Origin of the sequence: Microvirga tunisiensis, assembly GCF_009296175.1 — a bacterium.
In the GTDB taxonomy this organism is placed as follows: domain Bacteria; phylum Pseudomonadota; class Alphaproteobacteria; order Rhizobiales; family Beijerinckiaceae; genus Microvirga; species Microvirga tunisiensis.
Genome location: NZ_VOSK01000002.1, coordinates 1 through 115,343 on the forward strand (window position 1 = coordinate 1; position 115,343 = coordinate 115,343).

86 protein-coding genes, 1 tRNA gene and 4 pseudogenes (1 of these 91 running past the window's edge) are annotated in these 115,343 nt (G+C 61.1%); 55 read left to right on the plus strand and 36 right to left on the minus strand.

The features are described 5' to 3' along the window. From FS320_RS47530 to FS320_RS01280, 3 genes and pseudogenes are all read left to right on the plus strand, one after another. A pseudogene (locus FS320_RS47530) lies at window positions 1-266 on the plus strand (IS701 family transposase); the annotation flags it as partial. A gap of 217 nt (window positions 267-483) precedes the next feature. Further along, window positions 484-1,470 (plus strand): IS481 family transposase, encoded by a 987-nt coding sequence (locus FS320_RS01275; RefSeq protein WP_152708802.1) that lies wholly within the window; start codon window positions 484-486, stop codon window positions 1,468-1,470. 309 nt (window positions 1,471-1,779) lie between these two features. After that, a complete protein-coding gene (locus tag FS320_RS01280) occupies window positions 1,780-3,342 on the plus strand; it encodes a 2-isopropylmalate synthase (protein WP_152708803.1) in 1,563 nt (520 codons plus the stop codon). Window positions 3,343-3,579: 237 nt separating this feature from the next. Here the strand turns inward: FS320_RS01280 and FS320_RS01285 are convergent. Further along, a tRNA-Lys gene (locus FS320_RS01285) sits at window positions 3,580-3,655 on the minus strand. Between the two features lie 257 nt (window positions 3,656-3,912). Between FS320_RS01285 and FS320_RS01290 the strand changes: the two genes are divergently transcribed. The 4 genes from FS320_RS01290 to FS320_RS01305 all read left to right on the plus strand — a co-directional run bounded on the left by FS320_RS01290 (window position 3,913) and on the right by FS320_RS01305 (window position 8,568). Next, window positions 3,913-6,225, plus strand: coding sequence for an FdhF/YdeP family oxidoreductase (locus FS320_RS01290; protein WP_152708804.1), 2,313 nt, complete (start codon window positions 3,913-3,915; stop codon window positions 6,223-6,225). Then, window positions 6,222-7,037, plus strand: coding sequence for a formate dehydrogenase accessory sulfurtransferase FdhD (gene fdhD, locus FS320_RS01295; protein ID WP_152708805.1), 816 nt, complete (start codon window positions 6,222-6,224; stop codon window positions 7,035-7,037). Before FS320_RS01290 ends, fdhD begins: the two co-directional genes overlap by 4 nt. A 94-nt stretch (window positions 7,038-7,131) precedes the next feature. Continuing rightward, window positions 7,132-7,791, plus strand: a complete 660-nt coding sequence (locus FS320_RS01300) for a hypothetical protein (RefSeq protein WP_192926241.1) — start codon at window positions 7,132-7,134, stop codon at window positions 7,789-7,791. Window positions 7,792-8,040: 249 nt separating this feature from the next. After that, complete coding sequence (locus FS320_RS01305) at window positions 8,041-8,568, plus strand: DUF421 domain-containing protein (RefSeq protein WP_152708806.1); 528 nt, start codon at window positions 8,041-8,043, stop codon at window positions 8,566-8,568. Between the two features lie 4 nt (window positions 8,569-8,572). Here the strand turns inward: FS320_RS01305 and rhaI are convergent, their stop codons facing one another. Next, window positions 8,573-9,868, minus strand: coding sequence for an L-rhamnose catabolism isomerase (rhaI, locus tag FS320_RS01310; RefSeq protein ID WP_152708807.1), 1,296 nt, complete (start codon window positions 9,866-9,868; stop codon window positions 8,573-8,575). Window positions 9,869-10,004: 136 nt separating this feature from the next. Beyond that, entirely contained in the window at window positions 10,005-12,110 is a 2,106-nt protein-coding gene (locus FS320_RS01315; RefSeq protein ID WP_162002744.1) for a bifunctional rhamnulose-1-phosphate aldolase/short-chain dehydrogenase, read from the minus strand. 244 nt (window positions 12,111-12,354) lie between these two features. On the opposite strand from FS320_RS01315, the gene FS320_RS01320 reads away from it, so the two are divergent. The 7 genes from FS320_RS01320 (at window position 12,355) to FS320_RS01350 (ending at window position 19,576) form a co-directional block, all read left to right on the plus strand. Continuing rightward, the gene (locus FS320_RS01320) at window positions 12,355-13,167 is read left to right on the plus strand and encodes a DeoR/GlpR family DNA-binding transcription regulator (protein WP_152708808.1); all 813 of its coding nucleotides are present in this window, start codon (window positions 12,355-12,357) and stop codon (window positions 13,165-13,167) included. 36 nt (window positions 13,168-13,203) lie between these two features. Then, window positions 13,204-14,199 carry a rhamnose ABC transporter substrate-binding protein gene (rhaS, locus tag FS320_RS01325; protein WP_152708809.1) on the plus strand — a complete coding sequence of 332 codons (996 nt, stop codon included), beginning with the start codon at window positions 13,204-13,206 and terminating at the stop codon, window positions 14,197-14,199. A 77-nt stretch (window positions 14,200-14,276) separates the two neighbouring features. Further along, on the plus strand, window positions 14,277-15,794 hold the full coding sequence (locus tag FS320_RS01330; protein ID WP_152708810.1) for a sugar ABC transporter ATP-binding protein: 1,518 nt from the start codon (window positions 14,277-14,279) through the stop codon (window positions 15,792-15,794). Between the two features lie 30 nt (window positions 15,795-15,824). Next, window positions 15,825-16,844 (plus strand): ABC transporter permease, encoded by a 1,020-nt coding sequence (locus FS320_RS01335; RefSeq protein ID WP_152708811.1) that lies wholly within the window; start codon window positions 15,825-15,827, stop codon window positions 16,842-16,844. Continuing rightward, window positions 16,841-17,887 carry an ABC transporter permease gene (locus FS320_RS01340; protein ID WP_152708812.1) on the plus strand — a complete coding sequence of 349 codons (1,047 nt, stop codon included), beginning with the start codon at window positions 16,841-16,843 and terminating at the stop codon, window positions 17,885-17,887. The genes FS320_RS01335 and FS320_RS01340 overlap by 4 nt, the downstream gene beginning before the upstream one ends. Then, the gene (rhaM, locus tag FS320_RS01345) at window positions 17,884-18,207 is read left to right on the plus strand and encodes an L-rhamnose mutarotase (RefSeq protein ID WP_152708813.1); all 324 of its coding nucleotides are present in this window, start codon (window positions 17,884-17,886) and stop codon (window positions 18,205-18,207) included. The genes FS320_RS01340 and rhaM overlap by 4 nt, the downstream gene beginning before the upstream one ends. A gap of 4 nt (window positions 18,208-18,211) precedes the next feature. Further along, the gene (locus FS320_RS01350; RefSeq protein ID WP_152708814.1) at window positions 18,212-19,576 is read left to right on the plus strand and encodes an FGGY-family carbohydrate kinase; all 1,365 of its coding nucleotides are present in this window, start codon (window positions 18,212-18,214) and stop codon (window positions 19,574-19,576) included. A 547-nt stretch (window positions 19,577-20,123) separates the two neighbouring features. Here FS320_RS01350 and FS320_RS01355 read toward each other — a convergent pair. Then, on the minus strand, window positions 20,124-21,224 hold the full coding sequence (locus FS320_RS01355; protein WP_202882819.1) for a GlxA family transcriptional regulator: 1,101 nt from the start codon (window positions 21,222-21,224) through the stop codon (window positions 20,124-20,126). A gap of 227 nt (window positions 21,225-21,451) precedes the next feature. Here FS320_RS01355 and FS320_RS01360 point away from each other — a divergent pair, with 227 nt between their 5' ends. Then, window positions 21,452-23,332, plus strand: coding sequence for a tetratricopeptide repeat protein (locus tag FS320_RS01360; protein WP_152708815.1), 1,881 nt, complete (start codon window positions 21,452-21,454; stop codon window positions 23,330-23,332). On the opposite strand, the gene FS320_RS01365 is transcribed toward FS320_RS01360, so the two are convergent. From FS320_RS01365 to FS320_RS01380, 4 genes are all read right to left on the minus strand, one after another. Then, window positions 23,251-25,356 (minus strand): CHASE2 domain-containing protein, encoded by a 2,106-nt coding sequence (locus FS320_RS01365; RefSeq protein WP_244626913.1) that lies wholly within the window; start codon window positions 25,354-25,356, stop codon window positions 23,251-23,253. The genes FS320_RS01360 and FS320_RS01365 overlap by 82 nt on opposite strands. After that, complete coding sequence (locus tag FS320_RS01370) at window positions 25,271-25,828, minus strand: FecR domain-containing protein (protein WP_152708817.1); 558 nt, start codon at window positions 25,826-25,828, stop codon at window positions 25,271-25,273. The genes FS320_RS01365 and FS320_RS01370 overlap by 86 nt, the downstream gene beginning before the upstream one ends. Before the next feature lie 165 nt (window positions 25,829-25,993). Beyond that, on the minus strand, window positions 25,994-26,767 hold the full coding sequence (gene tam / locus FS320_RS01375; protein WP_152708818.1) for a trans-aconitate 2-methyltransferase: 774 nt from the start codon (window positions 26,765-26,767) through the stop codon (window positions 25,994-25,996). Between the two features lie 63 nt (window positions 26,768-26,830). After that, a complete protein-coding gene (locus FS320_RS01380) occupies window positions 26,831-28,000 on the minus strand; it encodes an adenylate/guanylate cyclase domain-containing protein (RefSeq protein ID WP_162002745.1) in 1,170 nt (389 codons plus the stop codon). A gap of 193 nt (window positions 28,001-28,193) precedes the next feature. On the opposite strand from FS320_RS01380, the gene FS320_RS01385 reads away from it, so the two are divergent. Beyond that, on the plus strand, window positions 28,194-29,582 hold the full coding sequence (locus tag FS320_RS01385; protein WP_162002746.1) for a dipeptidase: 1,389 nt from the start codon (window positions 28,194-28,196) through the stop codon (window positions 29,580-29,582). A gap of 182 nt (window positions 29,583-29,764) precedes the next feature. After that, entirely contained in the window at window positions 29,765-30,589 is an 825-nt protein-coding gene (locus tag FS320_RS01390) for a DUF2189 domain-containing protein (RefSeq protein ID WP_152708821.1), read from the plus strand. 57 nt (window positions 30,590-30,646) lie between these two features. Here the strand turns inward: FS320_RS01390 and FS320_RS01395 are convergent, their stop codons facing one another. From FS320_RS01395 to FS320_RS01415, 5 genes are read right to left on the minus strand one after another with little or no spacing between them, the layout of a single operon-like run. Further along, the gene (locus FS320_RS01395; protein WP_152708822.1) at window positions 30,647-30,982 is read right to left on the minus strand and encodes a cytochrome C oxidase subunit IV family protein; all 336 of its coding nucleotides are present in this window, start codon (window positions 30,980-30,982) and stop codon (window positions 30,647-30,649) included. A 10-nt stretch (window positions 30,983-30,992) separates the two neighbouring features. Then, entirely contained in the window at window positions 30,993-31,715 is a 723-nt protein-coding gene (locus tag FS320_RS01400; protein WP_152708823.1) for a heme-copper oxidase subunit III family protein, read from the minus strand. A gap of 14 nt (window positions 31,716-31,729) precedes the next feature. After that, on the minus strand, window positions 31,730-32,428 hold the full coding sequence (locus tag FS320_RS01405) for a cytochrome c oxidase subunit 3 (RefSeq protein WP_152708824.1): 699 nt from the start codon (window positions 32,426-32,428) through the stop codon (window positions 31,730-31,732). Then, window positions 32,421-34,202: a cytochrome c oxidase subunit I gene (gene ctaD, locus FS320_RS01410; RefSeq protein ID WP_162002747.1), complete on the minus strand. Its 1,782-nt coding sequence runs from the start codon at window positions 34,200-34,202 to the stop codon at window positions 32,421-32,423. Before ctaD ends, FS320_RS01405 begins: the two co-directional genes overlap by 8 nt. Window positions 34,203-34,262: 60 nt before the next feature. Beyond that, a complete protein-coding gene (locus FS320_RS01415) occupies window positions 34,263-35,069 on the minus strand; it encodes a cytochrome c oxidase subunit II (protein ID WP_152708826.1) in 807 nt (268 codons plus the stop codon). A 621-nt stretch (window positions 35,070-35,690) separates the two neighbouring features. On the opposite strand from FS320_RS01415, the gene FS320_RS01420 reads away from it, so the two are divergent. After that, window positions 35,691-37,670 carry a BamA/TamA family outer membrane protein gene (locus FS320_RS01420; protein WP_162002748.1) on the plus strand — a complete coding sequence of 660 codons (1,980 nt, stop codon included), beginning with the start codon at window positions 35,691-35,693 and terminating at the stop codon, window positions 37,668-37,670. Continuing rightward, entirely contained in the window at window positions 37,670-41,971 is a 4,302-nt protein-coding gene (locus tag FS320_RS01425; RefSeq protein WP_152708828.1) for a translocation/assembly module TamB domain-containing protein, read from the plus strand. Before FS320_RS01420 ends, FS320_RS01425 begins: the two co-directional genes overlap by 1 nt. A gap of 44 nt (window positions 41,972-42,015) precedes the next feature. Here FS320_RS01425 and FS320_RS01430 read toward each other — a convergent pair whose 3' ends face one another. The 5 genes and pseudogenes from FS320_RS01430 to FS320_RS01450 all read right to left on the minus strand — a co-directional run bounded on the left by FS320_RS01430 (window position 42,016) and on the right by FS320_RS01450 (window position 47,439). Continuing rightward, window positions 42,016-43,017: a Bug family tripartite tricarboxylate transporter substrate binding protein gene (locus FS320_RS01430; protein ID WP_152708829.1), complete on the minus strand. Its 1,002-nt coding sequence runs from the start codon at window positions 43,015-43,017 to the stop codon at window positions 42,016-42,018. Between the two features lie 99 nt (window positions 43,018-43,116). Continuing rightward, a complete protein-coding gene (locus FS320_RS01435; RefSeq protein WP_152708830.1) occupies window positions 43,117-43,770 on the minus strand; it encodes a methionine ABC transporter permease in 654 nt (217 codons plus the stop codon). 21 nt (window positions 43,771-43,791) lie between these two features. Next, window positions 43,792-45,105, minus strand: a complete 1,314-nt coding sequence (locus FS320_RS01440; RefSeq protein WP_152708831.1) for an acyl-CoA dehydrogenase family protein — start codon at window positions 45,103-45,105, stop codon at window positions 43,792-43,794. Between the two features lie 30 nt (window positions 45,106-45,135). Next, window positions 45,136-46,535 (minus strand): annotated as a pseudogene (locus FS320_RS01445) (LLM class flavin-dependent oxidoreductase). 31 nt (window positions 46,536-46,566) lie between these two features. Next, the gene (locus tag FS320_RS01450) at window positions 46,567-47,439 is read right to left on the minus strand and encodes a MetQ/NlpA family ABC transporter substrate-binding protein (RefSeq protein WP_152708832.1); all 873 of its coding nucleotides are present in this window, start codon (window positions 47,437-47,439) and stop codon (window positions 46,567-46,569) included. A gap of 454 nt (window positions 47,440-47,893) precedes the next feature. On the opposite strand from FS320_RS01450, the gene FS320_RS01455 reads away from it, so the two are divergent. Further along, window positions 47,894-48,349 carry an Lrp/AsnC family transcriptional regulator gene (locus FS320_RS01455; RefSeq protein WP_152708833.1) on the plus strand — a complete coding sequence of 152 codons (456 nt, stop codon included), beginning with the start codon at window positions 47,894-47,896 and terminating at the stop codon, window positions 48,347-48,349. Window positions 48,350-48,548: 199 nt separating this feature from the next. Here FS320_RS01455 and FS320_RS01460 read toward each other — a convergent pair whose 3' ends face one another. Next, window positions 48,549-49,229 carry an FCD domain-containing protein gene (locus FS320_RS01460; RefSeq protein WP_162002749.1) on the minus strand — a complete coding sequence of 227 codons (681 nt, stop codon included), beginning with the start codon at window positions 49,227-49,229 and terminating at the stop codon, window positions 48,549-48,551. Window positions 49,230-49,422: 193 nt separating this feature from the next. Here FS320_RS01460 and FS320_RS01465 point away from each other — a divergent pair, with 193 nt between their 5' ends. The 8 genes from FS320_RS01465 (at window position 49,423) to FS320_RS01500 (ending at window position 62,100) form a co-directional block, all read left to right on the plus strand. Further along, the gene (locus FS320_RS01465; protein WP_152708914.1) at window positions 49,423-50,403 is read left to right on the plus strand and encodes a TRAP transporter substrate-binding protein; all 981 of its coding nucleotides are present in this window, start codon (window positions 49,423-49,425) and stop codon (window positions 50,401-50,403) included. Between the two features lie 73 nt (window positions 50,404-50,476). Continuing rightward, window positions 50,477-51,016, plus strand: a complete 540-nt coding sequence (locus FS320_RS01470) for a TRAP transporter small permease (protein WP_152708834.1) — start codon at window positions 50,477-50,479, stop codon at window positions 51,014-51,016. Window positions 51,017-51,020: 4 nt separating this feature from the next. Beyond that, on the plus strand, window positions 51,021-52,301 hold the full coding sequence (locus FS320_RS01475; protein ID WP_152708835.1) for a TRAP transporter large permease: 1,281 nt from the start codon (window positions 51,021-51,023) through the stop codon (window positions 52,299-52,301). A 24-nt stretch (window positions 52,302-52,325) separates the two neighbouring features. Then, on the plus strand, window positions 52,326-53,162 hold the full coding sequence (gene kduI, locus FS320_RS01480) for a 5-dehydro-4-deoxy-D-glucuronate isomerase (protein WP_152708915.1): 837 nt from the start codon (window positions 52,326-52,328) through the stop codon (window positions 53,160-53,162). Between the two features lie 10 nt (window positions 53,163-53,172). Then, the gene (gene kduD / locus FS320_RS01485) at window positions 53,173-53,931 is read left to right on the plus strand and encodes a 2-dehydro-3-deoxy-D-gluconate 5-dehydrogenase KduD (RefSeq protein WP_152708836.1); all 759 of its coding nucleotides are present in this window, start codon (window positions 53,173-53,175) and stop codon (window positions 53,929-53,931) included. Between the two features lie 18 nt (window positions 53,932-53,949). After that, window positions 53,950-54,288 (plus strand): cupin domain-containing protein, encoded by a 339-nt coding sequence (locus FS320_RS01490; protein WP_152708837.1) that lies wholly within the window; start codon window positions 53,950-53,952, stop codon window positions 54,286-54,288. Between the two features lie 409 nt (window positions 54,289-54,697). Further along, entirely contained in the window at window positions 54,698-59,995 is a 5,298-nt protein-coding gene (locus tag FS320_RS01495; protein ID WP_152708838.1) for a HAMP domain-containing protein, read from the plus strand. Then, window positions 59,992-62,100 carry a response regulator gene (locus FS320_RS01500; protein ID WP_152708839.1) on the plus strand — a complete coding sequence of 703 codons (2,109 nt, stop codon included), beginning with the start codon at window positions 59,992-59,994 and terminating at the stop codon, window positions 62,098-62,100. Before FS320_RS01495 ends, FS320_RS01500 begins: the two co-directional genes overlap by 4 nt. A gap of 131 nt (window positions 62,101-62,231) precedes the next feature. Here FS320_RS01500 and FS320_RS47160 read toward each other — a convergent pair whose 3' ends face one another. From FS320_RS47160 to FS320_RS01515, 4 genes are all read right to left on the minus strand, one after another. Then, a complete protein-coding gene (locus tag FS320_RS47160) occupies window positions 62,232-62,462 on the minus strand; it encodes a hypothetical protein (protein WP_152737856.1) in 231 nt (76 codons plus the stop codon). A gap of 125 nt (window positions 62,463-62,587) precedes the next feature. After that, window positions 62,588-63,364 (minus strand): SDR family oxidoreductase, encoded by a 777-nt coding sequence (locus FS320_RS01505; protein ID WP_152708840.1) that lies wholly within the window; start codon window positions 63,362-63,364, stop codon window positions 62,588-62,590. Window positions 63,365-63,393: 29 nt separating this feature from the next. Then, complete coding sequence (locus tag FS320_RS01510; protein WP_152708841.1) at window positions 63,394-64,770, minus strand: FAD-binding oxidoreductase; 1,377 nt, start codon at window positions 64,768-64,770, stop codon at window positions 63,394-63,396. Between the two features lie 67 nt (window positions 64,771-64,837). After that, window positions 64,838-66,037 (minus strand): mandelate racemase/muconate lactonizing enzyme family protein, encoded by a 1,200-nt coding sequence (locus tag FS320_RS01515; RefSeq protein ID WP_152708842.1) that lies wholly within the window; start codon window positions 66,035-66,037, stop codon window positions 64,838-64,840. A gap of 443 nt (window positions 66,038-66,480) precedes the next feature. Between FS320_RS01515 and FS320_RS01520 the strand changes: the two genes are divergently transcribed. The 4 genes from FS320_RS01520 to denD all read left to right on the plus strand — a co-directional run bounded on the left by FS320_RS01520 (window position 66,481) and on the right by denD (window position 70,456). Next, window positions 66,481-67,023: a TRAP transporter small permease subunit gene (locus FS320_RS01520; RefSeq protein ID WP_162002750.1), complete on the plus strand. Its 543-nt coding sequence runs from the start codon at window positions 66,481-66,483 to the stop codon at window positions 67,021-67,023. Continuing rightward, window positions 67,020-68,303: a TRAP transporter large permease subunit gene (locus tag FS320_RS01525; protein ID WP_162002751.1), complete on the plus strand. Its 1,284-nt coding sequence runs from the start codon at window positions 67,020-67,022 to the stop codon at window positions 68,301-68,303. The genes FS320_RS01520 and FS320_RS01525 overlap by 4 nt, the downstream gene beginning before the upstream one ends. A gap of 35 nt (window positions 68,304-68,338) precedes the next feature. Then, complete coding sequence (locus tag FS320_RS01530; protein ID WP_152708843.1) at window positions 68,339-69,349, plus strand: TRAP transporter substrate-binding protein; 1,011 nt, start codon at window positions 68,339-68,341, stop codon at window positions 69,347-69,349. Between the two features lie 126 nt (window positions 69,350-69,475). Continuing rightward, on the plus strand, window positions 69,476-70,456 hold the full coding sequence (gene denD, locus FS320_RS01535; protein WP_152708844.1) for a D-erythronate dehydrogenase: 981 nt from the start codon (window positions 69,476-69,478) through the stop codon (window positions 70,454-70,456). 548 nt (window positions 70,457-71,004) lie between these two features. On the opposite strand, the gene FS320_RS01545 is transcribed toward denD, so the two are convergent. Next, window positions 71,005-71,190, minus strand: a complete 186-nt coding sequence (locus FS320_RS01545) for a hypothetical protein (RefSeq protein ID WP_244626914.1) — start codon at window positions 71,188-71,190, stop codon at window positions 71,005-71,007. Between the two features lie 329 nt (window positions 71,191-71,519). On the opposite strand from FS320_RS01545, the gene FS320_RS49635 reads away from it, so the two are divergent. The 6 genes and pseudogenes from FS320_RS49635 to FS320_RS01565 all read left to right on the plus strand — a co-directional run bounded on the left by FS320_RS49635 (window position 71,520) and on the right by FS320_RS01565 (window position 76,298). Next, on the plus strand, window positions 71,520-71,765 hold the full coding sequence (locus FS320_RS49635; RefSeq protein WP_274597139.1) for a globin family protein: 246 nt from the start codon (window positions 71,520-71,522) through the stop codon (window positions 71,763-71,765). Further along, window positions 71,683-72,333, plus strand: a pseudogene (locus FS320_RS49640) (protoglobin domain-containing protein); the annotation flags it as partial. The gene FS320_RS49635 and the pseudogene FS320_RS49640, both read left to right, overlap by 83 nt. 64 nt (window positions 72,334-72,397) lie before the next feature. Then, the gene (locus tag FS320_RS49645) at window positions 72,398-72,814 is read left to right on the plus strand and encodes a methyl-accepting chemotaxis protein (RefSeq protein ID WP_274597140.1); all 417 of its coding nucleotides are present in this window, start codon (window positions 72,398-72,400) and stop codon (window positions 72,812-72,814) included. Between the two features lie 694 nt (window positions 72,815-73,508). Beyond that, window positions 73,509-74,489 (plus strand): S1C family serine protease, encoded by a 981-nt coding sequence (locus tag FS320_RS01555; protein WP_152708846.1) that lies wholly within the window; start codon window positions 73,509-73,511, stop codon window positions 74,487-74,489. A gap of 106 nt (window positions 74,490-74,595) precedes the next feature. Continuing rightward, window positions 74,596-75,432 (plus strand): aldo/keto reductase, encoded by an 837-nt coding sequence (locus FS320_RS01560; protein ID WP_152708847.1) that lies wholly within the window; start codon window positions 74,596-74,598, stop codon window positions 75,430-75,432. Between the two features lie 32 nt (window positions 75,433-75,464). Next, a complete protein-coding gene (locus FS320_RS01565) occupies window positions 75,465-76,298 on the plus strand; it encodes an inositol monophosphatase family protein (RefSeq protein WP_152708848.1) in 834 nt (277 codons plus the stop codon). On the opposite strand, the gene FS320_RS01570 is transcribed toward FS320_RS01565, so the two are convergent. Next, a complete protein-coding gene (locus tag FS320_RS01570) occupies window positions 76,289-76,930 on the minus strand; it encodes a helix-turn-helix transcriptional regulator (protein ID WP_152708849.1) in 642 nt (213 codons plus the stop codon). The genes FS320_RS01565 and FS320_RS01570 overlap by 10 nt on opposite strands. After that, window positions 76,927-78,042, minus strand: a complete 1,116-nt coding sequence (locus tag FS320_RS01575) for an aminotransferase class I/II-fold pyridoxal phosphate-dependent enzyme (RefSeq protein ID WP_152708850.1) — start codon at window positions 78,040-78,042, stop codon at window positions 76,927-76,929. Before FS320_RS01575 ends, FS320_RS01570 begins: the two co-directional genes overlap by 4 nt. Window positions 78,043-78,252: 210 nt before the next feature. Between FS320_RS01575 and FS320_RS49650 the strand changes: the two are divergent. The 5 genes and pseudogenes from FS320_RS49650 to FS320_RS01595 all read left to right on the plus strand — a co-directional run. Continuing rightward, window positions 78,253-78,876, plus strand: a pseudogene (locus FS320_RS49650) (pyridoxal phosphate-dependent aminotransferase); the annotation flags it as partial. After that, window positions 78,836-79,345, plus strand: a complete 510-nt coding sequence (locus tag FS320_RS49655) for an aminotransferase class I/II-fold pyridoxal phosphate-dependent enzyme (RefSeq protein ID WP_274597141.1) — start codon at window positions 78,836-78,838, stop codon at window positions 79,343-79,345. The pseudogene FS320_RS49650 and the gene FS320_RS49655, both read left to right, overlap by 41 nt. 12 nt (window positions 79,346-79,357) lie before the next feature. Next, window positions 79,358-80,755 (plus strand): M20/M25/M40 family metallo-hydrolase, encoded by a 1,398-nt coding sequence (locus FS320_RS01585; protein ID WP_152708852.1) that lies wholly within the window; start codon window positions 79,358-79,360, stop codon window positions 80,753-80,755. After that, complete coding sequence (locus tag FS320_RS01590) at window positions 80,752-81,714, plus strand: pyridoxal-phosphate dependent enzyme (protein ID WP_152708853.1); 963 nt, start codon at window positions 80,752-80,754, stop codon at window positions 81,712-81,714. The genes FS320_RS01585 and FS320_RS01590 overlap by 4 nt, the downstream gene beginning before the upstream one ends. A 13-nt stretch (window positions 81,715-81,727) precedes the next feature. Further along, entirely contained in the window at window positions 81,728-82,687 is a 960-nt protein-coding gene (locus FS320_RS01595) for a Rossmann-fold NAD(P)-binding domain-containing protein (RefSeq protein ID WP_152708854.1), read from the plus strand. A 15-nt stretch (window positions 82,688-82,702) separates the two neighbouring features. On the opposite strand, the gene FS320_RS01600 is transcribed toward FS320_RS01595, so the two are convergent. The 5 genes from FS320_RS01600 to FS320_RS01620 form a co-directional block, all read right to left on the minus strand. Then, a complete protein-coding gene (locus FS320_RS01600) occupies window positions 82,703-83,305 on the minus strand; it encodes a hypothetical protein (protein ID WP_152708855.1) in 603 nt (200 codons plus the stop codon). Window positions 83,306-83,510: 205 nt separating this feature from the next. Beyond that, complete coding sequence (locus tag FS320_RS01605; RefSeq protein ID WP_152708856.1) at window positions 83,511-84,071, minus strand: hypothetical protein; 561 nt, start codon at window positions 84,069-84,071, stop codon at window positions 83,511-83,513. 133 nt (window positions 84,072-84,204) lie between these two features. Continuing rightward, window positions 84,205-85,452: a phosphoglycerate dehydrogenase gene (serA, locus tag FS320_RS01610; RefSeq protein ID WP_152708857.1), complete on the minus strand. Its 1,248-nt coding sequence runs from the start codon at window positions 85,450-85,452 to the stop codon at window positions 84,205-84,207. Between the two features lie 244 nt (window positions 85,453-85,696). Beyond that, window positions 85,697-86,716: a glycosyltransferase gene (locus tag FS320_RS01615; protein WP_152708858.1), complete on the minus strand. Its 1,020-nt coding sequence runs from the start codon at window positions 86,714-86,716 to the stop codon at window positions 85,697-85,699. Between the two features lie 28 nt (window positions 86,717-86,744). Beyond that, window positions 86,745-88,022, minus strand: coding sequence for an O-antigen ligase family protein (locus FS320_RS01620; protein WP_152708859.1), 1,278 nt, complete (start codon window positions 88,020-88,022; stop codon window positions 86,745-86,747). A 184-nt stretch (window positions 88,023-88,206) separates the two neighbouring features. Between FS320_RS01620 and FS320_RS01625 the strand changes: the two genes are divergently transcribed. The 3 genes from FS320_RS01625 to FS320_RS01635 all read left to right on the plus strand — a co-directional run bounded on the left by FS320_RS01625 (window position 88,207) and on the right by FS320_RS01635 (window position 91,338). After that, complete coding sequence (locus FS320_RS01625; protein WP_152708860.1) at window positions 88,207-89,394, plus strand: glycosyltransferase family 61 protein; 1,188 nt, start codon at window positions 88,207-88,209, stop codon at window positions 89,392-89,394. Window positions 89,395-89,513: 119 nt separating this feature from the next. Next, window positions 89,514-90,287 carry an endonuclease/exonuclease/phosphatase family protein gene (locus FS320_RS01630; RefSeq protein WP_162002752.1) on the plus strand — a complete coding sequence of 258 codons (774 nt, stop codon included), beginning with the start codon at window positions 89,514-89,516 and terminating at the stop codon, window positions 90,285-90,287. A 106-nt stretch (window positions 90,288-90,393) separates the two neighbouring features. After that, the gene (locus tag FS320_RS01635) at window positions 90,394-91,338 is read left to right on the plus strand and encodes a putative bifunctional lysylphosphatidylglycerol flippase/synthetase (protein ID WP_152708861.1); all 945 of its coding nucleotides are present in this window, start codon (window positions 90,394-90,396) and stop codon (window positions 91,336-91,338) included. A gap of 3 nt (window positions 91,339-91,341) precedes the next feature. Here FS320_RS01635 and FS320_RS01640 read toward each other — a convergent pair whose 3' ends face one another. Next, the gene (locus FS320_RS01640) at window positions 91,342-92,847 is read right to left on the minus strand and encodes a phospholipase D-like domain-containing protein (protein WP_152708862.1); all 1,506 of its coding nucleotides are present in this window, start codon (window positions 92,845-92,847) and stop codon (window positions 91,342-91,344) included. Window positions 92,848-92,999: 152 nt separating this feature from the next. Here FS320_RS01640 and FS320_RS01645 point away from each other — a divergent pair, with 152 nt between their 5' ends. The 4 genes from FS320_RS01645 to glgA (FS320_RS01660) all read left to right on the plus strand — a co-directional run bounded on the left by FS320_RS01645 (window position 93,000) and on the right by glgA (FS320_RS01660) (window position 97,022). Continuing rightward, window positions 93,000-93,605, plus strand: a complete 606-nt coding sequence (locus FS320_RS01645) for a VTT domain-containing protein (RefSeq protein ID WP_162002753.1) — start codon at window positions 93,000-93,002, stop codon at window positions 93,603-93,605. A 211-nt stretch (window positions 93,606-93,816) separates the two neighbouring features. Continuing rightward, window positions 93,817-94,140: a DUF2934 domain-containing protein gene (locus FS320_RS01650; RefSeq protein WP_152708863.1), complete on the plus strand. Its 324-nt coding sequence runs from the start codon at window positions 93,817-93,819 to the stop codon at window positions 94,138-94,140. 153 nt (window positions 94,141-94,293) lie between these two features. Then, a complete protein-coding gene (glgC, locus tag FS320_RS01655) occupies window positions 94,294-95,577 on the plus strand; it encodes a glucose-1-phosphate adenylyltransferase (protein ID WP_152708864.1) in 1,284 nt (427 codons plus the stop codon). Then, window positions 95,574-97,022, plus strand: a complete 1,449-nt coding sequence (gene glgA / locus FS320_RS01660) for a glycogen synthase GlgA (RefSeq protein ID WP_152708865.1) — start codon at window positions 95,574-95,576, stop codon at window positions 97,020-97,022. Before glgC ends, glgA (FS320_RS01660) begins: the two co-directional genes overlap by 4 nt. A gap of 270 nt (window positions 97,023-97,292) precedes the next feature. Here glgA (FS320_RS01660) and glgX read toward each other — a convergent pair whose 3' ends face one another. The 4 genes from glgX to treZ form a co-directional block, all read right to left on the minus strand. Then, window positions 97,293-99,500 (minus strand): glycogen debranching protein GlgX, encoded by a 2,208-nt coding sequence (gene glgX, locus FS320_RS01665; RefSeq protein WP_152708866.1) that lies wholly within the window; start codon window positions 99,498-99,500, stop codon window positions 97,293-97,295. 81 nt (window positions 99,501-99,581) lie between these two features. Beyond that, window positions 99,582-101,846, minus strand: coding sequence for a 1,4-alpha-glucan branching protein GlgB (gene glgB / locus FS320_RS01670; protein WP_420846690.1), 2,265 nt, complete (start codon window positions 101,844-101,846; stop codon window positions 99,582-99,584). A gap of 137 nt (window positions 101,847-101,983) precedes the next feature. Beyond that, window positions 101,984-106,831: a malto-oligosyltrehalose synthase gene (locus FS320_RS01675; protein WP_152708868.1), complete on the minus strand. Its 4,848-nt coding sequence runs from the start codon at window positions 106,829-106,831 to the stop codon at window positions 101,984-101,986. Next, window positions 106,828-108,648 (minus strand): malto-oligosyltrehalose trehalohydrolase, encoded by a 1,821-nt coding sequence (gene treZ, locus FS320_RS01680; RefSeq protein WP_152708869.1) that lies wholly within the window; start codon window positions 108,646-108,648, stop codon window positions 106,828-106,830. Before treZ ends, FS320_RS01675 begins: the two co-directional genes overlap by 4 nt. A 266-nt stretch (window positions 108,649-108,914) precedes the next feature. Here treZ and glgA (FS320_RS01685) point away from each other — a divergent pair, with 266 nt between their 5' ends. The 5 genes from glgA (FS320_RS01685) to urtD all read left to right on the plus strand — a co-directional run. After that, window positions 108,915-110,441, plus strand: a complete 1,527-nt coding sequence (gene glgA, locus FS320_RS01685; RefSeq protein WP_152708870.1) for a glycogen synthase GlgA — start codon at window positions 108,915-108,917, stop codon at window positions 110,439-110,441. A gap of 312 nt (window positions 110,442-110,753) precedes the next feature. Next, a complete protein-coding gene (gene urtA, locus FS320_RS01690; protein ID WP_152708921.1) occupies window positions 110,754-112,010 on the plus strand; it encodes an urea ABC transporter substrate-binding protein in 1,257 nt (418 codons plus the stop codon). A gap of 66 nt (window positions 112,011-112,076) precedes the next feature. Next, window positions 112,077-113,666 (plus strand): urea ABC transporter permease subunit UrtB, encoded by a 1,590-nt coding sequence (urtB, locus tag FS320_RS01695; RefSeq protein ID WP_152708871.1) that lies wholly within the window; start codon window positions 112,077-112,079, stop codon window positions 113,664-113,666. Continuing rightward, the gene (gene urtC / locus FS320_RS01700; RefSeq protein WP_152708872.1) at window positions 113,663-114,799 is read left to right on the plus strand and encodes an urea ABC transporter permease subunit UrtC; all 1,137 of its coding nucleotides are present in this window, start codon (window positions 113,663-113,665) and stop codon (window positions 114,797-114,799) included. Before urtB ends, urtC begins: the two co-directional genes overlap by 4 nt. A 3-nt stretch (window positions 114,800-114,802) precedes the next feature. After that, window positions 114,803-115,343, plus strand: partial view of an urea ABC transporter ATP-binding protein UrtD gene (gene urtD, locus FS320_RS01705; protein WP_152708873.1) — the 5' portion only. 212 nt of this gene lie beyond the right edge of the window; only the first 541 of its 753 coding nucleotides appear in the window; its start codon is at window positions 114,803-114,805; the stop codon falls past the right edge of the window.

Genomic DNA, 115,343 nt, shown 5'->3' on the forward strand with positions numbered 1-115,343 from the left:
CGGGGATGCGCTGGCGGATCGAGAGCTGCTTTGAGGAGGCCAAGGGCGAGACCGGGCTGGACGAGTACGAGGTGCGCTCGTGGACGGGCTGGCACCGGCACATCACCTTATCCATGCTGGCGCATGCGTATCTGACCATCGTGCGCCAGCACGCCATCGGGGGGAGAGACGCCCGTCAGACGCGCCGCGGGGCTGTTGCCGCTCACCGTGCCGGAAGTGCGCCGTCTGCTCTGGCATCTGGTGTGGGAGCGGCCGCCTTCGGTTGAGGCCGTCGAGCACTGGTCGGTGTGGCGCCGGCGCCATCAGCAGCGGGCGCGCGAATGCCACTGGCGCAAACGCACCCGACGCCGACGCAAGGCCCGGCTGTAGTACTAGCTGTTTGGTAGCGGAACGTTGTTGGGATCAGGTGCGTTACGCCATTGAGGAGTATACTTGGCGCTTTGACGGCCTGCGACGCCGAGCTTCTCACCGCAGGAGGACGTGATGCACTCCCTTCATCCGCAAGCCCGCACCACCCCCGCTGTCCGCCAGGAGATCGCCCGCTCGAGAGAGCCCACCGGCGTGCTGGCCCAGCGCTTCAGCGTGAGCACCGAGACCATCCGCAAGTGGCGCAAGCGCGGAGCCCAGGACTGCCAGGACCATTCCAGCCGGCCGCACAAGCTGCCCTGGAAAGCCACGGACGAGGAGCGCGCCATCGTCTGCGTCCTGCGCCAGGCCACCGGCTTTCCGCTCGACGATCTGACCTTCATCGTCAGCCATTTCCTGCCGCATCTCAACCGCGATGCCGTCTACCGCATCCTCAAGGCCGAGGGTCTGGGACGATTGCCCCCGGCGCAGCAGCGCCAGCGCCGGAGCGGCACGTTCAAGGACTATGATCTCGGCTTCGTGCACATCGACATCAAGCACCTGCCCAAGCTGCAGACCGCCGACGGGGAGCGCCGCAAGCGCTATTTGTATGTGGCCATCGACCGCTGCTCGCGCTGGGTGCACCTGGCCGTCAAGGACGATGAGCTGGCCACCAGCGCGGTCGCCTTCCTGAAAGAGGCGGTGCGCGCCTTCCCCTTCAAGGTCACGCACGTCCTGACGGATCGAGGATCCTGCTTCACGGCGGATGCTTTCGAGGACGCCTGCCGCCAGCTGAAGCTGGAGCACCGCAAGACCAAGCCCTACACGCCGCAGACCAATGGTCTCGTGGAGCGCTTCAACGGGCGGGTGCAGCGCGAGGTGCTGGGCATCACCATCTACAGCCATCGGGACCTCGAGACGCTGCTCAAGGGCTTCAATCAGGCCTATAACAGAAGACGTCAACGCGTGCTCAAGGGGCGATCCCCGGATGAGGTTGTGCGAAGCCGCCTGGCTGCCGAGCCGAAGCTCGCCAACCGCCGCTACAAGCCACCCGATGCAGACGCGTTGCCGCCAGCCCTCCAGGTCATCGCTCATGCCAAGGAGGTCTCGCATCCAGACAGATAGTCGAGCTTTGACTTTTCATTTGTTTCAACGGCTTGCTATTGGAACGAAGCCCCGTTACAAACATGCCCGTTGTTCGCGGCTTCAAGCCCGCGGCCGAGGAGGATTTGGGCAGCGATGATCATCGGCTTCCCCAGCGCATGGACGAACGGACCCGCTCCCGCGGCCGATCGCGCGCGTCTTCTTGGCCTCCTTCTCCTTAGCTGCCCCTGAGGGTCGGCTGGGCGTTGCCGCCTGGGCTCTCAGGGGTTCTGGACCAGCAGGAACAACCTTGAGCGCTAAGGCTCGCTCCCTCCGAGAAGGACTAGAATAATGACCGCTTCCGTATCCGGCTCCGCCAAGGACCGCGTTCTAATCTTCGACACGACCCTGCGCGACGGCGAGCAATGCCCCGGCGCCACCATGACCCTGGAGGAGAAGCTCGAGGTTGCGGAACTGCTCGACACCATGGGCGTCGACATCATCGAGGCGGGCTTCCCGATTGCCTCCAACGGCGACTTCGAGGCCGTCTCACTCATCGCCAAGCAGGTGAAGCGGGCCACGGTCGCCGGTCTCGCGCGCGCCATCTCGGCTGATATTGCCCGCGCGGGTGAAGCCGTGCGCCACGCTGTGAGGCCCCGCATCCACACTTTCGTCTCCACGTCGCCGATCCATCTGGCGCACCAGATGCGCAAGTCGGAAGAGGAGGTTCTGGAGATCATCACCACCACGGTGACCCAGGCGCGCAACCTGGTCGAGGACATCGAGTGGTCGGCCATGGACGCCACCCGCACGCCCATCGACTATCTGTGCCGCTGTGTGGAAGCCGCCATCAAGGCTGGGGCCACCACCATCAACCTGCCCGATACGGTAGGCTATGCCACGCCCGATGAGTATCGCGCCATGTTCCGAGCCGTACGGGAGCGCGTGCCGAATGCCGATAAGGCGATCTTCTCGGCCCATTGCCACAACGATCTGGGTCTCGCGGTCGCCAACTCCCTGGCGGCATTGGAGGGCGGCGCCCGGCAGATCGAGTGCACTCTCAACGGCATCGGCGAGCGTGCGGGCAACGCGGCACTCGAAGAGGTCGTCATGGCGATCCGCACCCGTGGCGACGTGCTGCCCTACGAGACAGGGATCGAGGCGACCATGCTGACCCGAGCCTCGAAGCTGGCCTCTGCCGCTACGTCCTTCCCGGTGCAGTACAACAAGGCCATCGTGGGCCGGAACGCCTTCGCCCATGAGAGCGGCATCCATCAGGACGGCATGCTGAAAAACGCCCAGACCTACGAGATCATGACGCCCGAGAGCGTAGGCGTGTCCAAGACGTCCCTGGTCATGGGCAAGCATTCGGGCCGCGCAGCCTTCCGCAACAAGCTGGAGGAGTTGGGCTACAGCCTCTCCGACAACCAGTTCCAGGATGCGTTCGAGCGGTTCAAGGAGCTCGCGGACCGCAAGAAGCATGTCTATGACGAGGACATCGAGGCTCTGGTCGATCAGAACATCGCCATGGCCCACGACCGCATCAAGCTGGTCTCTCTCCATATTGTGGCCGGTACCCGCGGACCCCAGCGCGCCACCATGCGGCTTCAGGTCGACGATAGGGTCGTCATCGAGGAGCAGGAGGGCAACGGTCCGGTGGACGCCACCTTCAACGCCATCAAGGCGCTCGTGCCCCACGAGGCGGTTCTGGAACTATACCAGGTTCACGCGGTGACCGAGGGCACGGACGCTCAGGCCGAGGTCTCGGTCCGTCTCTCCGCCGACAACCGCAGCGTGACCTCCCGCGCGGCCGATCCGGACACCTTGGTTGCCTCCGCTCAGGCTTATCTGGGCGCTCTCAACAAGCTCATGAGCCGCGGCGCACGCCTGCACGCTCAGCACGCGGCGGAGTAACATCCCTACATCCTGGTGCATCCCTGGCTCACTTCAGGGATGCAGCGCTGGTAGCGATTCAGTGATCCTGAATTTCGATGTCAGCGGTGAGAATCAAAGCCAGGAAATGTTGCGAAGTAGCAAGGTCGCGGCTTGCTGACGGCTCAAACCTGTCTGAGAAATTACCGAAAGCAGCCTAGCCGTTTGACATGGCCGATCCGGCTTGGCTCGTTTTAGGATCGATCTTCCTGAAGAGATTGGTGGGTGTGCAAGGATTCGAACCTTGGACCCGCTGATTAAGAGTCAGCTGCTCTACCAACTGAGCTACACACCCGTCGCCGAAGCGAGTTCAGCGGCGCGATGTCCGCTGAAGAGGCCGTGCGTGTAACAAACCGCATGCTCCCTGTCTAGCCTATTTGATGAGGTTTTTCGGCATCAGACTGCAGATTTTGGCGAGGTGCCGTCGCTGATGTCCCACCTGCGGCTTTCACAGCCTCGGTCCGACCCGTCGGAACGGTCAGGCTTTCCGATCATTGACATAGGTTATGTCGACCGCCGCGCGTGAACGGCGGCAAGCGGGAGGCTGGCCCCATGAACGACGAGCCGAAGATCCAACCCTATCCGGGGCCTGCAGGAGGGTGGGGGTCCCTCAAATCCGTCGAGAGCATTCTGACGCGGGAGGGGCGGCTCGTCAGCGGCAACGCGATCCTGCTCAAGCAGAACAAGCCGGACGGCTATGCCTGCGTGAGCTGCGCCTGGGCCAAGCCGGCGGAGCCGCATCCTTTCGAATACTGCGAGAACGGCGCCAAGGCCACGGCATGGGAACTCACCACCAAGCGGGTGACGCCCGAGTTCTTCGCCGAGCATACCCTTTCAGAGCTCAGAACTTGGTCCGATCACGATCTCGAGGAGGCAGGTCGCCTGACGCATCCCATGCGCTGGGACGCGGCGTCTGATACCTACGTGCCCGTCAGCTGGGAGGAGGCGTTCCACGGGATCGGCCAGGAGCTGAAAGGTTTCGATCCACGCCAGGTGGTGCTCTACGCGTCCGGCCGCGCGTCGCTCGAAACGTCCTATATGTGGGCGCTGTTCGCCCGGCTCTACGGCACCAACAACCTTCCCGATTCTTCCAACATGTGCCACGAGAGCACCTCGGTGGCTTTGCCTCAAAGCATCGGCGATTCCGTGGGTACCGTGATCCTCGACGATTTCGAGAAGACCGATTGCATTCTGTTCTTCGGTCAGAATGTCGGCACCAACAGTCCGCGCATGCTCCATCCGCTCCAGGAGGCTTCGAAGCGCGGCGTCCCCATCATCACCTTCAATCCTTTGAAGGAGCGCGGTCTCGAGCGCTTCACCAATCCGCAGGCGCCGACCGAGATGCTGACCGGCTCAGAAACGCGTATCTCGTCGCAATATCATCAGGTAAAGATCGGTGGTGACATCGCGGCGCTTATGGGGCTGGCCAAATCCTTGATCGAAGCCGACGATCGGGCACGGGAGGTCGGCGGAAAGCCGGTTCTCGATCACGCCTTTATCACCGAGCATACTCATGGCTTCGAAGAATTCGCCCGAGCCGCGCGGCAAGCGTCGTGGTCCGAGCTGGAGAGCCGCTCCGGTCTTCCGCAGGCGACACTGGAGGCGGCTGCGACCGTTTATGCTCGGGCGAATGCCGTCATCGGCATCTACGGCATGGGGCTGACCCAGCACAAAGCCGGCGTCGAGAACGTGCAGATGCTCGTCAATCTACTTCTCCTGCGTGGCAACATCGGCAAGCCGGGCGCCGGCATCTGCCCGGTGCGCGGGCATTCCAACGTGCAGGGACAGCGCACCGTCGGCATCACGGAAAAGCCCGAGCTGGTGCCTCTCGACAAGCTCAAGGGGCAATACGGATTCGAGCCGCCGCGCTGGAAGGGCATGACGACGGTCGAAGTCTGCGAAGGCATCATCAAGGGCGAAGTAACGGCTTTCGTTGCGCTCGGTGGAAACTTCGTGCGAGCTGCGCCGGAGACGGCGGCATTGGAGCAGGCCTGGACACGCTTGCGTCTGTCCGTGCAGATCTCGACCAAGCTCAATCGCAACCATCTCATTCCTGGCGAGATTTCCTACATTCTTCCGTGCCTCGGACGCATCGAGATCGACGAGCAGGAAACCGGACCTCAGGCCGTGGCCGTCGAGGATTCCACGGCGTGCATCCACGGCTCCAAGGGCGTGGCGAAGCCCGCAAGTCCCGACCTCCTGTCGGAGCCGCGCATCGTCGCGGAGATCGCGAAGGCGACGCTCCCAGTGAACGACAAGGTTCCCTGGGATGAGTGGGTGGCCGATTATGCTCGCGTCCGCGATGCGATCGAGGAAACCTATCCGGAGGATTTCCGCAGCTTCAATGAGCGCATGTGGCAGCCTGGAGGCTTTCACCGTCCCATCGCGGCACGTGAGCGGCGCTGGAAGACCAAGGCGGGCAAGGCCAACTTCATCGCACCCAAGAGCCTCGAAGCGGACCTTGGGATTGCAGAGCAGGATCCTGATGTCTTCAAGCTCATGACGGTGCGCTCCAACGATCAGTTCAACACGACGGTCTACGGCTATCACGACAGGTTCCGAGGGGTCCGCGGCACCCGCATGGTACTCTTCATGAATTACAATGACATCGCTCGTCTGAAACTGGCGGAAGGGGATCTCGTGACGCTGACGACCGCCGTTGATGATGGCATCCTGCGTCAGGTGAGCGGCTTGCGTGTCACGCCCTATGAGATTCCCGAAGGCTGCTGTGCGGCTTATTATCCGGAGTGCAATCCGCTGATCCCGGTTTGGCATCATGCGGATCAAAGCAAGGTGCCTGCCGCGAAATCCATTCCGATCCGGATTGAGCTTCTGCAGCAACGGCAGCCAGAGGCAGCGGAATGACCTTGCACCTTTCGCCCGTCATCCGCCTGCCGCGCATGAGCGTCGCACAGGACGTCTGTGCCGCCGGCGAACGTGTGGTTCCGGAGGAAACGCCCGTTGCCCTGACCTACAACGGGTCCACGCATGCGGTGATGATGGCGAGCCCATCCGATCTGGAAGATTTCGCCCTCGGCTTCAGCTTGTCCGAGGGGATCGTTTCCGATCCCGCCGATCTCAAGTCGATGGAGATCGCTGAGCACGATCGCGGATGTGAGATCAGGATGTGGCTGTCGGATCGATGTAGTGGCTCCTACCAGACGCGCAGGCGCGCATTGGCAGGCCCTGTCGGTTGCGGATTATGCGGTGTGGAGTCCCTCGCCGAGGCCACGCGCCCGGTCAAACCGGTTACGGGCTCTCTTCGATTGCAGCCCGGTGCCATCAAAGCCGCCATGGCTGACCTCTCAGAGGCCCAACGCCTGAACCGGGAGGCGCGAGCCATCCATGCCGCGGCCTTCTGGCGTCCGAATGAAGGCGTGGTCGCCATTCGGGAGGACGTCGGACGTCACAATGCTCTCGACAAGCTCGCCGGAGCCTTGGCCTCGGCATCAGAGCCATGCTCCGACGGTATCGTGTTGCTGACCAGCCGCGTGTCCGTCGAGATGGTGCAGAAGACAGGGCGTATGGGTGTGTCGATCCTGGTAGCGATTTCCGCGCCAACGGCTCTGGCCGTGCGCGTGGCGGAGAGCTGCGGAATCACATTGGTGGCCATCGCCCGGGGCGATGCCTTCGAGGTGTTCACCCATCCTGACCGCATTGCCCTTCGAACATCCTGAGGGAACGAAGCGGCGCTGAACCGATTGTGTCAAAAGCGAAGCTTCATCTCGGGCACTCATTGTCTGATTCAGCAAAGGGTGCGCGGCACGGGCAATGGCGCAGCCGGCTTTCCGGCGCTGGGTGTTCGGCCTCATGTTCCTCGGAGCCAGCATCACTTTCCTACCGATGCACGTCACCGGCCTCATCGGCATGCCGCGTCGCGTCTACACCTATCCGGTCGGAATGGGATGCTCAATCTCGTCTCTACCATCGGTCACCAGCCGTGAGCCTCTATGGGATCAGCCGAATCTATTGAAGGACGTGGAAGACGGTCGCTACTATCTGCCTGGAACGGCAACGGGAGGACGCGAGGCGCTGGTGACGAGCCCGTTCGACGCGCGGCCGCAATACATCCTTCAGATCCCGGGTCCCGGATGGCAGCCGGTGCTGGCCGCTGTGTTTACGGCCGCCTTCTTCCTGCTCCTGGCGGTGAAATTCGTTTTCACATCGGTGATCTGCGGAGTGCTGGCGATCGGCTGCGTGATCTGGTGGCTCTCGGAGACCGATCCGGGTGCGGTCCGTCCGCCTGCCGACATCGGCGGCGACATCGTGATTCCGGTCTATGTCACCGGATCCATGAACCATTCCTGGTGGGCGATGATCGTTCTCATGGTGGTTTCGGGCGTGGTCTTCACCTGCCTGATCTTCTCGTACCTCTGCCTGTGGCTCGTGAATCCGGGTGCATGGCCGCCTCACGGAACCGAGCTTCTGTAAAGGATCTGGCCCTTCACCGCAGCCGCTCTCTTTATCGTCCGTGCGCTCTCATCATCACCACTTCTGCGTTGGCCTGGTCGCTTCGCGCGTATGGACAGATGCGGGATCACGCCGTCACGACGGATCTGTTCATGAGCCACGCTGGCGCGCTGATCAACGGGTTCTCACTTCTGGTTATCCTTTGGCAGGGGCTTCCTGCCTCCATCCTTCCGGCTTGCGCCTAGCCGCTCGATAATACGAGGTCCGACCATGATTAACTGGCAGGAGATATTCATACCTGTTCATTCGATACCCGAGATCATCGTGCGCGGGACGATGACCTACATCATGCTGTTCGTGATCCTGAGGTTCCTGCTCAAGCGGCAGACCGGCGTGATCGGGGTGGCGGACCTTCTCGTGATCGTCCTCATCGCCGATGCATCGCAGAACGCCATGGCGAATGAATACAAGTCGATCACCGAGGGAGCGATCCTTGTCCTCACCATCGTCTTCTGGAACTACGCCATCGACTGGCTCGGCTTCCACTTTCCGGCGTTTCAGCGCTTCACCCGACCTCCGCCGCTTTTGCTGATCGACAATGGAAAAATGCTGCCCCGGAACATGCGTCGAGAGATGATCACGACAGAGGAACTCAACAGCCAGCTTCGAGAGCAGGGGATCGAGCACTGCTCCGAAGTGAAGAGGGCCTATATCGAGGGCGACGGAACGATCAGCATCATCCGAAAAGACAAAGGAGAGACTGGCGGAAATGCAGAGTCGTTGAAGGAAATAGCTTAGGTCCTCAGACGATACCGCCGCTACCCCCGACGACAGGGGGACGCTCCTTCGAAACAGCCTGGCGATAGCCGCTGGCGCGGTATGCCGCAATCGGATCGATAGCACCGCCGGCCTGCAGGCGCGCTGTCGCCAGGATCGGCTCGACATCGGTTCGGTAGGCGGACTTCAGAGTCTCCGAGGCCATGAGGGCATCATTGTCGTCTTGATAGCCTTCGAGTGCCTTCCGGTTCACGAGAAGCGCCTGGGCATAGGCGCGGCGGATCTCGTTGGCGCTGCGGATCAGGCTCTCGATCGGATCGGTCACGTTGTGCGACTGGTCGATCATATGGGCCGGATGGAAGTTCTCGGCTCGACGGTGCTCGGCATCCACCAGCTCGTTGAAGACGAGGAAGAGGCGATGAGGGTCGATGGCGCCCGTATCGAGATCGTCGTCGCCATATTTCGAATCGTTGAAGTGGAAGCCGCCGAGCTTCTTGAACTGGATCAGGCGGGCGACGATCATCTCGATATTGACGTTCGGTGCATGGTGGCCGAGATCGACAAGGCAATAGGCCTTTTCACCGAGTTCCGTGGCGATCAGGTAGTTGGTACCCCAATCCTGCACGACGGTCGAATAGAAGGCCGGCTCGTACATCTTGTGCTCGGAGAAGATGCGCCAATCCTCCGGCAGCCGCTTGTAGATGGTCTTCATGGAATCGAGATAGCGCTCGAAGCTCCGGGTGAAGTTCGTCTGCCCGGGAAAGTTCGAACCGTCGCCGATCCACACCGTCAACGCCTTGGAACCGATCGCCTCGCCGATCTCGATGCACTCGATATTGTGCTTGATGGCCTGCTCGCGTATCGCAGCATCGGTATGACTCAAGGAGCCGAACTTGTAGCTCTTCTCCTGGCCCGGCGCATCGGAGAAGGTGTTCGAGTTCATGGCATCGAAGCCGAGACCCAGCGCATCGCCATGAGCCTTGAGACGCTTCGGATCGTTGACCTTGTCCCACGGGATATGCAGCGAGACGGTCGGTGTTGCACATGTGAGCTGATGGATCACGGCGCAATCGTCGATCTTGTCGAAGATGTTTCGCGGCTCGCCAATGCCGGGAAAGCGTGCGAACCGGGTGCCGCCCGTGCCGACGCCCCAGGAGGGGACTGCCACGAAGAACTGCGCGACCTTGCCGGTTATCGCATCGATATCGATGCCATCGCGCGCGAGCTTGGCACCCAGAGCATCGTAATCCGCATTCAGAGCGGTCATGCGCTTCTCGTTGTCAGCGGAGACGATCTCTCCCGCAATCCTTTGTTCCGTCATGGCGTCCTCCCTAGAGCATCAGACCCAAAAGTGGATCCCCTTTTAGGACCCAATCTGATGCTCAATTCCTTAAGCAGCGCATCGCCCGGAGCGGAAAGCCGGGGCCACTTTTCCGCACGATGCGCTGGTGCGGATCTTAACGCGTGAATGATGTCGCGTTGCCCGCATCCACATTGATGATGTTGCCGGTCGACTTCGCAGAGAGATCGGATGCGAGGAAGTAGATCGCTTCGGCAATATCTTCCGGGAAGACATTGAGCTTCAACAGCGAGCGCTTGCGGTAATGCTCCTCCAACTCGTCGACGGCGAGCTTCGACGAAGCGGCGCGCTGCTCACGCCATTCCCCGGTCCAGATCTTGGAGCCGCGCAGAACAGCGTCCGGATTGACCGTGTTCACGCGAATGCCCGCGTCGGCGCCCTCCAGCGCCAGGCAGCGGGCGAGATGAATTTCCGCCGCCTTGGCGGTGCAATAGGCCGAAGCATTGGGCGACGAGGCGAGGCCGTTCTTCGATGAGACGAACACGACATTGCCGCCGAGCTTCTGGCGCCGGAACAGGCGGAAGGCCTCCCGCGAGACAAGGAAATAGCCTGTCGCGAGAATGTCGATATTGCGGTTCCACATCGCCAGATCTGTGTCCTCCACGGGAGCCGAAGAGGCGATGCCGGCATTGGACACCAGGATGTCGATGCCGCCGAATTCGACGCTGGCCTCCACAAAGGAGGACAGGACGTCAGGTTCGCTCGTGACGTTGAGCTTCACGCCGCGCACCGCATCCTGTCCGAAGCGCTTGGAGAAATCCTCCACTGTCGTGGTCAGCGATTCCTGATCGATATCCGCGAGCACCACGCAGGCGCCTTCGCCCACCAGCCGTTCGGCGGTGGCGCGACCAATGCCGCCGGCGCCACCGGTAATGAAGGCGACACGACCGGCGAGGCTCTTCGGCTTCGGCATGCGCTGGAGCTTGGCTTCCTCGAGCAGCCAGTATTCGATGTCGAAGGCTTCCTGCTCGGGAAGGCCCTGGTATTCGGACACCGAGGAGGCGCCGCGCATCACGTTGATGGCATTAACGTAGAATTCGCTGGCGATGCGCGCCGTCGCCTTGTCGCGGGCGAAGGACAGCATGCCGACACCGGGGATGAGGAAGATCACCGGATTGGGATCGCGCATCTTCGGGCTGTTCGGATGCTTCGACTGCTCGTAATACCGCGTGTAGTCGGCGCGGTACGCCTCCAGTGCGGCATCGAGACCGGCGAGAACTGCATCGACGTCCGGCGACTTTGGGTCGAAGTCGAGGACGAGCGGACGGATCTTCGTGCGCAGAAAGTGATCGGGGCAGCTGGTGCCGAGCTGAGCGAGGGGGCTCAGGTTGGCCGAATTGACGAATTCAAGCACCGCTTCCTGATCGTCGAAATGACCGAGCTTGCGCTCCGCCTGGCCGATCTTGCCGCGAATCTCCGGCATCAGGCGCGCTGCGATCTTGCGGCGCTCGTCCCGCGAAAGGCTGGACGTCACCGCGCCGCCGAAAGCCGACTTGCCCGCCGTCTTCTCGGCAAACCATGTGATGGCCCGATTGATGATCCGCAGGGTCAGCTGGTAGCATTCCTTGGCATCGTCGGCCCAGGTAAACAGGCCATGGCTTTCGAGCACGACGCCCTTGGCGCTGGGATTGGCCTTGGCGAAAGCTTCGAGATCGAGGCCCAGCTGGAATCCGGGGCGGCGCCAGGGCAGCCATCCGATCTCATCCCCGAAAATCTCCCGAGTCAGTTCACGGGAGTTCCTGGACGCCGCAATCGCGATGATCGCATCGGGATGCATGTGATCGACATGCTTGTAGGGGAGGAAGCCGTGGAGAGGCGTGTCGATCGAGGCTGCCCGGGTGTTGAGGTTGAAGGTGGCATGGGGCAGGAAGCCCACCATGCGGTCTTCGTCCTCGACGCCTTTGTAGATGTTCTTCAGCGACCGCAGCTTGTCCATATAGAGCGTTGCGAAGCCGTCGAGCTTGATCGTGCCAACATCCCCGCCCGAGCCCTTGACCCAGAGCACCTCGACCTTTTCCCCCGTCAGCGGATCGGTCTCGGTCACTTTCGCCGATGTGTTGCCGCCGCCGTAATTGGTGATCCGCTTGTCGGTGCCGAGAAGATTGGAGCGGTAGAGCAGCAGGCCCGGCTCGTCGAGGGTGGCTGCCTTTGCGTCGTCCCAGTGATTTTCGAGGAGTTTGACGGCTTGGGTCGCAGTATCCACAATTTCCTCCTGACGGCTCGTGAGGCCGTGTGATGCCTCAGATTTGAGCGGAAAGGTGGCGGCAGCCTCCCGCATTGTCAACCAGAAACGATCAAGATTGATCAATGATGATCATGATACGAAGGTGGTATGCCGAAATTGATTGACTGTGATTGGTTTGGTGAGCAGTCTAAGCTGGAACTTGCGTGAACCTGAAGGGTACTCGATCTTCCTGATCTTTCTTGAGCCGCCTTGTTGAGGAACCATGCACGAACGTGAAAGGCACCGGATCATCCTGAGCGCCGTCCAGGAGAAGCCGGTCGCGACAGTCCAGGATCTTGTGGAGTTGACCTCCGCCTCGGAGGCCACGATCCGCCGCGACATCGCGGCCCTGCACGTTCAAGGGCGCCTGCGCCGGGTTCGCGGTGGCGCGGAGGCGCTTCATCCGGCTCAGATCGGCAGCCTTGCGGCCAAGCCGTTCCGTGTGTCGGAAGGCGAGAACATTGCCAAGAAACGGGCGATTGCCCGGGAGGCCGTGGCGCTGTGCACGGAGGGGGACGCCATCATCATCAATGGCGGCACCACGACATTTCAGATGGTGCATTATCTGATCGCCCGCCGTTTGCAGGTTTTCACGAATTCGTTCGCCATCGCCGAACATCTCGTCAAGCATTCCAAGAACCAAGTGATGCTGCCGGGCGGATCGATCTATCGCGACCAGAGCATCATCCTCTCGCCGTTCGAGAACGACGTGACGCGCAATTTCTACGCTCGCCGCATGTTCATGGGCGCCCAGGGCATCGGCGCGCTCGGCGTCATGGAACAGGACGCTCTGATCATCCAGGCCGAGCAGAAGCTGATCAATCAGGCTGACGAGCTGGTTCTGATGGTGGATTCCACCAAGTTTCAGCGCCGCTCCAGCCTCATTCTCTGTCCTCTCGACCGTGTCTCGACGCTGATTACCGATGACGCCATCCCGGATTCGGCCAGAACCATGATCGAGAATGCAGGGATCAAACTGATCATCGCCGGAACGACGGCGGCGGATCAGTCCGTGGAATCCTCATCGGCGGCCTGAGAGCCGGCGAGAGGTGTTTGAAAAGGGAGGAAGAACATGAAAACATTTGCAAAGCTCGCCCTCGGCACAGCATTCGGTCTGGCGCTCTTCGCCGGATCCGCAAGCGCGCAGAATGTGAAGATCGGCCTTGTCGCAAAATCTCTCGGCAACGGATTCTTCGAAGCCGCCAACAAAGGCGCGCAAGAGGCGGCGAAGGAGCTGGGCGGCGTCGAGGTGATCTATACCGGACCGACCAGCACGACGGCCGAAGGGCAGATCGAGGTCATCAATGCCCTCATCGCGCAGCGCGTCGATGCGATCGCGATCTCGGCGAATGACCCCGATGCAGTCGTTCCGGCGCTGAAAAGGGCAGCTCAGCGCGGCATCAAGGTCATCTCCTGGGATTCCGCCGTCGGCAAGGACGGGCGGATCGTGCACCTCAATCCGTCGTCGAACGAGTTGATCGGCAACATGTGCCTGAAGCTCGCGGCGTCCCACCTGCCGGACGGCAAAGGCGATTTCGCGATCCTGTCGGCGACTTCCACCTCGACCAACCAGAACACCTGGATCGCCGAGATGAAGAAGCAGCTCCCGAAATACCCCGGACTGAACCTTGTCACGACCGTCTACGGCGACGATCTGGCCGACAAGAGCTATCGCGAAGCGCAGGGCCTCTTGAAGTCTCATCCGAATGTGAAGGTGATCGTTGCTCCGACGACGGTCGGCGTGCTCGCAGCCTCGCAGGTGGTGAAGGATGCCGGCAAGATCGGGCAGGTCTATGTAACAGGCCTCGGGCTTCCCTCCGAGATGGCCGGTGCCGTCCATTCCGGCGCGACGAAGGAATTCGCCATCTGGAATCCGATCGATCTCGGCTATACCGCGACGCAGATCGCCTATCGCCTGGTCAAGAAGGAGACCGAGGGCAAGCCCGGTTCCGAGATCAACGTCGGCCGCATGGGTAAGATCAAGATCGGCGACAACGGCGAAGCCGCCATGGCCGACCCCTTCGTCTATAACAAGAGCAACGTCGACGAGTTCGCCAAGATCTTCTGAGATCGCGAAGCCACTCAGAACGAGGGCGCGGATAGCCGCGCCCTTCTTGCTCTCATCAGCAATTGCCAGGGTTTCCCATGTCCGTGGTTCAAGCGGTTCCCGAGGTCCTGCCTCCGCTTCTGGAGATGCGCGGAATCTCCAAGTCGTTTCCAGGGGTCAAAGCCCTCGATCATGTCGACGTCACGCTCCATCCGGGAACGGTGACGGCGCTGATCGGCGAGAATGGCGCGGGTAAATCGACGCTCGTCAAGATCCTGACCGGGATCTATCAGCCGGATGGCGGTGAGATCGTTGTCGATGGCGTTCCGGTGCATTTCGCGAATGCCGAGGCGGCGATCCGCAGCGGCATTACGGCGATTCATCAGGAGACGGTGCTCTTCGACGAGCTATCGGTCGCCGAGAACATCTTTCTCGGGCATGCGCCACGCAATCGGCTGGGGCTCGTCAATTGGGGCGCGATGAATGCGCGCGCCGCAGCGCTGCTGACCTCCATCGATGCGCCGATCAGTCCTTACACCCGCCTGAAGGACCTCTCCATCGCTCATCGCCATCTTGTCGCCATCGCGCGCGCGCTGTCGGTCGAGGCCCGCGTGGTCATCATGGACGAGCCGACCGCTGCACTGTCCTACAAAGAGGTGGAAGACCTCTTCCAGATCATCGAAAGGCTGAAGCGCCAGGGCAAGGCGATCCTCTTCATCAGCCACAAGTTCGAGGAAGTTTATCAGATCGCCGAAAGGTTCGTGGTGTTCCGCGATGGCCGCTCCATCGGTTCCGGGCTGCTGTCACAGACCGGGCAGGACGAGATCGTGCGCATGATGGTCGGTCGCTCCGTCGAGCATGTTTTTCCGAAAATGGATGTGGCAATCGGAAACACAATTCTAAAGGTCTCGGGATACTCCCATCCGACAGAATTCAACGAAATCTCCTTCGACCTGCGCCGCGGAGAAATCCTGGGTCTCTACGGACTGGTCGGGGCAGGGCGTTCGGAGTTCTGTCAGGCCCTGTTCGGCGTCACCCATCCAAGCGCGGGGGCCCTTGAATTGGAGGGACGCCGGATCGACATCCGCTCTCCGGCGGATGCCATCGCGGCCGGCATCGTCTATGTCCCCGAGGAACGTGGCCGCCACGGTGCCGTTCTGCAGATGCCGATCTTTCAGAACATCTCCATGGCGACGCTCGGCAAGACGACCAGGGCGGGCTTCCTGCGTCAGGCGGAGGAGTTCGCTTTGGCGCGGCGGTATGCCGAGCGGCTGGACCTTCGTGCCGCAGCACTCTCGGTTCCCGTCGGCACCTTGTCCGGTGGCAACCAGCAGAAGGTCGTCATCGGGAAGTGGCTCGCGACCAAGCCGAAGGTCATTATCCTTGATGAGCCGACGAAGGGCATCGACATCGGTTCGAAAGCCGCGGTGCACGCCTTCATGAGCGAGCTCGCGGGTGAGGGATTGAGCGTGATCATGATCTCGTCCGAACTCCCTGAGATCCTCGGTATGTCCGATCGCGTGCTGGTCATGCGCGAGGGCCGGATGGCCGGCCTATGGGAGCGAGACGGTCTCGATGCCGAGATGCTCGTACGGGCAGCGACGGGCAATGTGTGACATGGCAGGACAGGGAACCTGGAAGCTACGATGAGCCTAATCCTGAAGTATCGTGAACTCCTGCTGGTGGCGATCATCGTCGTCTTGATCGCGATCTTTTCCTATCGAGCACCAGGCTTTGCGTCGCCGGAGAGCCTTGCTAACATCTTCAACGATACATCCATCCTGATGATCCTGGCGCTCGGTCAGATGGCGGTGATCCTCACTAAGTCCATCGATCTGTCCGTGGCCGCCAACCTATCGTTCACCGGCATGGCTATCGCCATGACGAACGCGGCCTATCCGCAGATCCCGCTTCCTCTTCTCATCGTGATGGCCATGAGCATCGGAGCGTTCCTGGGCGCGATCAACGGCTTCATGGTCTGGAAAATCGGCATTCCATCCATCGTGGCGACGCTTGGTACCCTGACAATCTATCGTGGCATGGCCTTCGTGGTCTCCGGCGGAGCCTGGGTCAACCAGACACAGATGACACCGGCCTTCCTCAATACACCACGCGTTGCCGTGCTCGGGCTGCCCTTGCTCGGTTGGGCCGCCGTCCTTGTGATCGCGATCATCAGTCTCGTCTTCACGCGCACGGTGTTCGGGCGCGCCCTCTACGCAGCCGGTGGCAATCCGACGGCCGCGCTCTATGCGGGAATCGATGTTGGGCGCACGCGTTTCTTTGCCTTCGTGCTGTCAGGCTCTCTGGCGGGTCTCTGTGGTTATCTCTGGGTGTCTCGCTATGCCGTCGCCTATGTCGATATTGCGGCTGGGTTCGAACTCGATACGGTCGCTGCCTGCGTGATCGGTGGAATTTCGACGCTCGGGGGCATCGGCTCCGTCGGAGGGGCAATTCTCGGTGCTCTGTTCCTCGGTGTGATCAAGAATGCACTGCCTGTGATCAATATCTCGCCATTCTGGCAGATGGCCATTTCCGGCTTCGTGATCATCGTCGCCGTTCTCTTCAATGCGCGGCAAGAGAAGCGGAAAGGTCGCCTCATTCTTCGGGACGCCGAGAAACGCGGACCGAACCTGGCTGAAGCACCGGCCGAAGGAGCAGCCGCATGAGCACGCTCGCTCTCGAGAAACAGCCGACGCGGCATATTCCTGACAAGCTCTCGACACCGGCCGGGCGAATCCTCGGCAGCTGGGAGACCCTGCTTGCCGCAGTCGCCATTGCGATCTTCATCTCCAATTCGCTGGCATCTCCGCACTTCCTTGATCCGTGGAACCTGTCGGACGCTACCTACAACTTCACCGAGAAGGCCATGATCGCCTTCGCAATGACGTTGCTGATCATCTCGGGCGAGATCGATCTGTCGGTAGCTGCCATCATCGCATTGGCTTCGACGGCCATGGGGGCGGCCGCACAGGTCGGCTTTCAGACCCCGGCTCTCGTCGCAATCGGGCTTGCGGTCGGACTGCTCTGCGGAGCCTTCAACGGTTTTCTCGTGGCGCGCGTCGGCCTTCCGTCGATTGTCGTGACCATCGGCACGATGAGCCTGTTTCGAGGCATCGCTCAGATCGTCCTCGGCGATCAGGCCTATGGCGGCTACCCAGCGAGCTTCGCCTGGTTCGGGCAAGGCTACATGTCGGACTTTTCCTGGTGGCCCGCACTCCCCGGTTTCGAAGTCGTCACCTTCGAAATGGTCGCCTTCGTCGTTCTTGCCTTTGCCTTCGGCGTCCTGCTCCACCGGACAGCGTTCGGACGACGGATCTATGCCATCGGCAACAACGCTTTCGCAGCCCAGTTCTCCGGCATCCCGGTTCAGCGCACCAAGTTCCTCCTGTTCCTGATGACCGGCCTCATGAGCGGGTTTGCAGCCGTTTGCCTCACCTCGCGATTGGGCTCGACCCGTCACACCATCGCAGCCGGCTGGGAACTCGAGGTGGTCACCATGGCGGTGCTCGGCGGCGTCAGCATTCTGGGTGGTTCAGGAACCATGCTGGGCGTGGTACTGGCCGCGATCGTGATGGGGCTCGTCACATTCGGGCTTGGACTTCTCAATGTGCCCGGCATCGTCATGTCGATCTTCATCGGCCTGCTGCTGATCCTGGTGATCGCGCTGCCGATTCTCATCCGCCGCATCCGTTCAAAGGCAGCAGCATGAGCGCAAAAGAAAAGTATGCCTTCAAGATGCAGCTCAACCCGGGCATGGAGGATGAGTATCGCCGCCGGCATGATGAGATCTGGCCGAAACTGGTCGAGCTTCTGAAGGAAGCGGGCGTCGAGGATTATTCGATCCATCTCGACCGGGAGACCGGCATTCTCTTCGGCGTTCTGTGGCGGCGGACGGATCATAGCATGGCGGATCTGCCAAGCCATTCGGTCATGAAACGCTGGTGGGCCCATATGGCCGATATCATGGCGACCAATCCCGACCAATCGCCTGTCGACACGCCGCTTGTCACTGTCTTCCATATGGCATGATCCGATGAAAGTCGCAGTACTCGACGTCGGCAAGACCAATGTGAAAGCCGTCATCGTCGATGCCGGGGAGAGGCGTGAGGTCGCGGCCCACACTCGCCCCAACCGGGTCCTGACCGACGGATCCTACCCGCACTTCGACGTGGATGGGATTTTCGCCTTCTTCCTGCAGTCCCTGAAGGAGCTCAATTCGGAATTCGAGTTCGATGCCGTTTCAATTACCGCGCATGGCGCGAGCGGAGCGCTATTGAGCGCCGAAGGCCTGGCGCTGCCGATCCTCGATTACGAGTTCCGTTACCCGGTCGACGTCGAGGCTGCCTATGATGAGATCAGACCGCCCTTTTCGGAGACGTTCTCACCGCGCCTGCCTGGCGGCCTCAATCTCGGAGCTCAGCTTCACTACCAGAAAGCCGTCTTTCCGGAAACATTCGCGAATGCGCAGGCCATCGTCACCTACCCGCAATATTGGGGTTGGAGGCTGACCGGAATTGCGGCCACGGAGGTGACCTCGCTTGGCTGTCATACCGATCTATGGAGACCAAAGCAGGGAGGCTTCTCGTCGCTCGTCGAGACGCTTGGGATTGCCGGGAAGCTGGCCCCCGTCAGGAAACCCTCTGATCGTCTGGGCTATGTGACGGAGGAGATGTCTGCGAAGATCGGGCTTGCTCGGCCCGTACCCCTCTACTGCGGCATTCACGACTCGAACGCTTCGCTTCTGCCGCATCTCGGTCAGCACGAGGCGCCGTTCGCCGTGGTCTCGACGGGCACATGGGTCGTGATCTTCGCAGTCGGTGGGGACCTCGATCATCTCGACTCGAAGCGTGACACTCTCGCCAACGTTGACGCCCTTGGCCGTGCCGTGCCTTCCGCGCGTTTCATGGGGGGACGTGAATTTGAACTGCTGACAAAAGGGCAGGGGACGGCGACGCCGGAGGCCATCCATCGTGTCTTGGAGGAGCGCATTGTCATGACACCAAGTGTCGTGCCGGGATGCGGGCCATTTCCCGATGCCGAACATCGCGTCGTCAATGCCTCAAACGGATTGAATGCGGATGAGACCTATGTCGCGGCCTCGCTCTATGCAGCTCTGATGACGAAGGCTTGTCTCGATCTGACCCGTGCGGCAGGTCCCATCATCGTGGAAGGGCCCTTTGCGCGCAATACCCTCTACGCAGAGGCTCTCTCGAAGGCAATTGGACGCTCAGTCATTGTCGTTTCCAGTTCGACCGGAACGAGCGTTGGTGCGGCTCTCCTCGCGGTTGGATCCTCAGCTCCAAGCTCACTTCAGGAAGGGCGAGAAGCTTCCTCCCATCAGCTTCCGGACAGCTTTCAGCAGTACTGTGCCGAGTGGAATCGGTACGTAGGGCCCTAATCGGATCTGGACGACCGATCCCGTTGTGCGGGAGCGCTTCACCCGCGCACGAGGCCGTGACAAAGTATTCAGCCTCTCGATTAGCATGTCGCCCATATCGACGAAGCGTTGCGCGGAACACAGCCTCCTTTTGATCGTCGCTATGGCCGTAAAGCATCTGCGCTCGTCCGCGCTTGAAAAGATGATCAGCCGTGCTCCGACCATTTGCAGGCGAGCGGACGATGTGGAACGGAAACAGGGAAGTGTCGCCAGACTCTGAGTCCTGACGTCAATTGCATCGTTAGATCGTTCGTCAGACACTAACTCTTTATCGCATCATCACCGCGCAATTCTCATCCTTAGCCTGCCACATTGCAGCCGCACTGCGACGCTTAGCTTGAAGAACAACCCGGTTCTAATATTGGAAAAGCGAAATAGGTTGCTGATGAAAATGGAACGAAAGAACCTAACACTCGCGTTGGACACGGACAGCATTCTGTCAGAACTCGAACGCACGATGGTGGCTTCTATCGCTCTGATGAAGCGTTTGCGGCGCGAGAGAAGGCGTTCAATCCGGATTGAACGCTCGACGGAAGAGCAGAGCGCCTGATCGAGCGATTTCGATCCCGTGGTGAACCCATGGCGCGGCTTGTCGCCTCTCACCAAGAGGTTCTGGCGGGAACCTCAATGCGAGAGTCGCGCCGATCGACAGGATTTGTGATGGGTGGTGTTCCGAAGCGGGTTCGGTACTCCGTGGGACACACCCCCGTATGGCGTTTGAACAAGTCCCGAAAAAAATCACGTCCTCATAGCCGACGGCTTGGCTCACTTCCTGGATGCTCCGCTGTCCGTCCTCCAACAATCTCTTCGCCATGGTCACGCGAATAGTATGGATGTAGCTTAAGGGGGTGTGCCCAGTCGCGTCCTTGAAACGGCGGATAAAGTTGCGAGGGCTCATCCCGACTCTCGCTGCTATGGCTTCCACACCGATGGGTCGTTGAAAATGTTGATGGACCCAGTCCTGAGCGCGCTGGATATTTTCATCGTTATGGTCCTTGCGCAGCATGACATCCGCGAACGCGACCTGCCATGTGCGGGGCATTTCGATCAGCAGGGCCTTAGCGCATTCCAAGGCGACTTCGCGACCTGCAAACCTCTCGACCAGATAAAGGCTCAAATCCGCGGCTGAGTTGATGCCGCCGCTGCAGGCAATGTCTCCGGCATCCGTGATAAGATAATCCGGTTGCCAGTCCACATCGGGAAAGCGCTTGCGATAGATTTCAGCCAATCCCCAATGCGTCGTCGCGCGCTTGCCGTCGAGCAACCCTGCCTCGGCCAGCAGGGCAACACCCGAACAGACGCCTGCGACCTTTGTTCCTGTGCTGGCCCATCTCTGCAGCCATGGGATGATAGCGGCATTATGCTCGATGACGGCATCGATCACATAGCCCGTCTGCATCATTGTATCGAACGGCAATCCGCCTGCGGGGACGAAGACAATATCGGGTTGCTCCACAGCCTCGACGGCGCAGGAAGGGAGGAGCGAGACCAGCTGATCCGTGACGGCAGGGCCGCCTCCGAGCGACGCGGTGGTGACACGAAACCGTGGTTCCGGTGCCTTACCTTTCAGAAGATTCCAAAGGACGCCCGTATTGCGGAAGATCTCCATCGGGAGAAGGGCCGTCGAGGCGCATCCGCCATTCAGGAACAGAACGACCACGTGGAGCATCGGTGCGTCTCCTTGGCAGTTTTGCCTCCTCACGTTGTCATGATCGCCTCTCCTGAGCAAGCAAACTTCCAGGCACAATCAAGGTGAGTCTGCTGCGTCCGTCGTTCGGCATCGGACGGTAGCGCCTGCGGGCGCTCGGTCTTCCGCCAACCTGGGAATCTGTGCTCATGACGACCTTCATCGCTCAGCGCTGCCGTCTCTCGGTAAGATCCGTGCTTCTCTCGGCAACTGCCGTCTTGGCAATTCTTACGGCAAGGTCCGTCGATGCCTGCCCGCTTGGGAGTCATGACAGCCCGCGGGTACGGATGCTGCATGCCCTGCAGAATCCAAGCCAGCACGGCGCAGGGCATCATATGACAGTCACGCAACTCCAATCGCAGCCGCAGGAGGTTCAGCCGAAGCGCACGGAACTCGGCGCCTATAGCCGGGACCTGCCGCGAGGCGCCGCTGCTCCACGCTCGGAGGAAAAGCCGCCCCTTTACGATAATCTCGGTCAACTCTCCTGGGCCGTGACCAAAGATCAGAACGGGCAGGCTCAGGCCTACTTCGATCAGGGTTACCGGCTGGGTTGGGGCTTCAACCACGCGGAGGCGGCGCGTGCATTCCGGGCTGCCCAGGAACTCGATCCGAACTGTGCCATGTGCTTGTGGGGTGAGGCCTGGGTTCTGGGCCCGCATATCAACTACCCGATGGATGCCGACGCGAATGCGCGCGCCCTTGTCGTGCTCGAGAAGGCGCGAGGCCTCGCTGCGGACAGTGGCGACCTGCAGGTCGCGTTGGTGGAAGCCCTCTCGAAGCGGCACTCACCCGATCCCAATGCCGATCGCAAAGCCCTGGATCAGGCTTATGCGGATGCCATGGAGGCTGTGCAGGCCCGCTTCCCGCAGAACTCCCATATTGCGTTGCTTACAGCCGATGCGCTCATGAATCTCACGCCCTGGGATTATTGGGCGGATGGCGGAAAGACACCGAAAGGAAAGGCGGAGAGGATCGTTGCACTGATCGAAGGCGTTCTTGGAACGCGGCAACTCGGGCCTCTGGAGGCGAACCCCAATCATCCGGGCGCCATCCACCTCTACATCCACGTCGTCGAAGCATCCGATCATCCGGAGCGGGCTGCGCCGCATGCCGAGCGACTGGAAAAGCTGATCCCGGGGGCAGGGCATCTGGTGCATATGCCAAGCCATATCTGGTATCGCCTCGGACGCTGGCGCGAGAGCCTTGATGCGAACGTGCGTGCGGCGGCCGCCGATGAGGCATTCCTGAATCGGGGAGGCGCAAGTCTTCTCTATTCGGAAGCTTACTACGCCCACAACATCCATTTCGTCATGGTCTCGGCCTTGACGGGAGGCGATGGGCGCACAGCCGTGGATGCGGCGCAGAAGCTGTCCGGCATCATCTCCGATCGGGCCAAGCGTGAAGTGCCCTGGACGCAGCCCATCGCTGCTGCACCCTACAACGCTCATGCTCTTTTCTCAAAGCCTGAGGAGGTGCTGGCTCTCCCGCAGCCGCAGGGAGATTTCCCCTTTGTCGAAGCCGCCTGGCATTATGCGCGCGGGGTTGCACTGGCCCGTCTCGGGCGCGCAGATGAAGCTCGCGCCGAGGCGACTGCCATTGAGGCCTTGGCGAAGAGGCCGGAGATCACGGCCTTGCCCGATGCAGGTGTGCCCGGACCGGACGTGCTGACCATTGCAGCCCGCGAGATCGAGGCGCGGATCGCACAGGCTGCGGGAGATCAGGCGAAGGCTGCCACGTTGTTCGCAGAGGCCGCCGCCATCCAGGATCGGTTGCCCTATATGGAGCCGCCATACTGGTACTATCCGGTGCATCAGTCACTCGGGGCGGCGCTGATGGCCCAGGGAAAACCCGCAGAGGCCGAGGAAGCGTTTCGTGCTGCGCTCCAGCGCTCTCCGAACAATGGGTGGGCTGCTGCAGGATTGCTTCTCGCTGCAAAGGCGCGTGGCGATCAGAAATCGGTCGAGGAAGCGCAGGCCCTGATGCAGAAGAACTGGTTCGGCACGGGCATGCCTGCACCCGACGAACTCTGAAGCGGCCTGACCGCATTTCGGCATGGGGAAAACCCCTGGTGGAAATCATCAAGGCTTTCCCCTCGGGCTTCTGTGGATCTTCTCCTCCAGAACCAGACTTGCAGCGAACCTGCTCGACCGCGGATCGGAGTGGCAAGTGGGCCGTCCAGAATTCCAGATTCAAGAACCGAGCGTGCCGGTCCCGCCGCATGGTAGAGAGCATCGCTCAAAGCGACGCTGACGTGGTGGGCCGCCGCAACTTCCATCAACCGACTCGCCACGTTGACCGTATCGCCAGTCGCGGTAATGTGCTGGTGGCTGTCGCCTCCGAGCCGCGATGCGATGATCCTTCCGTAATGGGCGCCGATCTTGAAGCCGATACGCGATGCGATCGGCTGCGGCACCGTCGCGAGCCAACTCTCCATGCGCATGGAGAGAGCAACGCAGGCGGCCAAGGCATGACCGGCATCCTGAGGAGAGGGATCTGGAAGCCCGAACAGAATCATCGCGCCATCTCCCATGAAGCTGGCGACAATTCCATGGTTCCGCACGGTTTCCTGATCGACAAGGGTGTGGAAGCTTCGAAGAATCTCGCGGGTGTCATCGAGGGGAAGGACTTCGGTCAGGCCCGTGAACCCCGACAGGTCGATGAAGATCAGCGCGGCCTGCTGGCGTACCGGTTTGATGAGAAAGATCGGATCCTTGGTCAGCCGCTCGGTCAGGCTTGGAGGCTGAAAGCTCTGCAGGGTTCGGCTCTGCGCGCTCAGGCGCTCCGCCCGGCTGCGATCAAGCCAGAGCCTCGCCGCTCCAAAGAGAGCGACGGGTGGCGTTGCCGCCCAAAGCGGCAGAGCCGCGCTGAGCCAGATACCCTGCGTGAATGCCACGACAGTGACGCCGATCCATAGGGTGGTGATGCCGGCAATAAGAGCCAATCCCCAGATGCTGCGATGCCAGGAGAGAAGCAGCACGAAGAGAACCGGCAGAATGACAGCCACGGTTGCGTCGATGAGACGAACATGCCGATCACGCACGAGGCCATCGCCTTCCATCAGATGAGCGATGGCGGTCGCCAAAACCTCGACACCCGGCAGTACAGGATCAAAGGGGCTCGGAAATGTGTCGCCACCGCCCGCCACCGTCGCGCCGACTACGATAACCTTGTCGCGAACCGCATCTTCCTCGACATTGCCGTTCAGGATCTGACCCGCGCTGATCGTGCGAACAGTGCCGCCGGGGCCATAAAAGCGAAGCGTTAGGGCGTATCCTCTCTCGGTGCTCGTCGATATGCCGCCTATATCGATGCCGTCCGAGTGAAGAACAGGGTCGCGGTTCATCGCAATGGAGACGGCCCGCAGCGGAAAAGAGGGTATAATCCGGCCGTCTGACCGCAGCAGAAGAGGAACATGGCGCGGAACGCCCGACGCATCCGTCGCAATGTTGACGACCCCAAGAGTTCCGGCACGAGTCAGTGATTCAAGCGGCAGAAGCAGGCTTTGTGCGACAGGAAGGCCCTCAGAGTTGTCGTCGGTCGGTGCGAGCGCATGTTGCGTCGCGCGTCGGAACAGGCCCGCAGCGGCGAGAACGCTCGGCGCTCCACGAAGGGCTTCAATGAGCGCAAGATCGCCTTCCGCCGGGCCCGGATCGATGAACAGGATATCGAGCGCGATCGCCTTAGGCTTCATGTGTCCGAGTGCCGAAACAAGACGGGCCATCGTTGCCCTGGACAGGGGATAGGATCCTGTTTCGTGAACCGTCTGATCGTCGATGGCGACGATCGTAATCGCATCCGGCGCTGGACGTGGTCCCTGGATCAGAAAACGTAAATCGGCCAGGGGCGCTTCCACGCGGTCGAGGAAGGCTGCGCGGCCTTCCCGATACGACAGCGCAAGTCCAGCGCCCCAGAGACCGGCCAATGCTGCCGCGATCAGAGTGAAGGCGTAGCGCCGATCCATATCGATGTCATCGTCCGAAGCGCGCCAGGAGAGCAGACGCACGAGCGGCGGGCCACCGTCTGACGACCAGAGGCGCCGTCCCCGGTTCCACATCGACACCCTCTCCTGGACCCAGATTAACGCTGGCGGTTCCGCCGCTCACCCGCCTGACCGATGCACGCCCGGTGACCACGAAAACAGCTGTCTTGCCTCCAGCGACATCGACTGCCCATTGCGTGCCGCGCACGGCCGCGATGGCCTGAGGGGTCAGGATCTCGAAGCCTTGCCTGCTGGATCGCGCCGGTGCATCAATGAAAATGGCGCGGTTCCGCAGGCTGACTGCGTCTGGCTGGCTATCCCCATTCCGATCGACGAGATTGTAGTCGGCTCCTGCCTCGGCCTCGATGGTCAGCCCGTCACGACAGCGCAGAACCTGCCTTTGTGGAGCCGGCGCAGCCTGCAGCGCACACCCGACGTTCTGTGCCTCCGCCTCTCCAGGAAAAAGCAAGCAAGCAAGAAGGACAGGCAGAATGTACCCGATGGCCGCAAGGTCGATTGCCGGGCGGTCCGTCCGATCCCATGCCATGATGTAACTCCGCCGCCAAAGGACCGGCCGTTCTGTCGAAGGGCATAAAGATTTTGAAGGGTTATACTATGAAGCCCGTCGAAGTGCTAGAAGAACAGGGGCTGACCTTTCGGCGGACCGGAAATGGAACCACGAGAGACCCCGTGCTTTCCATCGTCCCTCCATCTATTCACGCCGTGCGATGAAGAAGAGGCGTGGAAAGCGCAGTAAAACCTTTCCGTCTTGTTGAACAGGATATGCTTCCGCGATCACGGCTTGGTATCGACGCAGATACTCTGAACGCTCCTCAGTCGAGAGACGATCGAGAAAGGGCTTCAGGCCGGTGCTCTTGAACCACTCGACGATAGCCTCGGCACCATCGAGCGGATGAACATAGATCGTTTGCCAAATATCGACCGAGCATCCGGCCTGTAGCAGCCAGGCATAATAATCCTCAAAGGATCCGATCGTCTCTCTCGCCTTGGCGGCGGAAGACAGCTTTTCCGCCCAGGGTCCCTTTTGTGCAACCTGTCCCATGAGTCGATGGGACGGTTCGTTCAGATTGTTCGGCATCTGAACGGCAAGACATCCTCCGTCATTCAAGAAGGAGACAAGGCGCTTGAGAAGATCGGGATGCCCGGGAAGCCATTGCAGGACGGCATTGGCGAAGATCAGATCGAAACGCTCCTCCGTCTGCCAGCTCGCGATATCAGTCTCACCGAAGTCCAGATCCGGCAAACGTGCTCGTGCCTTGGCAAGCATGTCGAGCGAATTGTCGAGCCCGAGGACCCGGGCTGTCGGATAGCGTTGGGCGACCAGCTCCGTGCTGTTTCCAGGACCGCATCCGATGTCGACGCAGCTCGTTGCTTCTTCCAGAGGCACACGCCTGAGCAGGTCGATGGATGGCCGGGTGCGCTCATCCTCGAACTTCAGGTATTGTCCCGCATCCCAATCCGCCAATAAGCCCTCCCTGTTTGATCCCGCAGTGTTGCAAAGGATGAATGTGACACGTACAGAAAAATCTTACTCGAGCGGTGCGAAAACCTGCTGAGGACGATCGATATCGCGCAAGTGGTGGCGGCCGAGATCGACAAGGGGCTGATCGAGCTTCTGGGCAAAGACCCGCGATACAATCACCTGTCGATCAAGCTGCTTTGCGAGATCCAGGAGCCTGCTTGCACGGTTTACAGCTGGGCCGACGACCGTAAAGTCGAGTCGGTGAGGAGCGCCCACATTGCCATAGGCAACCTCCCCAAAATGCAGGGAGAGGCTGTGCATCAAGGGTGCGCGGCCAAGGGATCCGCGGAGTTCGTTTCCGGCATTCGTTCTCAGACAAAACTCCTGGGCGGCTGCGAGGGCGCTCCGGCATGCAAGCCTGCTGTTCTGCTCAGAAGAAGTTGGAAAGATCGCCAATACGGAGTCGCCGATGAACTTGAGCACCTCGCCGCCATGCGCCTCGACGACCTCCCCGATGATCCCGAACCAGGAATTCAGATCAGCCAGAACGTCGGGGATCGGGGAGTGTTCCGATAATCGGGTAAATCCGCGAAGATCCGTGAACCAGATCGCCGCCTCGATGAGTTCCACCGCACCGCGATCCACACGGCCCTCGATGATTCGCTGACCCGTCCGCGGGCCCACATAGGTGTCGAGCAGATCGATGGCGATCCGTCGCAGGACATGACGCTCCAGATAGGGACTCAGCATCTTCGCGGCGCGTGCGAGGCCGTCGATCGTGGATTCATCGAATCCTTGCGCATCTCTCGTGGCAAAGGAGATGGCTGCTGTGCGGGTCTGATCCAGGAAGGGCAGCGGATATATGACGTAGTCCGTCGCGCCGGATAGTCTCAGTTCCTCGAGTAGCGGCATCTCGGGGCAGGGCACGTCAAGTCTGCGGCGGAACGGCCTGTCCGTTTCATCTACGATGCGGGTCGGGCTGTTGAGATACGATGGCGACGATGCTGCCGTGGCGCGATCGGCTTCCCGCACGGAGAGGCTCTCGTTTATCCAGATGTGCTGCCAGCCACTGACCTCCGGATGCAGCACTTCCAAGCCGAGGGATGCGCGCCAGACGGGCCAGCCCGCCCGGACGGCCTCCCGGCAGAAGCCTGCAAACAGATCCTTCACATTTCCATGCGGCGCTTGATCGATCAGCCAGCGCCCGATCCCGTCAATCCGATCCATAACGCTCATACCTGTCTCGCCCTGATGACCCATCTCACCATCCTGGCGGAATTCTGGCAAACGCTCGAGAGGACGGATGCGCTTTCCTCGGACGTGATGATTCTCCTTTTGCCTGCGCGAGGGAGGCGGTAAAACGGCACGGCCCTGCCTTGAAAATCCGTTCTATCGCCGTTCCTTCGCGGCGAGCAAAGAGGAACTTTCCGTGACAGACCATCTTGCTGCCGTTCTCGACCGTATCGATGCCGATCTGGACAAGAGCCTTGAGCGCCTCTTCGAATTCATCCGCATCCCCAGCATCTCGACAGACCCTGCCTATAAGGAAGTGTGCCGTCGGGCGGCGGAATGGCTCGCGGACGAACTGCGTGAGCTGGGCTTCGACGCTTCAGCTCGCACGACCGAAGGCCATCCCATGGTGGTCGGCCATCAGGTGCAGCCTGCCAAGGGGCCGCATGTGCTGTTCTACGGCCATTACGATGTACAGCCTGTCGATCCCATCGAGTTGTGGAGCACGCCACCGTTCGAGCCGACCCTCGTAGAGGCACCCGACGGCGACACCTGGATCGTCGCGCGGGGCGCGTCGGACGACAAGGGGGCCTTGATGACTTTCATCGAGGCCTGCCGGGCCTGGCGGGCTGTGTCCGGCGAGTTGCCGATCCGCGTTTCGATTCTGCTCGAGGGTGAAGAGGAATCCGGTAGCCCGAGTCTCAAGCCTTTCCTTGAGGCCTTTCGGGATGAACTGGCGGCGGACGTCGCCCTCGTGTGCGATACCGACATGTGGGACAACGACACGCCAGCCGTGACCACCATGCTGCGTGGTCTGGTGGGGGAGGAAGTCGAAATCACCTGCGCGAGCAGGGATCTTCATTCCGGCATGTTCGGTTCCGCCGCACGCAACCCGATCCATGTTCTGACCGAGATCCTCGCGGCGCTGCGCGATGCTGAAGGGCGCATCACCTTGGCGGGTTTCTACGACGGCGTGCAGGAGCTCCCCGCTGCCGTGAAGGAGCAATGGAGCCGTCTGCCGTTCGACGAGGCCGGCTTCCTCGGGCAGGTCGGCCTAAGCATTCCGGCAGGTGAGAAGGGACGCAGTGTGCTAGAGCAGATCTGGGGTCGGCCGACCTGCGAAATCAACGGGATTGTTGGCGGCTATACGGGCGAGGGCTTCAAGACGGTTATCCCGTCGAAGGCTTCCGCCAAGGTATCTTTCCGCCTTGTGACAGGCCAGGATCCAGCCAAGGTTCGAGAAGCCTTCCGGGCCCATGTGCGGGCCGCCATTCCGGCGGATTGCACCGTGACGTTCAAGGAGCACGGTGGCAGCCCAGCGCTCAGCCTGCCGTTGGATGGACCTTGGCTCAAGCCGACTCTCGACGCTCTCACGCAGGAGTGGGGCCGTGAAGCGGCGCTGGCGGGAACGGGTGGCTCCATTCCGATCGTCGGAGATTTCAAACGCCTGCTCAACATGGATGCACTCATGGTGGGCTTCGCGCGCTTCGACAATCGCGTGCATTCGCCCAATGAGAAATACGATCTGTCAAGCTTCCATCACGGTATTCGCTCGTGGGCGCGGATCTTGGCAGCATTTGCACGCTGAACATCTTTCATAGGCATGTTGTCCCCGGATAGTCCCAGGACGAGTCCTGCTCTAATCCGGGGCGACAGCCAGATCGTTCCGGCGTATACTCAAGGCATAGGTTGCGGCTACGCGTGACCCGCTGGATGACGCACGCACCGCCGTGATCTCAACTGCCAAGGTTCAGCCCTGGAGGAGCGATTATGGCCAATTTTCATATTGTTGCCGGCGCAAGCGAGGCTCCGGCACATCCGGTTGTCAGAAAGATCACGCCCGCTGATTTGAAAGAAGCCCTCGCAAAGGGGTTCGATGATTTCTGGGCCATGCCGTCACACCTGGTTTTCCTTGGTCTGATCTATCCTGTCGTCGGCGTTTGCCTTGCCGCGCTCACCTTCAGCAACAACGCACTGCCGCTCCTCTTCCCACTAGCCTCAGGCTTCGCGCTGATCGGTCCGTTCGCAGGCATCGGTCTTTATGAGATCAGTCGCAGGCGGGAACTTGGCTTGTCGACGTCGTGGCAGGATGCATTCAACGTTCTGAAATCTCCCTCGATCCCGTCGATCGTCGCGCTCGGCGTTCTGCTGCTGGCCATCTTTTTGGTCTGGCTGACGACGGCTCGTTTGCTCTACCAATCAATTTTCGGCTATGCGGTGCCCACATCGTATTCGGAACTCATCAATCAGGTCCTCACGACGTCGGAGGGCATGCGATTGATCTTTCTGGGCAACATCCTCGGCTTCATCTTCGCCGTGGCCGTCCTGAGCATCAGCGTGATTTCGTTCCCGCTTCTCCTCGATCGGGACGTCGGCGCGGCCGTTGCCGTTTATACCTCGGTCAAGGCAGTAGCGATGAACCCGCTCACCATGGCGCTCTGGGGCCTCATCGTAGCGGCAGCGCTTCTTGTCGGATCCATTCCGCTCTTCGTCGGGCTTGCCATCGTGATGCCGGTGCTTGGGCACGCAACTTGGCATCTCTATCGCCGGGTCGTAGAGCCTCCGCACCCTGACGAGGCCCATCCTGTGAGATAACCGAAATCCCGGAGAGAATCTGGAGGTGGCCCGTCCATCGGGCCGCCTCCATGCTGTTCAAGAACCGGATCCGAAGAACACCACCCTGGACAGGAGTGTGTAATCCGCTTCGAGCATCATGATCGCCACGAACACCACAACAGCGCTCATCGGCACCAGAATGGCATAGACCAGCGAAAGGCGCTCCCACGCCATATGCATGAAGATGGCGACGATGAGGCCCGCCTTCATCAGCATGAACAGGATGATGAGGGAATATCTGAGAAGACCCTGAACCTGGAAGTAATCGACGAAATACGAGCAAGCGCTCAAGACGAACAGCCAAGCCCAGACGACCAGATAGAGCTTGATCGGGTGCTGCTGTCCCTGCGCATGTGCTGATGCCTGTGCCATGACTGCTCTCTTACCAAAGGTAGAAGAAGGCGAAGATGAAAACCCAGACCAGATCGACGAAGTGCCAGTAGAGACCCATGATCTCGACAGCCTCGTATCGCCCTTTCCGGCTGGTGAAAAAGCCCCGCCTCTCGTGGTCGTAATCGCCTCGCCAAACCTTACGCGCGGTAACGAGAAGGAACAGCACGCCGAAGCTCACATGCGTGCCGTGGAATCCGGTGATCATGAAGAAGGATGAGCCGAACTGAGCCGCGCCCCATGGATTGGCCCAGGGGCGGACGCCTTCGTGGATCAGCTTGGTCCATTCGAAGGCCTGCATGCCGACGAAGGTGGCGCCGAGAAGCGCTGTCAGCAGCATCAGAATGGCCGTTTTCTTGCGATCACGGCGGTAGCCGAAGTTCACGGCCATCGCCATGGTTCCGCTGCTGCTGATCAGGACGAAGGTCATGATCGCGATCAGGATCAGGGGAAGCTTGACACCTCCGATGGTGAGGGCAAAGACCTCGCTCGGATTGGGCCACGGCACGGTCGTCGACATGCGCGCCGTCATGTAGGAGATCAGGAAGCAGCTGAAGACGAAGGTGTCGCTGAGGAGGAAGATCCACATCATGGCCTTGCCCCAGGACACATTCCTGAAGGCCTGCCGATCCGAGGAGAAGTCGGCAGCGACGCTGCGCAGGCCCGAGGCCTCGGTATAGGTCGTTCTTAGATCCGTCAGGGCCTGTTCCGCCATGCGCAGAACTCCTCCTATGTCAGCAGTTGCCGACAGATGTCCACGAATTCACCAGCCCAGCCCGTCAGCACGCTGAGGAAGACAAGCCAGACGAGGAGCAGGAAGTGCCAGTATGTGGCGCAGAGCTCCACGGACAGCCGCAGAGGCTCCGTGGTCGTCTCGCGCCATGCCTTCTCGGTGGTCCTGCCCAGTGCCACCAGCCCGCCGAGGAGGTGAAGACCGTGCACGCCGGTCAGGACATAAAAGAAGGCATTGGCTGGATTGGCGGCCAACAGGTAGCCTTCGCCTGTCAACTGCCTCCAGGCCAGGAGCTGACCAGAGAGAAAGGCCATGGCCGAAATGCCTGCTGCGAGAAGGCCCATTCTCAGTTCAGGCATCTCTCCCCGCCCGATTGCGCTGTTTGCGCCATGCAGAGCAACGCTGCTCAAGACGAGCATCGCGGTGTTGAGCCAGAGGATCGCCGGTATCGGCAATGTGCGCCAGTCGGGCAATTGCATGCGCATCGCGTAGGCGCTGAAGAAAAGCGCAAACAGGGAGCCGACGACGGCAAGAAAGATGCCAAGCCCGATCTTGGATGGAGGGGTGGCATTTGCTTCCGGCAAGATGTCGGCGGTGCCCTGTTCCAGCCACGGCTTGGACGCGAGCCCCTGTCGCGAGAGCCACCAGGCGCCGATGATGGCCAGCACACTCAGGAACAGGAGGATGCTACCCATGGGAGGATCCTGGCACTGTGCGCGTGAATCCGGGCTGGTTCTGCGGCAGGAAATCCTGATCGGCCCCCGGAACGCTGTAATCGTAGGCCCACCGGTAGACGACCGGCAGATCCTTGCCCCAGTTGCCGTGCGGAGGCGGCGTTTCCGGCGTCTGCCACTCCAGGGTTGTCGCCTGCCAGGGATTGCCGCCGGACGGCCGGCCGTGACGCAGGCTCCAGAACAGATTGAAGACGAAGACCAGTTGCGTCGCGCCGACGATCAGGGCCACGATGGTGATGAAGGCGTTAAGCGTATGGGCCGAGGGCGGAACGAAGGACATGTCTGCGATGTCATGATACCGCCGCGGGATGCCCATCAGCCCCAGGTAATGCATGGGAAAGAAGATTGCGTAGGCTCCGAGGAACGTAACCCAGAAATGGAGCTTGCCGAGCGTGTCGTTCAGCATGCGCCCAGTCACCTTCGGATACCAGTGATAGATCGCTCCGAAGATCACGAGGATCGGAGCTACGCCCATGACCATGTGGAAATGGGCGACCACGAACATGGTGTCCGAGAGGGGCACGTCCACCACCACGTTGCCGAGGAACAGGCCCGTGAGTCCCCCGTTCACGAAGGTCACGATGAAGGCGAGGGCGAACAGCATGGGAACGGTAAGGTGGATGTTGCCGCGCCAGAGCGTCAGGATCCAGTTATAGACCTTGATCGCCGTCGGAATGGCGATGATCAGCGTGGTCGTGGCGAAGAAGAACCCGAAATAGGGATTCATGCCGCTCACATACATGTGGTGGGCCCAGACAACGAAACTCAGGGCGCCGATGGCAAGTAGGGCCCAGACCATCATGCGGTAGCCGAAGATATTGCGTCGCGCATGGGTGCTGATCAGGTCCGAGACCATGCCGAAGGCGGGCAGCGCCACGATGTAGACTTCCGGATGTCCGAAAAACCAGAACAGATGCTGGAAGAGGAGGGGAGAACCGCCATCGCGTTCCAGCGGCTGGCCCATCTCGACGATGGCCGGCATGAAGAAGCTGGTTCCGAAAATTCTGTCGAAGAGCATCATGACGGCGCCGACGAAGAGGGCAGGGAAGGCCAGCAAAGCCATGAAGCTCGCCGTGAAGATGCCCCAGACGGTGAGAGGCATACGCATCAGCGTCATGCCGCGCGCGCGCGCCTGCAGCACCGTCACCACGTAGTTCAAGCCGCCCATGGTGAAGCCGATGATGAAGATCATCAGGGAGGCGAGCATCATGATGATGCCCCACTCCTGTCCTCCGGGCGTGCCTGAAAGAATGGCCTGCGGTGGATACAGCGTCCATCCGGCACCCGTGGGCCCTCCCGGTGCGAAAAAGCTCGCTACCAGAACCAGAACGGCGAGAAAATAGATCCAGAAGCTCAGCATGTTGACATAGGGAAACACCATGTCGCGCGCGCCGACCATCAGGGGAATGAGGTAGTTGCCGAAGCCTCCCAGGAACAAGGCGGTGAGCACATAGACTACCATCATCATGCCGTGCATGGTGATGAACTGGTAATAGGCATTGGCATCGATGAAGGCGAAGACGCCCGGAAAGCCGAGCTGCAACCGCATTAGCCAGGACAGCACGAGAGCGACCAGTCCGACCGAGAGAGCCACGAACGAATATTGAATCGCGATGACTTTCGCATCCTGGCTGAAGACGTACTTCGTTACCCAGCTATGAGGATGATAGAGTTCGACATCTTCGACATCGGCCGGTGCAACGGCTCCAGCCGGACCAAGTGGCACATCGACCATCAGGAGGCTCTCCTCGGTAGATTCCGTTTTCTCTCCGTCTAATGAGGCGCGAACGCCTCCTCAGTTGGCGGCAGGCGTGAGACGCGCGAAGCTTCGCGCTGCCTGATCCTGCAGCCATGCCTGATAATCACTTTGTTCCTGAATCACGAGCTTTCCACGCATCTGCGGATGACCGACGCCGCAGAGTTCTGCGCAGAGAACATCGAACGTTCCCGTTCGTGTCGGCGTGAACCAGATGTAGGAAACCTGGCCCGGCACCAGATCCATCTTGGCCCGCAACTCCGGCACATAGAAATTGTGGAGGACGTCGACCGAGCGCAGGAGTGCTTTGACCGGCTTGCCGATCGGCAGGTGCAATTCGCCGCCTTCAATAACGACATCGTCCTGCGATTTCGGATCCTCCCGGTTGATGCCGAGTGGGTTGTCCGGACTGATCAGGTGCGCGTCCGAGGTGGCGAGTTGGCCATCCGCTCCGGGCAAGCGGAAGCTCCATTGCCATTGCTGCCCAAAAATTTCGATGTCGGTCGCATCTTCCGGAACCGTGATGAACTGTCGCCAGACGAACAGTCCGGGCGTCAGCATGGCGGCAACGCCGATGCCTGTGACAACGGTCAGCCACCATTCGAGCCTCTTGTTCTCAGGCTCGTAGTGTGCCTGTCGGCCGGCCTGATGGCGGAACCGATAGACGCAATATGCCATGAAGAGCACGACGGCGACGAAGACCGCGCCGGTGATCCAGAAGGTGATGATGATCGTGTTGTCGATGTAACGCCAGTTTGAAGCGATTGGTGTCCACCACCAAGGACTGACAAGGTGGAACACGACCGAGCCAACGGCCACCAGAACGAGTATGAACGCTACAGCCATTCCTCACCCATCCTTGCCATGAGAGGCCTTGGACATGAAGCAGAAGGCAATAACTCTTGTACGCCATTACATTGTTTTTGGTCGGGAAACTCTACATGAGGATTCAACCAAAACAAGTTTGTAAGCAATATTGGCTTGATATTGGCCGCTCTACATCGAAGCAACTTGGAGTAAGCCAATACCTGGATCGAAAAATTACACCCGGCAGAACGGTTGGTCAATGAGCCTTGGCTATCGGGCACCGGAGAGATATAGATTAACATCGTTCTTTTGGGGGGATGATAAGTTCTCATTTTCGCCACATTTGGCAGATTCGAGCAATTGGCAGTCGACTGGGTTTCGGAGAAAGATAGAATGTTATTGGCTTGCTGACAGTGGTACTTGAGAAGCCCCGGTTATCTTGGATCTTCGATGTCTTCTATTGGAAGTATATTTTCCTCGCTGCCACCTGTGATCTTTCATCAACTATCAACCCAAAAACCAACGGTCAGGGTTTTGCCGTTGGGGAAACTGTGATTAGGTGCCTCTCGATAGACTGAGCTGGTCTGGATCCGGACGCATCGACTGGGCGAGGTTGGCTGTGAGGCCAAGGAATATTGGTCCGTTTTGATCGGGGAGATCGTGCCTCAATTGCGGTGGCTGAGTAACAAACGACGGATCGTATTCCCAGTTCTAGTTGGCGTTCTGTTCAGTGGATTGCCGATCGCGCCTGCCGTCGCTCTCGATCTCTTCGGTTGGCTGCGTGGGGGTGGCGATGCGCCACCGCCTCCAAGCCCGCAGGCCCTGCCTTATTCCCTCGACATCGTGGTGGGCGCGGACAACAGCAACCTGAAGCAAACCCTGAAGGACGCATCGACCCTTCAAAGCCTGCAATCCGATCCGCCTCCCGATGCCGCGGCTCTCATCAGTCGGGCACAGGCCGATCTGCCCCGTTTGATCGATGCGCTCTGGGGTGCCGGGTACTACAATGCTCGCATCACCATCAACGTTGCCGGCGTTCCGATGGTGTTGCAGGCGCCCCGCACGGATGCTGCCACCCGAGCAGCCTCGGGCTATCTCGCACGCGCGCTCGTTCCCATTCAGATCATCGCGGATCCAGGTCCGCAATTTGCGTTGAGGGATGTTGCCGTTCTGGATGCGAGGACGGGACGCCCCTTCCCACCGGGCGAGCTTCCGCCTCGGGTCGTGCAGATCAAGCCCGGGGATCCGGCCCGTTCCGCCGATATCGTCGCCGCCGAAGCCCGGATCGTCGATTATTTCCGGTCCCAATCGCGCCCCTTCGCCAAGATCCGGCGGCAGGACCCTGTGGTGATCCATCCGGCTCAAGTGATGGACGTGAGCCTTGCCGTCGATCCAGGGCCGCGGGCGGGAATCGGAGCCATTTCGATCCAGGGGGCGGAGAATGTCGACCCGGCCGTGGTGCGTTCCTTCATCTACACGGAGCCGGGCGATCCCTATTCGCCAGCGGAACTTGCCTCCATGCGCAAGTCGATCTCCCAGATCGAGGCTTTGTCATCCGTGCGCATCCGCGAAGGTGAGGCCCTGGATGCCTACGGAAACCTGCCTCTTTTCGTGGAGCTGACAGAACGCCCGCAGCGGGTCGTCGGAGCCTCGGTCCAATATTCCACGACTGACGGACCGGCGGTAAGGGCCTACTGGGCGCACCGAAACCTGTTCGGCGGCGCCGAGCGGCTGAGGTTTGAGGGCAGCATCTTCTATCTCACAGAGGATGGCGGTCAGCCCGACCGGAATCAGGATTTCACGTGGGACAACCTCGGAGGTCGGTTCCGCGCGAGCTTCCTCAAGCCTGCTCTCTGGGGGACACGCAACGATTGGCTGATCGACGGCCTCGCCGAACGCGACAGGACGGAAGGCTATACGAGCCGCCTCGTCAACGCGACCACCGGCATCCGCCACCGCTTCAGCGACAAGTTCTCGATTCAGGGCGGCATCGAGTACGAGAAAGGGCAGGCAACGGACGTCCTCGGTCAGATCGACTACACCCTCGTCGGATTGCCGGTTTCTCTCAGCTACGACTCGACCGACAATCTCCTCAATCCTACGCAGGGCATGCGGGTGATCGCCTCCGTGGCCCCTTACCCGGAATTCCTCGGTTCATCCGTGCCGATGACCGTCGCGAGGGGAACGGCCTCTGCGTATTACTCTCTCGACGAGGAGGCCCGCAACATCCTCGCAGGCCGCATCGGCTTGGGGTCGATCGTCGGCGCAGAACTGGATGAAATCCCGGCCAATCGGCGTTTCTACGCCGGCGGCGGCGGTTCGGTGCGCGGCTACCGCTACCGGACGCTTGGTCCGACCTTCCTCGGCGAGCCGATTGGGGGCCGAAGCCTGCTCGAAGCCTCGCTCGAGGCGCGCATCAAGATCACCAATACCATCGGTATCGTGCCCTTCGTCGATGCCGGCACCGCCTTTGAATCGAGCTTCCCGGATTTCGACGAGGACATCCGCGTCGCGGCAGGTCTTGGCCTACGCTATTACACGTCCATCGGCCCCATTCGCTTGGATGTCGCGATCCCGGTCAATCCGGGACCCGGCGATCCGTCCTACGCCATTTATGTCGGAATCGGGCAGGCCTTCTGATGATCAAGCCAATCCGCTCCCTCGCCCTTATCTCGATCATCATCGCCCTGACGGTTGCAGCCTTCTGGCTGGTGGCGGGACGTCCCAGCCAGGCACAGAGCGACCAGGGCGTTCTGGCCAATCTGATCTCGCGCCTCCTGTCGACGCCGACCACGCGCGTTACCATCGGCAGCATCGAGGGGGCTCTCTCCTCAAATGCCGTCATCCGGGACATCCGCATTGCCGACCGGGATGGCGTGTGGCTCAATCTCGATCGAGCCCGCCTCGTCTGGAGCCGCACGGCGCTGCTGCGCGGACGCCTTCAGGTCGACGAACTCACCATCGACCGCCTTCAGGTTCTGCGCAGGCCGTTGCCCGCCGAGGAGGATGCGCCTGTCTCCGATGAGCCAATCCTGCCCGAACTGCCGGTGCGGGTCATCGTAGATCGCTTCGCCTTGCAGGAACTCACCCTTGGTGCGCCGGTGCTCGGCACGCAGGCACAGCTCTCGGCGGCGGGTTCGGCCCAGCTTGGCGATCCGTCCGAAGGGCTCGATCTGAACTTCCAGGCGCAGCGCCTGGATGCGCCCGGGCGGCTTTCGATCGACCTCACCTACGTTCCACAGTCGAACCGTCTCGCCCTCGACCTCACCCATCAGGAACCTGCAGGCGGCATTGCCGCTCGACTGATGAATCTGCCCGGACTTCCGCCCGTCGATCTGAAGCTCGCCGGCCAGGGGCCCATGAATGACTTCGCAGCGCGGCTCGATTTCACTGCCGGACCGACGATTGGTGCTTCGGGGACGGCGACCGTCAAGCGCGCCACGGCCGGTTATGATGTGAATCTGGATCTCGCCGCGCGTGTCGAGGGATTGCTGCCGGCACCGGCCGCGCCAGTCTTCAGCGGGACCACTCAGCTCGTTGGCCATGTGACCGTCGGCGATGACAGCAGCCTGCGCTTCCAGCCGGTGCGCATCACATCGAATGTCGCACGCTTCGATATGACCGGAACCGTCAGCTCCGGCCAGGTTCTCGATCTGACGCTCAACGCCCGTGCCTTGCCGACCGATGGTGCGAAAACGCGCGCAGGGGAGGCGGAGATCGCCCGGCTCAATTTCAACGGAACCGTGCAGGGTCCGTTGACGGCGCCGCGCATCAACGGCTTGCTCGATGCCGCCGAGGTCAGGCTCCCGCAGGGCACCCTGGACACGCTGACGGCCCGTGTGACCATGAATCCGGTGGACGGCGCATCGCCTCCCAACCAATTCTCCTTTGCCGTCGATGCAGGTGCTGGAGGGATCCGGCCTGCGGACCGGGCGCTCGCCCGGGCGATTGGAACGACCCTTTCGGTCACGGCGCGTGGTTCCTTCGATCTGGATGGTGTCGCGAACGTGGAGACGGCGCGCATCGAGACCTCCACGGCGCGGGCAGGCTTCACGGGACGGGTGGGAAGCACCATTCTCGATGGCGCGCTCGATGCCAACATCCCGGCGCTGGCATCCTTCTCAGGCGTCGCGGGCCGGCCGCTGCAGGGTTCTGCAACTCTGACGGCGCGATTGTCAGGCAATCCTCGTCGGTACGACATGGCGGCTGTCGTCGACGCCCGGTTGCGGGAACTTTCGACGGGAACGCCGGGCGTCGACGGTCTCCTGGGGCGCTCGGTCACAGCTACGGGCACGATGCGCCGCATCCCCAATGGTTTCGCTTTTGAGAATTTCCAGGTTGATGGGGCACATCTCGATGCCCGTGTCGATGGGCGTGCCACGCAATCCGCGGCTGATCTGGGCCTCGACATCACCATCGACGAGTTGAGGCAAGTGGATCAGCGAGTGACCGCCGGCCGGGCGAGTGTCATGGCTCGTCTTGCAGGTTCGCTCGAACGGCCGGACGTGCGGGGTGTTGCAACGCTCACCGACGTGCGAGCCCTCAATCGATCCATCCCGCGCCTTGCGATCAGTCTCGACGCCAAGGATGTGACGGGTGCGCTCGATGCCGCTCTGATGCTCGATGGACAGGTGGACGGGAAGCCAGCAACGGGCTCCCTTCATCTCGCAAAGCCTCCAGAGGGCGGGTGGCTCCTGGACCGGCTCGATATCGATATCGGTTCAGTCGGATTGAATGGAAATCTCCGCCTGGGCGCCGAGAATCTGGCGCAGGGCGAGATCTCCCTGTCCGGCAGCAACTTCGACGATCTCTCGCCGCTCGTGCTGACGAAGCTCGATGGCGCGCTCGATGCGGTTGTTTCTCTCGATGCGAGTGGTGGCGGTCAGAATGCCACGATTACGGCACGAGGCGCGCGCTTTGCCGTGGCGGATGCGTCGGTGAGGAATTTCGATGCGAAGCTCACCGTTCAGGATCTTTATCGCCGTCCCATGATCGACGGTAACGTCTCTGCCGAGGCGCTGACGGCTGGCGGCCAGACCTACAGAACCGTGCGGTTCGTGGCCGATGGAACGCCGGATGCCTCGCGCTTTACGGCGTCTGCCGTCGGGCAGGGATTCAACCTCGACGCACATGGACGCCTCGTCCCTGGCGATGCAACACGGATCGAGCTTGCGAGCTTCACCGCACGCCGCGGCGGCAGGCGTCTGGCTCTGGCCCAACCCGCAGCCATCATCCTTCAGAACGGTGCCGTCACCCTGTCCGATCTTGTGATCGCGGCGGATCAGGGCCGTATCGCGGTTTCCGGCACGGTTTCCGACAGACTCGATCTCTCCGTCGATGTCCGCAGCCTGCCGCTTCAGGTCGCCGACATCGTGGTGCCCAATCTCGGTCTGGCCGGCACGGTCAACGGAAATGCTTCCATTGGCGGAACAATGGAAGCACCTACCGGAAACTACCGCGTCAACGTATCAGGCCTTGCCACGGCAGAGACCCGTCGGGCCGGCCTGCCGGCGCTCAACATCGAGGCGCAGGGGCGTCTTGCCGATCAGCGGGCCGGCATCGATGCGAGGATTGCCATCGGGCGTGGCGGAACTGTGCAGGTTTCGGGAAGTGTTCCCCTCGATCCGGCCGAGGAACTGGCGCTCAGGGTGGTGGGGCGTACCGACCTTGCCATCGCCAATTCCTTCCTGTCCGCATCTGGTCAGCGTCTGACAGGAGCTGCCAATCTCGATCTGTCAATTGCCGGAAAATTCTCGAACCCGCGCATCGAGGGTTCCGTGACCCTTGCCAACGGCAGCTTCGTCGACTCGCTCCAGGGCGTCCAGCTGAACGGCATTGCCGGGCGCTTCGTGGCGCGCGGGCAGGTGCTTTCCATCGAGAACTTGACGGCGCAGACACCGAGCGGTGGCTCACTTTCCGCCCGAGGCCAGGTGACGATCGATCCGGCGGCGGGGCTGCCCGGCGAGATCCGCATCACGGGCAACCGCGCGCAGCTCGTCTCCAACGAGACCGTCGAGGCCAGCGCCGACCTGGATCTGACCGTCTCGGGCCCGCTTCTGAGCAGGCCGCGGGCTGCGGGCCACATCAACATCATCTCGATGAACGTTTCCGTGCCTGACCGGCTGCCCACCACCTTGAGACCGCTCCCGGGAACCAGGCATGTGCGGCCGACGCCGACCGCGGCCGCGCGGCTCGCTCTCGCGCAGCGGCGGCAATCCGCTTCTGCGAGAGGCACACCTTTCCGCGCCGAACTCGATCTGACGCTGACGGCGCAGAGCCGCATCTTCGTGCGCGGGCGCGGCATCAATGCCGAACTCGGCGGCGATCTGCGGCTCCAGGGCACGACCCAGGATCCCATTGCCATCGGTGCCTTCGAACTCCGGCGCGGCCGCTTCGATCTTCTGGGCCAGAGGCTCGAGTTCGTGCGTGGACGACTGGACTTCACCGGCGATCTCACGCCATCCCTCGACTTCCTGGCGGAGACGCAGGCGGGAGACGTCACTGCTCGCATCGGTGTCACGGGTCCGGCCTCCAGCCCGGAATTCACGTTCAGCTCCGAACCGTACCTGCCTCAGGACGAGGTCCTCTCCCGCATCCTGTTCCAGAGGCCGTCGGGCGGGCTGTCCGCGGGGCAGGCCCTGCAGCTCGCGCAGGCCGTGGCGCAGCTCTCCGGCGGGTCCGGCAACGACGCGTTCGAGCAACTGCGCCGTTCGCTCGGTGTCGACAGCCTCGACATCACCGTCGGCGCTGGCGGCGGGCCTGGCGTGGGCGTTTCGCGCTATATCAGCGACAATGTGCGAGTCGGCGTGAAAGCCGGCGCTCTGCCCGAGGAGAGCGGCGTGACGGTCGACGTCGATCTGACACGGCGGCTCAAGGCTCAGGGCGAGATCAATGCCGAAGGCGGCAGTTCCGTCGGGCTTGGGTTCGAGTTGGAGTATTAGGCAAGATGTGAGGGGCGACTTCAGGGCGCCCCTCAGGGTCAGGATCAATCGACTTTGGCACCCGAGGCTTTCACGACCTTCGCCCATTTCTCATGCTCGGACTTCACATAAGCCATGAGTTCGTCCGGGCTCATCGATCGGATCTCACCACCAAGGTCTGCAAAACGCTTCTGCAGTTCCGGCGTCTCCAGGGCCTTGCGGACTTCCTGGTTCAGCTTGGAGGTGATTTCGGGCGGCGTGCCCTTCGGGGCGAACAGGGCAAACCAGCTCGATGCCTCGAAGCCGGGCAGGCCTGCCTCGGCGAGGGTCGGCTTGTCCGGGATGGCGGGTGAGCGCTTGGATGACGTGACCGCGAGCGCGCGCAGATTGCCGCTGCGGACCTGCTCGATGGAGGAGGGCAGGTTGTCGAACATCACGTCCACCTGGCCGCCAATCAGATCGTTTACCGCCGGTCCGCTGCCACGGTAGGGAACGTGGGGCATCTCGATGCCGGTCATCTGCTTGAAGAGCTCGCCTGACAGGTGGATGGAGGTGCCGTTGCCGGAGGACGCCATCGTCATCTTGCCGGGCGTCGCCTTCGCCTCGGCAATGAATTCCTCGACAGTGGTGGCCTTCACCTTCTTCGGGCTCACCACCATCAGGTTCGGCACTCCGGCCACGTAGGCGACCGGGGCGAAATCGGTGAGCGCATCATACGGCATCTTGGTATAGAGGCTCGGATTGATGGCATGGGTGCCCACAGTGCCCATCACGAGGGTGTAGCCATCCGGATCGGCCTTGGCGACCGCATCGGTCCCGATATTGCCGCCTGCTCCGCCGCGGTTCTCGATGACGAATTGCTGCCCGAGGGATTGCGACAGCTTCTCGCCGACGAGGCGGGCAAAGATGTCGGTGGTGCCGCCTGGCGTGAACGGCACGATCAGGCGCACCGGCCGGGAGGGATAGGTGGCCTGCTGGGAGAGCGCGGCTCCGGATACCAGGCAGGCCGAAGCACTCAAGGCAGCGCCGAGCACGTGCCGACGCGTGAGGCTGGAGAGGAATGGCATTGCGGCTCCCTATAGAGTTGATGTCGTTGACCGCACCGGGTTCCGGTGCGGCAACCACCATGAGAGCGCAACGTCCTGCCAGAGGCAACGGCTTTCCGGTCAGCGCCGGTCGAAGCGGCTTGCGATGAGATCGCCCGTGGATTGGACCACCGTGACGATGACGATCAGGACGGCGATGACGCTGACCATGACGGTCGTGTCGAAGCGCTGGTAGCCGTAGCGCATGGCAAGATCGCCCAGTCCGCCGGCGCCCACGGCCCCTGCCATGGCCGAGGAGCCGATCATCGACACCAGTGTGATGGTGAAGCCCCGGATGATGCCTGGCAGGGCTTCCGGCAAGAGCACATGGACGATGATCTGCCAGCGGCTCGCGCCCATGGCTTGCGCGGCCTCGACGAGGCCGTGATCGACTTCGCGCAGGCTGACTTCGGCGATGCGGGCGAAGAACGGTGTTGCCGCGATGCTCAACGGTACGACCGCGGCCCAGAGCCCGATCGACGTGCCGACGATGAGGCGCGTGAAGGGGATGAGGGCTACCAGAAGGATGATGAAAGGCGTCGAGCGGAAGCCGTTGATGACGCTGCCCAACACCCGGTTGAGACGGGGCATCTCGTAGATGCCGCCGATGCTGGTGGTGACGAGAACGACGGCGAGGGGAATCCCGGCCGCGAAAGCGACCAGACCCGCTGTGCCGACCATGATCAGGCTCTCGAGGAATGCATCCCAGAACATCGGGAGGAAGTTTGTGGGCATGTCTGATGATCCCGTCTCTGGTTATGGATTCAGGGCTGAAGTGTCAGTGGCGTTCTTCGCCTGGGCTTCGCTCTGGATGACGGCCTGGAGAACGCCGACGGGTGGGGTGCCATTCAGCCAGTAATCGCCGATGGCACGCTCGCGCTGAATGGCGGGATTGTGGGATGCCAGAGTGCGGGCATTGCGCCAGTAGCGGTCGAGGCGCCGCGTCTCGCTTACGGCGGATGCGCCGCCGATCTCGAAGAGCAAGGTCGTCGCTTCGAGCACCTGCTCGATCACGATCTGCTGCGCCTGATAGGCCTTGATGTTCGCCGACGTATAGAGCTCCGTCGCATCCTGGCCATTGAGAGCGGACTGGTAGGAGTCCTCAATGGCATCGGCAACGCCTTCCACCAGCGTGTCCGCCGTGAAGGAGAGGCTCGCGAGACGCCCGATCACGCTCTGAACGAGCGGGTCATGGCGCGGGCTGGACTTGCCGGGAACCGCGAAGGTCCTGGTCTTGGCCCGGGTAAACTCGATGGCGTCCTTCAGGACGGCCCGCGCAATGCCCGCGAGGGCGGCCAGATGGAACAGCTGGTAATACGCGATGATGTAGGATGTCTTAGGAGGCTGTTCGACGGAGATCCGCCGGAGGATCTGATCCGCCCTGATCTCGACCCGGTTGAAACGTGTCGTGCCGCTGCCGGTCAGGCGTTGGCCGAAGCCGTCCCAATCGTCTTCGATCACGACACCCGGAGCCGTCGTCGGCAGGACGAGGGAGACATACTCCGTTCCCTCCAGGGCGACCGCCACGATCCACGTCGCATAGATCGTCCCGGTGCTGTAGAATTTATAACCGTCGAGAAGCCAGTGATCGCCGTCCTTCGTGAGGGTGACGGTCGTCTCGGTGCCTTCCGTCTTCTCGGCCATGGCGGCGCCGAAGAGGGCGCCGTCGACGATGAGGGAGAACCATCGCTGGCGGTCGGCCTCGTCCCGGCCGTTGAGCCGCTCCTCGACGAAGGCGAAATGAGCGCGGAAGATCTGGGGCAGGTTGGAATCGGCCTCGCCCAGCTCGATGAGAAGCCGGAACGCCTGGGGCAGGCTGGCGCCGAGGCCGCCATAAGCCTGCGGAATGCGCAGAGCGCCAAAGCCCGCTTCGCGCAGCCAGGTCACGGCCTCGAAGGCCAAGGCGCGCGACTGCTCCCATGCAATGGCTCCCTCGGCGATCCTTGCGAAAATCGGCCGGAAGCGCTGCGCCAGCTCGTCATAGGAGATCGGCGGGGACGCAAGCCGGTGCAGGGCGCCGGCGGGTCCGACATGCGGGTCTGGTGCAAAAAGGCTCGTGGCGGCAGACATCGTTGCTTCCGTTCGAATGGAGAGAGGGGATCAGGCGATTTTTCTGGCAGGAGCAGGCTGCACCGCGTTCGAACGATAACGAGCCCCCCAGTGCTCGGAGGGAAGACGGCTGCGGCTCTCGCCGAACAGCTTTTCGCGCAGGGTGCCGTCGGCATAATCGGCCTTGAACAGGCCCCGCTCCTGGAGCGCCGGCACGACCAGATCGACGAAGTCGGCCAGGCTTTCCGGGGCCACCGTGCGGGGCAGGTTGATGCCGTCGATATCGGCGGTCTCGACCCATGAGGCGATGTGGTCGGCGATCTGCTCCGGCGTGCCGACGAACGGCTTTTGCCGGCTTCCCAGAATCATCTGATCGATCAGCTTGCGAACCGTCCAGACCGTGCCGGCACTTCGCGTGGTGATGGCCTCCAGGGTCGAGTTGTTGGCATTGTTCTTCTCATACTGGATCGGCTCATCGAGATCGTATTTCGAGAAGTCCACGCCCGACGAGCTCGAGAAATGCGCCAGAGCTCCTTCCACGCTTGCGTGGCGGCGATATTCCTCCAGCTTGTCCTGAGCCTCCTTCTCCGTGCGGCCGACCACGAGGCTCATGCCGACGAAGACCTTCACGTCGTGAGGGTTGCGGCCGTAGCTCGCCGCCCGGGCGCGGATGTCGGCGATGATGTCACGGGCGACATTCGGGTTGGGCCCCCCGGTGAACACGCATTCGGCATGTTTGGCCGCAAACTCGCGTCCGCGGGTCGACGATCCGGCCTGATACAGAACCGGTGTGCGCTGAGGAGACGGTTCGCTCAGGTGAACGGCGTCGATCTGATAATAGGGCCGTCGTGCTTGATGGACCTGACCTTCTCGGGACGCGCATAGATGCCTTGGGCGCGGTCGCGGATGACGGCATCGTCGTCCCAGCTGCCTTCCCAGAGCTTGTAGAGAACATCGAGATAGTCGTCCGCGATGTCATAGCGGTGATCGTGGTCGAGCTGTTCGGAAAGCCCCATGCCGCGCGCCGCACTGTCGAGATAGCCGGTGACGATGTTCCAGCCGACGCGGCCCTCGGTCAGATGATCGAGCGTCGACATGCGGCGGGCATGAAGATAGGGCTGCTCGTATGTCGTGTTGACGGTGACGCCGAAACCCAGATGCTTCGTGGCATGCGCCATGGCCGGCACGAGGAGCATCGGGTCGTTGACGGGAACCTGCGCGCCGGCGGCGATGGCCGCCTCCGGCCCTCCCTTGTAGACATCGTAGACGCCCACGATGTCGGCCAGGAAGATGCCGTCGAGCTTGCCCCGCTCGGCGATCTTCGCGAGGTTCACCCAGTAGTCCAGGCTCGTATAGGACGAGGACTGATCGCGCGGGTGGGTCCACATCCCGTGATTGATGTGGCCCACGCAGTTCATGTCGAAGGCGTAGATGTTGATCTTCTTGGTCATTGTCTCACCCGGCTCGATCGTCAGCTGATATTCAGTTCGTGGGATTGGTGTCGGATCTCTGCGCGGGCTCCCACGCCGGAACGGTCATGTCGCCGAAGTGCTTCTTGAGGATGGCTTTGACCTCGGGTGAGTTCTGATAGATGGACACGAACTTGTTGATCCGTGGGTCCTTCGCATCTTCAGGGCGGACGACCCATTGGATGGCGAAGCGCTTCTGGACGTCGTCGAAGATCAGGGCCGAGTTCGGGTCGATATCGAATTGCTTGAGGGTCGCCGGATAGCCTTGTCCGAGATCCACGTCATCGAGCGCCGTCGGCAATTGCTGGGCGATGAGCTCGGTGATCTTGATGTTCTTCGGGTTCGAGACGATGTCGGCGACCGTCGCCTTGTATTCCAAGCCTTCCCTGAGCTTGATCAGACCGATCCGCTCGAGAAGTACGAGCCCTCTTCCGCCGTTCACCGGATCGTTGGCGATGGCAACCTTTGCGCCATTGGGAAGATCCGCGACGTTCTTGTACCTCTTCGAGTAGAGGCCGACCTTCGACATCGTGCCGACGCCGATGGAAACGAAATCGTAGCCTCGCGCCTTCTTGGCATCTTCCAGGAAGGGGATGTGCTGGAAGTAGTTGGCGTCGATGTCCTTGTTGGCGAGCGCAGCATTGGGTGTGATCCAGTCCGTGAATTCGATCACCTTCACGTCGAGTCCCTGCTCCTTGGCTTCCTTGGCGGCCTGATGAACGGCATCGGCCAAGAGACCGGAATTGATGCCGATCCTCAAAGGCGACGCGGCCTGAGCCGCGCCTGGAACGAGCGCCCAGGTGGATGCGGCGAGAAATGCCATGACCGCAAAGGATTTTGAGCTTGATCGACGGCGGCTCCATTCAGACAGAAACTTAATCGGCATCGGACGGTCCCTTATGTTTAACGGAAGTATAGGCTCGCGTTTCCTGTCTCCGGATCGGACAAACAACAGGATGAGTGGTCGTCATCTTGGGAGATGACGAGTTTTGACAGCTTTGAAGATCTGCGTATTGGACGGCAGATGCCTCGTTTGCTTCCACCCCCGGCACATGCTGCGCTTCGGAGACTTGTAGGAATGGTGCCTAGAGGACGGGCCCGGGTCAATTAGATTGTTCTTTTTTTAGAACGTGGAGGTGAAGAAAAAACTTCTTCTTTCCCGGAAGGCGGCAGCAAGAATTTTCCTGCGACAGCTCTGATTTTCTCTCAGCCCAGCTTCTCAAGGAAAATGGGCCCTATGGGCAGGTTACCTTTCGGCATGGCTGAGGGGACTGGTCCGCTTGACCTCGTTCTATATAAAGAACATAACTGGTAAAGCGAAACGCTGCGCAGGTCTGCTGATGGATGCAATTGATGCCAAGATCTTAGGGTTCCTGCAGGAGGATGCGAGCATCTACGTGGCGGAGCTCGCCCAAAGGGTGAACCTTTCTCAGACGCCGTGCTGGAAGCGTATCCAGCGGCTGGAGGCGTCCGGGGTCATCAAAAGGCGGGTGGCCCTCGTCGATCCGGAGAAGGTCGGCCTCAGCCTGACGGCTTTCGTGGCCGTGGAGGCCCACGATCATTCCGAGGCCTGGATGCAGCAGTTCGCGGATTTCGTCACGACGATCCCCGAGGTCATGGAAATCTACCGGATGGCCGGCGACGTGGACTACATCCTGCGTGTCGTCGTGCCCGATATGGCGGCCTACGACCTTTTCTATAAGCAGCTCGTCAAGGCGATCCCGCTCAAGAACGTCACATCGAGGTTCGCGATGGAGCGCATCAAGTCGACGACGGCGTTCGCGTTGCGGGCCTGAGGGGGAAGGGTACCAACCCATCCTGAGTTTCTGGCTGAAGTCAGAAAGCCAGGGTTCATCCATCCTGTGTGAATAAATAGTGGCGTCATGGCCGGGCCTGTCTCGGCCATCCCGATGCCGTAAAGCGCGTCGCTTCGCCAAGCGAGATCACCGGCACAAGGCCGGTGATGACGAAAAAGGTGAATGCCCGGTCGTCCCCTTAAGAACTGAACAGCTCCGGATGCTCGATCTCGACCCGGGGCAGGGCGCGCAGGATCTCCGTGAGATGCCGGCGCATCGCCTCGGCGGCCGCCTCCTCGTCGCGAACATCGATGGCGGCCATGATGGCACGGTGCTGATCGATCAGCGGCAGCATCGCCTCCGGTCCGGGGAGGGTGAGCTGACATACCCGATCCATGTGGGCCTTGATGTCCTGAACGGCCTCCCAAGCCAGGGGGCACCCGGCGCCCTCGGCCAGCGCGATATGGAAAAGCTCATCGTAACGCTGGAAGGCATCGTGGTCGTCCCGCCGGGCGGCCTGATCCTGCATCGCCAGGAGATCGTTGATCCGCTCACGGCTCTGCTGGTCGAAGGACGAGCAGGCGCGGCGCACGACCGCCGTCTCGATCGCCTCCCTGACGAACCGGGCCTCCATCATCTTCCGCACTGAGATCTTGACCACCGTGGTGCCGCGCTGGGGCTGGATTTCCACCAGACGCGTTCGCGCCAGGCCGATCAGCGCCTCCCGAACCGGCTGCCGTGAAACTCCGTGGCGCTCGGCGATATCCTGCTCCGAGAGCCGGCTCCCCGGCGGAAGCTCCAAGGCGATGATCAGGCGGCGCAACTCGCTCTCGATGCGCTGGGCGGCTGAGCCATGGCCGACAGGGAAGGGCGTGTTCACGGCGTTCTCATTCTTTTGGCGGGTTGCGTAACATATAAGTGCATACTACCATACAATCGTCGACCAGGTAAGCCGCGGCAAGCAGCGTCTGGTCCCGTCCCGATGGGTCGCATGGACTCGGGGCGCCGGACAAGCCGGCTGAAGGTCTGGTTTGAAACTATAAAGCACCTGAGGAAGCCTAAGGAGGAACATGATGTTGACCAGGAGAACTCTCGCCGCAACCGCTCTCGGCGTGTGGGCGGCCTTCATGAGTGGCACAGCAAGCGCCCAAACGACACTGCGCTCGGCCGATATCCACCCGGATGGATATCCCACCGTCGAAGCCGTCAAGTATTTCGGCTCCCTGCTCGAAAAGAAGACCAATGGCCGATACAAGGTGCAGGTCTTCCACTCCGCGCAGCTGGGTCAGGAAAAGGATACGATCGAGCAGACCCGTTTCGGCGTGATCGACCTGAACCGGATCAACATGGGCCCGTTCAACAATCTCATCCCCGAGACGTTGGTCCCGTCGCTGCCCTTCATCTTCCGGTCGGTCGACCATATGCGCAAGACCATGGATGGTCCCGTCGGCGATCAGATCCTGAAGGCGTTCGAGCCCCATGGACTCGTGGCGCTGGCCTTCTACGATTCGGGCGCGCGCTCGTTCTACAATTCAAAGCGTGCCATCAACACGCCTGCGGATCTCAAGGGCATGAAGGTGCGCGTGATCCAGTCCGACCTGTTCCTCGACATGGTGAACGCGCTCGGTGCCAATGCGACGCCGATGCCTCCGGGTGAGGTCTATTCCGCACTCCAGACCGGCGTCGTCGACGGAGCCGAGAACAACTGGCCGAGCTACGATTCCTTCCGCCATTTCGAAGTGGCGAAATACTACTCGCTGACCGAGCATTCCATGTCGCCGGAAGTGCTGGTGATGTCGAAGAAGAGCTTCGACAAGCTCTCACCGGAAGACCAGAAGGCGGTACGCGAAACGGCGAAGGAATCCGTCGCGAAGATGCGTGAGCTCTGGGAAGCCCGCGAGAAGGAAGCCGAGAAGAAGATCCGGGCGAGCGGCAGCCAGATCAACAATGTCGACAAGCAGCCCTTCATCGACGCGATGAAGCCCGTCTACGAGAAATATGCCAAGGATGCGAAGGTGAAGGAGCTCGTCTCCCGCATTCAGGCCATGAACTGAGCCATATCAGGCTGATGGATTAACGGACCGGCTCCGGCCGGTCCGTCTCTTGCCTCATTGGAGACCTTTACCGATGCGCGCTGAACTTGCCGCGCTATCCCGCATCCTCGCCGTCGTGAACCGGACGGCTCTCTGGATCGCCGGGATCGGCCTTATCCTCATGACCCTCTTCGTCGCCTGGCAGGTGTTCGGCCGTTATGTGCTGAACCAGTCGCCGAGCTGGACGGAGCCCGCCTCCCTGCTCCTCATGAGCTGGTTCATCCTGCTGGGATCCGCCGTCGGTGTGCGCGACGGCAACCACCTCGGCTTCGAGATCGCCCTTCATTATGCCCCACAAGGCCTGCGCCAGACCATGCTCGCCGTCACCGAGGTGCTGGTGTTCATCTTCGGCGGCGCCATGGCCTGGTACGGCACGGCGCTCGCGGTGGAGACCTGGTCCGCCGCGATGCCTGGCCTGCCGATCCCGCAGGGGTTCGATTATGTGCCGCTTGCTGTCGGCGGCGTGTTGATTGCTCTCTTTTCCCTCGAAAAGCTCGTTCGTCTCCTGCTTGTCGGAGACGATGCGCCCATGGTGCGCGTGGACGAGCCTCATCTCGTTGCCGTGAAGGATTGAGACAATGGAGATCTGGGTTCTCTTCGGCGTCTTCACGCTCCTGCTCATCATCGGCACGCCGGTTGCGTTCTGTCTGGGCATCGCATCGCTGGCGACCGTGCTCTACATGCAGCTGCCGCCCCTCGTGGTGTTCCAGCAGATCAACTCCGGCATGAACGCCTTCGCCATGATGGCGATCCCGTTCTTCATCTATGCGGGCGATCTGATGATGCGCGGCGGCATCGCCGATCGCCTGATCCGGCTGGCTGCGGGTTTCGTCGGCCATCTGCGTGGCGGTCTTGGGCAGGTGAACGTGGTGGCCTCCACGCTCTTCGGCGGCATTTCCGGCTCGGCCATTGCGGATGCTTCGGCCATCGGCGGCATCATGATCCCGCAGATGGAAAAGCGGGGCTACGCCAAGGATTATAGCGTCAACGTGACGGTGAACGCGGCGATCATCGCGCTTTTGATCCCGCCGTCCCACAACATGATCATCTATTCGATCGCGGCCGGCGGCACGATCTCGGTGGCGGACCTGTTCACGGCCGGTGTCGTTCCGGGCTTCCTTTTGGCTGCCGCTCTCATGATCACCGCCTATGTGGTGGCCGTGCGCCGCGGGTATCCTGCCGATCCGTTTCCCGGTTTCCGGATGCTGGCCTATTTCTTCGTTTCGGCCGTGCCCGGCATCCTGCTGATCTTCATCATCTTCGGCGGCGTTCGCTCAGGGATCTTCACGGCAACGGAGAGTTCGTGCATCGCCGTCGTCTATGCCTTGCTCGTCACGCTCTTCGTGTATCGCGAGATGAACTGGGAGAGCTTCGTCGAGGCGACGCTCGGGGCCGTGCGCACCACGGCCATGGTCCTGCTCGTCATCGGGACCGCCAGCGCCTTCGGCTGGCTCATGGCCTTCCTGCAGGTTCCGCAGGCGACCATCGCCCTCATGAAGACCGTGTCCGACAACCCCATCGTCGTGCTGCTGCTCATCAACGTGATCCTGCTGGTGCTCGGCACCTTCATGGACATGGCGCCGATGATCATCATCTGCACGCCGATCTTCCTGCCCGTGATCAAGGCCTTCGGCATCGACCCGGTTCATTTCGGCGTGATCCTGATCCTCAATGCGGGCATCGGCCTCAACACGCCGCCGGTGGGCTCGGTGCTCTTCGTCGGTTGCGCGGTCGGAAAGATCACCATCGGCGAGGCCATGAAGACCATCTGGCCGTTCCTGGGCGCAAGCATCGCCGTGCTGCTGCTCGTCACCTACATTCCCGGCCTGTCGCTCTGGCTTCCGGCCCTGTTCCGCTGATCCATCGCATTCAAAGAGGTAATGATGACCATCGAAATCCGGCAGGTTTGCCATCCTGAGGCCGTGCGCCATTTCAGTTCGGCCGAACTGCGCCGCCATTTCCTGATCGAGACGCTGTTCGTACCTGGCGAGGTCAAGCTGACCTACAGCCATATCGACCGGCTGGTAGTCGGCGGCGTGACGCCGACCTCCGGGGCGATCAAGCTGGAATCGCACAAGCAGATCGGCTCGCCGAACTTCCTCGACCAAAGGGAACTCGGCGTCGTCAACCTCGGCGGGCCCGGGCGCGTCCACACGGATGGAGAGGTTCACAATCTTGAGCCTCGTGATGCTCTCTATGTCGCCATGGGCACGAAGGAGGTCCGCTTCGAGAGCCTCGACGCAGGCACTCCAGCGAAGTTCTACCTCGTCAGCACGCCGGCGCATGCCCGCTTCGAGACGGTGAAGATCGGCCTTGACCGGGCCCGTCGGGTCGATCTCGGCGATGCCGCGAACGGAAACGTCCGCACGATCTTCCAGATGATTCATCCGGAGGTGTGCCGCTCCGCTCAGCTCGTTCTCGGCATGACGCAGCTGAAGCCCGGCAGCATGTGGAACACCATGCCGGCTCACCTGCACGATCGCCGCTCCGAGGTCTATGTCTACTTCGACATGCAGCCCGATACTCGCGTCTTCCACTTCATGGGCGAGCCGGACGAGACGAAGCACCTCGTCGTCGGCAATGAGCAGGCGATCCTGTCTCCCGGCTGGTCGATCCATTCCGGCGTCGGCACCAGCAACTACACCTTCGTCTGGGCGATGGGCGGCGACAACCAGGACTTCACGGACATGGACATGGTGCCCATGGACGCGCTGCGGTGAGGGGGTTGCGATGACATTCTCTCTCGATCTGAGCGGCAAGACCGCCATTGTGACCGGGGCTAATACGGGGCTCGGTCAGGCGATCGCGGTGGCGCTGGCGCAAGCCGGTGCTGCCATCGTCGCCGTCGGGCGCTCATCCATGGAAGAGACCGAGCGCCTGTGCCGCGACACGGGTGCAGCTTTTCATGCCGTGCAGGCGGATCTGTCGAGCCTGGAGCCGATCGAACGGATCGTCAGCGAGGCTGCATCGGTCAGCGGCCGGATCGACATTCTGGTCAACAATGCCGGAATCATCCGCCGCGCGGATGCCATCGCGTTCACGGAAAAGGATTGGGACGACGTGATGAACGTCAACCTCAAGTCCACCTTCTTCCTGTCTCAGGCCGTGGCGCGCACCATGCTGGCGGATGAGGGCGGCGGCAAGATCATCAACATCGCCTCGCTCCTGTCCTTCCAGGGAGGCATCCGCATTCCCTCCTACACGGCGAGCAAGAGCGGTCTTGCCGGCCTCACGCGATTGCTGGCCTGCGAGTGGGCCGCCAAGGGCATCAATGTGAATGCCATCGCGCCCGGCTACTTCGTGACCAACAACACCGAGGCGCTCCGCAACGACCCGAAGCGAAGCAGCGAAATTCTTGGACGAATCCCGGCCGGTCGCTGGGGCGATCCGACAGACCTCGGCGGCGCTGCCGTCTTCCTGGCATCACCTGCGGCGAACTACATCCACGGCGTCGTCCTGCCGGTCGACGGTGGATGGCTTGCCCGCTGAAATCTTTCCGGAGGAACCATGAACCGTATCAATCAGCCTTTCGCCTTTGACAGCAACATCGACTGGGAGCCCGCAGGCGAGGGCGTCCGCCGCAAAATCCTCACCTACAATTCTGAGGTGATGATGGTGCGTGTGGCCTTCCAGGCTGGAGCCGTGGGTACCCCTCACTCGCATCCCCATATCCAGTGCAGCCTCGTCGAGGCCGGTGTCTTCGACGTGACCATTGCCGGTCGTACCGAACGTCTCAAGCAGGGCGACAGCTTCCTCGTCCCACCGAATGCCGTCCATGGGGCCGTTGCCATCGAGGCAGGAGTGCTGCTCGATGTCTTCACTCCCATGCGCGAAGACTTCGTCTGATTTCGACTCTGAGACCTCCGATCATTGCTCACACCGCAAGCCGCAGTACGAGTGATTGCGGCTTGTTCCGCTATGGGCTCACGAGCTCTCTGGCGACAGGCGTGCCGTAGCGTAATATGCGTGGAGCCGAGACCCCCGGCCAACTGCGGTTTCCTTCGCCAAATTCTGCACTGTAAGAGCGAGCAATAGAGGTAAACCCACCGACTCCGAAGCGGCGCGCAGTTTAGTTATAATATTGCGGTTTACGTTAACCGAGCCGCCACAAAATTCTCCCCCTCTCGGAACTCTGACCCTTGAAATGCGTTAAACGGGGTCGAATTCCATCTGAAGACGAACACAATAGCTTTTGGGACGTCGGCACATGGGGACCCAGGTAGAGTAAGCCTGGGACAGCGTAACGGGGGGCCTTATGTCACAAGTAGAAACCGCCACTTCGCAGCTTGATTCCAAGCTGCTTCTCAAGACATTGCGTGCCTTCAAAAAAGGTGACTTCTCCGTCCGTCTGCCGTCCGATCTGACAGGCATCGATGGCGAGATCGCCGAAGCTTTCAACGATATTGCAGATCTCAACCACGGCCTCGCACAGGAGCTGGAGCGCGTCGCCAAGGTCGTCGGCAAAGAGGGGCGGATCGAGGAGCGCGGGCGGCTGGCAGGCGCGACCGGATGCTGGAGCGAGTGCGTCGACTCCGTCAACGCCATGATCGGCGACATCGTCCAGCCGACCATCGAGGTGGCCCGCGTGATCGGCGCCGTGGCGAAGGGCGACCTGAGCCAGACGATCGACCTCGCGACGGACGGACGGCCCCTGCGCGGCGAGTTCCTGCGCATCGGCAAGGTCGTGAACACCATGGTGGGGCAGCTCGGCAGCTTCGCCTCTGAGGTGACTCGCGTGGCGCGCGAGGTGGGTTCCGAAGGCAAGCTCGGTGGGCAGGCGAAGGTCAAGGGCGTTGCCGGAACCTGGAAGGACCTGACCGAGAACGTGAACCTGATGGCCGCCAATCTGACCGGCCAGGTCCGTAACATCGCGGAGGTCACGACGGCGGTTGCGAACGGCGACTTGTCCAAGAAGATTACTGTCGATGTGAAGGGTGAAATCCTTGAGCTCAAGGATACCATCAACACGATGGTGGATCAGCTCAACTCCTTCGCCTCTGAGGTGACGCGCGTTGCGAAGGAAGTGGGCTCCGAGGGCAAGCTCGGCGGACAGGCGCAGGTCGAGGGAGTCGGCGGCGTCTGGAAGGACCTCACCGACAACGTCAACATGATGGCGGCCAACCTGACCGGTCAGGTGCGTAACATTGCGGAAGTCACCACGGCAGTCGCCCGGGGCGATCTGTCGAAGAAGATCACCGTCGATGTGAAGGGCGAGATTCTGGCTCTCAAGTCGACCATCAACACGATGGTGGATCAGCTCAACTCCTTCGCCTCCGAGGTGACGCGCGTTGCGAAGGAAGTGGGCTCCGAGGGCAAGCTCGGCGGACAGGCGCAGGTCGAGGGAGTCGGCGGTGTCTGGCGCGACCTGACTGAGAATGTGAACATGATGGGCTCGAACCTCACCGCGCAGGTTCGTAACATTGCGGACGTGACGACAGCGGTCGCCAACGGCGATCTCTCCAAGAAGATCACCGTGGAGGTGCGCGGCGAAATCCTTGAGCTCAAGAACACCATCAACACGATGGTGGATCAGCTCAACTCCTTCGCCTCTGAGGTGACGCGCGTTGCGAAGGAAGTGGGCTCCGAGGGCAAGCTCGGTGGTCAAGCCCAGGTGCGTGGCGTCGCCGGAACCTGGAAGGATCTGACCGACAATGTGAACCTCATGGCGGCCAACCTGACCGGCCAGGTGCGTAACATCGCCGAGGTCACGACAGCGGTCGCCAATGGCGATCTGTCCAAGAAGATCACGGTGGAAGTGCGCGGTGAGATCCTCGAGCTGAAATCAACCATCAACACCATGGTGGACCAGCTGAACTCCTTCGCAGGCGAGGTGACGCGCGTGGCGCGTGAGGTGGGCACCGAGGGCAAGCTCGGCGGACAGGCGCAGGTGCGCGGCGTCGGCGGCGTCTGGAAGGATCTCACCGACAACGTCAACATGATGGCGGCCAACCTGACGGGTCAGGTCCGTAACATCGCCGAAGTCACGACCGCGGTCGCGAACGGCGATCTCTCGAAGAAGATTACCGTCGATGTGCGTGGCGAGATCCTGGAGCTGAAATCGACCATCAACACCATGGTGGACCAGCTCAACTCCTTCGCCTCGGAAGTGACGCGCGTGGCGCGCGAAGTGGGCATCGAGGGCAAGCTCGGCGGACAGGCGCAGGTGCGCGGCGTGGCCGGTACCTGGAAGGACCTGACCGACAACGTCAACATGATGGCGAACAATCTCACCGGTCAGGTGCGAGGCATCGCCAGCGTCGTGACCGCGGTCGCCGAGGGCGATCTCAAGCGCAAGCTGATCGTGGATGCCAAGGGCGAAATCGCGGCACTCGCCGAGACCATCAACGAGATGATCGATACCCTCGCAACCTTCGCCGATCAGGTGACGAACGTTGCCCGCGAAGTGGGTGTGGAAGGCAAGCTCGGCGGTCAGGCGAGGGTGCCTGGTGCGGCCGGCCTGTGGCGCGATCTCACGGACAACGTGAACCAGCTCGCCGCCAATCTGACCACCCAGGTGCGAGCCATCGCCGACGTGGCCACCGCCGTGACCAAGGGCGATCTGACCCGGTCGATTTCGGTGGAAGCCTCGGGCGAGCTGGCGTCGCTCAAGGACAACGTCAACGAGATGATCCGCAACTTGCGCGATACGACGCTCAAGAATGCGGAGCAGGATTGGCTGAAGACCAACCTCGCCAAGTTCACCCGCATGCTGCAGGGCGAGCGCGATCTCACCACCGTGTCCAACATGATCCTGTCGGAGATCGCCCCGCTGGTGAATGCCCAGCAGGGCGTCTTCTATACAGTGGGGAGCGATGGCAGCGAGCCCATGTTGGAGATGGTCGCCTCCTATGCCTTTACGGAGAGAAAGCATCTCAACAACCGCTTCCGCCTCCGCGAAGGACTTGTTGGCCAGGTCGCCTACGAGAGAAAGCGGATTCTCCTCACCAACGTGCCGGGTGACTACATCACCATCAGTTCGGCTCTCGGAGAGGCCCCGCCACTCAACATCATCGTGCTTCCGGTCCTGTTCGAGCAGGAGGTAAAGGCGGTGATCGAACTTGCCTCGTTCAGTCGGTTCTCCGAGACGCACCAATCCTTCCTCGAGCAGCTCACGGAATCGATCGGTATCGTTCTGAACACCATTGCCGCGAACATGCGGACAGAAGGCCTTCTGAAGCAGTCCCAGCTTCTGACCACCGAGCTGCAGAGCCAGCAGGAAGAGCTGAGGAACACCAACGACCGGCTGGAGCAGCAGGCTGCAACCCTGCGTCAGTCGGAAGAGCTCCTGCGGCAACAGCAGGAAGCACTTCAGAAGACGAACGAGGAGCTTGAGGACAAGGCGCGGCTGCTCGAACTCCAGAAGAGAGAAGTCGAGGCGAAGAACCACGAAGTCTCCGTCGCAAAGACGGCCCTGGAGGAGAAGGCCGAGCAGCTTTCGCTGACATCGCGCTACAAGTCGCAGTTCCTGGCCAATATGAGCCACGAGTTGAGGACGCCGCTGAACTCGCTCCTGATCCTGTCGAAGCTCTTGACCGAGAATTCCGACGGCAATCTGACCGACAAGCAGAGGGAGTTCGCCAAGACCATCCATGCGGCGGGCTCGGACCTGCTTTCTCTCATCAACGATATTCTGGACCTGTCCAAGATCGAGTCCGGCACCGTCAGCATGGAAGTGTCGAGCGTCGGCTTCAAGGATCTCGTCGAGAATATGGACCGGACCTTCCGCCAGATTGCAGAGGAAAGAAAGCTTGACTTCCACGTGGAGGTCGATCCGAAACTGCCGCTGGCGATCAGGACGGATTCGAAGCGGTTGCAGCAGGTGCTGCGCAACCTGCTCTCGAATGCCTTCAAGTTCACGGAACGCGGAGGCGTGACGCTTCAGATCGGTTCGGCCGAGGGAACGCCGCTGCGGGCCGGCAGCCAGTGGATCGCCATGTCGGTGACCGATACCGGCATCGGCATTCCGGAGGAAAAACAACGCATCATCTTCGAGGCCTTCCAGCAGGCGGATGGCACCACGAGCCGGAAGTATGGCGGGACCGGTCTCGGCCTGTCGATCAGCCGTGAAATCGCTCGTCTGCTCGGCGGTGAGATCGTGGTGTCGAGCACGCCGGGAAGCGGCTCGACCTTCACGCTCTTCGTGCCTGTCGAACCGCCTGCAAGCCACGGGGCTGCCGGAGCAGGATCCTCCGTGCGGTCAAACGGCGACGGCTCAGGGCAGTACGGCACGTCCGACGACTCGACGGGAACGATGATCCGTCAGCCATCGGCCGCGATGGCTCTCTCGGCCTCCCTGGATGATCGGCATGCGATCACCACCGGAGATCGGGTCGTGCTCATCATCGAGGACGATGCGATGTTCGCCTCGGTGTTGCTGGAGCTCGCCCGTGAGGAGGGCTTCAGGGGACTGATCGCCATGGACGGCGCTTCGGCGCTTGCCCTCGCGCATCGCTACAAGCCACATGCGATTACTCTCGATATCGGGCTTCCCGATATGGACGGCTGGGCGCTCCTGGACTTGTTGAAGCACGATCCGCGAACCCGCCATGTGCCGATCCATGTGATCTCGGTCGATGACCAGAAGAAGCGCGGTCTCAGGGCAGGTGCCTTCGGCTTCCTGGAGAAGCCCGTTGACCGAGAGGCTCTCATGGGAGCGCTCAATCGCACGAAGGAGTTCATCGACCGACCCGTGAAGAAGCTGCTTCTCGTCGAGGATGACGACAATCAACGCATGAGCCTGTCCGAACTCATGAAAAGCGAACAGGTTGACGTGACGGCGGTGGGAACGGCCGAGAGTGCGCTTGAGGTCATCCAGGCACGGCACTTCGACTGCGCCATTGTCGACCTGGGCCTGCCGGATCTTCCGGGAGCCGAACTCATCGAGCGCATCCGCAAGACGAAGGGCGGTGAGGAGCTGCCGATCGTCATCTATACCGGACAGGACTTGGCGAAGTCCGAGGAGCGTCGACTGCAGGGCATCGCTGCAACGCTCATCGTCAAAGGTGAGGGCTCGTCCGAGCGCCTTCTCAACGACACGGCTCTGTTCCTGCACCGGGCGATCAGCGCCATTCCCGAAGAGAAGCACATCATTGTCGAAAGGCGGGCCGACGGCTCACTCGATGGCCGGAAGGTGCTGATCGTCGACGACGACATGCGCAACATCTTTTCGCTGACGAGCGCGCTCGAGCAGCACGGAATTTCGGTCGTCTTCGCCGAAAACGGGTTGGAAGGCATCGAGAAGCTCCAGGCCAACCCGGATGTCGATGTGGCCTTGGTCGACATCATGATGCCGGGGATGGACGGCTATGAGACCATGCGGGAAATCCGGAACATCCCGCGTTATCATGACCTTCCTCTGGTCGCGGTGACTGCAAAGGCCATGAAGGGCGATCGGGAGAAGTGCCTCGAAGCAGGTGCGACCGACTACGTGTCGAAACCTGTCGATGTGGATCAACTTCTGGCTGTCTTGCGCGTTCAACTTAGTCGGAGCACATATATCCCAGACGGGAGAATTGCTCCCAATGGTGCGGCAGAGACCGGGTTGAACTCATGACGGACGACGTAAGGCGAGGGGAGTCGGGCCCGAACCTGGATGATTTTCATCTGGTTTCGGCCCGTCCGCAGTCGGATCCGATCCCAGCCAAGATTTTGGTGGTCGATGACGACCCGAGAAATCTTATTGCCGTCGAGGAGGTACTCCGGTCTCCTGGTGTGGAAATCGTGACTGCGGATTCCGGCGAGGGGGCTCTGCGCCACGTTCTGAAGGATGACTTCGCTGTCATTCTTCTCGACGTGCAGATGCCGCGGCTCGACGGATATGAAGTTGCCAGTCTGATCAGGAATCGGCCGCGTTCATCACGCGTGCCGATTCTGTTTCTGACGGCTTTCAACAAGGACGATATGCACGTCTTCAAGGGATACTCGGCGGGCGCTGTCGACTACGTCTTCAAACCCATCGAGCCCTTGATCCTCAGATCCAAGGTCGATATCTTCGTCGATCTTTACCGAAAGACGGAGGAGATCCGCCGGCAGGCAGAGCAGGAGCGCCGCCTGCTGATGGACAACCTTCACGTCCGCGGCGAGAAATTGAAGGCGGAGCAGGCCCTGCGGCGCCGCGAGGAACATCAGTCGATCGTTCTGCAATCGCTTCCGATTGCGCTTAATACAGCCTCCGTTGAGGAGGATCATCGACAGCTCCATTTCACCAACGAGAGTATCGAGCGCATTACGGGGTTTCGGCCGGAGGCTTTCCTTGAGCGCTCTGATTTCTGGTCCTCTCGGATCAATCCGGATGACCGGGAGCGCGTCCTGGCCCAATTGAAGCGATTGGAGGAAGAGGGTTCCGTCAATCTCGAGTATCGCTGGCGTTGCGCCGACGGTGTCGAAAGGCATTTTCTCGATCAGACGGTCATGATGAAGGATGAGGGCGGTCATCCGCGCGAATTCTTCGGGATGTGGTTTGATATTACCGAGAGCAAGCAAATGGAGCAAAATCTGCTCCACGCCAGCAAGCTTGAGGCGGTTGGCCGCCTCACGGGTGGGATCGCGCATGATTTCAATAACATGCTGAGTGTCGTGATCGGCAATCTCGATCTCTTGAAGAAATCCATTCAGGGCAATGAGAAGGCCGAGCGACGGGTGCGCATGGCCTTGGAGAGTGCTCAGCATTGCGCCGATCTCACCTATCGGCTTCTGACCTTCTCACGGCGCCAAGCCCTGCAGGTCTCAACGATCGATGTCACGAGCCTGATGCCGAGCCTTCTGGAGCTGATGCGTAGGACGCTTGGAGAGCATATCAACGCGGACTTCCGTTCTGGCGACGGTATATGGCCGATCCAGGTCGACCGGGCTCAGTTCGAGGCGGCCCTCCTAAATCTTGCGGTCAATGCCCGTGATGCAATGCCCGATGGCGGCGATCTGACAATCAGTGTCGAGAACCAAGCGGTGGAGGAGGGGAGATCCGCGCCCGGCGGTGAGTTCGTCGTGATCTCCGTGAGCGATACGGGAATCGGCATGCCGCCTGAGGTGTTGGAGAAGGTCTTCGAGCCGTTCTTCACCACCAAGGAAAGCGGAAAAGGCACCGGCTTGGGCCTGAGCATGGTGTACGGCTTCGTCCAGCAGTGCCATGGCCATGTGGAAGTTGAGAGCGCGCCCAATGCAGGCACGACGATCCGCATCTTCCTTCCTCGCTCTCATGAGGCTGCAGAAAGTGCGCCGGATGACCGGTCGGCGGTTGCCCACCCTTTCGGTGAGGGGCGTATGGTGCTTGTGGTTGAAGACAATCCGGCTGTACGCCAAGTGGCGCTCTCGACCCTTCATTCTCTCGGCTTCAAGGTGATGGAGGCTGAGACTGGTGATGAAGCCGCTCGCCTCCTGAAGATGAAGAAAGATATCAAACTCGTTCTTTCCGATGTCAGGATGCCGGGAGAACTCAGCGGCATAGACTTGGCCCGTCTCATTCAGCGAGAGCAGCCGGACATCCAGGTGCTTCTGACGACAGGCTATTTTGACGGGGAAGACAAGCTCGAGGATCTCAATCTTCTCTACAAGCCCTATCGGGCAACCGACCTTGCAGAAAAGATTCAATCACTGATGAGGTCCCCGCAAACTGTCGAATTCAAAACCGCGACGATCCATCAAGCCGCTGCCGTTGCATGACTCTGCTGCAGCGTTGCACAGGAAATGAACGTTGAGTTTTGAGCGACGCGAGTCCTGGTCTTGGTCGCTGCCGGTTCTAGATCGGATCTTCCAGATCCCGTTCTCTCATTGCAGCTGTTGAGACAAGCGTTTCACAACTCGGCGCTGAGGCTGTCCCTGCCATCACACCAGGCGGTATAGAAATCGCCAGTCCGGTCTAGAACAAAAACAGTCGGTTTGTTCGGCATGGCGGACCAGCAGGCTGATTCAACGGCAAATTTCAAAGCCATTGCACGAAAATAGAACGATCCGAGATCTCTACCAAATTGAGAAACCGTCCAACGATTATGCTTGAATGCAACGCAGTATGCTCCGTGGGGCATGAAGCACCTCCCAAGTAGCTTTTCTGGCAAATCACAGGTGCAGTTGCTAACCGCCCTGGCCGGATATGGCAACCGAGAATGACGATTTATGACGTCAAACATTAAGGATGGGTTTCGAGGCGGATTCAGAGTGAGGCCGTCACGCCTCCATCAACATAGATGATCTGCCCGTTGACGAAGTTGGAGGCATCCGAGGCGAGAAAGACCGCAGTGCCGATAAGATCTTCCAGTTCGCCCCAGCGACGGGAAGGGGTACGGGCAATGAGCCAGTCGGAGAAGGCTTTGTCATCGATCAGGGCTTGATTGAGTTCCGTCTTGAAATAGCCTGGCCCGATGCCGTTGACCTGAAGACCGTACTTGCCCCAATCGATCGCCATGCCTTTCGTCAGCATCTTCACGGCTCCCTTCGTTGCCGTATAAGGCGCGATCGAAGGGCGGCCGAGTTCACTTTGAACCGAGCAGATGTTGATGATCTTTCCCCGGGCGCGCGGGATCATTTTTCTGGCAACAGCTTGGCTCATATAGAAGACGCTATCAATATTCGTCGTCATCAGCTCGTGCCAGGTTTCCTCCGGATAATCCTCGAGCGGGCCCCGGCGCTGCATTCCCGCATTGTTGATCAGAATATCAATCGGACCAATATTGCGTTCGATCTGTTCGACTGCAGCCTTGACGGCGGTGCTGTCCGTCACATCGAAAGGCATCTCGAATACCAACGAGCCGTCATCTCGAAGCTTTTGTGCCGCAATGGCGACCTTGTCCTGCTGGCGGCCGTTCAGAACCACGCGCGCTCCGGCTCGTCCGAGACCAAATGCAAGAGCAGAGCCGATGCCTGCGCTCGATCCTGTCACAAGGGCGATGCGCCCGGAAAGATCGAAGAGACCCGACATTTTCACGTTCATTCTCAGCTCCCGAATGAGCGAATACAATCTTAGAGAATGCGGCCCGGATTGAGGATGCCTTCAGGATCAAGCGTCTGCTTCATCTTCCTCATCAGGACGAGCTCAGGCTCTGTGCGGCTCAAGGAAAGATAGGGGCGCTTGATGCGTCCGATCCCGTGCTCCGCGGATATGGATCCGCCGAGCCTCGCGACGAGATCGTAGACGAGCCCCTGGACGCCCTTCTTGATGCCATCGTTCATGTCGCGGATCGCCACGTTGATGTGGATGTTGCTGTCTGCCACATGCCCGAAGACGACATAAACGGCATCCGGCCATTGCTTCGGCATTTCCTGACGCAGATGAGCGACCGCTTCCGTCATGCGATTCAGGGGTACGCTCACATCGAAGCGGATTTCTTCCGGCAGGAAGCGGCCGTACTCGTAGGGTGTTTCCCGATAGGCCCAGAACCGGTTCCTGTCGGCTCTGGACTGAGCGACCACGGCATCCTTGATGAGATCCTGCTCGTAGAACTCACTGAGGAGGAGAGAGAAGGCTTCAGTTCCTGCCGGATCCGCCCCCATATCGGCCTCGATCAGGAGCGTCACGTCGTGCTCGGCCTCGAATGCAGGTGCAAGGCCGCAGATCTTCGTCGCGACCGTCATGAATTCCCGCCACATGGCCTCGAAGACCAGCAGACGCCCTGGATGAGCCTGCTGGAATCGGCGCAGGACAACAAGTGCATCCTCAAAGCTGCTGACGGCGCAGAGAGCCGTCTGGAGGCCCTGCGGTTTGGAGTGCAAACCGATCACTGCCCGTGTGATGACGCCGAGCGTTCCCTCGCTGCCGATGAAGAGCTGCGTCCAATCGTACCCGGCGTTGTTCTTCAGCATCTTGTTGAGCGAGCGAACCACGGTGCCGTCCGCAAGAACGACTTCGAGGCCAAGAGTGTTGCGCCGGGCCATGCCATAACGCACCACTTGGTTGCCGCCGGCATTGGTCGCGATGTTGCCGCCGATCGTGCAGGTTCCGCGCGCTCCGAGGTCGATCCCACACAGGAAGCCCGCTTCGTCCGCTGCCTGCTGCACGACCGCGAGCGGTGTTCCGGCGAGGGCCGTGAGGGTTGCGCTCGCAGTATCGATCTCTTCGACTCCGTTCATCCGTTCCAGGGAGAGTGCGATTTCTCCCGTTTGCGGGTGAGCACCGCCGGCAAGTCCAGTCAGGCCACCTTGCGTCACGACGGCTTGGCGATGCTGATGGCAGAGCCTCAAGGCCGTTGAGACATCCTCCGTAGTCTGAGGAAGGATGAGGGCCTGGGGAATTGCGGGTTGGAGGCCGCTGGCATCGGTATGATTGCGGGAGGGAATGTCGGCGCCGGTGCGGATCTTCGATCCCAAGGCTGCAACAAGGGCATCAATCACATTGCTCATCGTGTTCTAACTCAAGCTCTAAAATGGTCCCGGTCGAAAGAGGTAGCCGTCCGTGGTTCCCAGTTTGCTAGGGCTCCTTGGTCAGCCGTACAATCGCGTCCGGGCGCTTCCAGAGTTCCGGCAGCAACTCAAGTCCAAGGCCCGGCTTCATGTTCACCGTGACCTCTCCTCTTGTGACCGTCGGCAACTCCGTCACGAGTTCGGTATACCAGCCGGTGTAAAACGCCCGGACGCTCTCCTGTATCAAAGCGTTCCGTGCATGCAGGGAGAAGTGGCAGGACGCGGCGTAGACCACGGGGCCCGTGCAGTCGTGGGGCGCAACCGGAACATGCCAAGCTTCCGCCAGCGCGGCGATCTTGCGCGCCTCCGTCAGTCCGCCGCACCAGGACAGGTCGAGCATGGCCACACCTGCAACGCCGGTTTCGAGATATTCCCGGAAGGCGTGGGTGTAGGACAGCGTTTCCGAGGCACAGACCCAGGCCTTTGAGTGCTGCGCGTATTCTTTGAGGTCGCCGATATTGTCGAGGCGGAAGGGGTCTTCGTGCCAATAGGTCTCGAACTCGGTCAGCGCCGAGGCAAGCTTCTTGGCCATTGGCAGGCTCCACAAGGAGTGGAACTCGACCATGATGTCCATCTGGTCACCCACGGCCTTGCGGATCTTTTCAAAGGGCTCGAGCGCGGTTCGGAGTTCGTCAGGCGAAATGTCGTATCCATGGCTGCGCTCGGCTGCGACATCGAAGGGCCAGATCTTCATGCCGGTGATGCCCTGTTCCAGGAGGGAATGAGCGAGATCGTCGGCGTGGTGCAGGAACGCCTCCAGATCTTCATACGCTCCGTCGGCATCACCGATGCCCCAGTTGGCGACTTTCTGGGCGCGGTTGTCGCGAATGTACCGGTAGCCCGCGCAGGTATTGTAAACCCGGATCTTGTCCCGCGAGCGGCCTCCCAGCATGTCGCAGACGGGTTTGCCGTGAGCTTTGCCGAAGAGATCCCACAAGGCGATGTCGGTGGCGGAGTTTCCGCGCGTCTCGACGCCTGCGGAACGCCAGCCCAGATAGTTCTGGAGATCGCGGTTGATACCTTCGATTTGAAGAGGATCGCGGCCGATCAACTTGGCCGCGACCGTCTCGTGAACATATGCCTCGACGGCTGCTGCGCCCATGAAGGTTTCGCCAAGGCCAATGAGACCTTCGTCGGTGTGGAGGCGGACCCAGACGATGTTTGCGAATTCCTGGAGACGGACGGTCTCGACGCCTGTGATCTTCATGGGATCCTCGTTGTGGCTACGCTCTTGTCATTGTCGGCAGAGGCGGAAGGAGCAATTCATCTCCCAGATATCGTCGAAGCTGCCGTCTTGACGATATCCACGGAAATGCTCTGCACACGCAGGTATTCATAAGTCTAATTTGTAACAAAGATGCAATCGAGAGGCTGCGCTCGTTCACTCCCGAAAAATCCGATGATAGTCTTCTTAAAACCAGCATTGATCCTGTTCCAGGCGAAAAACAAGAGAACGAAACCACGGATGGGCGACGCTCGCCGTCATGCATAGCAGTTTGCCTTCGGAACCGTTCTATCCGCTGAATTGACACGTTATGGGACTGAGCCTTAGATCGGGTAACATGTTTGGCCTTCTGAGGACTTGAAGAGTCCTCGGAGGCGAACAGAATCAATGAGCGTCGAGCAGGGCGCCAAAGGCAGGGAGAGAGCGTGAGCAGGATAATTTCCTTCTTCTTCAAAGGCTTGGAAGGCCTGTTGGTTCTTCTACTGGCGGCCATGGTCGTCATGGTCTTCGGCAATGTCGTCTTGCGCTACCTTTTCGATACTGGGATCGACGTTTCGGAGGAGCTCTCCCGCTTCCTCTTCGTATGGCTGACCTTCATCGGTGCCGTGGTAGTGGGACGCGAGAACGCCCATCTGGGTGTTGAAACTCTGGTCGCCCGGCTGGGTGACAACGGCCGCAAGGTTTGCATGGTCCTGTCCGACCTTTTCATCATCGGCTGCTGCGCCGTCTTCTTCTGGGGAACATGGCAGCAGGCCGAGATCAACGCCACGAATTACGCGCCTATTACCGAGATCTCGATGCTCTGGATCTACGGGGTCGGTTTCTTCACAAGCATCGGTCTAGGGTTGATGGCAGTCCTGCGGATTCTACGTGTCGTCACCGGGCGGGTGAGCGAACATGAATTAAAGGCCTTTGCCGGCGACTATAGCGGCGATGAAGCCCATGCCCTGAGGGAGCGACTCGAGTGACAATTGTCGTCTTCCTCACCTCGCTTCTCGGAGCCATGGCACTCGGCATGCCGATTGCCTTTGCGCTGATCGTCTGCGCTCTCGCGCTCATGCTCTGGCTCGGCAATTTCGACAGCCAGATCGTGGCTCAGAACATGATCATCGGCGCCGACAACTTTCAGCTTCTGGCCGTCCCATTCTTTCTGCTGGCCGGCGAGTTGATGAACGTTGGCGGCCTGTCGAAGCGGATCGTCAATTTCGCTTTGGCCTGTCTCGGGCACATTCATGGCGGCCTCGGTTATGTTGCGATTGTGGCCGCACTCATTCTCGCTGCCTTGTCCGGTTCTGCAGCTGCGGATACGGCGGCTCTCGCGGCTATTCTGATCCCCATGATGCGGAATGCGGGATACGATATTCCACGGGCGGCGGGTCTCATCGCGGCTGGCGGCATCATCGCTCCGGTGATCCCGCCTTCGATCGGCTTCATCGTCTTTGGCGTTGCAGCCAACGTTTCGATTTCCCAGCTCTTCCTAGCGGGCGTTGCCCCTGGAATAATGATGGGTCTATCGCTCGTTGTCGCCTGGGCTATCGTCAGCCGAAGAGACAAGATGAAGACGGCGCCCCGTGCCACCATGCGCGAGCGCGGCAAGGCCTTCGTCGATGGTTTCTACGCCCTTCTCATGCCCGTGATGATCCTGGGCGGAATCAAATGGGGCATCGTGACCCCCACCGAGGCGGCCGTTCTGGCCGCCGTCTATGCGCTCATCATCGGCATGTTCGTCTATCGCGAGCTGAAGCCGTCGATGTTGTACGGCGTCTTCCTCACGGCCGCGAAGACGACCGCCGTGGTGATGTTTCTCGTCGCGGCTGCACTCGTTTCCGCCTGGCTCATCACCCAGGCGAATATACCGGGAGAAATCAGCGGGCTCATCCAGCCCCTGCTGGGCAACAAAACCTTGCTCATGTTTGCCCTGATGTTCCTGGTCGTCATCGTCGGAACTGCCTTGGATTTCTCCCCGACTGTTCTGATCCTGACGCCAGTCCTCATGCCGATCGTCAAACAGGCAGGGATCGATCCGGTTTATTTCGGCGTGCTGTTCATCATCAACAATGCCATCGGCCTGATCACGCCTCCGGTCGGAATTGTGCTCAATGTTGTGAGCGGGGTCGCCCGTGTGCCCATGGGAGCCGTCATCCGCGGGGTGAATCCGTTCCTGATCGCCCAGCTTATCGTACTCATCCTACTCATCGTTTTCCCCGACCTGGTGATGGTTCCCTTTGCCTGGTTGCGGGGTCGGTGAGCCGGCTGACAAGTCAAAAGAGAGAGGAAACAATCATGAAAGCATTCAAATTCGCTCTTGCTGCCGGTGTGGCGGCAACGGTCATGGCGGCCGTTCCGGCCTCCGCCCAGTTCACGGAGCGCAATATCCGCATTTCCAATGGCGTGAACGAGGATCACCCCAATGGCAAGGGTGTCGAGAAATTCCGGGCCTGCCTGACGGATAAGTCCGGCGGCAAGCTGAAGGTTCAGGGCTTCTGGGGCAATGCCTTGGGTGGAGACCTCCAGGCCACGCAGGCGCTTCGCTCCGGCACCCAGGAAATAGTCGTCACATCGAGTTCGCCCCTCATCGGCATTCTGCCGGAACTTGGCGTTTTCGATCTGCCGTTCCTTTTCGCCAACGAGAAGGAAGCCGACACTGTTCTCGACGGCAGCTTTGGCAAGCATATCGACACGAAGCTCGAAACGGTTGGGCTCGTCAACCTCGCCTATTGGGAGAACGGCTTCCGTAATCTCACCAACTCTCGCCGTCCGGTGGAGAAATGGGAGGACTTCAAGGGCCTGAAGGTTCGTGTCATGCAGAACAACGTGTTCCTCGACACGTTCAAGAACATGGGCGCCAACGCCGTGCCGATGGCGTTCGGCGAGGTCTTCACGGCTCTGGAAACCAAGGCTATCGACGGCCAGGAAAATCCGTTCGTGACCATCGACACCTCAAAGTTCTACGAGGTGCAAAAGTACCTTTCCGTGACCCGCCACGCCTATACGCCGTTCCTCGTTCTCTACTCCAAGAAGCTGTGGGACGGGCTGTCGAAGGATGAACAGGCAGCTCTGCGGGATTGCGCCGTCGTGGCTCGCGACGAGCAGCGCAAGGTATCGCGCGAGCTGTCGCAGGCGTCTCTCAACAAGATCAAAGGCGAAGGAACTGTGGTCAACGAGCTGAATGCCCAGGAGGCCGATCGCATGCGCGAGCAGGCGAAATCGGTCTGGGAGAAGCATGCCGCAACCATTGGTCCTGAGACGGTGAAGTTGATGCAGGCAGAGCTGGAGAAGGTTCGGCAAAAGTAAGCCTGTTACCCTGACCCGAACTACGCCGTTCGAGGAAGTTAACCTCGAACGGCGTAGCCACCCATTTTTTTCCAACCTGGAAGTCCCTCGAGGCCGCCAGGTACGATTTGAAAAGATTGTTGATCGATGCAGATCCTCATTCTCGGGGCGGCCGGGATGGTCGGCCGCAAGCTTACGGAACGCTTGGTGAAGGAAGGTCGATTGGGGGGAGACGCGATCACGCGTCTCGTTCTGCATGACGTGGTCGAGCCCGAGCGCCCTCAGGCATCCTTTGCCATCGATACGCTGACCTCCGATTTCTCCGTTCCGGGAGAGGCGGAGAAGCTCGTTGCAAGTCGTCCCGATGTCATCTTCCACCTTGCCGCCATCGTTTCCGGCGAGGCCGAGGCCGATTTCGACAAGGGCTACCGGATCAATCTCGACGGTACCCGGTTTCTGTTCGATGCCGTCCGCACCATCGGGGATGGATACAAGCCACGACTTGTCTTCACGTCCTCCATCGCCGTTTTTGGCGCTCCGTTCCCGGAGGCGATCGGGGATGAATTCTTTCTGACGCCGCTTACGAGCTATGGCACGCAGAAGGCGATGGGTGAGCTGCTTCTGGCCGATTACACGCGACGCGGATTCTTCGATGGCGTAGGGATCCGGCTGCCCACCATCTGCGTACGGCCTGGAAAGCCCAATAAGGCGGCTTCGGGCTTTTTCTCGAGCATCATCCGTGAACCGTTAAACGGCCAGGAGGCCGTCTTGCCGGTCTCGATGGATGTTCGTCATGCCCATGCTTCGCCGAGATCCGCCGTCAATTTCCTTATCCATGCGGCGACCATCGATCCATCCAAGATCGGTCCGAGACGCACCCTGACGATGCCGAGTGTGTCGGTAACCGTGGGTGAGCAGATCGAAGCGCTTCGGCGCATTGCCGGCGAGCGGGCCGTCGGCTTAATCCGTCATGAACTCGATCCGAACATCATACGGTTCGTCGAGGGATGGCCCCGCCGCTTTGATGCCAGTCGCGCTGAAAGTTTGGGCTTCCGTGCCGAGTCCAACTTCGACGATATCATATCCATCTACATCGAAGATGAACTTGGCGGCGTCGTTCCAACGTGACCGGTGCTCCGTGGAGCCATAGAGGCAATCGACTGTAGAGAAGGATTTCAGCCCTGGGGCCGTTCCGGAAAGTAACGCTGCCTGAAGGAAGCCCATTTATGAACTGCCCAAAGCGTGAAGCGTCCGACGGGCTTCTGCAATATAGGTACGTCATAGGCAATCAACAGAAGGCCCAGGGGAAGCATCCATAATCCCAAGAACGGGAGGATCGAGAAGATCCCACCAAAGATGAGCAGGATTCCCGCCGGAATCCTGACCCATCGCGAATCTGGATGGCGGAGGCTGCGAAGGATGCGAGCGACCTTGCCCGGCACCTCATGCTCCAGACGTCTGAACGCCTGCCTCAGAACGGCTCTTCCGCTTTCGTGTCTCATGCTCTTTGAAGTATCCATCGCCGAGAGGAGTTCCGAGAAAGCCTCGGAAGAGAGACTGCAATTCCCCGAGGCTCAGCCTTTCTCGACCATGGACATTGAACGCGAGCTGAATCCGCACCCCGTCGTCCGGTGCACGTCAGAAGAAGAACAGGCTCGCTTTCGCCCGGATTCGCTTTAAGGATTGAGACCTGAGAGTGCGTCGGCAACAGCCTGCGTACCCTGTTCCCGGACCCGCATGATCCTGAGAGCCCGCTCTTTCTGCTCGAGGCGGTAGAGATAGGGGTCGAACTCGAGCGGAAGGGCGGGATCGCCGAGATAACGCGGCTTCTCCGCTCGTTCATAATAATCGGCTCTCAGCATCTTCCCGAGATGTTCCTGTACCGAGTGGGGGAGCGGCGGCACGTTATGACGCGCCGACAGTGCCATAGAGCCCGGTTGGACAAAATCCGAGCGGTTCGCAATGTTATCAAGCATCGAAAAGCCCCGCAAAACTGCTTAGATTAACGCGCAACCGGCGGCCTGGTTGCAGCCAAGATTGGCACAATCTGACGCAGGTCGCTCGTCCAACGGCTGGGCCGGGGCGGCTCGGCAAGCCTCGGCCAAGACTGACGACCTAGAGGACTCGTCCGTTACCAGTTCAGGGTAGAACTTTGCAAAACGATTCATTACTTGCTGAACGGCTCAAATTCATGGGCATCGATAGCGGGGTTTGCCAAGACCTTCAGTCGGTATGGAAAGATATATCCCCTGAGCTGCCGAGGATCCTCGAGCGCTTCTACACGCATATGCATCGGCAGCCGCAGCTGTCCAAACCTGATCGGAACGCAACAATCCCGGCTCGTTTCGGCTCAGATGGCGCACTGGGGCAGGCTTTTCAGTGGCAGCTTCGATGCAGCCTATGTGGAAGGTATCCGCCGCATCGGTCTCATTCATAACAAGATCGGACTGGAGCCTCGCTGGTACATCGGCGGCTATGCCTTCATCCTCAATGAATTGGTTCATGTCCTCTCGAAGAAACATCGCTTCGGTAGGGCATCGTTCGCCCGCAAGCTGACGGTGGTGAATCAGGCAGTCATGCTGGACATGGACTTTGCGATTTCCGTGTATCAGGAAGCCTTCGTCCAGGATCGCCAGAAGAAAGGTGAAGTCCTGTCGCAGGCTGTCGCTTCTTTCTCCGACGCGGTGCGGGAGAGCCTGCAGATCTCGGGGCAGGCGAGCGGCGCTCTGTCGGAAAGTGCGACGGCCCTCGATGAGGCAACCGGAAGCGCCAGTAACCTTGCCATTCAGGTCACGACGGCGGCCGAGCTGACGGCTTCGAACATGCAATCGGGAGCAGCCGCGACGGAGCAGCTGGCATCGTCCGTTCGTGAGATCGGGCAGCAGGCCAGTCGCTCGGCGGATGTCGCGCGACATGCCCTGGAGAACTCTCAACGCACGAAGGATTCCGTCAACGGATTGGCCGAGCAGGCCAAACAGATCGGAGATGTGGTCGATCTGATCGATCGAATTGCGGCTCAAACCAATCTGCTCGCACTGAATGCCACGATCGAGGCGGCCCGTGCTGGAGATGGGCAAGGGCTTTGCCGTTGTGGCGCAAGAGGTCAAAACCCTCGCCAACCAAACCGCCAAGGCGACAACCGAGATCGGCTCACGCATCGGCGCGATCCAGGAAGCTACGCAGCGCAGCGTGTCCGATATCGACAATATAGGCCAGATCATGAAGGAGCTGAGTGGTATTGCCACGGCGATTGCGGCTGCCGTCGAGGAACAGGCTGCGGTGACATCGGAAATCGCCGTGAACGTCAACCAGACTACCGATCATACCCACGCGGTTGTCCGGAGCATCGAGGCTCTGACCGGATCGACAGCCTCCGCGGCCGCAGCTGCGCAGCACGTCTCGAGCGCCAAGCACACCCTGGATCAACAGCTTCAGCGCTTGCGACAGGACATCGACCAGTTCCTCGCGACGGCGAGGGCTGCCTGAAGAAGGCGCGGAGAAAGGCCGAGCTCCATCGGCCTTTCCCAAATTCATGCGTCGGTCCGACAGGCACGGCGCACCTAGAGGAATAGAACCGATAGGGGTCCGATTTACTTGCCTTGCCCAGCTGTACAAAGTCGACGGAAGTAGTTTTGCCGTCGAATCGTGTCTTTTGGGGTACAGACACGACCCCGCAAATCAGACACCTTGCCGACGGTTGATACCGGGATTGCTTTCCGGTGCAGTTGACGGAGCCGTGGGGGCTTCTGTGTGGGGGCACAGGTGGATCAGACGAACCAGGAAATCGAGCATATCGCTCGGGCATTCTTTGTTGCTAGGCACGAAACCGGGGCTTGGGAAACGGCGTCGCGGGTTCTGAAGCACGAGTTCCGCCTCTATGCTCGGCATGCTCTGTGCATGCTTGAAAAGAAGCAAGAGAACATTGGGGCTGATGGGCGTGAAGTGACACCGGCTCGATCCCTTGAGGCGGCCTGACAGAGGCCTTTTGCCGCCGGAAGCGGGCGAGGTTCGTTTCCCGCGGCGCCTCCGGGGATGAGCCATAGGCTCAGACGTCTCATCGGATCCGATACAGGCATCACGGCTTTTTGCGCGTCAAAAGGGGGAGGCCTGTTGAAGGCGCCGCCTTTCCTGCCATTTTGAATGGGTGCAGACTCTCTCCAGGGAGTCTGAGGAGCATTTCATGCAATCACCCGACGAATGGGAAATCCCTCCTGAGTACCAGCCCGATCCGAGAACCCTCGGCTATGACCTCAAGGATGCTCTGGCCGCCATAGTTTCCCTTCGGGCACGGGTTTCCGACGATGCCTTTACCGCTGAGACGCTCGGTACGGAACGGGCAGGACAGGGCGTTGTCATCCGGGACGACGGCCTTGTCGTCACCATCGGCTACTTGATTGCCGAGGCCGAGGAGGTCTGGCTGACCACCAACAAAGGCCGGGTCGTTCAGGCCCATGTGCTCGCTTACGATTATGAGAGCGGTTTCGGATTGGTGCAGGCGCTCGAACCCCTGGGCGTGCCGGTACTGGCCTTGGGCGATTCCCGCCACCTGGAACCTGGCGATCAGGTCGTGATCGGGGGCAGCGGGGGGCAGAGTCATTCTCTTGCCGCACAAGTCGTCGCCTGCCAGGAATTCGCCGGTTATTGGGAATATCTCATCGATCCAGCCATCTTTACCGCGCCGGCTCATCCCAATTGGGGTGGAACGGCCTTGATCGGGCCACGTGGGGATCTGGTCGGCATCGGTTCGCTACAACTCCAGCATCAGGCTTCCGGAGGCACTGTGGTGCCCCTCAACATGAGCGTGCCGATCGATCTTTTGAAGCCGATCCTGGATGACCTCCTGACCCGCGGACGCACCAAGAGTCAGCCGCGGCCCTGGCTCGGATTCTATGTTGCGGAAGCAGAGGACGACCAGATCACCATCATCGGCTTGGCCGGGGATGCGCCGGCACAGCGCGCGGGCCTGCGGGCTGGGGATCAGATCCATGCGGTTGCCGGCCAACCCGTGACTTCGTTGGCGGAATTCTATCGTGCCATCTGGGCCCTGGGCGCCGCCGGCGTCGATGTCCCGCTGACCCTCGAGCGGGAGGGGGACATGTTCGATGTGACGGTCCGGTCGGCCGACCGGGGCCGCTTCATGAAGGGACCCCGCCTGCAGTAACCATCGAGGGTCCGTGGCAAGTGCGTTGCGCTCGCCGCTGCGCTGTTCTCCGTCACCGATCGTGCAGATCCTGAGCGGGCGTCGTCCCTCGGGTGGAGATTGAGACATGAGCCTGAAAGTTACGTTGCCAAGCGGCGAAACCGTACCTGCTCTCGGGCAGGGGACTTGGCAGATGGCCGAGACGGCAAGCCGCCGGAAGCAGGAGATCGAAGCGCTTCGCCTCGGCGTCGAGCTTGGCATGACGCTCGTCGATACTGCCGAAATGTATGGGGAGGGCGCCTCGGAGGAACTCGTCGCCGAAGCTCTCGTCGGACAGCGCGACCGGCTTTTCCTCGTGAGCAAAGTCTACCCCCACAATGCGAGCCGCCAGGGTGTCGTGCAGGCGTGCGAGCGCAGTCTCAGACGTCTGAAGACGGACCGGTTGGATCTCTATCTGCTGCACTGGCGTGGAAGCGTGCCGCTGGAGGAGACGGTTGCCGGGTTCGAGGAGCTTCGCCGCTCCGGCAAGATCCGCCACTGGGGCGTCAGCAACTTCGATACCGACGACATGGACGAGCTGCTTCGCGTCCCCGCAGGAGAGAATTGCGCCGCCAACCAGGTGCTCTACAACGTGACGCGCCGAGGGCCGGAATTCGATCTGATCCCCTGGATGACCGAGCATCGAATGCCGCTCATGGCCTACAGCCCGATCGAACAGGGCAGGCTTCCACGCGGTGGTGTTCTGCAGAGGATCGGGCAGAAGTACGGCGCAAGCCCGTTCCAGATAGCCTTGGCGTGGCTTCTCCAAAAGCCGGATGTGATCGCGATCCCGAAAGCCTCGAGTCCTGATCACGTACGGGACAATCATCGAGCGCTTGAGATCCGGCTCAGTCCGGAGGATCTTGACGCCATCGATGCGGAGTTTCCCACGCCCAGGCGCGAGCGCCCGCTTGAGATGATCTGACAGTTTAATCAGAAGCAGGACACCAGAAGCCCATGACCTTCACCCGAGCCGATGCACTCGCCGTTGCGGACATTCTCAGAACGACGGCTCAAGCCGAGATCCTGCCGCGGTTCCGGAATCTGTCGGCTGATGCCATTCGCACGAAGTCGTCGCAACTCGACCTCGTGACGGATGCGGATGAGGCCGCCGAGCGTGTCATCGAGGCCGAGCTCCTGCGCCGATTTCCGGGAGCGCTGGTCGTCGGGGAGGAAGGCGTCAGCCGAAATGCGAGCATGCTCGACGGACTCGGCGATGCCGAGCTCGCCTTCATTCTCGATCCGGTCGACGGCACCTTGAATTTTGCCTCGGGCCTGCCGCTCTTCGGCGTGATGGCCGCTGTAGCGATCAAAGGCGAGATCGTCTGCGGGGTGATCCTGGATCCGATCTCGGACGACTGGGCGATGGCCGTTCGCGGAGAGGGGGCCTGGATTCAGCGCCCGGACGGCAGCGCCAGCCCGCTTCAGGTTGCTTCGTCGGTGCCCCTGTCGCAAATGGCGGGCAACGTTTCATGGCGCTATCTGCCCGAAGACCTTCGCCCCGTCGTGACGGGAAATCTGCCGAAGGTTGCGATGGCGGCCGATCTTCGCTGCGCGGCGCATACCTATCGCCAGATTGCGGCCGGTTACCTTCACTTCTCGTTCTCGTCGAGCGTGATGCCATGGGATCATGCGGCCGGCTGGCTGATCCATCGCGAAGCCGGCGGGTACACGGCGCATTTCGACGGTTCGCCTTACCGTCCCGTCAATCGCGGCGGCGGTCTCATCAGTGCGCCGGACAAGGAGAGCTGGCAGGCCGTGCGTGATGCCCTTCTCCCGCCTCAGACCTGATCCTTCTTGAGATAGTTGTAGACCGTAGCGCGGCCCAGGCCCAGCACGCGCGAGATGTAGGCCGCCGCATTGCGTCCGCCGAAGGCCCCATCGCCGGCAAGATCGGTAACAAGCTGCTGTTTCTGCGTGCGGCTCATCTCGGCGACGGTGAGACCGCGCTCGCGGGTCCATGACTGGATGTATTCGTTGATGCGTTCGTGCCAGTCCTCCTTGAACAGCGAGGCCGGCTTCTCGGGCGATTGCGGTACGGCGACGAGGGCGGTCAGCGTCTGCATGACGGCATGAAAATGCGAGACGTCCACGTTGATGCAGAGAATGCCGATGGCCTTGCCATTTGCGCGCAGGACGGCGCTGACCGACTTGATGCGCCGCCCGTCCCAGTTCACCTTCTCATAAGGTCCGATGATGATGTCCGACGGCTTGAAGTCGATCTCGTGCAGGAGAGACGGCTCACCGAGCTCCCGCTTGGAAAAGGGGTTGGACAGGTAGACCACTGTCTCGGTCGAGAGATCGTGGAGCACCACTTCCGCATAAGGTTGGAAGAGCAGGGCGATGGCATCGCAGATTGGCGCATAGCTCGCCAGTTCCGGCGCGAGCGTCACCTTGGGGTTGGCTTTGCGCGTCCGGCTCATTTGAGCTCTGTACGGACGAAGGCTGCTAGCCGATCCAATCCCTCCTCCAGATGATGAGCGGGCGCCCCAATGCCGATCCTGATGTAATGATCCATGCCGTACACGTCGCCCGGCAGAAGCATGATGCCGCGCTCTTCGCGCAAGCGATGCACCAGCTCCGTCGAGTTCATGGACATGGCATAGCGGATGAAGGCCATGCCACCGGCTTTGGGCGGCACGAAGGAGAACAGGTCGCCGTTGGCATCGACCCAGCGCTGCAGCAGCGCGAGGTTCTCGCGCAGGATGCGCTTGCTGCGGGCGAGGATCTCCTGTCGCTTGGCCGGCTGCACGGCGATCTCCGCCACGAATTCGCTCACCGCGCCCGTTGTGATCGAGGTGTAGTCCTTACGCTGCCAGGAGGCATAGATTTCCTGAGCCGGGCCGACGAGCCAGCCGATGCGCAGGCCGGGGAGCGCCATCGCCTTCGACAGGCCGCTCGTGATGATGGCTTTCTCATAGAGGTCGGCGAAGCTCGGAGGCTCGTCCTGATCGAGCTCCGCGCCTTTATAGACCTCGTCCGCATGGAGGTAGATGCCGTGCTGTCGGGCTATCGCGACGAGACCATCCATTGTCTCGCGGGACAGAACGCTGCCGGTCGGGTTGTTAGGATTGCAGATCGTCATCATCTTGGTGCGGTGCGAGATGGCTTTGCGCACGTCGTCGAGATCGGGCGTCCACCCGAGTTCCTCGCGGAGCAGTACCTCCTTTACATCCACGCCAATGGCGCGGGCCCAGCCCCAGATCTGCAGGTAATTCGGAACGAAGACCACGAGTTCGTCGCCGGGCTCCAGAAGCGACATCACGAGCAGAAAGTTCGCCTCGGCCGAGCCGTTGGTGACGATCACGTGGTCTGCATTGCGGTCGGGGTGAAGATTGGCGATCGCCTGCCGCAGCTCGACGCGGCCGTTGGTCCAGCCATAGCCGAGTTCCACGTCGAGCACTTGGCTTTGCTGCTCGGGCGTCAGAAGCTCGCGCAGGGAATAGGGGTGCACGCCGCTGTCGGACAGGTTGTACTCAACCGTGTTCTCATAGAGCGACTGAATACGCTCGAGCGTGAATTCTTCGATCTTCATGATAATCCCTGCACTGAAGGCAATGCGTACGGTCTTTAGCACCACTAAATTGGACTTCACAGTCCAAATTGGACTTGACGGTTTAATTCTAGACCTGCCATGGTCCGCGTCTGCCGGCTGCCATGACGATGCCGTGGAGCGGCAATTTCACTATGCTTGCCTCGACGCCATCCCGAATTGGAGCATTTGGTGCAGTTCGATACTTTCCTGATGGAGCGAAACCAGACGCGGTTCGAGAACGGCGTCGAGATCAATCTCACGGAGAGCGGGGTGCATCCCTGCACCATCGAGGAGATCCTGCCGGGGGACGAGGCCCAGGCGCTGCTGCGGCAGCCCCTCGGCTATGGTTGGACGGACGGGCGGCCGGATCTGAGGGCCGCCATCGCGAGTTGGTATCCGGGAGCCTCTGCCTCCAACGTTCTGGTGACGAACGGCTCATCGGAAGCGACGATGATCACGCTGATGGCGATGATCGATCCCGGGGACAAGGTGCTCTTCGCCGTTCCCAACTTCATGCAGGTCGATGGGCTCGGACGTGCCTTGGGCATGACCATCCAGCGCCTTCCCTTGCTGGCCGATCAGGACTGGCAGGTCGATCCAGACGCCCTCACGAAGGCGATGGACGGCGTGAAGCTGATTTCGGTCACCAATCCCGGCAATCCGACCGGTGCAGTCCTGTCGCGCCGCAGCCGCGAGGCTCTTCTGGACGCGGCGCAGACAGCAGGTGCCTGGCTTCTCGTCGACGAGATCTATCGCGGCGGCGAGATCGACGGGCCGGAGACGGAGACCTTCTATGGGGCGTATCCCCGCGTCATCGTCACCAGCAGCCTGTCCAAGTCCTTCGCGTGCCCCGGGACTGCGTCTCGGCTGGATCGTCGGGCCCGAAGGCGTGGTCGAGGAGGCTGCCGAGCGGCAGGATTACACGACGATCGGAAGCGGAATCTTAAGCCAAATCCTCGGGGCTGCCGTCATGGAGCCGAAGAACCGCGAACGCATTCTGGCAAGGGGGCGAGCCCTGTTGGGCGAGAACGCCGATATCGTGGAGCGCTGGGTCGAGAAGCGGAATCGCTGGTCCTGGCAGCGTCCCGCTGCCGGCGGCATGGCGTTCCTTCGCTACGATTTCGACATGTCGTCGGAGGATCTGTCGAGCCAGCTGAGAGAAGAGGAAAGCGTCTTCGTGGTTGCCGGAACTTGGTTCGGGATCGATAATCACATCCGCATCGGCATCGGTGTGAAGACCGAGCATCTGGTGGAAGGATTGGCCCGTCTGGACGCATTCCTTTCCCGCCACGGCATGGCCTAGAGAGCATGGACCATGCTGCCGCTTGAACACTTGGTGCGGGCAAGGGAGGATCTCCGGCGCCTTGTCAGTATTCCATCGGTGAGTGCGCGCGGGGAATGCCTTTCCGAGTGCGCTCATGCCGTTCGCGACCTGCTCGTCGCGGCTGGATTTCAGACGGAGATCTGCGCTGGGGACATTGGCCCATTCGTCGTGGCTGAGATCGGCCATGGTCCCCTGACCATCATGGTGTGCAACCATTACGACGTGCAGCCCGAGGATCCGATTTCCCTGTGGCATAGTCCTCCGTTCGAACTGAGCGAGCGCCATGGACGATGGTATGGACGGGGCGTTGCCGATGACAAAGGGGAGTTCATCAGCCGCCTCGAAGGCTGGCGTCTGTTCCGCGAACGACATCCAGGGCCTTTGCCTTTCAGACTCATCTGGCTCGTCGACGGCGAGGAGGAGATCGGCAGCCCTTCGCTCGAGGCATTCCTGAAGACACGCTTCCAGGACGTGAAGGTCGATGTCTGCTGGTGGGAATATGGCGAGATCGACTCGAACGGTCGCCCCATCGTTCTCTGCGGCTTCAAGGGCGTGATGGCCGTCGAATTGCACTGCCGCACGGCCAGGGCCGATCTGCATTCGAGTCTGGGTGCGGTCTTCGACAATCCGCTGTGGCGGCTTGCCGCCGCAACGGCCTCCTTGCGTGACAGATCCGGCCGCGTTCTGGTCGATGGTTTCTATGACACGATCTGGAAGCCTACGCAGGATGAGCGTAATCTCGCGGCCAAGCCTCCGTTTTCGTTCGACAGCCTGGTTGAGGCAACCGGCGGACAGAAGGTTCTGCACGGCATCGATGAGATCAGTTTCTATGCGGCGATGAATTTCGAGCCGTGCATGAACGTCAACGGCTTTTTCGGCGGTTATGCAGGCGAGGGCGCCAAGACCGTGCTTCCGGCCGATGGCTCAGTCAAAATCGATTTCCGCCTCGTGCCGGATCAGGATCCGCAGCACGTCGTGGGCCTCCTTCGCGCTCATCTCGATCGGCACGGCTTCGAAGATGTCGAACTCATCGTTCATGACGCCAATGTGAAGCCTGTCCGATCGTCGACGGATCACTGGTTCATTCAGGATGCCCAGGAGATTCTGGAGAAGCATTTCGGGCGGCAAGTCATCGTGCAGCCGAGTTCGCCCGCCTCCGGCACGGCGCATCCCTTCGTCGAGCAACTCGGTGCGGACATCGTCGGCATCGGTCTCACCCATCACGGCGCCATGCTCCATTCGCCGAATGAGAACGTCATCATCGAGCAGTTCGAGACGATGATCGAATGCTCCGCGGCGCTCTTTTGGCGCCTTGCGGAACGAGCGGCCGGAATGAGGTCGCAGGCTGAGTTGGATACAGTCGATCCGATACAGGGAGTGACACCATGAACAGCATCGTTCTAGAAGCTGCTGCACGGTCGGTTCAGGCGCGTCGGCGCATCCGCCAGCATATCTTCGAGACGCCTTTGTTGCCGTCCCGCCAGATCGGCCGCGAGACGGGGGCCTCCGTTTCCTTCAAGGCCGAAAACTTTCAACTCACCGGCTCCTTCAAGATCCGGGGTGCTGCAAGCAAGATGACATCGCTCGGGCTCGACCGAGGCGTCATCACGGCATCGTCCGGCAACCATGGCATCGCATCGGCGCAGGCTGCGGCGTCAATCGGTCAGGCTTTGACCATCGTGTTGCCTGAGAACGTTTCTCAGGCAAAACTCGAGCGGATCCGCTCCTTCAACGTGAATGTGATCCTGCACGGTGCCGAGAGCGGAGCGGCGGAGCTTTACGCGCAGCAGCAGGCGAGCTCCCGCGGCCTCGTCTATGTCTCACCCTATAACGATCCCGAGATCGTTGCCGGGCAGGGGACCATCGGGCTGGAACTGCTCGAACAGGCCGAGAGCATCGACAATGTCTTCGTTGCCATGGGCGGAGGCGGTCTGATCGGCGGCATCGGATCCGTACTCAAGAGCTTCAGCCCGCGAACGCGGATCTACGGTGTGGCCGCTCGGAATTCGGCCGCTCTCGCCGCCTCCCTGACGGCGGGGCGCGTGGTCGCAACCGAGCATTTCGACACGCTTGCCGACGGTGTTGCCGGCGGCATGGACGAGGACAGCATCACGCTGCCGCTTGCACTCTCCATCATCGACGAGGTCGTCACATGCACGGAGGCCGAGATTGTTGACGCTCTCAGGGATCTGGCTTTCAGGGAGAACCAGATCGTCGAGGGCGCGGCGGCTCTTGCCCTGGCAGGGTTTCTCAAGGTTGCCGAGCGCTGCAAGGGGCAGAAGAACATCGTGGTTCTTTGCGGAGCCAATTTCGATCGCGACAAGATCTTTTCTGTCCTGAACGGTTAGGCTTGCAAACATCATGGTGGCTTCGTCTCCGATCACCTTTCTCGATCTTCCACAAATCGAGGAGCGCCTCAAAGGTCTCGATCTGGTCGGCCTGATGGAGGGGGCATTCGCGGCCTTCTCCCGCGGCGAGGCGGTGGTGCCGATGCCCGGTGAGCTGCTCCTCATTGAGCCGCCGGGCGAAGTTCATATCAAGTATGGATACCTGACCGGGGGAGATACCTATGTGATCAAGATCGCCTCCGGGTTCTGGAATAATCCGGCAAGGGGCCTCAGCAGCAGCGACGGCCTCCTTCTCGTCTTCAAGAAGGAAACCGGCGAGCTGGCCGCGGTGCTCAACGACCGGGGGCGCCTGACGGATCTGCGCACGGCTGCGGCAGGCGCGGTTGCCGCAAAGCACCTTGCTCCCGAGAGAGTGGATGCGATCGGCGTTCTCGGCTGCGGCATCCAGGCTGAGCTGCAGGTGCAACTGCTGCAATCGGTCCGTCCGTGCCACGACATCGTGGTCTGGGGGCGCAATCCGGAGCGTGCGTCGGCCTATGCGAGACGGATGCGGTACAAGGAATTTTCCGTCGAGATCGCGTCATCGCCGTCGGAGGTTGCGTCTCGCTGCCGGCTGATCGTCACCGCAACCGCCAGCCCATCGCCGCTTCTGCAATGGAGCGATCTTCACCCAGGCACCCATGTTACTGCCATCGGCGCAGACAGCGCCGACAAGCAGGAACTCGATGAGACGATCATCCGCAAGGCCGATATCGTCGTGACGGACAGCAGGGCCCAAGCCCGGTCGCGCGGCGAGTTGGGGCACGCCTATGGTTCCGATGGCATTGCCATGAATCGAGTGATCGAGATCGGCGAAATCGTCATGAGAACGGCGCAGGGGCGTGTGAATCCAAACCAGATTACCGTTTCGACATTCTCAGGATTGGCCGTTCAGGATATCGCGATCGCATCGGCCGTTCTGAAGCAGCCGTGATGCGGATACCGTCGATCAGGCGGCCCGCCCAATGCGGTCGACCAAAGCATCGATCTCCATGATCTTCTTGAGGCGGTGCTTGCATTGCTTGTCGAGATACCAGGCTCTGCAGATACTGAGACCGAGAAAGGGCAGGGCCCAGAGGATGCTGAGTGCACCCAGGAGAACCAAACCCAGAAACGCGATGGAGAGGATCCAGGCTTCCATCCGCCCAAACCCTTCCGCCAACTCGTTCTTCACAAGCAGTTGCTGCCGCTCGATCAGCAGATGAGCCTTGGCGTGGTCCAACTTGGACTTCTGCGCCAGTGAGGGCAGAGCGCTGCGCAGGTTCTCAAGAGAGCCCGTGATATCGGTCAGGCGCGATGCGCGTTCCGGCGTTTCCTGCTCCCGTGCAATCGGAGTGAATGCCGCGGCGATGCGGCGGTAAAACGCCACGAGCGCAGGCGGCTGGTTGTCCTGTTCGGTCTGAAGCGCACTGAGGGAAAAGCTGTCTGTGATGCAGTTGCGAGCCTGGACGACAATCGCGTCATCCTTGTTTCGCCCGTTCCGTTGAAAGGAATTGGCAACGTGCTTGGCGATCGCAATTTCGACCGCGGCCTCAGCCCTGTCCGTCGACATCAACAGCCTCCTTCGCCTCTGGTGCTTCGGTCACGAGTGGGCCGTGTGGATGAACTGAATTGCTCAGGCCGAAACGTCCGGCAGCTTCAATGTGGCGGCTTCCTCAAGGTGGAGGAGCGTGGTTAATGGACGGTTACTCCTGGCGCCAACTTCCGCCAGACCAGCGAGATTGTCTGCCAAGTCACAGAGAATTTTCAATCATTGCTCAGCGCGGATCGTCCGGGAGCATGCCTGCGAGATCCTGGAGAAACTTGATCGACGCCGGCGGACGGCCCTCCTGTTCCGCAATCTTGATGATGTTGTTCAGGATATTGGCGATCTCGCTCAGCTTGGCGACGCGGCCGGCCGACAGAACGTGGAAAAAAGTCGAGAAGGCGACGGCGATGGCCTGATCGTGTTCTTCAAGCCGGCGGGATTGCTCCTTGAGTGCCTTGATGTCTCTTTCCTGGGCCGAAACGATCTCCACCAAAGTCAGCATCTGTTCGGCCAGCGTATCCACGGAAGCGTTCATGTCGGTCGGGCGTCCCAAGTCTTCGATGTTTGAGGGAGGAAGGGGATGAAAGTCGTCGGCGACGTGGTGCCGGAGCGACACGCTGACGGCGTGCAGTGCGGATAATACGCGATCCGGTTCCTCCGGATGAGCGTCGGCCTTCGTGGAAGTCGGTTGACCAAGCACGACCTCGGACTCATCCGCGGTGATCCTGGGCAGTCCTGTCGCGCGGGTGAGTTTCGACACCGTCTGCCGCAAGATACGACGCAACTTCACCTGAACATCAACAATCACGTTTCCACGTCTGCTCCCACCAACCTGTACTCTGTCCCTTCGGAGAGGAAGGCACCTGACGGTACCATGACTTTAGCGCAAATGCTTCAGGAAGCTCTTGGGTGAACGAGACAGGTTATCCTCTTGCATAGAGCAGTCGTGCCCGAATGGTCCCTTCCAGGGCGCGGATTTCACGGAGGGTTTCCCGACTCTGTTCGGGCAGCCCTTCCGCCTCAATCACGACATAGCCGATCTCGCCATCCGTCTGCAGATGCTGACCCGTGATGTTGAGCCCGCGTTGCGAGAAGGCATTGTTGAGGCGACCAAGAATGCCGGGCACGTTCCGATGCACATGGATGTAGCGTGTGCCGGTGGCGCGGGATGGGAGCTGAACCTGCGGAAAATTGACAGCTCCGATCGTCGTGCCGACATCGGAATACTCGACAAGCTTCTTCGCAACCTCGGCGCCGATGCGCTCCTGCGCTTCTTCCGTCGATCCACCGATGTGAGGTGTCAGAATAACGTTGGCAAGCCCCTGCAGCGGCGTGACGAACGGCTCCTTGTTCGACGCGGGCTCGACGGGGAACACGTCCACGGCGGCACCGCGCAGATGGCCGCTTCTCAGAGCTTCAGCGAGCGCGTCGAGATCGACGACCGTGCCTCGGCTGTTGTTGATGAGATAGGCGCCCTTCTTCATCGCCGCGATCTCTGCTTTGCCGATCATGCCATGGGTGGCTGGCGTCTCAGGGACATGCAGGCTGACCACATCGCTCCGGCTCAGCAGAGCGTGCAGGCTGTCGGCGGGCTCCGTGTTGCCGTGCCGAAGCTTGTCGGTCTGATCGAAGAAGATGACCCGCATGCCCATGGCCTCGGCCAGGTATGAGAGCTGAGAGCCGATATTGCCGTAGCCGACGATGCCGAGGGTCTTGCCGCGAACCTCATGACTGTCGACGGCAGATTTGTCCCATTGCCCGGCATGGGCACCCATGGATTTGGGAAAAGTGCGCCGCAGCAGCATGACGATTTCGCCGATCACGAGTTCGGCCACGCTTCGGGTGTTGGAGAAGGGAGCGTTGAAGATGGGGATGCCCGCATGCCGGCCTGCTTCCAAGTCGACCTGGTTGGTGCCGACGCTGAAGCAGCCGACGGCGATCAGTCTGTTCGCGGCCTCCAAGACCTTGCTCGTCAGCTGCGTCCGGGAGCGGATGCCCAGCAGATGGACACCTTGCAACGCTTCGATCAACTGATCTTCGTCGAGAGCTGTCCTGAGATAGGTCAGGTTCGTATAGCCGGCGCCCCTGATCAGTTCGACAGCGCTGTCGTTCACCCCCTCGAGCAAGAGAACGCGGATCTTGTCTTTCTGAAGAGAGAACATCTCGGACATGTCGGCTCCATTCGGCGTACTCCGGCATGCCATAGCGTGTCAGGGCGACGGCGCAAGTCTCTTTTGGTCGTCGTGCCTATGCCTTGGAGGGGAGGACCGCCCTCGATCGGAGCAGACCTCATACCTCCTATGCACCGTCACCTTCGAGCGGGCCTGAGGTATGATGAGCCAATCCGGTTGCAGCGGCAGCCGGTCAAGGAGGCGGGAGCCGTTGCCGGATGTACGCACGGCTCCCGTTCCATTTTTAACCCGGCGCCATTTCATCCAGCATCAGAGCCTCCCACAGCTTGGCCGTCCTCTGCCACGTGAGCAGTTTGGCCGTGCTGATCGCGCCTTTGTGGAGCAGCTTCCAGAGTTCCTCATCATCGGCAACCCGGCAGGCGTGGAGGCCAAGATCACGATAAGTCTTGCAGACGATGCCGTTGATGCCCTGCTGAACCCTTTCGGAAAGGGAACCGATGCCCAGCGTGATCACCGGCAGGCCCATGGCCTGGGCCTCGGCAGCTGCGATACAGAAGGTCTCGTCGAGGGCCCCAGGATAGATCATCGCCGTGGCCGTGGCATAGAAATCGGCAAGCTCACTCTTGAGCTTGGAGCCATGAAAGACGATCCGGTTCTGGGCAGCCTGGGCATCCGTCAGGCCGAGGTCCTGGGCGAGGCTGCCGAAAATATGGAAGCTCGCATCGGCAACCTTGGGGGCAACGTGGCGTGTCCAAGTATCCAGAGTCTCCTTGAGGCCGCGTTGGCGCTGAGAGGCCCAGACGAAATGTTTCCTGCGGGGGAGTTCGAGATTCCTCGTCAGAAAGAGGCCGGAGATCCCGTGTGGAATGACGTTTCGAGACCGGAAGGGATAAAGAGACGTCATATCTTTTTCGGCGAACTTTCCGACGAACACTGCTTCGGGGCGATGCCTGACGAAAGCCGGCAACTGGTGTTTGCGGATGGATTTCTCGAAGGCCAATGGGTTATGCAGCCACAACAGCTTCCTCGTTCCCGGCTTCGCATGATCGAACAAGCGGGCGTCGTTGGAACTGATCAGAACGTCGCAGTTCTGCTGCCCGATTGTGGCGAGAGGAACGGTCGTGACGCCGCTGCTCTCGAAAGTGTCCGGGGTCCGCGTTGCCAGGATGACCCGATGCCCTCGATCCGCAAGGGCACGGGAGAGTTCGACATTGGCTGTTTCCAGTCCGCCGAGACGGGAATCCGTTAGGGCTTCTATGGTGAACTCAGCCTTGGTAGGGCAGGCGACGACGATCTTCAGCACAAAGGGATTGCCTTATTGCCTTCGGACTTCAGGCCGATGGATTCGGGGGGCCTGAGCTAGCCGCCACAGGAGGATCGTCGTGCGAGGCGAGAACCAGGAGCGCGCCAAGCCAGACCGGCAGCCACAGGTAAAGGTAGAGGGTGTTCACGAAGGCAAACGGATTCGAAAGGTCCGTGGCCACAAAGCTCATCGAGAAGAAGATTCCGAGGAGGGCAAAGGTGCGGCTCGGACTCGGCGGCGCAGCAGCGGCCTGTTTCACTGCAAAAGCAATGATACTGAGGAACAGAAGTGCCATTGGCAGGCCGAAATAGAAGATCAGTCCAAGAATGCCGTTGTGAGGATGAGACACGGCTCCTCCTGGAAAGCGGAAGCTCGGCCCGATGCCGAACCAGAGCCGATCCTGAATCATCTCAGACACAAGGCCCCAGACATCCTGCCGGTTGGAGGGCCTGCACATGCTGATATGGGTGGTACAGGCCCAAGCCTTGAGCCAGGGCTCTGCCAGGACGAATACTACGGGAATGGCAAAGCAGAGTGCAGCCAGTACGAGCCCTGCCGTGACTCGCTTCGCAGGGGTCCGGAACAACTCGAGGATGCTGGTTGCGATCAGGGCCAAGCCAATGGCGAGTATCGGACCTCTGCTTTGAGTGAGCGCCACCGTGATGGCGATCAGGAGCAAGCCTGCCACGATCAGGCGCTTCTGCCGGAAAGTGACCTTAGGATAGATCGCCAAGCCCGCGAAGAAGCAGGCGGCCAATCCGCCGGCGCCCAGGATCTGATGATTGGCCCGTCCGATCGGCACCAGTCTCTCTCCCAGAAGCTCTTTGATCGAGAAGCGTCCGTCCTGTCCGAGGATGATGGCGTAGCGTGCCAGCGAGATCGCCGCAGCAATACAGCCCAGGACGAAGAGGGCCCTGAAAAGGCGGCCGCGGAATTGCGGGTCGCGCTGCAGCGCTGCAAGAAGCAGGGGGAGAAGCATGGCGATTCCGATGGCGCTGCCCAGCACCGTCGCGGCTTGCTTATCGGTCGGGGTTCGGAAGGCGATGCCGAGACATTGCCAGACCAGCACGCCTCCCATGAGGATCGTGAGAGGCATAAGCTTTTTGGAATCGAGCAAGGCGCCACGGATATTCGCATCGAATACCAGCGTCAGGATGCCTAGGACGACCAGCAGTCCAATGGTCGTGGACGAGACGATGCCACCAATCGAGACGAGAAGAATGGTGGCCGCGGTGACGTAAATCAGGAGAGCATGAGCTCTTCGGTCGGCGAGCGACCGATAAAAGTGCTCAAAACGTGCTTTCATAGCACAGCCACGGTGTCAGGCCGACGAGATCGACCCTAGTTTCGTAATATAATTTCATAACTCAACAGCTCTATGCCGCTACTCGAACGAAGGCAACAGAATCCAGAAACCGTTTGCGATGGCTTCATGCTCGCACTATGAGCGCTCACACGAGCCTCCATACAGACGATAGAGTGGAGAAGCAATGGCACGGCATAAATCGAAGCTTGCCCGAGCGCTGAATTTGAAGCCGCATGCCTACACGCTTTTCCGTCACCTCACGGCTCCTCTGCCCATCTCGCGGCATTGGCTGGGCTTCTATCCGGATATCGCGCCGCTCCCCGACCGGATCGACCGAATCAGCGAGTCCGTCGATTATCGCATCAGGCTCGCCGATCCGGCCTACAAGCCCGCCCTGGACGTTCTCGCCGTCCACAACTGGGATATCGTCAGGCCCCATATCCAGCATCGGGATCCCTTCCTGGTAAGGCGGTTCGTCGGGATCGTCCGGGACGTGATCGTGCCGGGGCATACGCTGACGCCTGTCGATCCCCAGACATGGTGTCAGATCGGTTTCGAGCTTTCAGGGCGCTCAAACTGGAATTTCGCCCATCCGGGCGCCGGCATCTTTTCCAGCCGCCGCATCGCCGAGCCGGCGATCGTCGTTCCACCTTTCTGGAACTACTGGCACCTGTTCCTGGAGCATCTGCTGCCGCTCATCCAAGCCGCTCGGCTGAGGGCCTGGGGGGATGAGACCCTAAAGGTCGTCACCAAATCGAAGAGGCCGCCCCTGATCGATGCCGTCATCGACGGCTTGCGGGAGGAGGGCGCCAATCTCTCGGTTGTGGAGGTCGGGCCCCGCGAGAACCTGCAGATTGATCGGCTGCTCGTTGCGGTGAACCAATGCCCGAACCTGGAGCGGATCTACGGCTTGGCCGAAGCAATCCCGACCGCCCGGCGGGTTTTCGCCGCCGCCTATCGGGAGCGCCTCCACACGACAGGCATCGGGCCTCGCCTCTATATCAGCCGGCGCGGGACCAAGCTGCGCCAGATCGTCAACGAGGACGAGGTGATCGCCGGGTTGAAGCGGCTGGGTTTCGCGGTTCTTGAATCGAAATGGAACAATCATCCGGAACAGCTTGCCGCCTTCTCAGGGGCGGAGGTGATCGTCGGCGTTCATGGGGCCGGCATGACCAACATCATGTTCTCGTCCCCCGGCACCAGAGTGCTGGAAATGTTCCCGAATAATCATCGCAAGACCTCCATGCTCCACCTCTCGGCGGAGCATGATCTGAGCCATCAGCCGTTCTTCGGGTCGGACGAGGGACACAACCAGGCCTTTACGGTCGACGTGCCGCGTCTGCTCGAGCGGGTGGAAAGCCTGCTGGGCTGAATTGTCAGGCTTGGCGGGATCCAAGCCCCTCCGGTGTGTGTTTGGCTTCAAACCGTATTGGATGTGCCTGCCAGAGGCTGAGACGCCGACGCGGCGAGGCATGGCGAGAAGGGGGCCAAGTGCCGCGAATCCTGACCTACAACGTGCACCGCTGCCTTGGTACGGACGGTCGGCTTTCGCCCTCACGGATCGCGGATGTCATCGCGGCTTATGAGCCGGATGTGGTCGCGCTTCAGGAACTCGACGTGGGACGTCTCCGGACAGGCGGGATCGATCAGGCCCATGCGATCGCGCAGGCGCTCGGAATGCACGTGCATTTCCATGCCAGCCTGCGGGTTGTCGAGGAGGAATACGGCAACGCCATCCTGACCCACCGGCCGTCGCGGCTGGTCAAGGCGGAGGCGCTTCCGGGATGGATCCGCAGGCCGGACCTGGAGCCGAGAGGGGCCCTCTGGGCGTCGGTTCAGATCGGCGGCACCGAGGTTCAGGTGATCAATACCCATCTGGGTTTGCGCCGACACGAGCGGCTGGCCCAGATCGACACCCTGCTGGGTCCGCACTGGCTCGGCCAGCCGGCCTGCCGGGACCCGGTGATCCTTGTCGGAGATTTCAACGCCACGCCCCGGTCTCGGGCCTATCAGCGCCTGGCTTCGCACTTGTCGGATGCTCAGGCGCAGAGCGGGCTTTCGCGGCCCAGGGCGACCTTTCCCTCCCGCTTGCCGATGCTGCGCATCGACCATGTATTCGTCAGCCGCTCGATCCGCGTCCTGCGGGTCGAAACGGTGCGGACGCCTCTCGCCCGTATCGCGTCGGATCACCTGCCATTACTCGTCGAGTTCCAGATCGCCCATGGCAAGGGGCATAAGCCCAGCCTTGCCCATGCACAGGAATAAGGGACGCGCGAGGCAGGTGGTACGGATCACCGGGCTCTCCACCGCGTTAGCTCCATGGAGCGGAGCCGTTCGCCCCGAACGCGCGCAATGGGATCGAGGAGAGCGGATGCGGAACTGGAAATACGTGATTGCTGCGGCTGCCATCGGCCTTGCAGCCTTCCTGCTCTACCGCACGCTCAGCCGCTACAGCCTGGATCAGCTGATCGCCGCCGTCACGACCGTGCCCGTGCCAAGGCTCCTGGGGGCTGCCGGGTTCGCCGCTGCGAGCTACCTGTCCCTGACCTTCTTCGATTATCTGGCCCTGCACTATGTGAAGCGGCCGCTGCCTTATCGGAAGGCGGCCCTAGCCTCCTTCACCGCCTTGTCTCTCGGCCACAACATCGGATTGGCCGCCTTGAGCAGCGGCGCGGTCCGCTACCGTTTCTACAGCCGCTGGGGATTGAAGACGGGCGAGGTCGCCAAGGTGATCGTGTTCTGCGGCATCACCGTCGGGCTCGGCCTCCTGGTTCTGGGTGGCGCGGCGCTTCTGCTGCGCTCGGGGCTGGCGGTGGAGATCACCGGGCTCACGCAGTCGGTCGTCATCGCCTTGGGCATCGGCTGCCTTGGGCTTCCCGCTTCGTACCTGGTCCTGGCGGCCTTCGTACGGCGACCTCTGAGGATCAGGCGCTGGACCCTCGAGATGCCGCCCCTTCGGCTTGCCATCGGGCAGGTTCTGATCGGCTCCATCAACTTCGCATTCGTGGCGGCCTGCCTGCATCAGGCGCTCGCGGCCGTTGCCGACGTGGCTTATCCGGGCGTCGCATCCGTCTATGTGATCGCCAACGCGACGGCGCTCGTCAGCCATGTTCCCGGTGGTCTGGGGGTGATTGAGAGCGTGGTCATGTACCTGCTGCCGCAGAAGGATCTGATCGGGCCGCTCCTGGTCTTCCGGTTCGTCTATTTCCTCGTGCCGCTCGGCCTGGGAAGTATCCTGCTTGCGGTGACGGAACTGTTCTATCGACGCAGGAGCAGCTCCTACGGGGCCGGAGCCGGAATGGAGGCGAAGGCGTAAGAGTCACTGCTTGCGGCGGCGGAACAGCGAGAGCGGTTCGAAGGGTTCGAGCGGATCCAGAAGTCCCGTGCCCGTTGCCGGCACATCCGGGCCGTCGTCCGACATGGCCCCGAACGGGCGAAGGCCGCGGAGGCCCGTATTGAGCCGCTCGATGGCCGCGATGACGGACCCGCCATTGCTGTCGATAGCCCTGCCGAATGTCTCCGGATCGACCTCCAGATGCTCCGCGATCAGGCGGTTGCGAAGCCCAATGATGGTTTGGCGCATCTCCTCCGTCGTGGCCTCGATGGCGGCATCGCATTCGCTGTCGAGACCGATCGACCGGTTGTTCAGGTTCGAGGAGCCGATGCGGAGGAACACGTCATCGACAATGATGAGCTTGGAGTGGATCAGAACCTGGCATTCTCCGCCCTCTCCATTGGGAATGACGGGGTAATAGACCCGCAGCCGGTCCTGACGGTTGGATTTGCGCAGGCGGCGGATCAGCCGGTCGCGGTTGGTGCCCATGACAAGCTCCTCGGCCCAGCCGTGGGATTCATGGGTTTGGATGACGACGATTTCAGGACCATCGGGATTGGCGAGATGCCGTTCCAGAACGTCGCCCACATAGGGCGCCGTCATGTATTGCGCTTCGATGTAGATCGTCTTCCGCGCCGCCGAGAGTGCGTCCAAGGTCAGGGCCGCCGCCTCATTGGCGGCAGGCTGCTCTCCCCAGGCCGGATAGGTGCGGGCGATGGCAATCGGCGCATTGCGAAAATCCGGCGCGAGGTCGGGCGGCCAAGGGTCGGATCCGCTCGGAGAAGGCATGAGCTCCTCGCCGGCCGCAAACTTCCAGCGTTCATAGCCCACTTCGGCAATGGACCGCGCAGCGTCGCCGTCCACGCCCATCTGAAGATCGTGAACCGGCTCGTAGATGCTTCCATCGTCCTTCAGCCGGGTCAGGTCGTTACAGGCATGGCGATGAGTGTCCCAGCGCTCGACGGTCAGGTCCATACCTCCGACGAAGGCCAAGCTGTCGTCGATGCACACGATCTTCTGGTGATGGGCCGCATAGAGCGGATGATGCGTGTCGAGCTTGAGCTGCAGGCGCGGATGGTTCTGCCAGTCGGCCCCAAAGATCAGCGGACCCGGCGCGCCCGGCGCATGGACGACGGCGACGCTCCACACGAGGATCCTGACTTCGAGACCGGGCCGCTCCTCGACGAGCGAGCGGAGCAGGGGGCCGAGCGGCGGCGAGTCCTCGGCGGGGACGTCAGGGCGCAGGCGGATGCTGCCGTCGAAATCCCAGCCGATGATGAGGATCGAGCGCTGGGCTTTCCGCAGAGCAGCTTCGAGATGGGCGAAGTAGGGAGCCCCGTCGATCAGAACACTTGCTCTGTCGGCCTGAGCCACGCGCCAGCAGTTCCGCCCCGGATGCAGAATGGGGCCCGCAGGCGATCGCACCGCCTGGCGGGCGATGTCGGGTGCTTGCCGGCTCGTCGTTTCTTCCAGAAGTTGCACGTCAGCCATGTTCTCAAACGGAATATCTTACCAACCGGGGACTGAAGCCAAGGTTCCGGGTGGAAACAGAGCAGGGTTAAAGCGTTGGCCCCGGTGGATCCAGCCCCAGCCAGGCCTGTGCGGTGGACTGCAATTCATCCCTTGGGATTTGGTGAAGCCTCGTGTTCGACTGGATTGTCAGCCTCATCGATAAGGCCGGATATGTCGGCATTGCTCTCCTCATGCTCCTGGAGAATATCTTCCCTCCGATCCCCTCGGAGGTGATCATGCCGCTGGCGGGCTTTTCGGCAGCCAAAGGAACGCTCAGCTTCGCCGGAGTGGTGATTTCGGGGACGATCGGTTCGCTCGCGGGAGCCTATTTCTGGTTCCTGATCGGCCGCTGGATCGGCCCGAAACGCCTGAAGCGGTTTGCCGGCCGGCACGGGCGCTGGCTCACGCTGCATCCCGATGAAGTCGAGCAAGCCAGGGCCTTCTTTGCCCGCTATCAGATCATGGCGCTGTTCCTGGGCCGCCTGATTCCGGCCATTCGCTCCCTCATCTCCGTCCCAGCCGGTGTGAACTGCATTCCGATCTCCACCTTCCTTCTGTGGAGTTCGCTTGGAACGGCTCTATGGACGCTTCTGCTGACCAGTGCCGGGTATCTGCTGCAGAGCCAATACGAGCGGGTCTCGGAATGGCTGAATCCGGTTTCGAACGTGATCTTTGCCGGATTGGCGATCTGGTACGCGTACAGGGTCATCCGTTTCAAGGCACCGGAGGCTTCCTGATCCAGGTCGATGAAATCTTCATCTGGAAACGCTTCAACTCTGGGCAAACATTTGCCGCAGATTCGGAGTGCAGCCGTTGCTATTCACGGGAACTGCCTAATAATTTACACAGTTCATATCCGACGAACGCGTAATCTTGTGACGGGACGTGAGACCGGCTCACTTGGCGTATCGTCTGGGCGAGGCATGGCAGCACGATTGAAGGGTGATCATGGACAAGGAACTCGAAGAAAGAATCCGTGAGCGGGCATATGAGCTTTGGATGCGGCACGGGAGCCTCCCAGGCCAAGCCGATGAATATTGGTATCAGGCCGAGCGGGAGATCGTTGGGAAACGCGATCAGGATGCCGACACGCAGGACGCACCCCTCATCGATCCCGCGCCTTTGGGCATGACGAGCATGACGGTGGACGAAACACTCTCCAGCCCGGCGGTGCCGAAGACCCGCAAGAAACGCAGCCCCGTCGCCGCGCCTGAAGGAGGCGAGACGCCGGTCGAGGCTCCGAAGCGCAGGCGCTCGACCCGCGTGACCTGATCGAACGCTATGACGTGAGCCTTCGACCCATGCGGCCGGAGGCTCAAGGGGCAGGAGCAAAACTGACGCCGGAACACATAAGCGCGAACTTGCGGCCGGTTTCAGCGTCTACAGAACGGGGCAGGTGGCTGCCGTTGATGTGAGGACCCGGTCTTGCCGAATTCCAGCGTTTCCTACGCACCTCTCTCCCGCCATGCGATGGCATATGTTCTGGCCGGTGGCCGCGGCAGTCGATTGATGGAGTTGACGGATATCCGTGCCAAGCCCGCGGTTTATTTCGGCGGGAACACGCGGATCATCGACTTCGCGTTGTCGAATGCATTGAACTCAGGCATCCGGCGCATCGGAGTAGCGACACAGTACAAGGCGCATAGCCTCATCCGCCATCTCCAGCGCGGCTGGAACTACTTCCGTGCGGAGCGGAACGAGAGCTTCGACATTCTGCCGGCGAGCCAGCGCGTGTCCGAGACCATGTGGTACGAGGGCACGGCCGACGCGGTGTATCAGAACATCGATATCATCTCGAGCATCGACCCCGAATACATCATCATTCTTGCAGGCGACCACGTCTACAAGATGGACTACGAGATCATGCTCCGGCAGCACGTGGACATGGGAGCCGATGTCACCGTCGGGTGTCTCGAGGTGCCGCGCATGGAAGCGACCGGCTTCGGCGTGATGGCCGTCGACGAGACGGACCGCATCATCTCGTTCCTCGAAAAGCCTGCCAATCCTCCCGGGATGCCCGACAATCCAAACATGGCGCTGGCGAGCATGGGCATCTACGTCTTCAACACGAGGTTTCTTTTCGAGCAGTTGCGGCGCGACGCGGAAACTCCCGGCTCGAACCGGGACTTCGGCAAGGACATCATCCCCTATCTGGTTCAGCACGGAAAAGCGGTCGCGCACCGCTTCACGCGCTCCTGCGTCCGCTCGGGCGCCGAAGCCGGCGGCAGCGATGCGGAGGCCTATTGGCGGGACGTGGGCACGGTCGATGCCTATTGGGAGGCCAATATCGATCTCACGGCGATCGTTCCGTCTCTCGACCTCTATGACCGAGACTGGCCGATCTCGACCTTCTCCGAGACATGGCCGCCAGCGAAGTTCGTTCACGATGAAGAAGGCCGGCGCGGACACGCCATCAACTCGCTGGTCTCGAGCGGCTGCATCGTCTCCGGAGCCGCCCTGCGCCGGTCCCTCGTGTTCACGGCCGTGCATCTGCATTCCCACGCCGATGTGGAAGGGGCCGTCATTCTTCCCTTCGTCGAGATCGGCCGCAACGCCCGGCTGAAGAACGTGGTGATCGACCGAGGCGTGCGCATTCCGGACGGGTTGGTGGTCGGTGAGGATCCCGAAAAGGATGCCCAGCGGTTCCGCCGCACCGACAAGGGCATCTGCCTGATCACGAAGCCGATGATCGAGAGACTGTCGGAATGAAGCCTCTAAGCGTTCTCTCGGTCACGTCAGAGGTCTTTCCCATCATCAAGACAGGCGGATTGGCCGATGTGGCCGGAGCCCTGCCGTCTGCGCTGGCGCAGGAGGGCATGACGGTCGTCACGCTCGTGCCAGGCTATCCGGCAGTTCTGAAGGCTCTGGAGCGCCCCGAAGTCCTGCATCAATATCCCGGCTTCTTCGGCGGAACGGCGCGTCTTCTGTCCGGCAGGGCGGGAGACCTCGACCTCTTCGTCATCGATGCTCCCCATCTCTTCGAGCGTTCTGGTTCACCCTATCTTGCGTCGAACGGCCGGGACTGGCCGGACAATGCCCGGCGTTTTGCGGCGCTCGGGCGGGCTGCGGCCGATATCGGACAGGGACTGACTCCAGGGTTCGTCCCCGATGTCATTCATGCCCATGACTGGCAGGCGGGCCTCGTGCCGGTTTATTTGAGCCTCTCCGACGGCCCGCGCCCCGGCACGGTCATCACCATTCACAATATCGCTTTCCAGGGCATCTTCCCGGCCGATCTTCTCTTCGAGCTCGGCCTGCCCACCAGCGTCTTCACCGTGGACGGGGTCGAATATTACGGACAGATTAGCTTTCTGAAGGCCGGCCTGCAGCTAGCGGACCGCATCACGACCGTGTCCCCGACCTATGCCAAGGAGATCCAGACGCCCGAGGGCGGAATGGCGCTCGACGGATTGCTGCGCGCTCGCTCGAACATCGTGTCCGGTATTCTCAACGGCATCGATGACAAGGTGTGGGATCCCTCGACGGACGCGCATCTTGCGCGGCCTTATGACCGCGACAACCTCGCGGCACGGGCGGACAACAAGAGGGCGCTGCAGGAGCGCTTGGGGCTGAAGCCCGATCCCGAGGCGCTCCTGTTCGGTGTCGTCAGTCGCCTGTCGGAGCAGAAAGGCCTCGACCTCGTGCTTGCGGGCCTCTCGCGGCTGCTCGCGGACGGAGCGCAACTGGCGCTGCTCGGAGCGGGGGACAAAGCACTCGAGGACAGCTTCCAAACCGCGCGCATCGTCTATCCCGGTCAGGTCGGCTGCTTCGTCGGGTATGACGAAGCGCTGGCTCACCAGATTCAAGGCGGAAGCGATGCGCTTCTCGTGCCTTCGCGGTTCGAGCCCTGTGGCCTCACTCAGCTCTGCGCCATGCGTTATGGGAGCATCCCCATCGTCGCGCGGGTAGGCGGGCTGGCCGACACGATCATCGACGCCAACGAGATGGCCATCGCCACCGGTGCCGCGACAGGTTTCCAGTTCGGACCCGTCAATCTCGGCGCGGCTCTGGATGCGTTCGATCGAGCGAAGAACCTGTGGCGCGACAAGAGTGCCTGGCAGCGCCTGCAGGAGAATGGCATGGGAGCCGATGTGAGCTGGCATCGCGCGGCGAGGCAATACGCCAATCTCTATCGCTCCCTTCGCTCGCCCTAGGGCATCGGAGAAAAAGGGCCCCAGTTTTTGGGTGCGCTCCCCATCATGCTCCAGGTTTGAAGGCGTTCCGACCCATTTGTGTCATCACCGGTCTTGTGCCGGTGATCCCGATTGGTGAGGCGCTACGCCTTTCCGCATTGGGATGGCCGGGGCGAGCCCGGCCATGACGGGGAGGGGGCATGACTGTCCTGAAACGTCTCCTGGCCCAATGTACGCAGCCGAATGCCTGCGTCGGTGAATGATGGATTCAGTTTTTGCACGATGCGCCCGTCAGGCGCTTTTCCTCTTCTCCGGTTTCCGCTGCTTCTCCGGTTTCAGCTGGAAGAGAAGCAGGGAATGGGCGGTCACGGTATATTCCTTGCCGAACCGGAATTCGGTGGGCGCCTCCAGTTCTGGCTGATTGGTGTCGATGTGGCACATCCAGGCTTCGCCGCCGATCACTTCCGGCAATGTGCACTTCACCACATCATGATGCGCATTCAGGATGAGCAAAAGGGTCACGTCCGTGCCGCGACGGCGGATGCCGGTCGGTTGGGCGCGGCCGTCGAGCAGGATGCTGATGCAACGGGCATTCGGGTCCTGCCACTGCTCCGGCGTCATCTCGTCACCGGCCGGCGTGAGCCAGGTCACATCCTTGACGTCGAGTTCCTCGTTGTAGACACCCGACAGGAACCGGCCTCTGCGCAGAATGGGAAGATCCTGACGCAGCTGGATGAGCTTGCGGGTGAATTCGAGAAGCTCGATGCCGTCCTCGTCGATGCCCTCCCAATCGATCCAGGATATCTCGTTGTCCTGGCAATAGGCATTGTTGTTACCCTCTTGGGTACGCGCAAACTCGTCGCCCGCGAGCAACATGGGCGTTCCTTGCGAGAAGAGCAGCGTGGCGAGCATGTTGCGCATCTGGCGCAGCCGCAGCGTGCGGATCTTCGGATCGTCCGTCGGGCCTTCCGCGCCGTAGTTGAAGGACAGGTTGTGATCGTGCCCGTCCTTGTTGTCCTCTCCATTGGCCTCGTTGTGCTTCTCGTTATAGGAGACGAGATCGTTCAACGTGAAGCCGTCATGGGCGGTGATGAAGTTGACGGAGGCCCACGGCCTGCGTCCGCGCTTGTTGAAAATATCCGCCGATGCGGTGAGGCGGGAAGCAAGCTCCGGCAGCTTTCCTTCCTCGCCCTTCCAATAGGCCCGCACCGTGTCGCGATACCGGTCGTTCCATTCCGCCCATCCGGGCGAGAAGCGGCCGACCTGATAGCCTCCGGGGCCGCAATCCCATGGCTCGGCGATGAGCTTGACCTGGCTGAGCGCAGGATCCTGACGGCAGGTATCGAGAAAGCGCCCGTCCTCGTCGAACCCATGCGGTTCGCGGCCGAGAATGGTTGCAAGATCGAAGCGGAAACCGTCGATCTGCATTTCCTGCGCCCAATAGCGCAAGGAGTCCGTCACCATCTGCAGCACGCGGGAATGGCTGAGATTGACCGTGTTTCCGGTGCCCGTGTCGTTAATGTAGTAGCGTTTGTCCGGCGCAAGCCTGTAATAGGACGCGTTGTCGATTCCCTTGAAGGACAAGGTCGGCCCAAGCTCGTTGCCTTCGGCCGTGTGGTTGTAGACCACATCCAGGATCACCTCGATCCCGGCGTCGTGAAGATGGCTCACCATCTCCTTAACTTCGTTCACGAAGGGGGTCGCGAGATAGCGCGGCTGCGGCGCGAAATAGCCGATCGTGTTGTAGCCCCAGTAGTTTCGCAGCCCCTTTTCGATGAGGTAGCTGTCGTCCACGAAGGCATGGATAGGCAGCAGTTCGATGGCGGTGACGCCGAGGTTCTTGATGTACTCGATCACCTCATGCTGCATGAGCCCCGAGAAGGTGCCGCGCAGCTCCCTGGGAACCGCCGGGTGCTGCATGGTGAAGCCGCGAAGATGCGTCTCGTAGAAGATCGTGCGCTCCCATGGAGTCTGCGGCCGGCGCATGCGCCCCCACGTGAAGGCCGATTCTACGACACGGCACTTAGGCATGAAGCGCGCGCTGTCTCGCTTGTCGAAGGACAGGTCGGCATCCGGTGAGCCGATGGTGTAGCCGAACAGGGCCGGGTTCCAGACCAGATCGCCTATGAGCTGCCGAGCATAGGGATCAAGCAGGAGCTTGTTAGGATTGAAGCGGTGGCCGTCCTTAGGCTCGTAGGGACCGTAAACGCGATAGCCATAGGTCGTGCCGGGCCGCGCATCCGGCAGATAGCCATGCCAGACCTCATCCGTGTATTCCGGCAGCTCGACTCGCTCCAGCTCGTTGCGGCCTTCGAGATCGAACAGGCAGAGTTCGACCTTCGTGGCATTGGCGGAGAAGATGGCGAAGTTGACGCCCAACCCATCCCAGGTCGCTCCGAGCGGGTAAGGCAAACCCTCGCGCACCCGGGATGTGCGCCTCACGTTCGGAGCAACGATCTGAGTTGCCGAGAACTCACGGGTATCGACTTTATCGTTCATCTAGAATCTCAAAAAAACAAGCGGAGCAAAATGTTCATTCGTTCAACGCACGAGCTTGCGGGAAGTCCCGTGCAAGCGGAACTATATGTTCGCTCTAGAGCCGCCAGAGTCGAGGACAAGAATGACCGTCGCCAGCGGCGGGATCGTGACGGTGAGCGAGCATGGCTGGCCGTGACTCGGCGTGTCCTCGGCCATCACACCGCCGAGATTGCCCACGTTGCTGCCGCCATATTGGACGGCATCCGTATTGACCGCCTCGCGATAGAAACCCGGCAGCGGAACACCGATGCGATATGTTTCACGTGGAACGGGCGTGAAATTCGACACGACAATGGCAAGGGCTTTCTCATCATCTCCGCGCCGCGCCCAGGCAATGACGCTGTTGTCGCGATCGTCGGCCACGAGCCACTCGAATCCCTTTGCCTCGCAGTCGCATTCATGCAGGGCGGGAATGGACTGGTAAGCGTGGTTCAGGTCTCCGATCAGAGTCTGAACGCCCTTGTGGAAGGAATCGTCAAGAAGATGCCAGTCGAGGCTCTCATCGTGATTCCATTCCCGCTCCTGGGCGAATTCGCCGCCCATGAACAGGAGCTTCTTGCCGGGATGTCCCCACATGAAGCCGAAATAGGCGCGAAGATTGGCAAATCGCTGCCACCGATCACCCGGCATCTTATTGAGGAGAGACCCCTTGCCGTGAACGACCTCGTCGTGGCTCAGCGGCAGGATGAAGTTTTCCGAAAAGGCGTAGAGCAGACCGAAGGTCAGATCGTGATGGTGGTAGCGTCGGAAGACTGAATCCTTGCTGATGTAGCGAAGGGTGTCGTGCATCCAGCCCATGTTCCATTTGAATCCGAAGCCGAGACCTCCCGTATAGGTCGGCTGCGAAACGCCCGGCCAGGCCGTGGATTCTTCCGCGATGGTGACGGCGCCCGGCGAGGTGGCATAGGCGACCTCGTTCATCTTGCGGATGAAGTCGATTGCGCCGAGATTCTCGTTGCCGCCGTAGCTGTTGGGAATCCATTCGCCCGGCTTGCGCGAATAGTCGAGGTAGAGCATGGAAGCGACGGCATCGACCCGCAATCCGTCGAGATGATAGCGCTCCAGCCAGAAGCGGGCATTCGCCACGAGGAAGCTCATCACCTCCTGGCGTTCGAAATTATAGATGTAGGTGCCCCAATCCTGGTGGAATCCCAGGCGCGGATCGGCATGTTCATAAAGATGCGTACCGTCGAAATAGGACAATCCGTGCGGATCGTTGGGGAAATGCGCCGGTACCCAATCGAGAATGATGCCGATCCCGGCCGCGTGCGCCGCCTCGACGAAAGCCGCGAAATCCTCCGGCGTACCGAAACGGCTCGTCGGCGCATAAAGTGAAATGGGTTGATAGCCCCACGAGCCGTCGAACGGATATTCGGTGATCGGCAGAAGCTCGATATGCGTGAAGCCGAGATTCTTCACATAGGGAATGAGCCGCACGGCCAATTCGCGATAGGTCAGATAGCGATTGCCTTCCTCGGGAACGCGGGCCCAGGAGCCGAGATGGCACTCGTAGATCGACATCGCCGCCTTGCGGTGGTTCTGCGTGGACCGCGAGGTCATCCAATCCGCGTCCTGCCAGTCGAATGTCGGTGCGCCCTTGAGAATGGAGGCTGTTGCCGGCGGGTGCTCCGCTGCAAAGGCAATGGGATCGGCCTTGAGGGCGAGAAGATTGCCATGAAGGCCGATGATCTCGAACTTGTAGCGCTGATCCGGCGTAACATCCGGGATGAACAGCTCCCAGATCCCGCCTTCATGGCGGCGGCGCATTGGATGGCACCGCCCGTCCCAGGAATTGAAGCTGCCTACCACGCTCACCCGGCGGGCATTGGGCGCCCATACGGTGAAGAGAAAGCCCTGGATCCCTCCCAAGTCGAGAAAATGCGCGCCGAGCTTCGTATAGACGGCATCGCTCGTGGGATCGCCGATCCGCAGGAGATCGTCATGGGAGAGGAAGGTGCCGAAGCTGTAGGCATCGTGCCGGATCTCGGTGGCGCCCTGCCTCTCGATCCGCAGCCTGTAGTCCGGTCGCCCGGAGGCGCGGAACGAGGCCACGAGGAGGCCGTCCGGAGGCGTCCGCTCCATCACGCCGAGAACGGTCTCTCCATCACGGTCCAGCACTGTCACGGCATCCGCATCCGGCAGGATGGCGCGGATCTCCCACAGGCCGGGCGAAATCTCGTGAGGACCGAGGACGGAGAAGGGATCGCCCGAATTGACGATCTCGGCAACCGGTGGCGGCTCGGCCGGGCGCGGCGGTGCGCTCTGCGATCCACGACGGTGCTGATCCATTCGGATATCCCCCTTCATATGCTGTCCTATAGACGCCACCGGCGCGGTATGCCCCGGCGATCCGTTACGATCCTTTTAGAGATTTCATTATGGAGCAGGTCCTAGCTCGGACCAGAAGCAGCGAGGCCCGCTAAAGAGTGTTGCGACAATCTTTGTTAACGCGCAGCGCCTCCGTCTCCGTCGCGCTTGAGGACGGCAAGGGGGAGGGTGCTCACAAGCTCCGCAATCATTTGTTGCTCCGAGTCAATGAGAATATCCTCTCCTGTCAGTACGTTCCGCCAGCGTCCATGGGGCAGGGTGACCGTCGTCTCTCTCCAAGTTGCTTGATCGTGGGACAGGCCGTCCCTGTCAGTCAGATCTCGCCAGTGACGCGGCACGATGACGGCAAGAGCGCCTTCGCCATGTTGCCTGATGTAGCCAAGCAGGTGAGCCGCCCGCTCGCCTTCGATCGACAAAGGCCGGTAATCACCCTCGGCATAGAGGGCGGGCGATGCGGCACGATCATGAAGCAACCGCGAGAGGATGTGCTGCTTGATCCGCCCATCGGGCCAATTCCTCATCGGACCTGCGGGAGGCTCATCCGTGCCGAGAGCCTCGATGCGAGCTCGGTAATCCACGGGCCGCCTGTTGTCCGGATCGACGAGGGAAAAGTCCCAGAACTCGGTGCCCTGATAGATGTCGGGCACGCCCGGCAGCGTCATTTTCAGGATGGTCCGTGAGAGACCCTTTAGCATGCCAAGAAGGGAGGGGCGTCGGGCAAGAGGCTGGAAGCGATCAAGGAAAAGGTTTTTCGGATCGAGCAGGGCATGCAGGAGCTTGAGGGCTGCTCCCTCATAGGCCTCGTTCGGAGCAACCCAGCTCGTATGCCGTTTGGCTTCCCGGAGAGCCTTGGTGAGGTAGCCCTCCATGCGCTCCTGAAAAGCGGTGAGCTGCTTACGGTCAGGTCCTTCCATGAGCTCAAGAGGCCAGGCACCGAGAAGGGCTTGGAGCAGGATCACCTGATCGTTGGCGTCTGGTGCGGGTGCGTCATTCACTTCGGACAGGTGAGGGATGGCCGTCTCCTGCCAGAGATCGAGAGCCTGCGCCCATTCCTCCGGCATCTCCGAGAGGGCGAGCAGGCGGGCCCGTGCATCCTCGCCGCGTTTGGTGTCATGCGTCGCGGTGGCGATCATCGCGTTCGGCCAGTTGCGGGCGCGGTCTGCATTCGCCTGGTGAAAGGCTTCCGGCGAGAGACCGAACTGGCCCGGGTCGCCGCCGACTTCGTTGAGCGCGATCAGGCGGCCATAGCGATAGAACAAGGTGTCTTCCAGGCTCTTGGCCATGACGGGGCCTGTGAGCTGCTGAAACCGCCGTCGGAAGCGGCGGATATCGGCGGGATCGGCGACCGCCTTGCCGAGGAGGGCGGAGGCGATGAAATCGTAAACGCTGCGGTCGGGCAGCGTGCCGGATTGCTGCGCTGCCTGGATCGCCTCCTCGATCAATCGCACGTCCTCTGTTGCCGGTTCCGCATCGCGGAGATAGCTGCGATAGACCGGAAGGGCCGCGACGATCTCGACAAGGGCTTGGCGCAGGGTGAAAGCCGTATAGTCCCGCGTTCGCCGGTCGGCATCGGCGATTTTCTTGATGTCCGAGACCAGAACCTCCAGCTCACTGGCGAAATTCTTCTCGGTGATCTCGATCTTGGCCTGCTTCAGCAACGCGTCATAGGAGCCCTGAAGGCCCGAGGCTTCCCGATAGATGCGCTCGAACGTGTCTCCTGCCTCCGCATTCACCAGCACGCCGTCAATCAGATTGAGAACGTCGTAGCCCGATGTTCCGGCAACGGGCCAGGGACGCAATCCCTCGCCCGGCTCCAGAATCTTCTCGACCGCCACAAAGAATCCCGGTCCCACCTTCTGCTGGAGGGCATGGGTATAGCCCTCCGGGTCGGCGAGGCCATCGATATGGTCGATGCGCAAACCGTGGACGAGGCCCTCATCCACGAGACGGAGAATGAGCTCGTGCGTCTTCTCGAACACCTCGGGGATCTCGACCCTTATGCCGGCCAGGGTGTTGACGTCAAAGAAGCGGCGGTAGTTGATGTCGCTCGATGCCACGCGCCAGTAAGAGAGGCGGTAAGCCTGCGCTTCCAGGAGACGGTGCAGAGTGTTGAAGCTCTCTGGACGGCTCGAAGCGCCATTGATGATCGCGACGGCGCTGTCGATGGCCTTCCGTAAAGCTGGCGCGGCAGCGACCGCTTGAGCGAGTTCGCGCTTTATCTGTTCCGCCTCTTCCGGTGGCGAGGCGCGATCCTCCAGCGCCCGCAGGCGCTCGGTGAGGGTGCGTAGATCGCCAGACTTTGCCTGATCATTGAGGGCGGCCAGCGCGAAATCCAGCACGATCGGGTAGGTCGTCGGGCAGATCGGGAAGCGGTGCTCCCAATGCCAGACGCTGAAAGAGCCTTCCGCCGGATCGATTTTCAACTGGAGTTCGCCTCTCTCCAGGACTTCCCCGTAGAGTCCGCCTAGGGACGGGACGATCAGCTTGCCGTCGGCGCCGGGGCGTTCCCAATCGATGTCGAAAGCCTTAGCCACGGGTGAGAGTGGGCCCCATTCCAGCACCGAGAGCCACCAGCCATTGTCCTTCCCGCCCACGCCCATATGGTTGGGCACGATGTCGAGCAGGAGCTTGAGGCCGTGCTCCTTAAGGGCCTCCGAGAGGCGGCGGAAGCCTTCCTCGCCTCCGAGTTCCGGGTTGATAGTTGAATGGTCGACGATGTCATAACCATGGGTAGAACCTGGCGCAGCCGTCTGGATCGGCGAGGAATAGACGTGGCTGATGCCGAGCGTCGCCAGATAGGGCACGATCTTCACCGCATCGTCGAAGGTGAAGTCCTTGTGGAACTGCAGGCGGTAGGTGGCCCGCGGCGGGGGCGAGGCGAGGGTATTTCGACGGGAGCGGACGTCCCGTCCTTCCTTTGCCAGAGCGACAGCGAGCTTGGGCATCAGGCTTCCGGGCGAGGTGATGGTTTCGATCGTATTCGACAGGCGCCGGCGCCAATTGGGATGTCCCATATCCATGCCCGGCATGTTGGGCTGGTTCAGCTCCCCCGAAGCATCCTCGATCTGCAGGCCCGTGAGTACGGAGGACGTGCGGGCGAGATAGCGCACGGTTTCTTCAAGCGGCGGCTTCTCCGGAATTCGAGACGAGGGCAGGAGACCTTCCTCCGCCAGGGCTTCCGTCAGATGGTGTTTGTCGGCGGCTCTCGCGATGCGCTCGCTGGCGGCTTGTGCCGGCTCGAAGATGCCGAGCGTCTGGCGCAGGTCGATGTCGAGGCCGCGCCACCATCCGGTGAAGGTCGGCAGGTCATGGGTGGTGAGGACGGCCAGGGCCGAGCGGGGATATCGTTCCGGCGTCTTGAAGGCCGATCCTTCCCGCTCGAAGGGCAGCACCCGATAGCTGAGGACACCGGACTCCATGATGGCATCGGAGAAGCCCTGCGGCGCCGTGCCGAGATCCTCCGCGATCACGAGGCAGCGGGCGCGGTGACTCTCCACGCGCAGGACCGCGAGCATCGCCTCGAACGGGTAATCGACATAAGCGCCCTGGGAGGCGGGAGCCCCGGAGGGAATCAGAAACAGGCGTTGCAGCTGGAACGCGTGGTCGATCCGGATGGCGCCGGCATGGCGCATATTGGCCGAGACGAGATCGCGGAAAGCGGCAAGGCCCTGCTCCTCCAGGGTGAGCGGGTTGAAGGGCGGCAGACCCCAATTCTGGCCCTGCGGTCCAAGCGGATCCGGAGGCGCTCCGATGGACAGTTTCGGGGCATAGCGCTCCGGCGTCGCCCAGATCTCTGACCCGCCACCATCGGCACCCACGGCGAGATCGCGATAAAGGCCGACGGGGAGGCCGGCGGCACGAGCCCGCTCGGCGGCCTCGCCCAGTTGAGCGTCCGCCAGCCATTGCAGCCAGCCATGGAAGGCTACGCGCTCCGTATGGTCCAAGCGGAAGCGCCTGACCGCTACGGAATGGACGGAGCGATACTCCTCCGGCCATTCTCCGACCCAGAACCGACCCTGCTCCCGAAGATGCTCGAAGAGCGCCTCGAAAGTGGCGTGCGCTTCCAGGGCTTCGCCGCCGGCTCGCCGGAAGGCTTCAAAGGCGTGGTGGTCTCCCGAGCCCTGGAAATGCCTCCAGACGGCCTCCAGAAGCGGGCGCTTGATGGACCAGGCCTCCGCATAATCGATGAGCTGAGCGCTTCGCAGCCGCGCCAGACGCTCCTGCATGCCTGGATCGTCGAGAAGAGCTTGAGCGCCGCTCTCAGCGAAACCTGCAACCGATGTCGGGTCGATGTAGATCGGTTCGAGAAACAGGCGCGAGGATGGGGAATAGGGCGATATCTTGGAGCGATCCGACGCGAAGAGCGCGTGAACGGGGCTGAGTCCGAGGAACGCCCCGCCGAGGCGGCCGACGTTCTCGGCGAAGAGCGCCACATCGGAATAGTCGCCGATGCCGAAATCGCGTTCCGAGCGGAGCGAGTAGATCTGAGCCGTCGCGCCCCACAGCCTTGCCTCTCCTTGGAAGGCTTCGGGCTCCCAGCATCGGGGTGGCGCCGCGATGACGGTCGTCTCCTGATCGCCGAGCCGGAGCCGGTGATAGCCTGTCGGCAGGGCGGGGAGGTCGAGGGCGCGGTTGTCCCCGGCGAGACGCCCTTCATGGACCGCGCCGTCCTCTTCGATCAGGATCCATCCCGGCTGACCGGGAGAAGCGCGGAAATCGATCGTCCAGGGTTTATCCGCATCGACCGTGATGACAGCCGGGATCGGGCCCTTTTTCAGACGCTCGAGGCGGGCGAGGCTCTCCCGTGCGCCGGACTCGGACGAGATGTCGAGTCCGAGTGCAGCCAGCAGCGCTTGCCGGGTTGCCGAGCTTGTCTGAACGCTCCTGCCGAAAGCATCGGTGTAGTCAGGGGAAATACCGACAAGGGCGGCCATGCGCTCCAACAGAGCGTCCAGCTTGCTCATGCCGATTGTCCTTTCACGATGACACCCGACCAGGGTGGAAGTTGAAGATTTTTTCCATTCGCCTTGATGCCTTGGCTCGACCACAGCACGCGGGCATCGTTCTCGATGTCCCAGCTCATTGGATTGTCGCCGAAATTCGCAAGAACGCGAAGGGTGCCGTCAGTAAAGGTCCAGGTCACGTCGAGTGTGTTCTCCGGCGAGACATTATAATGCGAGCCCCGATATTGGCTCTTGAGAAGAGGAACGATGTCCGTCCGCCGCAGATTCAGCAGATGACGGGTCTGTGACAGAACCTCCCGATGGGGCGACCGATCGATCTCCGACCAGTCGATCTTGGATTGCTCGAACGTCTTTCGATCGGTTGGATCCGGGATCCTCTGCGACATCTCCAGATCCGTGAAGGCCTTGAAGCGCTTGAATTCGCCACGCCGCCCGTCCCGGACGGCTTTCGCCAGATCGGGATCGTTCTCGAAATCGACGAAGAACTGGAACGGGGTCGATGCCGCCCATTCCTCACCCATGAAGAGCAGCGGGATCTGTGGCGAGAGAAGAAAGATCGCCTGGGCGAGAGCGAGTCGCTCCGGTGGGATCAGATGAGACAGGCGATCGCCGAAGGCGCGGTTGCCGACCTGATCGTGATTCTGAAGGAAGGCCACGAAAGCTGCCGGCGGGAGATGGCCCGACGGTTCTCCGCGAACGATGCCGTCCTTGTGCGGCGATGGATCCCCCTGATAGGCGAAGCCTTCGGCGAGCGCCCGACCGAGGTGTTGGAGCGGCTTGTCGGCATAATCTTCGTAATATCCCTCGTTCTCGCCGGTCAGGAGGGCGTGCCAGGAATTGTGGATGTCGTCCGCCCATTGCGCCGTGTGAAGCTTCGGCGCCCGATTGCCGTCACGATCAAGCCAGCGCGCCTGGTTGGCCTCGTTCTCGAGCACGAGATGAATGTGGCGGTCGGGGATCGCCTGCCGGATGCGGCTCGCCAGTTCCTCGATGAAGTGAGGCTTGCCGTCATCGGTGATGGCATGGACCGCATCGAACCGCAGCCCGTCCAAATGATATTCCTCCAGCCAATAGAGCGCATTGTGGAAGAAGAAGTCGCGCACCGCGCGGCTGCCTTCGCCATCCACATTGATCCCGGCCCCCCACGGCGTCGGGTGGCGTTCTGTGAAGAAGGTCTTGGCATAGGCATGGAGATAGTTTCCGGATGGGCCGAAATGATTGTAGACCACATCGAGGAATACCATGAGGCCAAGCTCGTGCGCGCGCTCGACGAGACGCTTGAGATCCTCCGGGCTGCCATAGGCTGCGTCCGGCGCATAGGGCAGGACGCCATCATAGCCCCAGTTGCGCCGGCCCGGGAACTCGCCGATCGGCATGAGTTCGATCGCCGTAATGCCAAGGTCGCGCAAACCGTCAAGCTTGCCCATCAAGCCCACATAGGTGCCCTCCGGCGTGGCGGTTCCCACATGGACTTCGTAAAGAACGGTTTCCTCCCAGGGCCGGCCCGTCCAGGAAGCATTGGACCATTCGTAGGATTGCGGATCGACCACGAGACTGAGGTCGTGAACGTCATCACTCTGAAAGCGGGACGCCGGATCGGGCACGACGAGGTCGCCATCGATCTTGTAGCCGTAGCGGCTTCCGGCCCGCGCCTCCTGTGAGACATGGCGGTACCACCCGTCCCGATCTGCGGTCAGCGGGCGTTCGGCGCCATCGAGCATCAGGCTCACCTCGCGCGCCGTCGGCGCCCACAAGGCAAAGCGAATACCATCGGAGGTTATCTCAGCCCCAAAGGGCATGGAGTGAACGCGCCGCATCGGATCCCCGGAAATCTTGAAGGAAAGCACTTGCGAACGAGAATGGTGAGGCAATGTTCCAGCATGGACCAAAAAAACAGCCAAGCTCGGATCTGATGCAGCCGTAGCCATGCAATTGCGGAATGGCAGCGCCAGCCGTCTGAGTTAGTCAGAAATTTTCTGAAATTTCTGCGGAACCTTTTCGCAGGGAAGCGAGTTAGACAGCGCGACTGCCTATGGCGCGGGCTGTCGCTGGGGATTGCTGGGGATCGCGCCGCTGAGCGAACATGCTGGAATCAATTCAACTGGAAGCCAATGTGGCTTTCCCGACGGTGGCGCACGCCGAATTGCAGGCTAGTGCCCAGCCGTCCATTTCCGTCAAACGACGTCAATCCATCCTTTTCGTCACCTCCGAGATCGCCGATTACATCAAGGCCGGGGGGCTTGGTGAAGTTTCCGCTGCGCTCCCGCGTGCGCTCCGTCACCATTACGATGTGCGCATTCTGATCCCGGGCTATCGCCAAGTTCTCTCGCAGATCGGACCGGTGGAGGAAATCGGGCGCCTGCCGGCCTCCTTCGGGATTCCTGCCTGCGGCTTGGGGCGTGGCACGACGCAGGACGGCTTGACGGTTTACGTCCTGCTCTGCCCTGAACTCTATGATCGCGACGGCTCGCCTTATGTCGACGGCTTCGGCGTGGATTGGAGCGACAACGACATCCGCTTCGCGCGCCTTGGCCTTGCCGCCGCCGACATCGCCTGCGGCAACGGCGATCATCTGTGGCGCGCCGATCTCTTGCATCTCAACGATTGGCCGTCGGGGCTGGCATCGGCTTATCTCGTGTGGCGCGGGCAGCATATCCCGACGATCCTGACCATTCACAATCTCGCCTACCAAGGAAACTTCGATCGCAGCCGGCTGTCCCATCTCGGGATTCCCGATGCCGCCTTCCAGATCAATGGCGTCGAGTTCTATGGCAAGCTCTCGTTCCTGAAGGCGGGCATCTATTACTCGTCCCACATCACGACGGTCAGCTCCACCTATGCCCATGAGATCACGCGGCCGGAGTTCGGCTGCGGCCTCGATGGCTTGCTTCGGACCTGTGCTGAACAGGGCCGGCTGGACGGCATCATCAACGGCATCGACGAGAGCTGGGATCCGAGCACGGATCCGTATCTGGTCAGTCCGTTCTCTGCCGAGAATTGTCGCGGCAAGCGCGCCAACGCCAATAACGTTCGCCAGAATTTTGGACTTGCCCTGTCGAACGGACCGCTTTTCGCCGTGGTGTCCCGCCTCGTGCATCAGAAGGGTGTCGACCTTGCCATCTCGGCGGCGGAAACCATCGTGTCGCAGGGCGGACAGATTGCCGTCATCGGCCAGGGCGAGCCGCGCTTCGAGAACGAGCTTCAGGCGCTGGCTCATCGCCATCCCGGCTCCGTCGGCGTGAAGATCGGTTATGACGAGGGAGACGCGCGACGCATGTATGCGGGCAGCGACTTCCTGCTCATGCCCTCGCGCTTCGAGCCCTGCGGCCTGAGCCAGATGTATGCGCAGAGGTTCGGTTCTTTGCCAATTGCGCACAGGACGGGCGGCCTTGCCGACACCATCGAGGACGGCGTCAACGGTTTCCTGTTCGGCGAGCCTTCGCTCAACCGTTTCAAGGATGCCATCAAGAGGGGACTCGACACGTTCCGCTCTCGCCCACGCCTCACGGCCATGCGCCGCGCGGCGATGCAGCGCCCGCACGGATGGGATCGATCCGCGTCCCGATATCAGGAAGTCTATCAGCGGGCGTGCCAGACGGCGCTCGCGTGACTTTTCTTGCGTTGTGACGACTTCGAGAATGGGCTGAACGCAAGTTCAGCCCATTTTTCGTTCACAAAGGTCGAAACTTAGTCGCCAGGGTCATAGTGTTGCAGCCCGATTCTTGGGCCTGTGCTGCTTTTTAAGGCAAATGTTCTATCGCCCTGTTCCTGCCATCGATCGTCAGGAACGCTTGTCGCTCTAAGGCAGAATGAAAGACCGGGCTTGGCATGGTTCTTGCGTAATGACCCGACGCTGCACCTGAAACAGGGCAGCCAAGGGAGAGGATCCATGTCGATGTTGAATATGACCCGCAGACACCTGATGGCGCTGGCCTCCGCCGCGCTGGTTTCCGGCGCTGTGATGGGAACGGCGCAAGCGCAGGAGACGATCAAGGTCGGTGTTCTGCACTCCTTGTCCGGCACGATGGCGATCAGCGAGACGACACTGAAGGATGTCATGCTGATGCTCATCGAGGAGCAGAACAAGAAGGGTGGTCTGCTCGGCAAGAAGCTTGAAGCGGTCGTCGTCGATCCGGCTTCCAACTGGCCTCTCTTTGCCGAGAAGGCGCGCGAGCTGATCAGTCAGAACAAGGTCTCGGCCGTATTCGGGTGCTGGACTTCGGTGTCCCGCAAGTCCGTGCTGCCGGTGTTCAAGGAGCTCAACAGCGTTCTCTTCTATCCGGTGCAGTATGAGGGTGAAGAGAGCGAGCGCAACGTGTTCTACACGGGCGCTGCTCCGAACCAGCAGGCCATCCCGGCCGTCGATTATCTCGCCAAGGAAGAGAAGGTCGAGCGTTGGGTTCTGGCCGGCACCGACTATGTCTATCCGCGTACGACCAACAAGATTCTCGAAGCTTACCTGAAGTCCAAGGGCGTGAAGGCCGAGGACATCATGATCAACTACACGCCGTTCGGTCATTCCGATTGGCAGACCATCGTGGCGGACATCAAGAAGTTCGGCTCGGCCGGCAAGAAGACGGCCGTGGTCTCCACCATCAACGGCGATGCCAACGTGCCGTTCTACAAGGAACTCGCTAACCAGGGCGTGAAGGCAACGGACATTCCGGTCGTGGCCTTCTCCGTCGGCGAGGAAGAGCTTGCGGGTATCGACACGAAGCCTCTCGTCGGACACCTGGCCGCCTGGAACTACTTTCAGTCCATCGATACGCCCGACAACAAGGCTTTCATCGAGAAGTGGAAGACCTTCACCAAGAACGACAAGCGCGTGACCAACGACCCCATGGAAGCTCACGTGATCGGCTTCAACATGTGGGTGAAGGCGGTCGAGAAGGCCGGCACCACGGATCCGGACAAGGTGATCGATGCCATCGTCGGCGTCGAGGTTCCGAACCTGACGGGCGGCGTCTCCAAGATGCTCCCGAACCACCACATCACCAAGCCGGTTCTCATCGGCGAGATCAAGGAAGACGGGCAGTTCGAGACCGTGTCGCAGACCGACGCACTCGTTCCGGGCGATGCCTGGTCCAAATTCCTCGACGGTTCCAAGGACCTGATCGCCGACTGGAAGGATCTCAAGTGCGGCAACTACAACACCGTCACGAAGAAGTGCGGTGCCTGATCGCCTGAAGCTCGAGGACGGCCGCGAAGGCCGTCCTCGCTCTCTCCTCTGTTCGAAGTTGATGGCATGACCAGCTTGCGCAGCATCCTGCAGGCCTTCCTTCTGCTGCTCGGAATGACATCCGCGGCGGCGGCCGGCCCCTATGAAGACGCTCTGCCCAAGTTCGCGGCCGACAGCTATGCCGATACCGAGGCCGCCATCGGGGCTGTGGCAGGCAGCGGCCACGGACAATCATTGAGCCTCGTCGAAGCTCTGCGCGACGGACGACTGATGGTCGCTGCGGGGCAGGTCTATATCCGTGATCCTGCGGGCAAGTTCTTGGATGCGGGAACCGGGCAGTCCGTCGAGCCTCCTGCCGGCGCCAAGCCCGTACGGGTCAACAACCGTATCCGTCGCGCCATCGAGGCGGCTCTCGGCAGCATGACCTTGCTCAGCCCCGATGCCGCGGTCCGTCTCGACGCAGCCCGTGCGGTTTTCCGCTCGCGCGACGCGGCAGCTCTTCCGGCGCTCGAGAAGGCCATAGCACAGGAGAGCGACACCGGCTTGCGGAATGCTCTCGAGAGCGCTCGTGCCGCGATCGTTTTGAGCAAACCGGATGCCTCATCGTCGCAGAAGCTGGCAGCCATCGAAAACCTGCATGTCCGTGGCGATCAGGATGCTCTGGCGCTTCTCTCTTCGCTGCCGCCCGGAACGTCGGCGGACGTGTCCGGCGCTGCCGCCAAAGCAGCCGAGGGCATTCGCTCCCGGCTGGCGCTCTGGAGTTCCGTTCAGAACGTCTGGTATGGGATCTCCCTCGGGTCCGTCCTGCTGCTGGCGGCCATCGGCCTGTCGATCACCTTCGGCACCATGGGGGTCATCAACATGGCTCATGGCGAGATGGTTATGATCGGGGCTTATACGACCTTCCTGGTGCAGGAATTGATCCGCACCCATGCACCCGGTCTCTTCGGCGCCTCCCTGTTCATCGCGCTGCCGCTCGCCTTTCTCGTGGCGGGCCTGATCGGCATTCTCATCGAGCGCACGGTCATCCGCTTCCTTTACGGGCGGCCGCTTGAGACGCTTCTCGCCACCTGGGGCATATCCCTCATCCTGCAGCAGGGCGTGCGCACGATCTTCGGCCCGACCAATCGCGAGGTCGGCACGCCGGCCTGGATGAGCGGAGCCCTGGAGCTCGGAGGCTTGAGCCTCACCTATAACCGCATCGCCATCGTCGTCTTCGCCTTCGCGGTCTTCACGACTCTGCTTCTCGTGCTGCGGTACACATCGCTTGGGCTGTATGTTCGCGCCGTCACGCAGAACCGACGCATGGCGGGCTCCATGGGCATCCGGACGAACCGGATCGACGCGCTGGCCTTCGGGCTCGGATCGGGGGTGGCCGGGATCGCCGGCGTGGCGCTCTCGCAGATCGACAATGTCAGCCCCAATCTCGGGCAGGGATACATCATCGACAGCTTCATGGTGGTGGTGTTCGGCGGCGTCGGTAATCTCTGGGGCACGCTGGTGGGCGCCATGACGCTCGGCGTCGCCAACAAGCTGCTCGAGCCCTATGCGGGCGCGGTGCTCGGCAAGATCGTGCTGCTCGTCGCGATCATTCTTTTCATCCAAAGGCGTCCGCGCGGCCTCTTCGCGCTCAAAGGCAGGGCGGTCGAAGCATGAAGTCGCAATCCGTGCTCGATCGTCAGAGCATCATCGTACTCCTTCTGCTGGGGGCGGCCGCCATTCTGGTGCCTGTCCTGAACGTGGCGGTGGACCCGGGATCCCCGATCCACCTGTCGGATCACCTTGTGCCGCTGCTCGGCAAATATATCTCCTTCGCGCTGCTCGCGCTCTCGGTCGATCTGATCTGGGGCTTCTGCGGCATTCTCTCTCTGGGACACGGCGCCTTCTTCGCGCTCGGCGGCTATGCCATGGGCATGTATCTCATGCGCCAGGTCGGGCCGCGCGGCGTCTACGCCGATCCGATCCTTCCCGACTTCATGGTGTTCCTGAACTGGAAGGAATTGCCCTGGTTCTGGCATGGGTTCGACTGGTTCCCGTTCGCAGCCCTCATGGTGCTGCTTGTGCCGGGCATTCTCGCCTTCGTGTTCGGCTGGTTTGCCTTCCGCTCGCGAGTGACGGGCGTCTACCTCTCCATCATCACACAGGCGATGACATTCGCCCTGATGCTCGCCTTCTTCCGCAATGACATGGGCTTCGGCGGCAATAACGGACTGACCGACTTCAAGGAGATCCTGGGCTTCCCGATCCAGGCCGCCTCGACGCGGATCGTCCTGTTCGTCCTGTCGGTCGCGGCGCTTGCCGGGGGCTACCTGCTCTGCCGCTGGGTGGTGAGTTCCAAGTTCGGCAAGGTGCTCGTGGCGGTGCGCGACGCGGAGAGCCGCACGCGTTTTCTTGGATACCGTGTCGAGCACTACAAGCTTGCCGTCTTCACGCTCTCGGCCATGCTGGCCGGCGTCGCAGGCGCACTCTACGTCCCGCAGGTCGGCATCATCAACCCGAGCGAGTTCGCACCGGCCAACTCCATCGAGGTGGTCATCTGGGTGGCGGTCGGCGGTCGCGGAACGCTGGCAGGCCCCATTCTCGGCGCGCTTCTGGTCAATGCGGGCAAGACCTGGTTCACCGGGATGCTGCCGGAATTCTGGCTCTTCGCGCTCGGCGGCCTCTTCGTCTTCGTCACGCTCCTGATGCCCCGCGGCATCCTCGGCGCGGCCAAGGATCTCTGGGCGCATGCCGGGCAGCGGCTGAAGTCCCGGCCCATGTCCGAACCGGTTTCCCAGGCGGCGGAGTAAGTCATGTCTGCACCCGTTACCCCGACGCTTCTCTATCTCGACAACGTCTCCGTGTCCTTCGACGGCTTCCGGGCCTTGAACTCACTGTCGCTTGCCGTCGATCATGCGGAGATGCGCGCCATCATCGGCCCCAACGGGGCGGGCAAGACCACGATGATGGATGTCATTACCGGTAAGACCCGCCCGAACGAAGGCACGGCGCTCTTCGAGGGCTCTCACGATCTGACGGCGCTCGACGAAGCTGCGATCGCCGAACTCGGGATCGGCCGCAAGTTCCAGACGCCGACCGTGTTCGAGATGCACAGCGTCGAAGACAACATTCTCCTCGCCCTCAAGGAAAACCGCTCTCCCTTCGCGACGCTTCTGTCGCGGCGCACGGCTCGGGAGCGTGAGCGGATCGAGGCGCTTCTGGAGCGGGTGCGCCTGACGGCGCATCGCCACCGCAAGGCGGGGGAACTCTCACACGGTCAGAAGCAGTGGCTCGAGATCGGCATGCTGCTGGCGCAGCAACCCAAGCTCCTGCTGATCGATGAGCCCGCCGCAG

Coding starts and splice junctions, on each gene's coding strand:
- FS320_RS01275 (WP_152708802.1), top strand. CDS start 484: ATGCACTCCCTTCATCCGCAAGCCCGCACCACCCCCGCTGTCCGCCAG.
- FS320_RS01280 (WP_152708803.1), top strand. CDS start 1,780: ATGACCGCTTCCGTATCCGGCTCCGCCAAGGACCGCGTTCTAATCTTC.
- FS320_RS01290 (WP_152708804.1), top strand. CDS start 3,913: ATGAACGACGAGCCGAAGATCCAACCCTATCCGGGGCCTGCAGGAGGG.
- fdhD (WP_152708805.1), top strand. CDS start 6,222: ATGACCTTGCACCTTTCGCCCGTCATCCGCCTGCCGCGCATGAGCGTC.
- FS320_RS01300 (WP_192926241.1), top strand. CDS start 7,132: ATGGCGCAGCCGGCTTTCCGGCGCTGGGTGTTCGGCCTCATGTTCCTC.
- FS320_RS01305 (WP_152708806.1), top strand. CDS start 8,041: ATGATTAACTGGCAGGAGATATTCATACCTGTTCATTCGATACCCGAG.
- rhaI (WP_152708807.1), bottom strand. CDS start 9,868: ATGACGGAACAAAGGATTGCGGGAGAGATCGTCTCCGCTGACAACGAG.
- FS320_RS01320 (WP_152708808.1), top strand. CDS start 12,355: ATGCACGAACGTGAAAGGCACCGGATCATCCTGAGCGCCGTCCAGGAG.
- rhaS (WP_152708809.1), top strand. CDS start 13,204: ATGAAAACATTTGCAAAGCTCGCCCTCGGCACAGCATTCGGTCTGGCG.
- FS320_RS01330 (WP_152708810.1), top strand. CDS start 14,277: ATGTCCGTGGTTCAAGCGGTTCCCGAGGTCCTGCCTCCGCTTCTGGAG.
- FS320_RS01335 (WP_152708811.1), top strand. CDS start 15,825: ATGAGCCTAATCCTGAAGTATCGTGAACTCCTGCTGGTGGCGATCATC.
- FS320_RS01340 (WP_152708812.1), top strand. CDS start 16,841: ATGAGCACGCTCGCTCTCGAGAAACAGCCGACGCGGCATATTCCTGAC.
- rhaM (WP_152708813.1), top strand. CDS start 17,884: ATGAGCGCAAAAGAAAAGTATGCCTTCAAGATGCAGCTCAACCCGGGC.
- FS320_RS01350 (WP_152708814.1), top strand. CDS start 18,212: ATGAAAGTCGCAGTACTCGACGTCGGCAAGACCAATGTGAAAGCCGTC.
- FS320_RS01355 (WP_202882819.1), bottom strand. CDS start 21,224: ATGGAGATCTTCCGCAATACGGGCGTCCTTTGGAATCTTCTGAAAGGT.
- FS320_RS01360 (WP_152708815.1), top strand. CDS start 21,452: ATGACGACCTTCATCGCTCAGCGCTGCCGTCTCTCGGTAAGATCCGTG.
- FS320_RS01365 (WP_244626913.1), bottom strand. CDS start 25,356: ATGTGGAACCGGGGACGGCGCCTCTGGTCGTCAGACGGTGGCCCGCCG.
- FS320_RS01370 (WP_152708817.1), bottom strand. CDS start 25,828: ATGGCATGGGATCGGACGGACCGCCCGGCAATCGACCTTGCGGCCATC.
- FS320_RS01380 (WP_162002745.1), bottom strand. CDS start 28,000: ATGAGCGTTATGGATCGGATTGACGGGATCGGGCGCTGGCTGATCGAT.
- FS320_RS01390 (WP_152708821.1), top strand. CDS start 29,765: ATGGCCAATTTTCATATTGTTGCCGGCGCAAGCGAGGCTCCGGCACAT.
- FS320_RS01395 (WP_152708822.1), bottom strand. CDS start 30,982: ATGGCACAGGCATCAGCACATGCGCAGGGACAGCAGCACCCGATCAAG.
- FS320_RS01400 (WP_152708823.1), bottom strand. CDS start 31,715: ATGGCGGAACAGGCCCTGACGGATCTAAGAACGACCTATACCGAGGCC.
- FS320_RS01405 (WP_152708824.1), bottom strand. CDS start 32,428: ATGGGTAGCATCCTCCTGTTCCTGAGTGTGCTGGCCATCATCGGCGCC.
- ctaD (WP_162002747.1), bottom strand. CDS start 34,202: ATGGTCGATGTGCCACTTGGTCCGGCTGGAGCCGTTGCACCGGCCGAT.
- FS320_RS01415 (WP_152708826.1), bottom strand. CDS start 35,069: ATGGCTGTAGCGTTCATACTCGTTCTGGTGGCCGTTGGCTCGGTCGTG.
- FS320_RS01425 (WP_152708828.1), top strand. CDS start 37,670: ATGATCAAGCCAATCCGCTCCCTCGCCCTTATCTCGATCATCATCGCC.
- FS320_RS01430 (WP_152708829.1), bottom strand. CDS start 43,017: ATGCCATTCCTCTCCAGCCTCACGCGTCGGCACGTGCTCGGCGCTGCC.
- FS320_RS01435 (WP_152708830.1), bottom strand. CDS start 43,770: ATGCCCACAAACTTCCTCCCGATGTTCTGGGATGCATTCCTCGAGAGC.
- FS320_RS01440 (WP_152708831.1), bottom strand. CDS start 45,105: ATGTCTGCCGCCACGAGCCTTTTTGCACCAGACCCGCATGTCGGACCC.
- FS320_RS01450 (WP_152708832.1), bottom strand. CDS start 47,439: ATGCCGATTAAGTTTCTGTCTGAATGGAGCCGCCGTCGATCAAGCTCA.
- FS320_RS01455 (WP_152708833.1), top strand. CDS start 47,894: ATGGATGCAATTGATGCCAAGATCTTAGGGTTCCTGCAGGAGGATGCG.
- FS320_RS01465 (WP_152708914.1), top strand. CDS start 49,423: ATGTTGACCAGGAGAACTCTCGCCGCAACCGCTCTCGGCGTGTGGGCG.
- FS320_RS01470 (WP_152708834.1), top strand. CDS start 50,477: ATGCGCGCTGAACTTGCCGCGCTATCCCGCATCCTCGCCGTCGTGAAC.
- FS320_RS01475 (WP_152708835.1), top strand. CDS start 51,021: ATGGAGATCTGGGTTCTCTTCGGCGTCTTCACGCTCCTGCTCATCATC.
- kduI (WP_152708915.1), top strand. CDS start 52,326: ATGACCATCGAAATCCGGCAGGTTTGCCATCCTGAGGCCGTGCGCCAT.
- kduD (WP_152708836.1), top strand. CDS start 53,173: ATGACATTCTCTCTCGATCTGAGCGGCAAGACCGCCATTGTGACCGGG.
- FS320_RS01490 (WP_152708837.1), top strand. CDS start 53,950: ATGAACCGTATCAATCAGCCTTTCGCCTTTGACAGCAACATCGACTGG.
- FS320_RS01495 (WP_152708838.1), top strand. CDS start 54,698: ATGTCACAAGTAGAAACCGCCACTTCGCAGCTTGATTCCAAGCTGCTT.
- FS320_RS01500 (WP_152708839.1), top strand. CDS start 59,992: ATGACGGACGACGTAAGGCGAGGGGAGTCGGGCCCGAACCTGGATGAT.
- FS320_RS47160 (WP_152737856.1), bottom strand. CDS start 62,462: ATGCCCCACGGAGCATACTGCGTTGCATTCAAGCATAATCGTTGGACG.
- FS320_RS01505 (WP_152708840.1), bottom strand. CDS start 63,364: ATGAACGTGAAAATGTCGGGTCTCTTCGATCTTTCCGGGCGCATCGCC.
- FS320_RS01510 (WP_152708841.1), bottom strand. CDS start 64,770: ATGAGCAATGTGATTGATGCCCTTGTTGCAGCCTTGGGATCGAAGATC.
- FS320_RS01515 (WP_152708842.1), bottom strand. CDS start 66,037: ATGAAGATCACAGGCGTCGAGACCGTCCGTCTCCAGGAATTCGCAAAC.
- FS320_RS01530 (WP_152708843.1), top strand. CDS start 68,339: ATGAAAGCATTCAAATTCGCTCTTGCTGCCGGTGTGGCGGCAACGGTC.
- denD (WP_152708844.1), top strand. CDS start 69,476: ATGCAGATCCTCATTCTCGGGGCGGCCGGGATGGTCGGCCGCAAGCTT.
- FS320_RS01545 (WP_244626914.1), bottom strand. CDS start 71,190: ATGCTGAGAGCCGATTATTATGAACGAGCGGAGAAGCCGCGTTATCTC.
- FS320_RS49635 (WP_274597139.1), top strand. CDS start 71,520: ATGGGCATCGATAGCGGGGTTTGCCAAGACCTTCAGTCGGTATGGAAA.
- FS320_RS49645 (WP_274597140.1), top strand. CDS start 72,398: ATGGGCAAGGGCTTTGCCGTTGTGGCGCAAGAGGTCAAAACCCTCGCC.
- FS320_RS01555 (WP_152708846.1), top strand. CDS start 73,509: ATGCAATCACCCGACGAATGGGAAATCCCTCCTGAGTACCAGCCCGAT.
- FS320_RS01560 (WP_152708847.1), top strand. CDS start 74,596: ATGAGCCTGAAAGTTACGTTGCCAAGCGGCGAAACCGTACCTGCTCTC.
- FS320_RS01565 (WP_152708848.1), top strand. CDS start 75,465: ATGACCTTCACCCGAGCCGATGCACTCGCCGTTGCGGACATTCTCAGA.
- FS320_RS01570 (WP_152708849.1), bottom strand. CDS start 76,930: ATGAGCCGGACGCGCAAAGCCAACCCCAAGGTGACGCTCGCGCCGGAA.
- FS320_RS01575 (WP_152708850.1), bottom strand. CDS start 78,042: ATGAAGATCGAAGAATTCACGCTCGAGCGTATTCAGTCGCTCTATGAG.
- FS320_RS49655 (WP_274597141.1), top strand. CDS start 78,836: ATGGGGCGTATCCCCGCGTCATCGTCACCAGCAGCCTGTCCAAGTCCT.
- FS320_RS01585 (WP_152708852.1), top strand. CDS start 79,358: ATGCTGCCGCTTGAACACTTGGTGCGGGCAAGGGAGGATCTCCGGCGC.
- FS320_RS01590 (WP_152708853.1), top strand. CDS start 80,752: ATGAACAGCATCGTTCTAGAAGCTGCTGCACGGTCGGTTCAGGCGCGT.
- FS320_RS01595 (WP_152708854.1), top strand. CDS start 81,728: ATGGTGGCTTCGTCTCCGATCACCTTTCTCGATCTTCCACAAATCGAG.
- FS320_RS01600 (WP_152708855.1), bottom strand. CDS start 83,305: ATGTCGACGGACAGGGCTGAGGCCGCGGTCGAAATTGCGATCGCCAAG.
- serA (WP_152708857.1), bottom strand. CDS start 85,452: ATGTCCGAGATGTTCTCTCTTCAGAAAGACAAGATCCGCGTTCTCTTG.
- FS320_RS01620 (WP_152708859.1), bottom strand. CDS start 88,022: ATGAAAGCACGTTTTGAGCACTTTTATCGGTCGCTCGCCGACCGAAGA.
- FS320_RS01625 (WP_152708860.1), top strand. CDS start 88,207: ATGGCACGGCATAAATCGAAGCTTGCCCGAGCGCTGAATTTGAAGCCG.
- FS320_RS01635 (WP_152708861.1), top strand. CDS start 90,394: ATGCGGAACTGGAAATACGTGATTGCTGCGGCTGCCATCGGCCTTGCA.
- FS320_RS01640 (WP_152708862.1), bottom strand. CDS start 92,847: ATGGCTGACGTGCAACTTCTGGAAGAAACGACGAGCCGGCAAGCACCC.
- FS320_RS01650 (WP_152708863.1), top strand. CDS start 93,817: ATGGACAAGGAACTCGAAGAAAGAATCCGTGAGCGGGCATATGAGCTT.
- glgA (WP_152708865.1), top strand. CDS start 95,574: ATGAAGCCTCTAAGCGTTCTCTCGGTCACGTCAGAGGTCTTTCCCATC.
- glgX (WP_152708866.1), bottom strand. CDS start 99,500: ATGAACGATAAAGTCGATACCCGTGAGTTCTCGGCAACTCAGATCGTT.
- glgB (WP_420846690.1), bottom strand. CDS start 101,846: ATGAAGGGGGATATCCGAATGGATCAGCACCGTCGTGGATCGCAGAGC.
- FS320_RS01675 (WP_152708868.1), bottom strand. CDS start 106,831: ATGAGCAAGCTGGACGCTCTGTTGGAGCGCATGGCCGCCCTTGTCGGT.
- treZ (WP_152708869.1), bottom strand. CDS start 108,648: ATGCGGCGCGTTCACTCCATGCCCTTTGGGGCTGAGATAACCTCCGAT.
- glgA (WP_152708870.1), top strand. CDS start 108,915: ATGCTGGAATCAATTCAACTGGAAGCCAATGTGGCTTTCCCGACGGTG.
- urtA (WP_152708921.1), top strand. CDS start 110,754: ATGGCGCTGGCCTCCGCCGCGCTGGTTTCCGGCGCTGTGATGGGAACG.
- urtB (WP_152708871.1), top strand. CDS start 112,077: ATGACCAGCTTGCGCAGCATCCTGCAGGCCTTCCTTCTGCTGCTCGGA.
- urtC (WP_152708872.1), top strand. CDS start 113,663: ATGAAGTCGCAATCCGTGCTCGATCGTCAGAGCATCATCGTACTCCTT.